Origin of the sequence: Salegentibacter salegens (assembly GCF_900142975.1) — a bacterium.
In the GTDB taxonomy this organism is placed as follows: domain Bacteria; phylum Bacteroidota; class Bacteroidia; order Flavobacteriales; family Flavobacteriaceae; genus Salegentibacter; species Salegentibacter salegens.
This window is the reverse complement of the sequence record NZ_LT670848.1, coordinates 3,573,298-3,688,640: the sequence shown is the minus strand read 5'-3', so window position 1 is coordinate 3,688,640 and position 115,343 is coordinate 3,573,298. Positions and strand designations below refer to the sequence as shown.

86 protein-coding genes, 1 tRNA gene and 1 pseudogene (1 of these 88 running past the window's edge) are annotated in these 115,343 nt (G+C 37.1%); 36 read left to right on the top strand and 52 right to left on the bottom strand.

Annotated elements, in window-relative coordinates:
* Positions 1-222: 222 nt before the first annotated feature.
* Positions 223-3,171: a ligand-binding sensor domain-containing protein gene (locus B5488_RS16305; RefSeq protein WP_170065307.1), complete on the bottom strand. Its 2,949-nt coding sequence runs from the start codon at positions 3,169-3,171 to the stop codon at positions 223-225.
* Positions 3,172-3,593: 422 nt separating this feature from the next.
* On the opposite strand from B5488_RS16305, the gene B5488_RS16300 reads away from it, so the two are divergent.
* From B5488_RS16300 to B5488_RS16275, 7 genes are all read left to right on the top strand, one after another.
* A complete protein-coding gene (locus B5488_RS16300) occupies positions 3,594-6,752 on the top strand; it encodes a SusC/RagA family TonB-linked outer membrane protein (protein WP_079736215.1) in 3,159 nt (1,052 codons plus the stop codon).
* A 21-nt stretch (positions 6,753-6,773) separates the two neighbouring features.
* On the top strand, positions 6,774-8,765 hold the full coding sequence (locus B5488_RS16295; protein ID WP_079736214.1) for a RagB/SusD family nutrient uptake outer membrane protein: 1,992 nt from the start codon (positions 6,774-6,776) through the stop codon (positions 8,763-8,765).
* Positions 8,766-9,041: 276 nt separating this feature from the next.
* Complete coding sequence (locus B5488_RS17925; protein WP_106197134.1) at positions 9,042-10,598, top strand: sulfatase family protein; 1,557 nt, start codon at positions 9,042-9,044, stop codon at positions 10,596-10,598.
* 21 nt (positions 10,599-10,619) lie between these two features.
* A complete protein-coding gene (locus B5488_RS17920) occupies positions 10,620-12,305 on the top strand; it encodes a sulfatase family protein (protein ID WP_106197135.1) in 1,686 nt (561 codons plus the stop codon).
* A gap of 96 nt (positions 12,306-12,401) precedes the next feature.
* A complete protein-coding gene (locus tag B5488_RS16285) occupies positions 12,402-14,087 on the top strand; it encodes a beta-N-acetylhexosaminidase (protein WP_407690208.1) in 1,686 nt (561 codons plus the stop codon).
* Between the two features lie 38 nt (positions 14,088-14,125).
* Positions 14,126-14,920 carry a glycoside hydrolase family 16 protein gene (locus tag B5488_RS16280; RefSeq protein WP_079736212.1) on the top strand — a complete coding sequence of 265 codons (795 nt, stop codon included), beginning with the start codon at positions 14,126-14,128 and terminating at the stop codon, positions 14,918-14,920.
* Positions 14,921-15,030: 110 nt separating this feature from the next.
* Positions 15,031-17,736 (top strand): glycoside hydrolase family 20 zincin-like fold domain-containing protein, encoded by a 2,706-nt coding sequence (locus B5488_RS16275; RefSeq protein ID WP_079736211.1) that lies wholly within the window; start codon positions 15,031-15,033, stop codon positions 17,734-17,736.
* 555 nt (positions 17,737-18,291) lie between these two features.
* Here B5488_RS16275 and B5488_RS16270 read toward each other — a convergent pair.
* From B5488_RS16270 to B5488_RS16225, 10 genes are all read right to left on the bottom strand, one after another.
* Positions 18,292-18,783 carry a GlcG/HbpS family heme-binding protein gene (locus B5488_RS16270; RefSeq protein ID WP_079736210.1) on the bottom strand — a complete coding sequence of 164 codons (492 nt, stop codon included), beginning with the start codon at positions 18,781-18,783 and terminating at the stop codon, positions 18,292-18,294.
* Between the two features lie 106 nt (positions 18,784-18,889).
* Complete coding sequence (locus B5488_RS16265) at positions 18,890-19,702, bottom strand: META domain-containing protein (RefSeq protein ID WP_079736209.1); 813 nt, start codon at positions 19,700-19,702, stop codon at positions 18,890-18,892.
* Position 19,703: 1 nt separating this feature from the next.
* Positions 19,704-20,336 carry a nucleoside deaminase gene (locus B5488_RS16260; protein ID WP_079736208.1) on the bottom strand — a complete coding sequence of 211 codons (633 nt, stop codon included), beginning with the start codon at positions 20,334-20,336 and terminating at the stop codon, positions 19,704-19,706.
* A gap of 9 nt (positions 20,337-20,345) precedes the next feature.
* Entirely contained in the window at positions 20,346-21,473 is a 1,128-nt protein-coding gene (locus B5488_RS16255; protein ID WP_231919763.1) for an MFS transporter, read from the bottom strand.
* A 164-nt stretch (positions 21,474-21,637) separates the two neighbouring features.
* Positions 21,638-22,045: a hydroxyisourate hydrolase gene (gene uraH, locus B5488_RS16250; protein WP_407690222.1), complete on the bottom strand. Its 408-nt coding sequence runs from the start codon at positions 22,043-22,045 to the stop codon at positions 21,638-21,640.
* 69 nt (positions 22,046-22,114) lie between these two features.
* On the bottom strand, positions 22,115-22,684 hold the full coding sequence (locus B5488_RS16245; protein ID WP_079736655.1) for a Crp/Fnr family transcriptional regulator: 570 nt from the start codon (positions 22,682-22,684) through the stop codon (positions 22,115-22,117).
* Between the two features lie 394 nt (positions 22,685-23,078).
* A complete protein-coding gene (locus B5488_RS16240; RefSeq protein ID WP_079736205.1) occupies positions 23,079-23,672 on the bottom strand; it encodes a 3-keto-disaccharide hydrolase in 594 nt (197 codons plus the stop codon).
* 52 nt (positions 23,673-23,724) lie between these two features.
* Complete coding sequence (locus B5488_RS16235) at positions 23,725-24,540, bottom strand: 3-keto-disaccharide hydrolase (RefSeq protein WP_079736204.1); 816 nt, start codon at positions 24,538-24,540, stop codon at positions 23,725-23,727.
* A gap of 41 nt (positions 24,541-24,581) precedes the next feature.
* Positions 24,582-25,925, bottom strand: a complete 1,344-nt coding sequence (locus B5488_RS16230) for a Gfo/Idh/MocA family protein (protein ID WP_079736203.1) — start codon at positions 25,923-25,925, stop codon at positions 24,582-24,584.
* A 100-nt stretch (positions 25,926-26,025) separates the two neighbouring features.
* A complete protein-coding gene (locus B5488_RS16225) occupies positions 26,026-28,293 on the bottom strand; it encodes a LamG domain-containing protein (RefSeq protein WP_170065309.1) in 2,268 nt (755 codons plus the stop codon).
* A gap of 425 nt (positions 28,294-28,718) precedes the next feature.
* Here B5488_RS16225 and B5488_RS16220 point away from each other — a divergent pair, with 425 nt between their 5' ends.
* Complete coding sequence (locus tag B5488_RS16220) at positions 28,719-31,445, top strand: TonB-dependent receptor (RefSeq protein WP_079736201.1); 2,727 nt, start codon at positions 28,719-28,721, stop codon at positions 31,443-31,445.
* A gap of 207 nt (positions 31,446-31,652) precedes the next feature.
* On the opposite strand, the gene B5488_RS16215 is transcribed toward B5488_RS16220, so the two are convergent.
* From B5488_RS16215 to B5488_RS16155, 13 genes are all read right to left on the bottom strand, one after another.
* Positions 31,653-32,891, bottom strand: coding sequence for an IS256 family transposase (locus B5488_RS16215; protein WP_079733433.1), 1,239 nt, complete (start codon positions 32,889-32,891; stop codon positions 31,653-31,655).
* Positions 32,892-32,961: 70 nt separating this feature from the next.
* The gene (locus B5488_RS16210) at positions 32,962-34,086 is read right to left on the bottom strand and encodes a sialidase family protein (protein WP_079736200.1); all 1,125 of its coding nucleotides are present in this window, start codon (positions 34,084-34,086) and stop codon (positions 32,962-32,964) included.
* Positions 34,087-34,176: 90 nt separating this feature from the next.
* Complete coding sequence (locus tag B5488_RS16205; protein WP_079736199.1) at positions 34,177-35,682, bottom strand: RagB/SusD family nutrient uptake outer membrane protein; 1,506 nt, start codon at positions 35,680-35,682, stop codon at positions 34,177-34,179.
* A 15-nt stretch (positions 35,683-35,697) separates the two neighbouring features.
* The gene (locus B5488_RS16200; protein WP_231919762.1) at positions 35,698-38,985 is read right to left on the bottom strand and encodes a SusC/RagA family TonB-linked outer membrane protein; all 3,288 of its coding nucleotides are present in this window, start codon (positions 38,983-38,985) and stop codon (positions 35,698-35,700) included.
* An 89-nt stretch (positions 38,986-39,074) separates the two neighbouring features.
* A complete protein-coding gene (locus tag B5488_RS16195; protein ID WP_079736198.1) occupies positions 39,075-39,971 on the bottom strand; it encodes a dihydrodipicolinate synthase family protein in 897 nt (298 codons plus the stop codon).
* A gap of 47 nt (positions 39,972-40,018) precedes the next feature.
* A complete protein-coding gene (gene agaR, locus B5488_RS16190) occupies positions 40,019-40,789 on the bottom strand; it encodes a transcriptional repressor AgaR (RefSeq protein WP_079736197.1) in 771 nt (256 codons plus the stop codon).
* 207 nt (positions 40,790-40,996) lie between these two features.
* A complete protein-coding gene (locus B5488_RS16185; protein ID WP_079736196.1) occupies positions 40,997-42,406 on the bottom strand; it encodes a Gfo/Idh/MocA family protein in 1,410 nt (469 codons plus the stop codon).
* Positions 42,407-42,529: 123 nt separating this feature from the next.
* On the bottom strand, positions 42,530-43,519 hold the full coding sequence (locus B5488_RS16180) for an amidohydrolase family protein (protein WP_079736195.1): 990 nt from the start codon (positions 43,517-43,519) through the stop codon (positions 42,530-42,532).
* Positions 43,520-43,611: 92 nt separating this feature from the next.
* On the bottom strand, positions 43,612-44,436 hold the full coding sequence (locus B5488_RS16175; RefSeq protein ID WP_079736194.1) for a class II fructose-bisphosphate aldolase: 825 nt from the start codon (positions 44,434-44,436) through the stop codon (positions 43,612-43,614).
* Positions 44,436-45,380: a carbohydrate kinase family protein gene (locus B5488_RS16170; RefSeq protein ID WP_079736193.1), complete on the bottom strand. Its 945-nt coding sequence runs from the start codon at positions 45,378-45,380 to the stop codon at positions 44,436-44,438. The genes B5488_RS16175 and B5488_RS16170 overlap by 1 nt, the downstream gene beginning before the upstream one ends.
* The gene (locus B5488_RS16165) at positions 45,370-46,296 is read right to left on the bottom strand and encodes a 1-phosphofructokinase family hexose kinase (RefSeq protein WP_079736192.1); all 927 of its coding nucleotides are present in this window, start codon (positions 46,294-46,296) and stop codon (positions 45,370-45,372) included. Before B5488_RS16165 ends, B5488_RS16170 begins: the two co-directional genes overlap by 11 nt.
* Positions 46,293-47,453, bottom strand: a complete 1,161-nt coding sequence (locus tag B5488_RS16160; RefSeq protein ID WP_079736191.1) for an SIS domain-containing protein — start codon at positions 47,451-47,453, stop codon at positions 46,293-46,295. The genes B5488_RS16165 and B5488_RS16160 overlap by 4 nt, the downstream gene beginning before the upstream one ends.
* A gap of 151 nt (positions 47,454-47,604) precedes the next feature.
* Positions 47,605-47,892: a hypothetical protein gene (locus B5488_RS16155; RefSeq protein WP_079736190.1), complete on the bottom strand. Its 288-nt coding sequence runs from the start codon at positions 47,890-47,892 to the stop codon at positions 47,605-47,607.
* A 46-nt stretch (positions 47,893-47,938) separates the two neighbouring features.
* Here B5488_RS16155 and B5488_RS16150 point away from each other — a divergent pair, with 46 nt between their 5' ends.
* Positions 47,939-49,177, top strand: coding sequence for an IS256 family transposase (locus tag B5488_RS16150; protein WP_079733433.1), 1,239 nt, complete (start codon positions 47,939-47,941; stop codon positions 49,175-49,177).
* On the opposite strand, the gene B5488_RS16145 is transcribed toward B5488_RS16150, so the two are convergent.
* Together B5488_RS16145 and B5488_RS16140 are read right to left on the bottom strand one after the other, a co-directional pair.
* Entirely contained in the window at positions 49,174-50,388 is a 1,215-nt protein-coding gene (locus B5488_RS16145; protein WP_197686266.1) for a sulfatase-like hydrolase/transferase, read from the bottom strand. The two genes, B5488_RS16150 and B5488_RS16145, sit on opposite strands and share 4 nt — an antisense overlap.
* 30 nt (positions 50,389-50,418) lie before the next feature.
* The gene (locus tag B5488_RS16140; RefSeq protein WP_262507365.1) at positions 50,419-52,497 is read right to left on the bottom strand and encodes a glycoside hydrolase family 2 TIM barrel-domain containing protein; all 2,079 of its coding nucleotides are present in this window, start codon (positions 52,495-52,497) and stop codon (positions 50,419-50,421) included.
* A gap of 128 nt (positions 52,498-52,625) precedes the next feature.
* On the opposite strand from B5488_RS16140, the gene B5488_RS16135 reads away from it, so the two are divergent.
* A complete protein-coding gene (locus tag B5488_RS16135; protein ID WP_079733433.1) occupies positions 52,626-53,864 on the top strand; it encodes an IS256 family transposase in 1,239 nt (412 codons plus the stop codon).
* Here B5488_RS16135 and B5488_RS16130 read toward each other — a convergent pair.
* Positions 53,809-54,909 carry a sugar-binding domain-containing protein gene (locus tag B5488_RS16130; protein WP_079736188.1) on the bottom strand — a complete coding sequence of 367 codons (1,101 nt, stop codon included), beginning with the start codon at positions 54,907-54,909 and terminating at the stop codon, positions 53,809-53,811. The genes B5488_RS16135 and B5488_RS16130 overlap by 56 nt on opposite strands.
* Before the next feature lie 266 nt (positions 54,910-55,175).
* On the opposite strand from B5488_RS16130, the gene B5488_RS16125 reads away from it, so the two are divergent.
* From B5488_RS16125 to B5488_RS16080, 10 genes are all read left to right on the top strand, one after another.
* Positions 55,176-58,184, top strand: coding sequence for a SusC/RagA family TonB-linked outer membrane protein (locus tag B5488_RS16125; protein WP_079736187.1), 3,009 nt, complete (start codon positions 55,176-55,178; stop codon positions 58,182-58,184).
* A 35-nt stretch (positions 58,185-58,219) separates the two neighbouring features.
* A complete protein-coding gene (locus B5488_RS16120) occupies positions 58,220-59,890 on the top strand; it encodes a RagB/SusD family nutrient uptake outer membrane protein (RefSeq protein WP_231919760.1) in 1,671 nt (556 codons plus the stop codon).
* Positions 59,891-60,492: 602 nt separating this feature from the next.
* Positions 60,493-63,498, top strand: a complete 3,006-nt coding sequence (locus B5488_RS16115) for a SusC/RagA family TonB-linked outer membrane protein (protein WP_079736185.1) — start codon at positions 60,493-60,495, stop codon at positions 63,496-63,498.
* A 10-nt stretch (positions 63,499-63,508) separates the two neighbouring features.
* On the top strand, positions 63,509-65,104 hold the full coding sequence (locus B5488_RS16110) for a RagB/SusD family nutrient uptake outer membrane protein (RefSeq protein WP_079736184.1): 1,596 nt from the start codon (positions 63,509-63,511) through the stop codon (positions 65,102-65,104).
* Between the two features lie 162 nt (positions 65,105-65,266).
* Complete coding sequence (locus tag B5488_RS16105) at positions 65,267-66,262, top strand: IS1595 family transposase (RefSeq protein WP_079733415.1); 996 nt, start codon at positions 65,267-65,269, stop codon at positions 66,260-66,262.
* Positions 66,263-66,275: 13 nt separating this feature from the next.
* The gene (locus tag B5488_RS16100; RefSeq protein WP_231919759.1) at positions 66,276-67,574 is read left to right on the top strand and encodes a DUF3472 domain-containing protein; all 1,299 of its coding nucleotides are present in this window, start codon (positions 66,276-66,278) and stop codon (positions 67,572-67,574) included.
* 34 nt (positions 67,575-67,608) lie between these two features.
* Positions 67,609-68,553: an NAD-dependent epimerase/dehydratase family protein gene (locus B5488_RS16095; RefSeq protein ID WP_079736652.1), complete on the top strand. Its 945-nt coding sequence runs from the start codon at positions 67,609-67,611 to the stop codon at positions 68,551-68,553.
* 124 nt (positions 68,554-68,677) lie between these two features.
* Positions 68,678-70,504, top strand: coding sequence for a DUF4091 domain-containing protein (locus B5488_RS16090; protein WP_079736182.1), 1,827 nt, complete (start codon positions 68,678-68,680; stop codon positions 70,502-70,504).
* A gap of 19 nt (positions 70,505-70,523) precedes the next feature.
* Positions 70,524-71,330 carry an endonuclease/exonuclease/phosphatase family protein gene (locus tag B5488_RS16085; RefSeq protein ID WP_079736181.1) on the top strand — a complete coding sequence of 269 codons (807 nt, stop codon included), beginning with the start codon at positions 70,524-70,526 and terminating at the stop codon, positions 71,328-71,330.
* Positions 71,323-72,567: a sugar MFS transporter gene (locus tag B5488_RS16080; protein ID WP_079736180.1), complete on the top strand. Its 1,245-nt coding sequence runs from the start codon at positions 71,323-71,325 to the stop codon at positions 72,565-72,567. Before B5488_RS16085 ends, B5488_RS16080 begins: the two co-directional genes overlap by 8 nt.
* A 107-nt stretch (positions 72,568-72,674) precedes the next feature.
* Here the strand turns inward: B5488_RS16080 and B5488_RS16075 are convergent.
* The 3 genes and pseudogenes from B5488_RS16075 to istA (B5488_RS16060) all read right to left on the bottom strand — a co-directional run.
* Positions 72,675-72,974: pseudogene (locus tag B5488_RS16075) on the bottom strand (site-specific integrase); the annotation flags it as partial.
* A 1,887-nt stretch (positions 72,975-74,861) separates the two neighbouring features.
* Complete coding sequence (istB, locus tag B5488_RS16065) at positions 74,862-75,590, bottom strand: IS21-like element helper ATPase IstB (protein WP_079736178.1); 729 nt, start codon at positions 75,588-75,590, stop codon at positions 74,862-74,864.
* 24 nt (positions 75,591-75,614) lie between these two features.
* Complete coding sequence (gene istA / locus B5488_RS16060; RefSeq protein ID WP_231919758.1) at positions 75,615-77,138, bottom strand: IS21 family transposase; 1,524 nt, start codon at positions 77,136-77,138, stop codon at positions 75,615-75,617.
* 294 nt (positions 77,139-77,432) lie between these two features.
* On the opposite strand from istA (B5488_RS16060), the gene B5488_RS16055 reads away from it, so the two are divergent.
* Together B5488_RS16055 and B5488_RS18225 are read left to right on the top strand one after the other, a co-directional pair.
* Entirely contained in the window at positions 77,433-78,047 is a 615-nt protein-coding gene (locus B5488_RS16055) for a DUF6503 family protein (protein WP_231919757.1), read from the top strand.
* A gap of 29 nt (positions 78,048-78,076) precedes the next feature.
* Positions 78,077-78,244, top strand: a complete 168-nt coding sequence (locus B5488_RS18225) for a hypothetical protein (protein WP_231919756.1) — start codon at positions 78,077-78,079, stop codon at positions 78,242-78,244.
* 172 nt (positions 78,245-78,416) lie between these two features.
* Here the strand turns inward: B5488_RS18225 and B5488_RS18305 are convergent, their stop codons facing one another.
* From B5488_RS18305 to B5488_RS16035, 4 genes are all read right to left on the bottom strand, one after another.
* Positions 78,417-78,686 (bottom strand): hypothetical protein, encoded by a 270-nt coding sequence (locus B5488_RS18305; protein ID WP_262507364.1) that lies wholly within the window; start codon positions 78,684-78,686, stop codon positions 78,417-78,419.
* Positions 78,687-78,747: 61 nt separating this feature from the next.
* Positions 78,748-79,035, bottom strand: coding sequence for an alpha/beta fold hydrolase (locus B5488_RS18300; protein ID WP_262507328.1), 288 nt, complete (start codon positions 79,033-79,035; stop codon positions 78,748-78,750).
* Positions 79,036-79,435: 400 nt separating this feature from the next.
* Positions 79,436-80,275 (bottom strand): DUF2652 domain-containing protein, encoded by an 840-nt coding sequence (locus B5488_RS16040; protein WP_079736175.1) that lies wholly within the window; start codon positions 80,273-80,275, stop codon positions 79,436-79,438.
* A 697-nt stretch (positions 80,276-80,972) separates the two neighbouring features.
* Positions 80,973-81,054 (bottom strand) — tRNA-Leu (locus B5488_RS16035).
* A 111-nt stretch (positions 81,055-81,165) separates the two neighbouring features.
* On the opposite strand from B5488_RS16035, the gene B5488_RS16030 reads away from it, so the two are divergent.
* The 6 genes from B5488_RS16030 (at position 81,166) to B5488_RS16005 (ending at position 87,473) form a co-directional block, all read left to right on the top strand.
* Positions 81,166-82,557, top strand: a complete 1,392-nt coding sequence (locus tag B5488_RS16030) for a dipeptidase (RefSeq protein WP_079736651.1) — start codon at positions 81,166-81,168, stop codon at positions 82,555-82,557.
* 251 nt (positions 82,558-82,808) lie between these two features.
* Entirely contained in the window at positions 82,809-83,654 is an 846-nt protein-coding gene (locus tag B5488_RS16025; RefSeq protein ID WP_079736174.1) for a universal stress protein, read from the top strand.
* 246 nt (positions 83,655-83,900) lie between these two features.
* On the top strand, positions 83,901-84,662 hold the full coding sequence (locus B5488_RS16020; protein ID WP_079736173.1) for an ion channel: 762 nt from the start codon (positions 83,901-83,903) through the stop codon (positions 84,660-84,662).
* 134 nt (positions 84,663-84,796) lie between these two features.
* Positions 84,797-86,350: an IS21 family transposase gene (gene istA / locus B5488_RS16015; protein WP_079734151.1), complete on the top strand. Its 1,554-nt coding sequence runs from the start codon at positions 84,797-84,799 to the stop codon at positions 86,348-86,350.
* Positions 86,351-86,373: 23 nt separating this feature from the next.
* Positions 86,374-87,111 (top strand): IS21-like element helper ATPase IstB, encoded by a 738-nt coding sequence (gene istB, locus B5488_RS16010; protein WP_079734150.1) that lies wholly within the window; start codon positions 86,374-86,376, stop codon positions 87,109-87,111.
* A 35-nt stretch (positions 87,112-87,146) separates the two neighbouring features.
* Positions 87,147-87,473, top strand: a complete 327-nt coding sequence (locus B5488_RS16005) for a hypothetical protein (RefSeq protein ID WP_079736172.1) — start codon at positions 87,147-87,149, stop codon at positions 87,471-87,473.
* A 265-nt stretch (positions 87,474-87,738) separates the two neighbouring features.
* Here B5488_RS16005 and B5488_RS16000 read toward each other — a convergent pair whose 3' ends face one another.
* Together B5488_RS16000 and B5488_RS15995 are read right to left on the bottom strand one after the other, a co-directional pair.
* Positions 87,739-88,251: a hypothetical protein gene (locus B5488_RS16000; RefSeq protein ID WP_079736171.1), complete on the bottom strand. Its 513-nt coding sequence runs from the start codon at positions 88,249-88,251 to the stop codon at positions 87,739-87,741.
* A gap of 91 nt (positions 88,252-88,342) precedes the next feature.
* Positions 88,343-89,458, bottom strand: a complete 1,116-nt coding sequence (locus B5488_RS15995) for a DUF6920 family protein (protein WP_079736170.1) — start codon at positions 89,456-89,458, stop codon at positions 88,343-88,345.
* Positions 89,459-89,617: 159 nt separating this feature from the next.
* Between B5488_RS15995 and B5488_RS15990 the strand changes: the two genes are divergently transcribed.
* Positions 89,618-90,856: an IS256 family transposase gene (locus tag B5488_RS15990; RefSeq protein ID WP_079733433.1), complete on the top strand. Its 1,239-nt coding sequence runs from the start codon at positions 89,618-89,620 to the stop codon at positions 90,854-90,856.
* A 136-nt stretch (positions 90,857-90,992) separates the two neighbouring features.
* Here B5488_RS15990 and B5488_RS15985 read toward each other — a convergent pair whose 3' ends face one another.
* Positions 90,993-91,376, bottom strand: a complete 384-nt coding sequence (locus tag B5488_RS15985) for a hypothetical protein (RefSeq protein ID WP_146128783.1) — start codon at positions 91,374-91,376, stop codon at positions 90,993-90,995.
* Entirely contained in the window at positions 91,330-93,471 is a 2,142-nt protein-coding gene (locus B5488_RS15980; protein WP_079736168.1) for a hypothetical protein, read from the bottom strand. The genes B5488_RS15985 and B5488_RS15980 overlap by 47 nt, the downstream gene beginning before the upstream one ends.
* A 593-nt stretch (positions 93,472-94,064) precedes the next feature.
* Here B5488_RS15980 and B5488_RS15975 point away from each other — a divergent pair.
* The 4 genes from B5488_RS15975 to B5488_RS15960 all read left to right on the top strand — a co-directional run bounded on the left by B5488_RS15975 (position 94,065) and on the right by B5488_RS15960 (position 98,614).
* The gene (locus tag B5488_RS15975; protein WP_079736167.1) at positions 94,065-95,492 is read left to right on the top strand and encodes an exonuclease domain-containing protein; all 1,428 of its coding nucleotides are present in this window, start codon (positions 94,065-94,067) and stop codon (positions 95,490-95,492) included.
* A 219-nt stretch (positions 95,493-95,711) separates the two neighbouring features.
* Positions 95,712-96,434, top strand: a complete 723-nt coding sequence (ric, locus tag B5488_RS15970) for an iron-sulfur cluster repair di-iron protein (RefSeq protein ID WP_079736166.1) — start codon at positions 95,712-95,714, stop codon at positions 96,432-96,434.
* Positions 96,435-96,726: 292 nt separating this feature from the next.
* Positions 96,727-97,935, top strand: a complete 1,209-nt coding sequence (locus tag B5488_RS15965) for a hypothetical protein (RefSeq protein WP_079736165.1) — start codon at positions 96,727-96,729, stop codon at positions 97,933-97,935.
* Positions 97,936-98,017: 82 nt separating this feature from the next.
* Positions 98,018-98,614 carry a Crp/Fnr family transcriptional regulator gene (locus B5488_RS15960; RefSeq protein ID WP_079736164.1) on the top strand — a complete coding sequence of 199 codons (597 nt, stop codon included), beginning with the start codon at positions 98,018-98,020 and terminating at the stop codon, positions 98,612-98,614.
* Positions 98,615-98,620: 6 nt separating this feature from the next.
* Here the strand turns inward: B5488_RS15960 and B5488_RS15955 are convergent, their stop codons facing one another.
* From B5488_RS15955 to B5488_RS15895, 14 genes are all read right to left on the bottom strand, one after another.
* A complete protein-coding gene (locus B5488_RS15955) occupies positions 98,621-99,403 on the bottom strand; it encodes an ABC transporter permease (RefSeq protein ID WP_079736163.1) in 783 nt (260 codons plus the stop codon).
* A 5-nt stretch (positions 99,404-99,408) separates the two neighbouring features.
* Complete coding sequence (locus tag B5488_RS15950; protein WP_079736162.1) at positions 99,409-100,104, bottom strand: ABC transporter ATP-binding protein; 696 nt, start codon at positions 100,102-100,104, stop codon at positions 99,409-99,411.
* Positions 100,098-101,333, bottom strand: a complete 1,236-nt coding sequence (locus B5488_RS15945; protein WP_079736161.1) for a nitrous oxide reductase family maturation protein NosD — start codon at positions 101,331-101,333, stop codon at positions 100,098-100,100. Before B5488_RS15945 ends, B5488_RS15950 begins: the two co-directional genes overlap by 7 nt.
* A 6-nt stretch (positions 101,334-101,339) precedes the next feature.
* Complete coding sequence (locus B5488_RS15940; protein ID WP_079736160.1) at positions 101,340-101,744, bottom strand: hypothetical protein; 405 nt, start codon at positions 101,742-101,744, stop codon at positions 101,340-101,342.
* Positions 101,744-102,358, bottom strand: coding sequence for a hypothetical protein (locus B5488_RS15935; RefSeq protein ID WP_079736159.1), 615 nt, complete (start codon positions 102,356-102,358; stop codon positions 101,744-101,746). Before B5488_RS15935 ends, B5488_RS15940 begins: the two co-directional genes overlap by 1 nt.
* Positions 102,359-102,485: 127 nt before the next feature.
* Positions 102,486-104,453, bottom strand: coding sequence for a Sec-dependent nitrous-oxide reductase (gene nosZ / locus B5488_RS15930; RefSeq protein WP_079736158.1), 1,968 nt, complete (start codon positions 104,451-104,453; stop codon positions 102,486-102,488).
* A 68-nt stretch (positions 104,454-104,521) separates the two neighbouring features.
* Positions 104,522-105,037: a c-type cytochrome gene (locus B5488_RS15925; protein WP_079736157.1), complete on the bottom strand. Its 516-nt coding sequence runs from the start codon at positions 105,035-105,037 to the stop codon at positions 104,522-104,524.
* Positions 105,038-105,331: 294 nt separating this feature from the next.
* Positions 105,332-105,748, bottom strand: a complete 417-nt coding sequence (locus tag B5488_RS15920; RefSeq protein ID WP_079736156.1) for a hypothetical protein — start codon at positions 105,746-105,748, stop codon at positions 105,332-105,334.
* Between the two features lie 6 nt (positions 105,749-105,754).
* The gene (locus B5488_RS15915) at positions 105,755-106,168 is read right to left on the bottom strand and encodes a GreA/GreB family elongation factor (protein WP_079736155.1); all 414 of its coding nucleotides are present in this window, start codon (positions 106,166-106,168) and stop codon (positions 105,755-105,757) included.
* Positions 106,169-106,185: 17 nt separating this feature from the next.
* Positions 106,186-107,466, bottom strand: a complete 1,281-nt coding sequence (locus B5488_RS15910; protein ID WP_079736154.1) for a Glu/Leu/Phe/Val family dehydrogenase — start codon at positions 107,464-107,466, stop codon at positions 106,186-106,188.
* Positions 107,467-107,478: 12 nt separating this feature from the next.
* On the bottom strand, positions 107,479-107,643 hold the full coding sequence (locus B5488_RS17915) for a hypothetical protein (protein ID WP_154045357.1): 165 nt from the start codon (positions 107,641-107,643) through the stop codon (positions 107,479-107,481).
* 170 nt (positions 107,644-107,813) lie between these two features.
* Positions 107,814-109,133: a sigma-54-dependent transcriptional regulator gene (locus B5488_RS15905; RefSeq protein ID WP_079736153.1), complete on the bottom strand. Its 1,320-nt coding sequence runs from the start codon at positions 109,131-109,133 to the stop codon at positions 107,814-107,816.
* Between the two features lies 1 nt (position 109,134).
* On the bottom strand, positions 109,135-110,235 hold the full coding sequence (locus B5488_RS15900) for a sensor histidine kinase (RefSeq protein WP_079736152.1): 1,101 nt from the start codon (positions 110,233-110,235) through the stop codon (positions 109,135-109,137).
* A gap of 173 nt (positions 110,236-110,408) precedes the next feature.
* The gene (locus tag B5488_RS15895) at positions 110,409-110,951 is read right to left on the bottom strand and encodes a lipid-binding SYLF domain-containing protein (protein ID WP_079736650.1); all 543 of its coding nucleotides are present in this window, start codon (positions 110,949-110,951) and stop codon (positions 110,409-110,411) included.
* A 336-nt stretch (positions 110,952-111,287) separates the two neighbouring features.
* Here B5488_RS15895 and katG point away from each other — a divergent pair, with 336 nt between their 5' ends.
* The 3 genes from katG to B5488_RS15880 all read left to right on the top strand — a co-directional run.
* Positions 111,288-113,543, top strand: a complete 2,256-nt coding sequence (gene katG, locus B5488_RS15890; protein WP_079736151.1) for a catalase/peroxidase HPI — start codon at positions 111,288-111,290, stop codon at positions 113,541-113,543.
* Between the two features lie 328 nt (positions 113,544-113,871).
* A complete protein-coding gene (locus B5488_RS15885; RefSeq protein WP_079736150.1) occupies positions 113,872-114,363 on the top strand; it encodes a hypothetical protein in 492 nt (163 codons plus the stop codon).
* Positions 114,364-114,853: 490 nt separating this feature from the next.
* A protein-coding gene (locus B5488_RS15880; protein ID WP_079736149.1) for a T9SS type A sorting domain-containing protein crosses the window boundary here: on the top strand, positions 114,854-115,343 show its 5' portion. 17 nt of this gene lie beyond the right edge of the window; 490 of the gene's 507 nt are visible here — the first part of the coding sequence; its start codon is at positions 114,854-114,856; its stop codon lies beyond the right edge, outside the window.

Here is a 115,343-nt window from a genome sequence, read left to right as displayed (position 1 = left end):
TCTTTAAAAAACTGGCTATAGGTAACAGGTTTCTTTAAATAGGCAGCTAATACTTTCTCATTACTATATCTTCCCACAGTATTGACAAAACCACTGCCCCATCTGCTGAAAAGTTTAAGATTTTAGTGCTATTAGCGTACTCCATTACTAACATTCTTAACCCAGGATAGACAGTCTACCCAATGATTTTGACTTTCGCATTTCGCCATTCGGCTAGAGGTGCTAAAGCCCCTTAAGCTTAAAAAAATCTTCAAAGGACATACCTTCTTCTATCTTTAATTTTTTTCTTAATCTGTGCCGGGCCACTTTAATAGAGTTCAGGGAAATACCAAATAATGTAGCAATTTGTTGAGAAGGAAAATTTAACTTAATCAGTGCACATAGACGCAATTCCCTATCAGTAAGAGAAGGGTTCTCCTTTTTTAAGCTGGGTATAAAACTGGGATGTACCTGTTTAAATATGGAGTAGAATTGTTTCCATTCGGTATCGATGGCCAAACTATCGTCTATTTTTCCTACGATTTGATCGAAAAATTTTTTAAGCTCAATATGCTTTTTTCCTTCCGCAATAAAATCTTCCTTTATTTCAACTAGTAAGTTATTTTTATGAACGGTTCTCAAGGTACTATTAGTAAGTTCTTCAGTTTTAAATTTCAATTCATCACTCAACCTTTTTTGCTTGAGTTGCTCATTTTGTCTTTCCGTTTCCAATAATTCCAATTCATTTTTATAGGCCTTATCCTTTTCTTTTTCTACTTCCCTGGTTCTAATAGCAACAATCTTTTTAAAATCATCACGCTGTTTTTTAATATTTCTATTACGCCAGTTGGTAAGAAAAAATATACTCAAGCCTAATAACAATAATGAGATTACTTGCACTTCCCGGCGTTGCCAAAAAGCAGGTAACACCAAAAACTCAATATTTGCTTTATGAATGGAGGGTTCCTCTGTACCCTTTTTAGTTGTCACATGTAAATTATATGCTCCGGGAGCAAGATTGGAAAAAGTTATGGAATTAAGTTTGTTTAAAGCTTGCCACTCATTATTTAAGCCCTCTAACTTATAAAAATACTCTGTGTCTTCAAGATCGAAATAATTGGAACTCGAAAAATTAACGGTGAAAAGGCTAAAATCCGCCTGGAGTTTTAAAATATCCGATCCTTGCTTATCCAAAAAACCGGAAGGTTCTATTTCTCTAGAACCTTCCTCTTCAACTATTTTAAAACCCGTAAAAAAAACACGTGGTTGAGATATCTTCTGATGTAGGCTTTCTGGTTCAAAGTATGATAAACCTTCATTTCCCGCGAAATAAATACGACCAGAATTACTTAAACTCGCCTCCCCTCCACGAAAAGGAGTAATCCCATCCTGTATTCCAAAATTACTAATCGTGTCATTATTTATTCGGCTTAACCCGAGGTTGGTACTAAGCCAAATATTTTTTTGATGGTCTATTAGAATGCCGCGGACTATTTTTCCGTATAAGCCTTTCTGCACCCCTATTCGTTCAAATTTTTTATCTCTTCGGGAATACCTGTTTAATCCAAAACCATAGGTTCCTACATAAACCGATAAATCCGGACCTTCCTGAATTGAGAGTATATGGTTTCCACTTAAGCTCGTATCATTCTTATCAGAAGCATAAAAACTATCTAACCATTTACCTTCTGCAGATAGAATATTTAGCCCATTTTCAGTACCTACCCAGATTTCCCCTTTTGCATCCTTATAGAGGCTGGTTATTCTATTATCACTTAGACCTTCGCAGGTTTGGGTATTTAGCCGTTGTATAATGTTAAGCTGCTCATTGTAAACTACAATTCCATTTGTAGTTCCTACCCAAATATGTCCATCTGATCCTTTTTCAATAGCGTAAATACCACCTAAACTTTCTTTTCCTATGAAACTTATAAATTTATGTTTATTGGTATCATAAATATTCAAGCCTTTTCTTAATGAGCCTATCCAAATACGCTCTTTTTCATCCTCCAACATGGAAAGAATAATATCGCCCGATAGATCCTTGTCGTTATTTTTGTCATCAATAAAAATATCAACCTCACCTGTTTTTGGATTATACTTTCGTAAGCCATTTCTCCCGGCTGTGATCCACAGATTAGCCTGGGAATCTTCAAGAATTCGGGAGCCTTGTTTATCTGTCTGAAAAGCTAATTTATGTGGAGAAACATTATATACATTCATACGATCCTCAAAGTAGCTAATGCCACCGTGAACGGTACCCGCAAATATTACGTTATGCATCCCCCTACCAAAACAAAAAATTGAATTATCCGATAATCCCCATTCACCATCTTCCTGTTTAAAATAGGTGAATTTGTCCTTTACCGGCTCATACAAATTAATCCCACCTCCATCAGTCCCTATAAAAAACCGCTCATTATTACCCTCATATAATCCCAGAACTACATTGTTATTAATACTTTCTCCTCTTTTAGCCTTAGCTGTATAGTGACTTAGTTCTTTAGACTCCAAATTATATCTATAAAGGCCATTACCTAAGGTAGCTATCCATACTTGACTTTGACTATCAACTAAAATATCACTAATGGGATTATGATTTTCTATTTCTTGTAAAGGATGCAATGCTTTTGATCGTGGATCAAAACTCCAGACTTCACCGTTACTTGTTCCCAGCCATATCTTTCCATACCTATCCTCTGAAAGGGAAATAATATCCGCATTGGGAAAGCTCGGGTTTAACTGGCAGGCATTAAAGCTATAATTCTTTTTACCTTCCTGAATAAAATAAAATTTTCCTGTGCTTCCCCCAATCCAGAAATCGTGAGAATTGGAAATGGAAATGCTAAAAATCTTCTGGTTAAAGATAGTATCAGTGGCTTTCTTACCCACGGGACGATAAAGCTCAAATCGGTCTTTTTCCTTACTATAGTTGTATAAACCTCTATCGGTTCCAACCAAGATATTATTTTCTCCTTTTACCCGTAACTGGTAAATAGTAATGCTGTTAGCTAAAGGATACAATCTTACCTGATCTCCGTCGTACCTATTGACACCAAATTTTGTAGCAGCCCAAATAATTCCATTTTGATCCTGCATCACCTGATTTATTCTGTTATCAGAAAAACCATCACTCATATCTAAATGCTCAAACTGCAAAACAGGTTCTTGCGCATAAGTTACTATTGACACAAAAATACATATGGTTTTAAAAAAAATACTCTTAAAAAAGTGTGAAGTGAAACTATTAAATAACAAAATTCCTAGCCTTGTAAATGGATATAAAAACATATATATGTGATTATGAGTAATTTATAGGTATTTGCTAACTCAAAAGTAATGTTAATGTAACCCAAATGTATACCCGCAAAATACAAATTTATTTAACATATCTATAAATTCGTCTTCACAAATAATTAATCCGAAAACGATATAGTCTGCAGTTTCTTATAAAATCGAAACTTTTTTGAGATGCAATTTTAATAAAACTTAAATTTTAATCCTTAAAAATTAACATAAACAATATGCATGAAAAAATACTTACTACTAATTAATTTTCAACAGGTTGAAAAATAGGAGATTTTACTAACTAAATACCAATAAATTTTTATAAGATGAAAAGATTTTTGACTTTTTGCACGATCTTATTATCGTGTCAATCAATTTTAATAGCACAGGAATCTATTACCGTTTCGGGAAAAGTAACCGAAATGGAATCCGGGATACCGGTACCCAGTGCTAATATTATAGAAAAGGGAACCTCTAACGGTGCTATGACCAACTTCGATGGAGAGTTCAGTATCGAAGTACCATCTAATGCCATTCTAAGTATTTCCTATATTGGTTATGCTACTAAGGAAGTTCCTGTAGATGGAAATGCTACGCTGAACATACAACTGGAAACAGAAGAATCGGCACTTGAAGAAGTTGTAGTGGTTGGATATGGTACGCAGAAAAAAGCGAATCTTACAGGTGCTGTTACTACAGTTGATTCCGAAGTTCTTCAATCCAGACCTGTACCCAATGTTAGTCAAATGCTACAAGGGGTAGTGCCTGGGTTAAATTTTCAAACTTCTGGCCTGGGAGGCGAGCTAAATTCAGGTCTTAACTTTAATATTAGGGGTTCCGGTACTATTGGATCCGGGTCTAACTCAGCTCCCCTGGTTTTAGTAGATGGTATGGAAGCAGACCTTGATGCTATTAACCCACAAATAATTGAATCCATTACTGTATTAAAAGATGCAGCTGCTTCTGCAGTATATGGTTCCAGAGCTGCATTTGGAGTCATACTGATTACCACCAAAGATGGTAAACCTGGAGCCCCGAGAATCAATTACAGCAATAATTTCCGCTTTACCTCGCCTCTTCACGTTCCCAATATGATGGACTCGCATACCTTTGCACTATACTGGAATGAAGCCGCCGACAATTCTGGACAAGCACCTCCTTTTTCCCAGGAAGTTATAGAAAGAATAGTACAGTATCAAAACGGTGAAATAGATTATGGGACAGTACCTAATGCTACTGGAGACAGGTTTCAATATTATACTGGTTCTAATGCAAATACAGATTGGTTTGACGAGCTTTATAAAGATTTTTCTTTTTCACAAGAGCATAATATAAGTCTTAGCGGAGGTACTGAAAAGACAACATATTACACATCAGCCAGGTTTATGGATCAGAATGGTTTACTAGCCTATGGCGAAGATACCTTTGATGATTATGATTTTACAGGAAAACTAAATACAGAAATAACTGATTGGATCAGCTTCAATTATAGTACAAGATTTTCTAGAAAAAATTATAATAAAGCTACTCAGCAGAGCGGATTATTTTATCACAACATTGCCAGAAGATGGCCTACCGTACCTGTTAGAGATCCAAATGGAAATTTCGGAGACGCTTCTGGAGAGATCGTCCAGCTAGAACAGGGAGGACGCACAGATAATCTTACAGATAGATTATTTATGCAGGGACAATTTACAATTACTCCTTTAGAAGGGTGGAATATTTATGCCATTGGTAACTATAAACTCACCAATAACAACAATCACGTCAACGTGCTTCCAGCTTACGCTTATGATGTGGCAGGTGATCCTTTTCCTGTATCAGTGGGATGGAACTCCCCTGGATATAGCTCCGTTTACGAATATCACCGCAAAGAGGATTATTATAGTACAAACATTTATACTGATTACACCTTTGATTTAAATGACACACATAATTTTAAAGTGATGGCCGGCTATAATTCTGAAGTAACCAAGTACAGAACAATTGGTGCTTCCAGAAGTGGTTTAATAACTCCAGACCTTCCCACAATAAATACGGCTACAGATGAAAGTAGAGCGACGGAAGGACAGTATCAGCACTGGGCAGTGGCAGGATATTTCGGTAGGTTAAATTATAATTTCGAGGAAAAGTACCTATTAGAACTAAATGCCAGATATGATGGCTCCTCTCGATTTATAGATGATAAACGCTGGAATTTATTTCCTTCTGTATCGGCAGGATGGAACATTGCCAAGGAAGATTTTTGGAATTTGGATGCTATAAAATTATTTAAATTAAGAGGTTCATATGGTGAATTGGGAAATCAGAATACAAGTAACTGGTATCCTTTCTATCAGTCCATGCCAATTGGTACGGCTAATGGAAACTGGTTGTTAAATGGAGAAAGGCCGAACACATCGGGTGCTCCGGGTTTAGTTAGTTCTCAACTTACCTGGGAAAGAGTAACGAGTTGGAACCTGGGATTGGATTTAGCTTTACTTAAAAATAGATTAAACTTAAGTTTAGAATACTTCAATCGAAAAACCTTGGATATGGTAGGGCCCGCACCAGAGCTACCTGCCATTCTGGGAACAGCAGTACCTCGAATTAATAACGCTGATATGGAATCTACTGGTTTTGAAGCGGAAATTAATTGGAGAGATCAAATCGGAGATTTTAATTACAGTATAAGAGGAACTTTTTCAGATTCTCAACAGAAAGTTCTTAATTACCCTAATCCAACTAATAGTATTTCGGATTGGTACGATGGTAGAATGATGGGTGAGATTTGGGGGTATACCACTCTAGGTATTGCCCAAACCGATGAAGAAATGCAGAATCACTTAGAAAATACCAGTCAAAACCAACTAGGCAGTAACTGGGAAGCCGGTGATATTATGTATGCTGATCTCAACGGTGATGGTGAAGTCAATTCCGGAAATGGAACATTGGAAGATACCGGTGATTTATCAGTAATAGGCAATTCCACGCCACGCTATAGGTTTGGAATTGATTTAAGTGGTGATTACAAAAAATTTGATTTCCGGATATTCCTACAGGGTTTTGGAAAAAGAGATTATATGCCAAACGGGCCTTATTTCTGGGGAGCTAGCGGTGGAATGTGGCAATCTGCAGGATTTGATGAGCATATGGATTTCTTTAGAGATGAAGATTCCCAGATGGTTCAGGCAGGTATCGCAGAGGTGAATCGCGATGCTTATTATCCTCGCCCATTATTCGGTAGCGGGAAAAATCAACAGACTCAAACACGATACATACAGGATGCTTCTTATTTAAGAGTGAAAAATGTCCAACTGGGTTATTCCTTTGAAGCATTCCAGAAATCCAGAGTCAGATTCTACATTTCAGGTGAAAACCTACTTACTTTTTCAGATATGATAGATATTTTCGATCCTGAATCTATAGGACTGGGAGGCTGGAATGATGGAAAAACTTATCCTTACTCCCAGGTATTTTCTGTTGGTCTTAATGTCAATTTCTAAAAATTTAAAAAATAAGTAATTATGAAATCAATAAAATCAATTTTTGTCTATATGGCATTAATGCTTCTGGCGGGTTGTGAAGCCGATGAGTTCCTGGATAGAGAACCTCTATCTGATGTTACCCCGAAAGACTATTTGAATAGAGAAGCAGACCTTGCAGCTTATACTATAGCAAGATATAATTTTCCAACACATGGCGGTTGGAATATAGGAACATTTGGTATGGATAACCATACAGATAATCAAGCAACATCAGGTCACAGTAATATTTGGGCACCCGGTGAATGGAGGGTTTCACAGTCGGGTGGAAGCTGGAATTTTGGAAATATTCGTCAGTTAAACTATTTTTTAGAGACCGTACTTCCAAGGTGGGAAGCAGGAGATATTGAAGGTAGTCCCCAATATGTTGAACACTATATCGGTGAGGCTTATTTCCTCCGTGCTTACGAGTATTTTCAAAAAATTCAGGAATTAGGTGATTTTCCCATAGTGACAAATACCCTTGAAGATGATATGGAACAATTAATTGCAGAATCTGAGCGAAGACCAAGAAATGAAGTAGCACGTTTTGTTCTTTCTGATCTTGAGCATGCTATTGAATTACTTCAAGATGTACCGCCAAACGGAAAAAACAGGATTTCAAAATACACTGCCCTTTTATTAAAATCAAGAGTCGCTCTTCATGAAGGAAGTTGGTTAACTTACCATAAAGACACCCCTTTTGTACCCGGAGGACCAGATTGGCCAGGTGCGGGAGTTATAAGTGATTTTAGTATAGACATTGATACAGAAATTGATTTTTTCCTGACCGAGGCCATGGAGGCATCCGCACAGGTGGCAGATAATATTTCTTTGGCACAAAATATTCCAGGTGAAGATATTGGTTATGATTCGTCCGGCAATCCATACTTTACGATGTTTGGTTCCGAAAATTTAGAATCATATGACGAAGTTTTACTATGGAGAGACTACGACCCAACCCTTGGTATAAGCCATAACGTTAACCACTATATTAATCAAAATGGGGGGAACTCGGGATACACACGCAGTTTTGTGGACAATTTTCTGATGGATAACGGTCTGCCCATTTATGCGTCTGGTTCAGGTTATGCAGGTGATGATTTTCTTCAAGATGTTAAAGAAAATCGCGACCACAGACTTCAGCTTTTTATGAAAGCCCCGGGAGAATTACGACTTACAGATGCTGTCGATTCTGATGGAAGTCCTCTTCTTATTGGAATACCCGATATTATAGGTTTGCAAGAAACAAAAGACGTGACCGGATATTCTGTAAAAAAAGGATTTTCTTACCTGGAAAGCAATGTAGAAGGTAATAGTGGCTCAACTGGTAGTATCGTATTTCGTGCCGCTGAAGCCTACCTAAATTATATTGAAGCTTCCTATTTGATGGAGGGAAGTATAAATGAAAAAGCCGGGCAATATTGGGAAGCCATTAGATCTAGAGCAGGGATAGAGCCGGATTACGAAATAACTGTTTCTGCAACCGATATGGCTAAAGAAGCTGAAAATGATTTTGCGGCTTATTCTGCTGGAGAATTACTAAATGATCCAGTATTATACAATATTAGAAGGGAAAGACGAAGTGAATTAATAGCAGAAGGAATGCGTCTTTTTGATCTAAAACGCTGGAGAGCACTGGATCAGTTAAAGAGTGAACCTCATATTATCGAAGGTTTTAAAGTTTGGGGCCCCATGGAGGAGTGGTATGAGGATGAAGACGGAAATTCTTTGTTGATAGAACCCGGCCAGGGAGGTGTACCAAATGTTTCGAGTAGTGAAGAAAGTAATTACTTAATGCCTTATCGAATAAATACTGGTTCCGGTAATCCTGTAAGCGATGGATTCTCCTGGGCTTTTGCACATTATTTAAATCCTATTGCAACAGAACATTTCCTTATCACAGGTCCTGAGGGGTCAACAGATCCTTCAAACTCTATAATTTATCAAAATCCCGGATGGTCTACACAGGCAGGTACCGGGGCTGAATTCTAATTATTTTATCTGATTGGATTTAAAAGATTATAATAATTAGTAAAAGGATTATGGAGGATGTAGGCAGCCAATACGCTTATGCTTAAGCATTATAGCAACCTACTTCTGTCCACGATTCAGAACAAATAGAAGGTTTTTTGAATAGCCATAAAAGACAGGTTTGAAATAGTAACCTGTCTTTTTATTACCAGTATTTATAAAAAATCTTAAACATATATAACTCAAAATTTATATAAATTGAATGATAGAATTGCAACGTATTTTTAAACTATATAGATGAAAATTTATCTAAAACCTTATATATATCTTTTAATATTTAATTCGTTGGGGCTTATCCCCTTACAAGTGAAAAGCCAGAATATCACCTCTCCCAATATCGTACTAATTTATGCGGATGATCTTGGATACGGAGATATTAGCAATTATGGAGGGTATATTCCTACTCCGCATATAGACAACTTAGCTAAAAATGGTTTAAAATTCACCAATGCCTATGCAGCTGCAGCAACTTGCACGCCTTCCCGATATGCCATGCTTACAGGGGAATATGCCTGGAGAAAGAAGGGTACAGGGGTGGCGCCAGGCGATGCTACGAGTCTTATATTACCCGGAAGCACTACTTTGCCAGGAGTTTTACAAAAAGCTGGCTATAAAACTGCGGTAGTAGGAAAATGGCATCTTGGCTTGGGAAAAGAGGCTCCGATTAATTGGAATAAAGATATTAAACCGGGTCCTTTGGAAATAGGTTTTGACTATGCCTACCTCCTACCCGCTACGGGCGATAGGGTACCTACGGTTTTTGTAGAAAACCACCGTGTAGTAAACCTCGATCCTAAAGACCCAATAATTGTAAGCTATCGAAAAAACTTAGATGGCAACCCTACCGGAGACAAAAACCCCGAACAATTAAAAATGATGTATTCCCACGGGCATAACCAAAGCATCACCAACGGAATAAGCCGGATTGGTTATATGAGCGGAGGAGAAAAAGCACTATGGCAGGATGAAGATATTGCCGATATACTTATACAGAAATCTATAGAATTCCTGAAGGAGAATAAAAACAATCCTTTTTTTCTTTTCCTATCTACCCATGATATTCACGTACCGCGTGTTCCACACGAACGTTTTGCAGGGGTTACTGGAAAAGGACCCAGAGGTGATGTTATTGTTCAGTTAGATCATACGGTAGGTGCTATTGAAAAAGCACTTGAAAAATTAAATTTGGAGGAAAATACATTAATCATTTTTACTAGTGATAACGGTCCTGTTTTAGATGATGGATATCTGGATGGTGCCAAAGAAAATTTAGGAAACCACAATCCATTTGGCCAATTTAGAGGAGGGAAATATAGTGCTTATCAAGCGGGTACCCGTATTCCTCTTATCGTTAAGTGGAAAGGAAAAATAAGTCCGGGTAGCAAATCTTCGGCCTTAATAAGCCAGGTAGATTTTTTAAGATCTTTTGCGGCTTTAACGAGTCAAAATATAGCGAAAAATAAGGCTATAGATAGTCAAAACCAATGGAAAGCCCTTATAGGAGAGCAAGCAAAAGCTAGGAAGTCTCTGGTACAGCAAGCCATTAGAAATGTACTATCATATGTTGAGGGGGATTATAAGTATATAGAACCTCATTCCGGCCCCACCAAGGTGCCCTGGGGTGTTAACATAGAAACCGGATTTAAAGGAAACCCACAATTATACAACCTAAGAAAAGACCCTGGAGAAACAGAAAATCTAGTTTCAAAAATGCCGGAAAAAATGAAGAAGATGAAAGAGGAGTTGAAGAAAGTCAGGAATTCTAAATCACTAAATATTACCAATAAACAATAACGAGAATCTAAATTAAATCCCATGCCCAATTACAGAGTTTTCCTTTGTTCGCTAGCTTTAGCAACAGCTTTGTTTTCTTGTAAAAACGAAGAAGAGACAAAAAATACAGAAGAAAAAAAACGTCCTAATATTGTCTTTATGATGTCTGACGATCACGCATATCAAGCAATAAGTGCGTATAGTGATAAGCTAATTAACACCCCGAATATCGATAGGCTGGCGCAGGAAGGTGTTCTTTTCGACAATGCCTCGGTGACCAATTCTATTTGTGCACCTTCCCGTGCGGTCATTTTAACTGGCAAGCACAGTCATTTAAATGGAAAAATTGACAACCTAAGTCAATTTGATACTACCAATGTAACTTTTCCGCAAATCTTACAAGATGCCGGATACCAAACCGCTATGTTTGGAAAATTACACTTTGGAAACAACCCAAAAGGCTTTGATGAATTTAAAATCCTACCCGGACAGGGAAGTTATTACAACCCTCGATTTATAACCAAGGACGGTGACACCGTAATAGATGGATATGTTACCGATATAATTACAGATCTCACCATAAACTGGTTGGAAAAAGAACGTGATAAGGAAAAACCATTCTTATTGATGTATTTACACAAAGCTCCACACCGCGCCTGGTTACCGGCTGAAAGGCATTATAAAGAATTCACAAAAAAAGAATTCCCTTTACCGGAAACCCTTTTCGATGACTATACCCGTATTCAACCGGACGGTTTAAAACCAAGTTCTCCCGAATTTTCTTCGCAGAAAAATAATTTTGAACAGCCAAAAAATCGTAAAAGTACAGCAGCACAATCTGCAGAGATGAACATTCTGGACCATATGATCCTTACCAACGATACTAAATTAGAGGATAGCGTGGTTAAAAAATTGGGGATTAAGGAGCGTTACTTAGGCGATCCTACAAAAAGAATGAACCCGGAACAAAAAGCTGCCTGGGATAGAGTTTACACCCCAATTAATAAAGAGTTTGCCGAAAAATATCCAGAAATGGATGATGAGGACCTTATGAAATGGAAGTATCAGCGTTACATGCAAGATTACCTGGGAACTATTGCTTCAGTAGATGAAAACGTAGGTCGGGTTCTGGATTATTTAGATGATAATGACTTATCTGATAATACAATAGTGGTTTATACTTCAGATCAAGGCTTCTATTTAGGAGAGCACGGTTGGTTCGATAAACGATTTATGTATGAAGAATCTTTTCGAACTCCTTTGCTTATAAAATGGCCCAACAAGATAAAAGCAGGTATCACCGAAGAGGAAATGGTACAAAACCTGGATTTTGCACAAACCTTTTTAGATGCTGCCGGTGTAAATGCTCCAGATGAAATGCAGGGTAAAAGTTTATTACCATTATTAACGGGAGAAAAAGAGGCCTGGGATAGAGATGCTGTTTATTACCATTATTATGAATATCCTGCCGAGCATGCTGTAAAAAGACATTATGGTATTGCTACTAAAGATTATAAGATCATTCACTTTTACTATGATATAGATGAATGGGAACTTTATGACCGTAAAAACGATCCGCAAGAATTACACAATGTTTTTTACGATCCAGATTATGCCGAAGTAAGGGAGATGATGATAAAAAAATTAGAAGAAACCCGAAAGAAATATAAAGATTCCGAAAAACTAGATAAGCAATTTATAAAGGTTTACGAAGATAAAAAAGTTTAAGTTTTAAGTATGCAAATATTCAATTTCAACAGAAACTCTGGAGCTAAATCTTCGGAGTTTCTTCAAGCGATACTGCGAAACTTACCCCCGAATTTAATGCATGGTAATAAGAAGTTTCTCATTAAAAAGAAAATTTTCTCAAATAGCCTAATGCTTCTCTTGTTACTTTTCGGGATAACAATCACGGTTCAAGCCCAGCTTATTCCCGCACCTTTGAAAATGAAAAAAAGTTCAGGAGTTTTTGAGATAGATAAAAACACTTCACTTCAGTTTTCATCAAAAAATGATAGTCTGGAAGAAATGACTATCTATTTTCAAAAGCAGGTAAAACGCTTAAGCGGAATTCAGCTTCCTGTAAACCGAACTTCAGGCAAGACGATAAAACTGGAAATAGATAGAAATTTAGATCTAAAAGAAGAAGGTTATAAATTAAAAATATCCACCGACCGTATTGTTATTTCTGCACCTACTGTGGCCGGAGTGTTTTATGGAGTGCAGAGCGTTCTGCAATATTTTCCAGGCATTCGTACCAACGAAAAAATAACACTTCCGGCTATGGAGATAACCGATGAACCTGCATTTGCTTGGCGCGGTATGATGCTGGATGTAAGTAGGCATTTTTATTCTGTAGAAACCATTAAAGAGGTATTAGACCTAATGGCTTTTTATAAACTAAATACTTTTCATTGGCACCTTACCGATAACGAGGGCTGGCGATTGGAAATTAAAAAATACCCAAAATTAACCAGTATTGGCGCCTGGCGTGAGGAAATACCGGGCAGTGTTTTTTACAAGGTAGATTCTACCTATGCCGAACCCTTAAGCGGAGAGCCTTATCGCTATGGAGGGTATTACACCCAGGAACAAGCCCGCGAAGTAGTTGCATATGCAGCAAAAAGAAACATCACTGTAATTCCCGAAATTGAAATGCCCGGTCACTCGGCCGCAGCGCTTGCCGCTTATCCGGAATTCTCTTGTGCACAACCAAAACAGGATCCCCCCGGATCAAATCTTTGGAACGATGTCACTGACACCGAAAATATGGCATTTAATTACTGTGCCGGGGAAGAAGCTCCTTTTCTGTTTCTACAGGATGTATTGGTAGAAGTAATGGATATTTTTTCTTCAGAATATATTCACATCGGAGGCGATGAAGTAGATAAGTCTTATTGGGAAAAATGTGAATCCTGCCAACAAAGAATTAAACAAGAAAACTTAAAAAATGAGAAAGGCCTGCAAAGCTATTTTATCAAACGCATGGAAAATTTTCTCCAGGAAAATAACCGTAAACTCCTGGGGTGGGATGAGATCCTGGAAGGTGGCTTGGCGCCAAATGCAACGGTGATGAGCTGGCAGGGAGAAAAAGGAGGAATTGCTGCTGCAAAATCTGGACACGATGTAGTTATGAGTCCCAGTGATCCTCTTTATTTTAATCGCTATCAGGCCGGTCCAGAAGGTGAACCACAGGCTGGCCCCTACTCTATTAACACCTTAAAACGCGTTTATAATTACAAACCGGTACCCGAAGCACTAAATGCAAATGAGGCAAAATATGTATTAGGCTCGCAGTTTGCGATTTGGACTGAGTTTATTTCATCGGTGGAACACCTGGAATATATGCTGTTGCCCAGAATGCTGGCCTTTAGCGAAGCGGTTTGGAGCAATAGCAAAGACAAAAATTTCACGGAATTTACCCGGCGTTTAAATATGGGGCACTACACCAGATGGAAGACTAATGGAGTTAGGTTCCACCCAGAATTTTTTGAACAATCGGAATATTAAAAATAAATGAAAAATATCTTCAAAACCTTTTAAATCAGATGAAACAGATAGTAGTTATATTTTTTGCCTGTCTTGTAGCCGCATGTGGTACAGGAAATATCCAGGAAAAACCCGATGGGAAATGGGAACTAATTTGGCAGGATGAGTTTGAGAATGAAGGTAAACCCGATGTCGACAAATGGTCTCAAGCCCCCAGAAATTCGGCAGATTGGGCACGGTTTTGCACAGATTCAAATGCTACACGTTTCGTTAAAGATGGCAAATTACATTTGCGTGGCATTCTGAATACCAATAAAAATGATACCGTAAAATACAATACAGGCTGTATTAGAACCACCGATAAATTTTCTTTTAAATACGGGAAAATTGAGGTGAAAGCTAAACTGGATAAAGGAAAAGGCTCCTGGCCTGCCATCTGGATGATGCCTCAAGACCCCAAATACGGTGGTTGGCCACATAGTGGGGAAATAGATATCATGGAATATCTGAACTATGACACCATTGTTTATCAAACCTTGCATACCAATTATATAGATATTCAGGAAAAAAAAGAGTATCCGCCATATTTCACCACCGTTCCATTTAAGATAGATACCTTTAATGTATATGGCGTGGAATGGTACCCTAATCGCTTAGATTTCTTTGTTAATGGAAAAAAGACATTTTCTTATCCAAAAATTGAAAATGCCGACTCAAAGCAATGGCCTTTCAACCAAGAATTTTTTATTATTCTAGATCAGGCACTTGGCGGAAACTGGGTCGGCAGCATTAAAGATGAAGATTTGCCCGTTGAAATGCTGGTAGATTGGGTACGGGTTTTTAAAGAAAAATAATGTAAATGGTGCAGATTCAAAAATTTAAAAATATTTATTAAAGAGTGTGTCCCAAGAATAGTGTCTCAAAAAACATACTTATAAATCAACCTCAAATATTATCTGTAATAATGAATAAAATAATTCTAAGAAATAAAATGAGCATCGCAATAACACTCATTTTAGCTGGTTTCATATTTCCTGAAGTGCAAGCGCAGGATATTACTATTATACCTAAACCTCAGGAATTAATTTCTTCGGAAGCTGAATTTAACCTGGAAAAAGCTCAGGTTCTATGGACTAACAGCTCACAGAATAATGACTTTGCTCTTAAGCAGTTAAAAAATGAATTGAGTGAACAAATGTCGGTTGCTTCAGAAATTGTTAAATCGCCCAAGAAAGCTTCTATTATTTTATATTCTATTGAAGAGAATCCCGGTTCGAAAATAAGAAAACTCCTGCCCGATTCAGAAAAACTTCAGAAAATTGGGGAACAGGGATATTGGCTAAAAATTGAAGAGAGCCAAATTAAACTAATAGCCAATACCGAAAAAGGTTTGTTTTATGGTGTGCAAACCTTGAGACAACTTATAAGAACTGCTAAAAATAAAAGTTTACCTGTTCTGGAAATTACTGATTGGCCGGAATTGGAATATCGGGGGTGGATGGACGATATAAGTCGTGGTCCCATTCCCACGGTGGATTTTATAAAGGATGCTATTCGTAAATTATCTCAGTATAAACTTAATTTTCTAAATCTTTATACCGAACATACACTTCGTAACGAGAAGTTCGCCGATATCGCGCCTTTAGATTCTTTTACTCCTGAAGAAATTAACGAGCTGGAAGAATTTGCTGCACAATATCATTTAGTGCTTATTGGAAACCAGCAGGCTTTTGGGCATATGGAAGAAATTTTAAAAAATCCTTTCTACGATGAAATTGCCGATAATAAATGGAATTTAAATCCAGGAAGTCCTACTACCTATGAGTTTTTAGACGAGTATCTTGGCGATGCAGCCCAGGCTTATGACCATCCTTTCTTCAATATTGGTGCCGATGAAACCGATGGATTAGGATCTGGAAAAGCAAAAGATTTAGTCGATTCTTTGGGAATGGAAGCCGTATATGCAATGCATATTAATAAGCTTGATGAAATTCTTAAAAAGCATGGAAAACGGACTATGATGTGGGGCGATATTGCTGTTAACCACCAGGAGATTATAGATCGTTTGCCAAAAGACCTTATTATTCTTTCCTGGGGTTACGATCCCAGAGATAGTTTTGATCAAGCTATTATCCCTTTTAAAGAATCGGGCTTTGACTTTATGGTTGCACCCGGGGTGAGAAATTGGAGCGAAATCTATCCTAATCTAGATGTTGCTGTAAAAAACATTGCCAACTATGTGAGGGACGGAAAAGAATATGGAGCTATGGGAATGATAAACACCGCCTGGGATGATGATGGTGAGACTTTATTTAATGCGAACTGGCACGGAATTATATGGGGTGCAGAGATGGCATGGAATCCAATTAAAAGCCAGGAAGAAGCGCAGGCCAACAAAGAGAGAGCAGGCAGATTAAGCAGTTTTAACAAGGCCATTGACCTATTGTTTTTTGAGATGAACAATAGCGAAAGCATCACAGAATCCTTAAATAAATTTAGCGAGCTAAGGGATATTCCGGTTTTTGGCAGTATAACTAATGCTTCTATTTGGGGAAGTATTTTTGACTTCTATCCAAAAGAAGAAGTGCAAAAAGTTGAAGACGCCAATAAATTAATGCTTGAAGAGGCAAGTGCACTAGCCAGAGAATTAGAAGGAAAAATAACAAAAGCTAATTCGGAAAAGATAGTAGTCCGGGTTGCAAAAAATGCAGCAAAAAGAGCTGCTTTTGCTGCAAAGAAGAATTTATTCATTCTAAAATTACAGGAAGTTCATGAGAATCCTGATGCAGTATCAAAAGAAGAAATTAAACAAACCCGGGATGAGTTATTTAAAGAGCTGCATCAACTTAAAATAGATTACATCAATTTGTGGAAAGCTGAAAACCGGGAGTATTGGCTTACAGAAAATCTAAATGAATATGATAAAACTGCCCACGAATTATTAGATCTGGAAACTTACGTATTTATAAATGCCGGAGAAGCTATAAAACCCGGAGAAATGGAGATTAAGCTAAGTACACTGTATCCAGACACTGTCATTAGATATACTACCAATGGCGGAGAACCCACTAGAGATAGCAAGCTATATGAAGGTTCTCTAAGCATTACAGAAAATGCAGAGATTAAGGCAAGGGGATTTAAAGACACCAAAAAAGGAGAAATCTCTGCTAAATATTTTAATGTGCATAAAGCCCTGGGCGCAAAACCTAAAATAAAGGGTCGCGTGAGTACAGCCAATCCAGCATATGCTGCGGGAGGTCCCCGAGGACTTACAGATGGATTAAAAGGTTCAGAAGATTTTGGTGATGGAAGATGGCAAGGATATGCCGGCCAGGATATTGAAGTGGTTTTAGATCTAAAAGCAAAAACCCAAATCAATGAAATTTCTTCCAATTTCTTCCAGCGATTAATTTCCTGGATTATGCTTCCGGCAAGTGTAGAGTTCTATGTTTCTAATGACGCAAAAGAATTCAGGAAAGTAGCCATTGCTGAAAATAAAATAGATCCTCAAAAGCAAGGTTTAATTATTGAGAATTTTTCTTCTGGAAAATTAAACGAAAAAGCACGGTATATAAAAGTCTTAATAAAATCTATGGGACCTTTACCCGAGTGGCATACCGGTGCAGGAAAGTCGAGTTTTATCTTTCTGGATGAGATTATTGTGAAATAAGCTTGCCTGAATTAACCTGAATTCCAGCCAAATAATTGAAAATGCAGGATAAATTGAATAATTATACAGGCTTTGTTTCTTTTAAATGCCATTCGTATGAAAGTAAACGTTCATCTGTTTATATAACCGGTACGTTTTTCTCCAACTGGCTCTATTTACCCCGCTTTAAAATAATTGAAAACCGATGTGAAATTCTTTAAAGAACTATATTCCAGTAATTTAATCTTATTCCTGGTAAGCAACTTTAAATACAGGTATAAGATTTGGACTTAGCATAATAGGATCTCCTTAAGAAATTATTATGCAATTAAATACATATAAAATTCTGTGTCTAGGCATACTCCTTGCATTGGCCTTATCATTATACTTTCACAGGAATTTCTATTATTCGATTTGGCTAGAAAATCAGATTACCATCCTTTTCCTGCTTCTTATCTTCGTATTTTCTATCGTTCTAGTTACAAGATTTAGAAGATTCTAAAAATGATTCAGTTTTACTTTTCCAGTATCCCCAAAATTTTAGTCAGAGCTCGTTACCACTTCACTTGAATTAATTTAATTTATTGCAAACCCTAATTTTTTAAGGGCAGCCAAGGCTATTTTGTGGTCATTTTCACCGCTACCTCCGCCAGATATACCAATACCTCCCACAAGTTCACCATCTTTCCAAATAGGTGCTCCCCCGCCTAATAATAAAAGTTCGTCTACTGTATTTAAGTTCTTAGCATCTCTACTTTCAGCTGCTTTTCTCATTAATTCAAAACTTGGGGTTTTTGTAGATAAAGAGGTATAGGCTTTTTTTCTGGAAGCTTCTGTATTATGAGGTCCTACCTGGTCTCCCTTCAGCAATAATAAAGTAGTCCCTGATGAATTGAGTATTGCAATGGATACATTTTTGTTCAATTTTTGAGCTTCCAACCCGGCTTGTGCTGCTAACTTTAAAGCTCCTGATTGGTTCAAGTCTAAAGATTTATTTAAATATTGCGCAGACGTAGAATAAGTGATTAATACTATTACGGCACACAATATGCTTTTAAATATCTTCATAATTATTTTATTATAGGTTTCTTAAAAATTTATAGTGATCTAAGTTTCCAGATAAAAAACCTGCTAACATCCATTTAGATCTTTATTCAAAGGGGATATTTTTTATCTAATCAAAATAAACCGCTTCAAAAACGGCTAGGGGTGCACGTCTTCCAACATTTAAGCTTAAGACATCTCCCTGAATTGTGTAATTATCTGCCAGTTCAAAAACCTTTAAGAATTCCGATTCATTGATAGCTACATTAGCACAAGCTTTCATAGTAGTAGCCATTTGAGAAAAATTAATACGATTGCCTTCTTCCAAAGTATATGTACCATTAAAAGTATTACAACCTGCAAAACCTTTAATCATATTATCCTTAGCATCCAGAATAAAGTACGCTTCTCTCTCCTGGTTTTCGCTCATTTCAATTTCCTGTCCTTCCAGGGTTTTAAGTTTCCAATACTTCCCTATAACCTCTGGAACAGATTTTTCGAAAACAGCCAGAGGGCTTCGCCTTCCAACATTAAGCATTAAGAAATTATCATTTACCGTATAATTATCTGCAAGCTCAAAAACTTTCAAAATTTCGCTTTCCTCAATCATATTTTCAGGACAGGCCATACGCGTAGTAGCTAATTTAGAAAACCGAATGCGGTTATTTTCCTCTAAATTATAATCCCCAAAAAACGTATTGCATCCGGCAAAACCATTTATGCTATTCCCATCTGGATTTAAGGTGAAATAAATAGCATTTTTATTATTGTTAGTTATTTTCTGACCTTCCAGTTCTATTAGCGTCCATTTTTCCTGGATAATAGATTCCTTATCAGCTATACTTGAAGTAGAATCATCTGTAGATTCACTCGTTTTTTTTACAGTGTTACAGCTTACAGCAGTTATGATTATAAGTGCAAGACTGAATATTATATTTTTCATTTCAATTATTGTTATGATATTTTATTTGTAAGTCTTTAATTCCCTGAAGAAGTTCGCCTTTGAATGGGCCTTTAACCGAAATATTTTTAATAATTTCTTCAACAGGAATAAAATTAATAGGTGTCGCTTTGGCGTTTACTTCTTCCAGCCAGGTTCCTAATTGTGCTGCTGAACTTAGATAAACAATTCCTCCCAATTCTACCCAGGCATGGGCTGCCGCACACATAGGGCAATGTTCGCCACTGGTATACATTGTCGTATTTTTTCTATCCTTTTCTGAAAGATTTACTGCCGCCCAATTGGCTAATTCTATTTCCGGGTGTGAAAGTGCGTTAATTTCATTTACTCTATTTCGGGCAATGGCGATTACTTCATTATTTTCATTAACCAAAATAGAACCAAATGGTTCATCTCCGGCTTTTAGAGCTTCTTCAGCTAAAGCAAGACAATACTTTAAATGTTCTATGTCATTTTCTGAAAATTTACTTTTAGAATTTTCCATATTTTTTGTAGTTTTCAATTTATTAATAGCGCCGGAAGAAATTGAATGAGTGTCAAAATTCATCTTTTCACTACTCTTACATCCCATAATATTCATAGCGATAAACAAGACTCCAATTATTCTATATTTCATTTTAACTTATTAAAGTGTTTTACGTTTATAGACTAAATGCACAATAAGGAGGCTAAGCGATAAAAGTAATCCTGTAAGTGAAACCCCTATCCACTGGTAATGTTGCCAAGCAAATGCTCCCACGGTTGTGCCCAAAGCTCCCCCAATAAAAAAACTTACCATATAAATTGTGTTTACACGGTTACGCGCTTCAGGATTCTTAGAAAATATGATATTCTGGTTGGTAATATGTAAAGCCTGTAGACCAAGATCTACCAGAGTAATTCCAATAATTAAACCTATTAAAGAAGTTGTGGAAAACAGGAAAACTACCCAGGATAGAATAATTAAAATCACAGAAAACAAAATAATTCTGTTTTTATTGATTTTATCATTCAATTTTCCTATTACAGTGGCCGCTAGGGCTCCTAATATTCCAAAGAGACCAAAGGCACCGGTTACCCCACTGCCATATCCGAAAGAGTCTTCCATTAGAAAAACCAGGGTAGTCCAAAAAGCGCTTAAGCCTGCAAATGCCAATGCTCCTCTAAGTGCGGCTAATCTTAAGGAAGATTCAGTTTTAAAATAAAACCAAAGAGACTTCATTAAAACTGCATAACTCCCTTTATAATTCCGCCTTATTTTAGGGAGTTTGAGTTGTAACAATACAAAAAGTGCAAACATTAAAACCGCTGCGGCATAATACATAACTCTCCAACCAAATTGCGCTCCAACCAATCCACTAATTACACGGCTTCCTAAAATACCAATAAGCAAGCCGCTCATTACTATTCCAATGGCACGACCACGTCCTTTATCATCAGATAACTCTGCGGCCATGGGTACAAAAAGTTGTGGTATAGCCGATGTAAAACCTATAAAAAAACTACTAATAATAAGTAAGAGTAAGGAATTTGACATCGCAGCAGCAATTAATGAAAGAATCATTAATAAGAAATCAAATTGTAAAATCTTCTTATTGGTTATTTTATCCCCTAAGGGAATAATTATCAATAAACCAAGCGCATAACCTACCTGGGTAGAAAGAGCGACATTACTTACTGTAGACTCATTTACAGAAAAGGTAACGGCTATTTGGTGAAGCAATGGCTGATTGTAATACAAGTTCGCAACCACCAAACCAGCCGAAATACTCATAAGGTACAGTACAGAATTACTAAGCTGTTTCATTGAGATTATGATAGGTAAATATAATAGCTATCGGCATTAGGTATAAGCATATAATTACTGTAGGGTAAATATTAAAAAGTATTAAGTAAACTACTGCAGATATACCCAGCGAAGGCAAAATGAACATTTTGTTAACTACCACGATAAGTGGAATAACCAAATGCAGAAAGTGTGATTGGTACGTGGTAATGTTTCTCATCTTTAATTTCAAAAACAACTTCTATAAAGGGATAGAAAGTTTCTGTACTCTTTTCTTTATAATATTCTTTTACAAAAAAGGTGAATTTATAAATTCCATTATTACTTTTCCCAGTCGGAAGAAAATCGTTAATACGGCCATTTTCCTTTGTCTCCTTTTGAGATACAAATTCCCAGGACTCTGTCGTATTATTTCTTTTTTCAAGTTTAATTGAAACATTTGCAGCCGGAGCACCTTCAGAGATATCTAAAATATGTGTAGATAACTGATGTGTATCATTTTGAGCAAAACCTAGTGAAGTGATCAGGATCAAGCAAAATCCTAGAAGCATTTTTTTGATTTTCATAATATTTTTTTTTACAAAAATAGGGTGAGAAATGCTTAAGAACGTTGACTTAAGTCAAGGAATCTAAAGTCTTGCTTTAGCTCTGCTTAAGGTAGAAGGGGAAATTCCCAGGTACGAAGCAGCCATTTTATTAGAAACTCTTAACAGGATTTGTGGTTGGTTTTCTATAGTCCATTTCACTTTTTCTAATGCATTAAAGCCCTGGAAACCATAAATTCTCTTTTGAGAGGTAATAAAACCCAATTCTAATATCTCCCTATATATGCGATCCATCTCAGGAAATTGCTTAATTAGTTTATAAAAATCATTACGCTTACAAACCAACAGTTCGGATTTTTCAAGGCTTTGAAGATATTCGCCTGCAGGTTTTTGGTCAATAAAACTTGGTAAAGCCGTACAGAACATTCCTTCGAATGCAAAAAATCGAGAAGCTTCCAAGCCTTCTGAGTTAAGTGTAAAAATGCGCAGTATACCCTTATTTATAAAATAAAAGTTATTACAGACCTCGGATTGATTTATTAAAATCTCATTTCTTTTAGCATTTTTCAGGCTAAAAAATTCTACTATGTAGTTTATTTCGCGTTCCTGAAGAGAAGTTTTTTCGTCTAAATATTGTTTGATTTTTTTAAACATATTCATTTCATCTAACAATTTTTAAAAACAGCTATATTTTTACCGCGGGGTTAAAACTAAAAACCCAAAAGAAATAGAATATTCTCAGAGGGAGAAATTTTTAAAATTTAACTCACTTATTACTAGTTTAAAAAATTAAAATAATGAAAGATTTCCCATATAGCAACAATTGAAATGTAAAAAATTCCAATTATTTTCATTCTAATTAGAAAAAGATATCAATCAGGGCTAGTCGCTTACATCCCACCCACGTTCCGATAGGTGGGTTTTACGCTCCGTTTTATAAAACGAAAAGCCGCCCCCGGTAATCGAAGACGGCTTTTCAACTAACACATCAATGAAAAAAAACTAACTATAGATATTTTTGTAATCCAAAATTTTAATTTCTTCTTACTTAAATTTGTTTAAGTTTAATATTTCTCCAGTACACCTTAATTCCTCCCCCATCGTGAATTTGTAAGGCAATTTTACCATTAGCAGCTCCTATCTTCTCATCAGAAAAATCAACCATTTCCACGCCGTTTAACCAACTGGTTACCTGGTTATCTTTTACTCTTATCTTTAATTTATTCCATTCTCCATAATTAAGTACATCCTCTTTTTCCGGGGTTGGTTTTATCAACCATCCACGTCCATAAGATTCATAGATTCCACCTGTATGAAGATTTGGCGGTGCCACCTCTACCTGCCAACCAGCTATTTTAGTGCCTTCAATTTCGGACCTTATGAATACTCCACTATTCCCGTCCGCTTCTTGCTTAAATTCTAAATTCAATTCAAAATCCTTGTAATTTTCTTTAGTGGCAAGATATCCATATGCCTTATCGGGACCACTCTCTGAGATCAACAATCCATCTTCGACATACCATTTTTCGGTACCATGTATTTTCCAGCCTTCAAGATCCTCTCCGTTAAAAAGATCTTTTCCTGATTGACAACCAACAAATGCGAAACTCAATAAAATTGCAATTAAACTAATTTTTTTCATTTTTATTTATTTGAATAATTAACTAAGCTTACCTCAATTTTTTCAGTAAAACTTATAATCTTTTAATTTTAATATTTCTAAACCAGATGGGACTGGCGTGGTCCTGCAAACCGATATAACCAGACTTAAACTTTGCATAATCGGGACTACCTTTCCACTTACCTGAATCCCTTTTCTCCTGCCAGTCTTCAGATTTAGGATTGAATGACACTACCATTTCCCCATTAAGCCAATGTTCAACCCTCTCTGGGGTATATACAATCTTACTAGTATTCCACTCTCCAACCGGATTTAATTTTTTCTTTTCAGAATCTGGGGCGTACATCGCATAATCGGCAGCTGTTTTGTTTAATGGCTTTAATTCTGAAAGCTTTTCAGTGTGACCAAGACTCTCATTATAACCGGTAAGATCATGGATATTTTCATAATTTTCATCATCTATAAGCTGATATTCAGGAGCTACTTTTGATGGGTTTTCATACCCTTCTTTTACGTGGTAAAAAATCCCGCTATTCCCCCCTTCCGGAAGTTTCCACTCCAGGGAAAGTTCAAAATTATCAAACTCTTCAGCACCATAGATAATGTCCCGACCTCCGGTATAATCTTCTTCTTTTCCAAGATCGGTTTTATAGGTTAATACATTATCTTCTATGACCCAACCCGGTGGCATCTCTTCTTCGCCATAACCTCGCCAGCCTTCAAGGCTACTACCGTTGAATAAATACTGCCAGTCTCCCTCTTTTTGTTGAGTCTGGGCAGTATTTTCCTGATTTTGGTTATTGGTTTCAATTTCTTCCTGTTTTTTATCTGAATTTTTACACGCTATGATGGAAGCTGCCAAAAGCATGTATACCATTATTTTTTTCATCTGAACTATTTTAGGTTGAAGTATTATTATAAACTTTAGGATTAACCTAATTTCATTTTTTCAGGATCCCAATTTATAAATCCGTTCTTTTTATAACTTTCATTACAAAGTAAAGCCGGGGCAGCCGCGCGAAATCCGAAAACAGGATCTTGCGCTACGGAGCCATTCTCACGAATTGCGGCAAAGAAATTAGCAAAATGGTCGTAATGCGCACCTTTATAACCATTTTGCGCTTTATAAACCGTCTCCAATGGCGGAACCAATTTTTTACGGTCTGGTCTTCCAGATTCTTCTTTAGCTTTTTCTGCCAAAAATGGATCAGCGCTTTCACCACCAGCATTGCGTTTTAAGGTTAGACTATCCCAGCCTATATCCATAGATCCTTTACTTCCTACCAGTTTTAAGAAAGTACTACCACTGGTGCCATCTACGAAATTACAACGCAGAGAAAGGTTAAAAGCCGGATGTTGTTTAGTATCGGGATAATCGAACATTCCTAACAGTACGTCGGGAACTTCCCGGCCATCATCCCAATGGCGTAAACCTCCGGTGGCTGCAATTTTGTTAGGTCCATAAGAGTTCGTGATAAAATGCAGGCTGGAAAATAGATGTACAAATAAATCACCCGCCATTCCTGTCCCGTAATCCAGATAGTTACGCCATCTAAAAAAGCGTAAAGGATCAAAAGGACGATCTTTACTGATGGAAATATATTTCTCCCAGTCTACTGTTTGGGTAGAAGCATCATCTGGAATAGGATATTGCCAGGCCCCAAATGCCGAATTACGAGCCCAGAAACCTTCGGCATAATTTAAAGTTCCTATTGCACCTGCCGCCAATAATTCTTTAGCCTTTTCATTACCCAGGGAAGACATTCCCTGACTACCTACCATATAAATTTTACCCGATTTTTTCCAGGCTTTTATAATATCGTTACCTTCTTCTACGCTATGTACCATAGGTTTCTCACAGTACACATGTTTACCTGCATTTAAGGCGTCAATACTCATTTTTTTATGCCAGAAATCTGGAGTTCCTATAATAACTGCATCAATATCAGTGCGTTTTAAAATCTCTTTGTAATCTTTGGTAACAAACAAACTATCTCCCCAGCGCTGTTTTGATTCCTCCAGTCTACCATCGTATAAATCACAAACAGCAACAAGTTCTATATTATCGTGCCTTAAAGCAGTACTAGTATCGGCAACTCCCATTCCCCCGGCACCTATCAAGGCGATATTTAAGATTTTATTACCAGTAAATTTAGTTTTCCGGTTAAGTAAATTTACCGGTATTGTTTCGGCCGCAAAGCTTGAGGGGATTACGGCTGCAGTAGCGCCTACTATTCCCAAATTCTTAATAAAGGAACGTCGATTATTCTCCATAGTAATTTGATAGATTTATATTTTTAACTGCGTAAATCTAATTAGAAGGGAAGTAATATTTGGGGTAATAAATGGGGTAAAATTAGAAAAAAATTCAATTTTATTTAACTAAACGTAAAAATTCAGGATCAATCGTTTCGTTATAATATCTTTCGTAAAGCTTTTTATAATTTTCAACTGTTTTCTTGGCAGAACCGTATTTTTTTTCTGCTAATAAAAATGTAACTTTTTTTCTGATAGCAGTTTCAAAGAGGGGATCTATTACTAAAATTGCTTCAATAATTTCCAGTTTCTCAGTACTATTAAGAGTTTCATTTTCTAGAAAAGGATTTAACAGGTCTAAAACTCTAGAACTATATTCCGCTTTTATATTATCTAACCACTCCAGTTCCAACTGTGGCAATAAAGCACCTTTTGATACAATTCTAGCAAGATCCAACGCTTCAATTTCTGATAATACTTCCTTTTTAGAGGACCAAAAACCCGGGAAGGCATTATTTAACAAAAAGACATCGACTATTAATGCTCCCTTACTGTGAAGTTGCCATTTTTTATCGCTAAAGATGATTTTAGCGTCTACTTGATTAAAAAATATATTCCTTAATTCCTTTATCTGAGTACTTCGATTATTTTTTTTGTTGTTTGAGGGAAATCCTGGCCAAAGAAAATCACTTAATTTTTTAGAAGTTATCCCGTCTTCTTTGAGGGTAAACAATAAAATGAGAATCAATAATTCCTTTCGTTTTGGAGAAAATTTTGATGTAATATCTTCTCCTTTAAGATTCCAAACCGTAAAGCCATTTAATAAATTTATACTGTTCGCTTCCCGATTTAGAGTACAAGCCGGGCTATTAGCGTTTTTTTCAGAGCGCGGACTTTCTTTTGATTGTTTTTTTAAATGCCTTGATCTCCTCTGATTTCTTTGATAAATAAGCAAAGCTGGTATTATTAAAACCAAAAGTATAACACTTAACCACAACCAATTACCAATTAGGAAGCTCCCTTGATTTTCAAGACTTCTTTCCAAAAAGACATTTTCGATCTCTTCATCACTTAATGCTCTTTCCCAAATTTTCAAATTGCTCATTAACCCAGAGTAATACTGACCCCATAAATTTGATCCTATAAGTAATGCATGATCAGTCTGTACCATATCTGAAGCAGCAATCTCCTCTATTAAATTACCATTTACATAGAAATAGAGTTTTTGATTTGGCACATACACAAAGGCAACGTGACTCCACTCATCTTTTTTAACAACAGGCTTTGAGGTAGTATGATCTTTAATTCCGGTGGTAGTAAATTGTAGCTTTCCATTATAAATTTTAGCAGAGAAAGCCTCACCTTTTCCTATTAAACTAAAACTTCCATCTACCTCATTAGGTTTCACCCAAGCGCTAATACTTATTTCTTCTAACCTTTCTTCAGGTTGACTTCTAATATCAATATAACTGGAGGTTCCATTGAAAATGGCTACATTTTTCCCTCTATCCTGGTCTTTTTTAAAGCTAATAGCCGTTGGAGTACTCTTATCAGAATTATTAGTCAGATTACTAGTCTCGTCATCTAAAGGCACCGAATATCTTATCTTTTCTTCCAATCTATACCTTATAGCGCGAAAAGTTTTCGGTCCGGTGATTTTTGTGTTTTTATCAGTAAAATTATAGATGTCAGGAGAGAACATATAACCTCTTTTGAGAGGTGATAAAGTTGAAGCAGCAGTCCTCAATATTCCACAAGTTTCCAAATGCGGAAATTCCTTCCAATTCACCTTGGGTAAATCTTTCCCATTATAAGTAACTCGGATTTTATATACCGGCTTCTTATAATACTGTTTTTTTAAATATTCTATATTTTTTATAAAAGGTGAAGTAATAATGTCCGGGACCACTCCTTTTTTGTACAGCACATCCTCAAGAAAAAAGTCAATTTCTTTTTTGCTTTTTAGACTATCAGCAGAGATTAAATTGAATTCTTCGCAAACCGTAATCTCAGACAAAGAATCAGTAAGAAAACGAATATGATTAAGTTGTTTTTTTTCAACACCAAAAAGTTGATTTTCTTTAGAGGAATTAAAAAGGTAATTCGAATTTCTACGAGAATTTTGCAAAAAATCATCCACTATCTCCTTCTCCCCATCATACAAAAAAAGGAGCTGAGCCTGGGTGCCTAGTAGTTTATTAAAACTGTCTTCTTTACTTTCAAATTCAGAGATAGATTCAAAATAAAAGGTATTATATCCCTCTTGAAAATCAGATAATAAATTAGAGCTGCCAGCTTTTAAAAGCCACAAAGAATCAGGTGGTTTGTTCTGTCCTACACTGCAAATACTCCATAAAATGGAAACTAAAATGAAGATTCTCTTCATACTTTTTAAGAAAGATTTTTTGTCGGAGAAAGTTAGTGAAAAAAGCATGAGTTTTGGTGTTCTTAGCTAGTCTATCAATTAATTTCTCACTAATTATTTGGCAATTAAACAATAAGAAGAAATCTAATTTTAAAAATTTCAACAAAGTGTATTTGATGTTTTTATATTGATTGCAATATATTCAATCATCGATACATTCCTTCTACATTCCCTAGGGTTGAAAGTAGAAAACAAATAGCCCTGTTTTCCTTAATTACCAACATCGCTTAGTAAAGAATGAACAAAGGTATAGAGGTTTAAAAGCTATCAATTAATTAGTTCTAATTAAAGTTTAACAATTCTTTAAACTATTTATCAAAAAAACAGTCAAAGTAACAGTAGTTATTCTAATAACTAATTTAAATCACCCCTAGCCAAGCTTTTTCATGAAATATTTTAGCACGCTGCTTCTCCTTTTGTCTATTAACTTAATTTATTCCCAGCAATTCCAGATCACCGGTAAGATAACTGACACCGAGGGTAATTCACTCGAATCGGCAACGATCTATGCAGAAAAACCTGCCGACAGTAGTCTGGTAACCTATACCATTTCAGAAAAGAATGGGGAGTTCTCGCTCTCTGGAACTACAGAAGCCGAAGTTTTGAATTTCAGAATTTCCTATGCGGGTTTTGCTCCTTACAACCAGAGTTTAGAAATTGAGAAAAGTCTAGACCTCGGTAATATAACCCTGGAGATTCAGGATAATAGCCTTGCTGAAATCCTGGTACAGGGAACCAGTGCTCCAATTTCAATAAAAAGGGATACCCTAGAATTTAATGCCGATTCATTTACCACCCAACCAAATGCCAATTTAGAGGAGCTTATGAAAAAACTTCCGGGGGTTGAAATAGATTCTGATGGCGAGATCACTGTAAATGGAAAACCTGTTTCAAGAATAATGGTCAATGGAGAAGAATTTTTCGGGAACGACCACAGGATTGCTACAAAAAACCTTCCAAAGGAAATCATTGATAAAATCCAGGTGACCGATACCAAGACAAGGTCTCAGGAATTTACAGGAGAACCTGGAGACCCTGATAATAAAACGGTAAATATTACTATAAAAGAAGACAAGAATCAGGGTTATTTTGCCCGGGCTACCGCAGGTGGTGGTACCGATGAACGCTATGAAATGAGTGCAATCGCTAACTATTTTAAGGATGATCTGCGCATAAGCGTACTAGGAAGTTCCAATAATATTAATAGTTCGGGTTTTAGCTATGATGAAGTCTTTGGGATGATGGGCCGAAGTGCCGGTAGAGCAGTTTTTGGAGGCGGCGGTGGAGGAATCACCAAATCGGAAACTGCTGGTTTGAATTTTGTAAATAAATGGGAAAACGAATTAAGATTAACCGGAGATTATTTCTTCGGTAGAAATGACACCGAAAGAAGAACCCAGGTTTCAAGAGAAAATATTTTGCCGAATGCCCGGTATTTTTCAAATTCTGACGAAAGAAGCAATTTAATAAACGATAGCCATCGGGCCAATGCCAGGTTTGAAATAGAATTTGATTCCCTTACACGGTTATCCATAAGGCCCAGGTTTAATGCTAATTTTGGGAATTCTAACAGGTCACGGATCGAAGAGTCTCTAGATGAAGATGGTAACCTTATCAACAACACTGAAACCTTTAGCAACGAGGATCTTGAAAGCCAGAGTTTTAATAACGACTTAGATTTTATTAAGCGTTTTGGAGCTAGAGGAGCATATTTTGAACTTGAATTTTCTAATGATCACAGCAGGCAACGTAACGATAATTTTTACTATTCTGAAAGCCTGTTTTTTGAAGACGGAGAAGAAGTAGTTGAAGTCCAGGATCAATATATAGACGAAGATGAAAAGGAAGACAGCTATTCTTTAGAAGTAAGTCAACGTAGTGTTCTGGCAGATCAATTTTTCCTGGATGTTTCCTATGATCTGGATTATGCGCATTCCACGAACAAAAGATATGTTTACGAAGCCGAAAATGGTGATGCAAGCTACAACCAGCTTAACGAACTGTTAAGTAACGATTTTCAAGTAACCAGCCTCAGGCATACTCCAAACGTGGGCTTAAATTATGAAGGGGAGGTCTGGAGGATCAATACAGATTTTGGACTATTACACACCAGTCTTGAAAATGAAAATTTCATTGAAAATGCAGCTTTTGAAAACACTTATAATAACCTCTTTCTACAGGCAAGGGTTCGTTATGAAGTGGAAAGATCAAAAAGTATAACCTTTAGATATGATACCGATGTTGATATCCCATCAATCAACCAGTTGCAACCGGTAATAGACCGAACTAATCCGTTGAATATAAGAGTAGGAAACCCTGAACTTGTTCCGGCATATAGGCAAAGCATTAGAGCTGATTACCGTAATTTTGACTTTTCTACACGAAGCGGAATCTTTAGTTCTGTCAATATAAGTTTTACCGATAATACTGTTGTACCAGTAACTACTATAGATGAAAACCTAGTTCGTACAACTACTTATACCAATGTAAATGGAGTGATGAGTGCTAATGCCCGGGTATATTTAAACAAGCAGATTAAAAACGATGAAAAGGAGTTCAGGATGGGAGGTGGTTTAAACGCCTCTTATAATAAAAATGTAGGCTTTACAAATGCTGTAAAATATAATGCCGAGCGATATAGTATATCACCAAACCTTCGGTTAACTTATGCCATAGACGGGCTATTTGATATTAATCCTAATTATCAATTGACGTATAACAGTACGGCTTATGATATTAACCCTAACCGGAATGAAGATTTCCTGAATCATCGTATCGGTTTTGAAGCAACAAGTTACTGGCCCGAAAACGTGGTTTTTGGTAATGATATTTCTTATAATTACTTCGGGAATGTTTCTCCCGGCTTTGAAAATACCTCTCTCTTATGGAATACCAGTTTGGGGTATCAATTTTTAGATGATGATGCTACGATCAAAATAAAGGTTTATGATATGTTAAATCAAAATATTGATACTCGCCGAACTATTGGAGATGATTTCATCCAGGATACTAGTAACTTAATCCTTACCCAGTATGCTATGCTTAGTTTTACTTATAAGTTAGATAAATTTGGCGGAGATAATCCAAATGATCGTGGGAGAAATAGAAGATAATTATAAGACATTAAATGTAAGGTTTTTAAAGCATGGCGATAAGATTAAGTATTTAAATTTTTGGCTATGAAATATTATATTCTTTATCTACTTCTACCTTAATAATCATAGAAAAATCAAAGACTTAATTAAGCCGAAAGGTCCAGGGAGTGTTAGCTCAACTCTGTCTGCTTCTTCTCCCGGGGGTACCCCCGGGAGAAGAAAATTTTAGTTTTTCGTTTCATTGGTGGCTAAGTCCAACTCTAGCCGACCTTCAAATTTAATAGCTAATTGTTGAACTACCAAACCCCAGTTCTGCAGTGGGGCGTTCCATTTCTTTTCAATTCTTCTGGTAGCTAGGTAAACCAGCTTCAATAGTGCCATATCATTGGTAAAAGCGCCTTTGGTCTTGGTTACTTTTCTTACCTGCCGGTGAAAAGCCTCTACGGCATTTGTGGTGTATATGAGTTTTCTAATGGGTGCGGTATATTCAAAATAAGCACTCAATCGGTCCCAGTTATCATTCCAGGAACGGATCACTATGGGATATCTTTTGCCCCATTTTTCTTCCAGATCCAGTAAAGCCGATTCAGCCTGGTCTTTGGTGTCAGCCTTGTACACCAGTTTAAGGTCTTTCATAAAATCTTTTTGATCCTTACTGGCCACATACTTCATACTATTGCGGATCTGGTGGACAATACATAGCTGAATATCAGTCTTGGGATAAACAGAATGAATGGCTTCACTAAAGCCCGTAAGATTATCCGTACAGGCAATCAGAATATCTTTTAAGCCACGGTTGTTTAATTGGGTCAGCACCTGAAGCCAAAAATTGGCCCCTTCACTTTCCGAGATATACATACCCAGCACTTCCTTTCTTCCAGCTTTATTTATTCCTAAAATATTATACAAGGCCTTGTGCTTTACTTTGCCTTCTTCGCGTACCTTGAAGTGCATCGCGTCGAGCCATAGGATGCAATATACCGGCTCCAAGGGGCGATCCTGCCATTCCTTAACCTTGGGAATCACCCGGTCCGTAATATCACTTAGAACGTGTGTGGATATCTTGGAATCATACATTTCCTCTATATGAGCTGAGATATCCCGCAGGCTATTGCCCATCCCGTACATGCCTATAATCTGCTTTTCTAAATTATCGGCCAGGATACGCTGGCGTTTCGCTACGATCTCCGGCTCAAAGGTACTGTTACGATCCTGGGGCGTGTTAATGGTGACGTCCCCTTGGCTGCTCTTTAGGGTCTTTTTGCCTTTGCCATTACGCTTATTACCTGCTTTTGAGCCTTTTTCTTCATCGGAAAGGTGCGAAGACATTTCTGCTTCCAGGGCCTCTTCCATAAACTCCCTAAGCATTGGAGCAAAAGCGCCGTTTTTGCCGGTTAGGGATTCTCCTGATAAAAATTGTTTTAATGCTTTTTCCTTTAATTCCTTAATCTCTTCTTGTGTCATAATCTAGTCTAAAAATTTTAATTTAATTTTCAAAGTCTAGACAGACTTGAGATTACACCCTCTATTTTTTTTACTTATCAGTCAACCATTCTAAAGAAAAGCTTGTGAAAAGATTTCTGGAATAGCCATCGGCTTCAAAAAACACACCTATATCACCATTTTCTAAAACCGTAAGATCAGAATAGGCAGCGGGTCCATGATAGATAGTTTTTCCTTCACTCCAGGTTTCTCCTTCGTCATAACTTATACGAACACTTAGATTCTTTCTCTCATCTGCACTATTGGAATTTGAAAAAAGCAGTCTATTTTTTTCGTCCTCCTTTTCACGACTATATCGAATAATACTTGCATTATTTCCTGGGTCGGTTAATTTAGTTTCTGGACGGGTTTTCCAACTTTCTCCCTTATCATCTGAAATATGTACATATCGATGTCCTTCACCAGTATTCACTCGAGAATTAATCATATATCTTCCATCGGCAAGTTCAATAACTTTTGACTCATCTGCAGGTTGAATTGGGGTGTCAATCAAAAACCAACTTTTTCCGTGGTCATCACTACCAAATAAGTGCAGACCACTATCCAAATTTACAAGGGTGTGTAGTAATCTACCAGTACTAGTTTGAGTTCCCCTACCAGATGTGATAAATTTAAAATCCTCGTGCCATTCTTCTTTAGCTATTTCTGCAGTAATATCGCGGGGCTCAGTCCAGGTTTTGCCATTGTCTTTACTTGAAACTACATGTAGATAATAGATATTAGCTTCATTATCAAGATCCATAAAGTTATAGAACATAAAAACTTCACCTGTCTCTTCATCTACAATCATGGAAGGGTCTGAAGCAGATTCTCCCTCCGGAAAGTTAACTACTGTTTCAATATCGCTCCAGGTTTTACCGTTGTCAGTACTTCTACGCTGTACAATATTTATGTCTTTGCTCCCTCTTAAATCAGCACAAGAAGGTACTCTTTCATCTATTGCAGCTATAAGGTCTCCATTAGGAGCAGTTATTAAAGAAGGAATACGATAACAGGCAATATTCTCTTTCGCTTCTGCATTAAAAAGATCTTCAAACACTAATTCCTGTGTTTCAGGGTCATTAATTTCTTCTATTTTGGGTTCTTTTTCTTTATCGTTACCCTTGCAGCTCTGCAAAAATGCACTTAGTACTATTAGTAATACAATTTTCTTCATAATTTTTTAATTTAATTAAATTTAAAAAAAGGCCGCAATTGCGGCCTTTTCAGCTAACTAACTAACAAATAATAATCATGGGTATAATTACTATTCATAACCTTCTGTTTGTTCTAATAGCGGATTGTTCGCTATCATTTCTGGAGAAATTGGTAGTTCCAATTTATAAGCTTCAGACGCATCAAGACTTTCTATTTCATCAAATATAAAGGTGCCTCCTGCACGTCTTAAATCCCACCAACGTTTACCTTCTCCTATAAATTCCTTCAAACGTTCATCAAGAATTGCACGAGTATTCTCTACCTGAGAGCCACTTACATAAGCATTTTCGGATTCTGTGTAATCCTCTCCATAAGCCCTCATCCGAATTTGATTGATTTCTTCTGATGGATCTTCACCTAAATTATTTTTGGCCTCGGCCAAAAGCAATATAACATCGGCATACCTAAATAATGGTACATCATTATTACTTAAACGGCTACCTGCTTCTACTACACCCAAAAACTTTTTCAGGATAGAGGCCTGATACCCTTCAGTATCAAATGGAATATGACCTTCATCGTTACCATAAAGCCTAATAAAAGTTTCATTCCTACGTGCATCTTCCGTATCATCAATCATTTCCAGAGTTTTAATGCTTGGGCCATAACGGTTCCCTCCATTAGAAACAAAATCGGCCATGGAATTGCCATAAGAATCCCAGGTGGCATTTATCTCAGTAGACCGGCCAGTAAATAATCCGCTATAAAAATTCCCAGCTTCATCTTGTGTATAATCAAATTTAAAAATGAACTCGTTATTATTTTCATTTTCTTCACCCCACAGATCATTGTAATTCTCTACCAGGCTAAAGCCCATTCCTTGTACATCTTCCAGGGCTAATTTTGCTTCATTATAATCTGCATCACCTCCCCCAAGGAGTTTACCAGACCATAAATAAACTTTTCCTTTTAAAACCAAACTTGCAGCTTTAGACCAATAGGTTCGCTGCCCATTCCAAAAAGATTCATCATCCCCAAAGGCCTCTAAAGATCTGGCAATATCACTTTTTACTAATGCCATTACCTCTTCCTTAGAAGAACGGGCTTTAGCTAATTCGCTCGGGTTAACATCTAACAACGGTTCAGTTGAAATTGGTACACCACCCCAGGTTTTTAACATTGTAAAGTACATGAATGCCCTAATGCCATACACCTGTCCAATAAGGTGGGCCTTGTCGGCTTCATTGTCAAACTCAATATTCTCAATATTTAAAAGAAAATCATTGATATGATGCATATAGCCGTAAAAACCGGCCCAATTTCCGAATGGCACCTGAGTAGCACTAATGTTTTGGTTAATTAAATCAAGGTTCGAAGGAGATTCAAAGGTAGGACCACCCCAAATATCAGAACGAACTTCACCCATAATCCAGAAACTTCCATTACGGGCTCTGAAGTTAGAGTACAAACCAACCTGTGCAGCCCTTGCAGCCTCTTCACTTTCCCAAAACCCATTATAGGTTAAGGTGCTTTCTGGCTGTAGATCTAATTCGCTTTCGCAAGCTCCGAGTGCAAAAAGTAATATAAGTGCACTAACTATTTTATAAATCTTCATAATCATTATTTTTTATTAAAAACTTAAATTAACTCCAAGGGTATAACTTACAGGTAGTGGGAAACGACCGCTATCTATACCTCCATTTTCTGGAGAGTACCCAGTATAATCATTAAAGTAAGCTAAGTTACTTCCTGTTCCATATATCCTAAGGTTTTGGAACACATTCCCAATAAGTTCTCCAGGAACATTATAACTCAATGTCACCTCTCTAAGGGCAAGATAATCCCCTTTTTCCCAATAACGAGAACTACTATTGTACTGTCCACCATAAGGAAAGGACAAGTGGTTACGCTGTGGATCAGTGAAATCGTATCGCGGAACGTCAGTATTTGGATTTTCTTCGGTCCAGGTATCCAGCAATTCGTTCGTCCAGTTCATATTTCCTTGAACTTGCGCCATTCCCCGAGATCTTGCATTGTTTTGTATTAAATGCCCTAAAGCAAAATCAGTTTTTATAAACAAGTTAAAGTTTTTATAGGTAAGATCTGAGGTGAAACCTCCAAAGAAATCTGGAGTAACCCTACCAATCTTCACCCTATCGCGAAAATCAATAATATTATCACCATTCACATCTCTCCAACGAGAATCCCCTAATTGCTGAAATTCTGGGTTTGTTGCCATCTCTACTCTCCGACCTTCGTGCTCTGCCAGATCTGCTTCAGTTTGATAAACTCCTTCCTGAATATAAGCAGTAACAATATCGGTTCCTACTCTTTGCCCTTCCTGTAAACCACCTATATATCGGGTACCGTCGGTTTCAGGGTCATAAACCTCAATCCCTCCCTGACGGTTATTTTCTACCCCATTATCAGGTAAAGATTCCACATATCTTTTTTGGGTAAAATAAGTACCTCCGATATTCCAGTTCCAATTGTCGGTATTAACAATTGTGGCATCCAATTCTAATTCAAAACCTTTATTTCTTAAGGTTCCGTTATTCACCAGGATAGAACTAAATCCAGTCCATTGAGGTAACGTTAAACCTGCAAGTTTATCATCCACATCTCTGATAAAATAATCTACTAAAAGATTCACACGATTTTTAAACAGACCTAAATCCAATCCAAAATTAAGTGTAGTGGCACGCTCCCATTTTAGACCAAGTGTTGGCAAATTAGTATTAGCGTAACCGGTTTGACCTCCATATACTGCAGTTTCCGCATATAAACCATAAACGCCATAATTACTTAGCACATCTATATTCCCGTTCACCCCATAACTTACACGAGGTTTAATACGTGATACTAAGCTTTCTAAATTCGAACTTTCATAAAAATTTTCATTATGAAGATTCCATCCAAATGATACTCCTGGGAAGAAATCATATTTTTCAGTCCCTAATCTTGAGGTTCCGTCTTGTCTAAAGGTAAGCCCAAGTAAATATCTACTATCATAATCATAATTTACCTGCCCAAAAACCGAAGCAATAGCATAATTAGTTTTTGAGGAAGAAGGCACTCCATTAGCTTCTGCTCCAGCATTCATAGTTGTAATTAAATCGGTAGGAGATAATCTTGTTGCTCCACTCAACACGAAATAGTCTTCTCGAAAAAATTCTCCACCCAACATGGCATTTACATTGTGTTTTTCATTAAAAACATTATCATAAGTAACCGTGGCCGTGGCCTGATTCCTCAATGTTTTTTGATGACTGGCAGAGGCATTTCTTGTGGTAACCAAAGATCCAGCATTTAAATACGCTTTGTTAAAACTTTCATTGGTGTTATTAATAGTAAAATGGGAACCTCTAAGCATTAAGTTGAAATTTTCTATAAACTGCCAGTCCAACTGTACTGAAGCAGTAAGACGTTGCTCCAAATTCTCACTTAAAAATTTATCCCTATAGTATAATGGATTACCAAAACTAGTATTTGTACCAGGGTTTGGATCGTCACTTAAACTTCCATCGGGATTATTATTATAAATCCTGGATGTAGGTGGTTGTCCAGCTGCCCGTTCGAATATCTGGTTATCATTACCCAAATAAGTACCATTAACTTCGGAATGCGCATAAAGTAAATTTGAAGAAACTTTAAAATTATCTTTTACTTTATAGGATCCATTAAACGTTCCTGAAAACCGTTCAAAACCGGAACCAATGACAATACCTTGATCATCAAGATATCCCAAACCGGCATAATAAGTACCTTTCTCATTACCGCCATCAAAAGAAAGAGAATGATCTTTTGAATGACTGTTTTGAAAAAACAACTCACTCATATCATTTTCTTGAAAAATCAACTGCTGCGATGGATTTATAGGATCCTGAATAGAACTCCAACCTGGCTGATCTAACAAATATCTATTATCGTCTCCTAAAACCATGGTTGTAAAAGGAGAATTTGTAGTGTTGTTACCAGTTCCCATCCCCTGAGGTCCTACTAGAAAATTATTAAATGCTCCTTCACCAAGTACTCTTTGTGTATTTCTTATTGCCCTACGATTATAAATAATAAAATCTTCAGCCCCAAGATACTCTGGGCTGTCCCGTCTTTCATTTATAGTGTACCTATGTCTATAGGTAATGTTAGAACTTCCAGCTTTTCCTTTTTTGGTCGTTACCAGAATAACTCCATTTGCAGCTCGCGCACCATATACGGCAGTAGAAGCAGCATCCTTTAAAACTTCCATGGATTCAATATCGTCGGAATTTAAAGCATAAAAGGATCCGGGAACTCCGTCAATTAAAATTAATGGACTACCTCCGCCACCAAAGTCACTTCCTCCACGTAAGGAGATACTTGGAGTAGATCCGGGTTGACCAGTGTTTTGAGTAACACGTAAACCTGCAATAGTACCTTGAAGTGCTGTTGCAGCATTAGATCTCGGTGCACTCTCTAACACTTTAGTATCCAGTTTAGAGACCGCTGTAGCCATATTACTCCTCAATTGGGTGGAATACCCGGTAACAACCACTTCATCCAAGCTGGACAAATCTTCCTCAAGAATAACATTAATCTCAGAATCCCCCTCCTCTACAACGATTTCGGAAGTTTGGAAACCTAAATAACTAAAGGTTAAAATTTCACCTTGAGAGACGTCAATATTATATGCTCCATCAAAATTGGTTTGAACACCTCGGTTAGTATTTTTCACCAGCACATTAACTCCCGGTAAAGGAATTCCTGCTTCATCTGAAACAACTCCTGAAACCTCAAAATCCTGAGATTGCATCGTAAAGCCAAAACACAAAAATACAAGCCCACCCAATAGTACCGTATTAGTGAAATCTGGCCGTGATAATTGCAATACCCTATTCAAAAGGTATTTCCAATTACCCATATTTAATCTTTTTTTCATAAAATTAGGATTTAATTCGTTTGTTTTTAACATTGCTAATATAAATAAAAGCATTATGTTATACATAATAATTTTGTAAAAAATTTTCGTTATGATGAAAAATATTCCGACAAGCCTATATTTTCAAAAGTTTTGAAGGCATTTTCTATTTCAGAATCTTTCAAGGTAGGATGCGGATAACGAGATGGTCCACAGTCCACCCCTAGCTTCTTCATAAAGCTTTTTCCGGTACCATTAAAGCTACCATAACCACTCAAAGTCTCTACGAATTTTACTACGAAACTTTGTAATTGCGAAGCTTCGCGGAGATTTCCTTTATCAAATTCATCTTTTATTTTATAAAAAAGTGGAGATAAATGATTGTAAGTGCTTCCAACCCAACCACCAGCTTGTAAACCTAGTGAAGAATAAAAAGCTTCATCTACTCCGAAAAAAATATCCAAATCAGGATGACCCAGACTCGTTTTTTGAAATTCTACAAGATTATTCTCGGTAAATTTGATACCGGCAAAATTTGGAATTTGTTCCTTAGCTTTTTCAGCAAAACTCAGCATTGGAAAATTTACACCGGTTAAAACAGGTAAGTGATAGTAGTAAAAAGGAAGATCTTTTGCCTTTAATGCAATTGATTTACAATAATCAATTAATTGCTGTGTATTTGAAGGTTTAAAATAAAAAGGAGCAATTGCTGCCACTGCATCAGCTCTTCCTACTGAAGAGGCTGCAAGAGTTTCTGCCTCTTTCAGGCTATTACTTCCTACGTGATTTATTAAGTATAAGCCATTTGACCTATGATCGGCCCAGGCTTCTAAAAGCTCAGTACGCTCATTAGTCGTTAAGGATACAAAGTCACCAGTTGAACCATTGATAAAAACTCCAGATAGTTTATTTCTTTTAAGAAAATCGGCATATTGACCAACCATCCCAGAATTAATGCTCCAATCATCTTTCATAGGCGCATAAGTCGCCGCAAACAAGTTTTTCATTTGATATGTATTATGTATTACATATCAAATATATGAAATATTATCTTTTATTCAGTTTTTCCAGCAATTAAAACTTCAACGTTATTCTTTTGTAGCATTTTAAGATCATTTTCATCAATTCCATCGTCGGTAATAACCTTATCTATATGTTCAAAATTCTGAATAAAAGCAAGACCTGTTTTTTTAAATTTAGTAGAATCTGCCACCACAATTACTTCCTCGGCAATTTCAATCATTATTTGGTTTAAATATGCTTCTTCCATATGGTGGGTGAAAAAACCAACATTGCTTCTTATACTATCTACCCCAAGAAACAACTTATTGCAAAAAAGCTGTTTCAAATTGCGTTCAGCCATTGGCCCCACTAAGGACATGGAAAATTCTTTTAAATATCCCCCGGGCATATAGACTTTTAAATTATCAAATTGAGCAAGATTATTAACAATATCTAGCGCATTAGAAATAACCGTAATTTCTTTAAACTTCCCTAGATTACTTGCAATTTCAAAAGTAGTTGTTCCGGAGTCCAGAATAATAGAATCATTTTCCTGAATAAGACCAACAGCCGTTTTGCCTATTAATCGTTTGAGATCGCGATTAATACTTTTCTTTTCTGAAACTGCCAAAGCCAGGTTGTTAGTTTTAAAAGCACCGCCGTGAGCTCTAACAAGAAGTTTATTTTTTTCTAATTTATCTAAATCGTTACGAATAGTAACTTCACTCACCTCAAAGTGCTCACTTAATTCGGTTACGTTCACTTTATTAGATTCATCAAGAATTTCCAATATTTTAGATCGGCGTGCTGCTGCTTTCCTCATAGATTAGTTTTTATTTAGGTAGGCAATCATTTCTGCCTATAAGGTTTTTAGAACTATTTTTTATAATTTATTTTCAAAATTAGACAAAAAATAAAAAATTCCTGCAAGTTATACCACAAAACAGGAATTTAAAAAATAATATATTTCGTTTGAAAGTTTAATTCCAAAAAATGAAGATTTTTTCCTGGAATAAAAAGCAAGTACCTTTTAAGCTTTCAATATCACATTGGTGGTTCCACCTCCTTTTAAAGTTACATTAACTGGTTTATTATTTTTCCATGCGCCCCTTGTAAAATCGGGAACGTCTATAGATTGAGCCCTGTTTGTAACAGAATCTACCGAAAGCGGAGTTATTGAACTCCATAAAGCGGCATCGTATACATCCTGATCTAGAGGAAGACCGTTTCTAAGACAATCAATCAATCGCCAGTCCATTATAAAATCCATCCCGCCGTGGCCCCCAACTTTCTTCGCCATATCGCCAACCTTTTTTACTATTTCGGGAGTATATTTACTTTCAAGTTCAGCCATTTCGCTTTCATTTAACCAGCTATGCCCTTTAGCTACTCTCTCAGGGGTGGGCCATTTTCTCGCAAAAGCTTCGGTCCCGCTTACTAAATGTATTCGCGAATAAGGGCGCGGAGAAGTAACATCATGCTGCACCATTATACTTTTCCCGTTTTTGGTTTTAATCATGGTAGTATTCATATTTCCGGCATAATCTTTACCTACAAACTGGTTGTAAAACGGATCATCTTTAGCTAATTCTTTTGCCTTGCCAGCCATATGAAAATCATTACTCGATAGTGAAGTTAAATAATCCATTTGGTCTCCCCGGTTTACATTCATTACCTGGCAAATAGGTCCTAACCCATGAGTAGGGTACAAGTTACCATTTCTTTCATAATTTTCTCTTAGCCGCCACATATCCTCGTATGCATTCTTTTGGAAATTTAGATCTAATAGATTATGGATATAAGCTCCTTCCCCATGGATAATTTCTCCAAAATAGCCCTGGCGTGCCATATTCAAAGTTAAAAGCTCGAAGAAATCATAACAGCAATTTTCAAGCATCATACAATGCTTCTTAGTTCTTTCGGATGTTTCCACCAACTCCCAACACTGATCAATGGTCTTAGCGGCAGGAACTTCTACTGCAGCATGTTTTCCAGCTTCCATGGCATATACTGCCATTGGTGTATGCCAATCCCAGGGAGTTGCAATATAAATTAAATCTAAATCGTCCCGGTCTACCATTTCTTTCCATGCATTATCACTACCGGAATATAAATCGGGATTATGAGAAGTACCCTTTAAAAGTTCTTTAGCTTTTTCAGCCTGTTCAGGCCTTAGGTCACACAGTGCTTTAATCTCTACTCCTTCAATTTGGCTCATACGATTTACCGCACCTGGGCCTCTCATTCCCAAACCAATAAAACCAATACGAACGGTTTCCAATTTGGGAGCGGCATATCCGCTCATATTAAACTGTTGGGAACCGGTAGGTGTATTAGCTAAAAAAGCTTCAGGCCCTTTACAATTTAAAAAGCTTCCGCTTACAAGTCCAAGCCCACCCAAACCGGTTATTCTTAAAAAATCTCTTCGGTTATTTTTCATAATAAAAGTTTTAATTACAGAGAATCTGTATTGTTATTAAGTAAATAGTACGTAGCTAATCAAAAGGAGATAAATTTTCATGTTACATTATAAGAAATCGCGATTCCAGTATCATATAGCAATTCAAAAATCGGAAAAACCATAAGTTTCTTTCGCATTGGTATAAAATATCTTCTCCACAACTTCTCTGGGAAGATTAAGCCCTTTGAATTCACCTCTAAATTCAGGTGCACTCAATGTATTTTCCGTAGCAAAAAAATCATAATGAAAGTTCCACAAATGTTCAAACCGTGCTGCGATTTCTTCATCTGGAGTATTTCCATCGTCAATAACATCGGTACCGTAAATGATCCTATCCTGGTATTTTAAACAGAAGTCCCGTACCGCTTCCCAATTATCTTTAGCCTGTAATTGCAAATGGCAAACACGCTCGGCTACATCTGTTAAGGTATTTGGATATGCTTCCAGGCGAGTAGCTACTTCTTTTATACTCCATTCCATGCTGAACAAGTGAAGTCCCACGTAGGTAATTCCAGGAAATTTATCGAGCATGTGATCCCTGGCCTGCATTTGATCTTCATAAGTCGGATATTGCTTTTGAAGAAACATATGGTATTCCGGATGTTCTTTAAAATAATTTCTGTCTGAATCTACGGTCATTTCATCAAGAGGCAGCCAACAATTTCGAGGCTCTCCCTGATGGCCTATAAGCATAATTTTATTCTTTTGAATAAAATCAAAAATTGGATCAAAAACAGGATCATCTATCATCACAAAGCTGCCGTCCTCGAAATGATAATCAAAACCCACATCTTTCCAGATCTTCACCCCCACTGCTCCATTATCCAATCCTCGTTGTATTTGAGTAATGGCATCATCTACAAAATCTGGAGTCCCCCATTTTTTGAAATTGAAAGTGGTAAAATATTTTATCCTTCCAGGATATTTTTTCTGAAGTTTAAGAATGATTTTTTCTTGTTCTTCAATTTCATCAAAAAATGGAATATTGGTGTTTATAGAAAGAAAACCCGAATTATATTCCATCATTTTCTCCATTTTTTCTGAAGAAAGCGTGTTTAAATGCACATGAGCATCTATAAATTTTGATATCATATTGGTTTCTTTTTTAAAATTCTATTCGTCGCTTAATTTTCTGTGCTTTATTGGAAATAGGTTTTTCGATACACTTTTTATTCAAACAACTTTTACCTATTATTCTTTACAATTTCTAATTTACCTTTTACCAATTTTGTAATTTCCCCAGTCGCTACGGGAAATACCTTTCTTAAATCTATCTCTTCATTATTACGCAATTCACTTTGCAAGGTTTTCATAAAGATATTCTTGATTTCTGTAGCAAGGTTTACTTTACAAATCCCTCTAGAAATGGCGGACTGCATCTGGGAACCCGGCACTCCTGAACCACCGTGCAATACTAATCCTACAGGAGTAGCTTTTGCAATTTTCTCCAGTAAATCTAATTGTAACTCAGGTTCTTTTTGGTAAAATCCATGTGAAGTACCAATGGCAACTGCCAGGGCATCAATTCCCGTTTCTTCTACAAATTGTTTGGCTTCCTCGGGTTGGGTAAAAACTTCTTCATCGTGCGATTGTCCTAACTTAGCAACATACCCCAATTCAGCTTCTACATGTGCTCCATATTTTTTAGCCCGTTCTACAACGTCCCGGGTAATTTGAATGTTCTCTTGAAAAGGTAATTCACTACCGTCTATCATCACCGAATCAAAACCGGCATCCAGGCACCGCTGCGCTAAATCAACCGAACCACCGTGATCCAAATGAATCCAACCTTCTACTCCAAACTGTTTTAATCCTGTACGGCCTAAATTAACCGCTGTATCCAGTCCCATATAATCTATAGAGCTTTTGGTGAGCTGTAAAATTAAAGGTTCATTCACTTCTGAAGCAGCACCTAATACTCCATGCAAGGTTTCCAGGTTATAAAAATTAGTGGCCAGAATTCCACGTCCTTCACTTCGCAGTTGTTGTAATTTTTCTTTTAATTTCATTATAATTTCTTATTCCTGATTTGTTGAATTTTTATTTCAATTTCTTTTTCGTCTCTAAATGCTCCAGTGCCTCCCGCTGCTGTTGTGCTTAATGAACCAGTAAGATTAGCAAACTCGAGGCATGTGCTTAAAGTCTCACCTTGGATGAATTTTTTAAGGAAACCGGCATTAAAGGAATCCCCTGCACCAATCGCATCTTTGTATTTCTTATTCAAATAAGGTTTTATCGTGATATCTTCCGACTTGGTAACAACACGACCACCTTTATCTCCTAATTTTAAAGCCAGAATATTGGTATAGCTCTTTATCATTTCAATAGCATCTTCTAGATTATTCTTTCCACTAAGATTTAGAAGTTCACTTTCATTGGGAAGAAAAACATCTACAAACGGTAAACAATTTTTATAATCAAAATCCCATTTATCCTCCGGGTCTACCTGTAAATCTAGAGAAGTAGTAAGTCCTTCTTCCTTTGCTTTCTTGAATAATTCAGCGATAAAAGGTTTCATTCCAGGTTGAAGAAAATAATTTGAAAAATGTAGATGCGAAAATTCGGAGATATTTCCCCAGGGTATATGCTCCATACTTAAAACATTCATCGCACCGCAATAGGTTATATTAGCGCGATCCTGATCATAATTCATCACTACCGTAATTCCGGTTTTAGCCTCCTGGGTACGGTGAACAAAACGAGTATTTACCTTCTTTTTTTGTAATTCTTTTAAAATGAAATCACCAAAACTATCTTGCCCAAGCAGGCCGCAAAAAGAAGTAGAAACTCCCAGAGCAGCTATATTAGAAGCTAAAATTGCTGAAGAACTACCCAGGGTAAAATCCATATTTTCAGCAATTTTTTCTGTACCTATTTCTGGAAAACCTTGAATTTGATTTAAAATAAGATCAATATTCAGCTCTCCAACCACTAATAGTTTTTTATTGCTCATAGGTTATTTCCTTTACTTCTACCTGTGGTAGTAATCGATTAACATCTTCGAATTTCAACATTCCCAGGTCTTCGTTTAAACAGTTTGCTGCACCACACGCCACTCCATACGCGGCAATTTTCGATGGAGAGAAACTCTTATCTACGGCATAAGCTATTCCGGCAGTAAGACAGTCGCCACTACCCACCGGGCTTACCATTCCTTCTATTTTTACATTTGCTACGATAAGTTTACCCTTATAAAAAAGTTCCAGTCCTTTACTACCCCTGGTTAAGGCTACAAGTTCAACCCTACCGCTTAAAGTTTGTAATAAATCCTCCATACTTGTACTCCCACAAAGGCTTTTGGCTTCATGCTCGTTAAGGTGCAAACCAAAAAAACCTACTTCAAGTGCATTATGAAGCTGTTTTCCAGTACAATCAAGTATGGTACGTTTCCCAAAACTCTTTCCTATCTGGATTAATTTTGCATAGGTATTTGAAGAAACACCCTTTGGCCAGGAACCAGCCATACAAAGAATGGTGGTATGTTCAATTAAACGTATATAACCCAGCTTAAAATCTTCCCAGTTCTTTTTAGTAAGACTGGGACCTGGTTCTAAAATCTCGGTATTATTAAAAGATTTATTATCAGACAAGAAAGTATAACACTTTCTGTTATTGTCTAATAAATTAACTCCATTAGTATAAACTCCTTTCTTTAAACATTGCTTCTTGATCCATTCACCCGAGGAACCACCCCAAAAAGCATATAACATTGATTCGCTGCCGAGCTCAGCAAGGGCCAGGGCAATATGGGTGGCTTTACCGCCTGGATATTCTTTTATATTTGTTATCCGATTTGATTCTCCGGGAATAAGCTTATTCAACCAGGCGTAACTATCAATGGAAGGATTAGGGCAAAGGCTAAGAATCATGGTGTTGCTTTTTTAGGATATTTGTATATTTCAACACCTTGAACTACCCGACTTATCGCTCCAGAAATTGATGGATTGTCTGGATTAAGACCCAATTGTAAGGATTTATAATACCCCAGGATCTGACCGATTAAGGTAGCAGGTACAATATTTAATTCCTGGTTTGGACTCAAATTTAAATCTATATTGAGACAGGAATTGAGAGCTTTTTCTTTTGAGCGACCAATACTTACACATTCTATCGTCCTGGGATCTTTCGAAATAGATGTTGCAAGGTCCAATTCATATTTATAAACATGATCACTAGGGGAGAAAAGATATACCAATAAGGTTTTTTCATTAGTCACTGCACGCGGACCATGCCTAAAACCTAAGAAAGAATCGTGCTTACAAATAATCTGACCATCGGTTAATTCCTGTAGTTTTAAATGACATTCCCGAGCAATTCCAAGCATAGGTCCCGATCCCAAAAAAACCACTCGTTCAAAATATTTAGCCGATATTTCTTTAAATGCTTTTGCATTTTCAAGAAGAAGGTTCCCCTGCTTCACTATGCGTTGCAATTCCAATTTATTACTTTCTATATCTTTTAGATCACTAACCAATAATATAGTCAATAACATCGAAGTAAAACTTCCCGTCATCGCCAGGCTTTTATCATTGGCTTTTTCTGGGAGCAAAATGGCCAAAGCAGTTTTGGTATTAGCTCTAGTATATTTATATAACTCACCATCTTTATTACAGGTAATTACTAAATGATAAATCTGGGAGCAAAAACTGTCGGCTAAACTTACTGTTTCAACACTTTCGGGGCTGTTACCCGAGCGGGCAAAAGAAATTAAAAGTACGGGATGACGGTCTTTAGGAAAAAAAAGTTCAGGGTGGGTTACTAAATCGGTTGTAGCAATTGCCCGCGTAGTACGCTGGCTGTTCTTTTGAACCAAACCTTGAGCGGCTTCTCCCACAAAGGCCGAAGACCCGGCGCCTGTTAGAATTATTTCTAAATCTTTCTTATTTAAGATGGGATCTAAAAAGGTTGTGATTTGTTCCTCTTGTATTTGAATTAGGTCATAAACTGATTCCCATAATTCTGGTTGACCTTCTATTTCTTGTTTGGTATGTGAGACACTTTGTTCTCCTGATTTATTCTCCTTCATATATATTATAAGATTACCTCCAAATTATCTTTGACTTTTCAAATAAAAAGAAAAAAATTGGAAACAAAAAATATTTTTTTTGTTTTTGATGGTTTTTTTCTTTTTTAATTATCAAAACGAAAGTTTTATACTGAGAACTAAAGATATTAGCTTAAAAATTAAAATTTCTATTTGGTGTTCTTACAGAGTCCATTAATTGTTCTAATTCACGAGCTTTTTGGGGGTATTCATCTATTAAATTCTTTTGTTCTCCAGGATCTGATTCAATATTAAACAGTGCTACCTTAGCCTGAGGATTATCATTAACACCCAAACGAACAACCTTCCAATTCCCTTTTAATAACGCTTGTTTTCCACCAAACTCATGAAACTCCCAGTATAAATATTCGTGATCTTTTTGTTCTTCCTTACCCTGAAGTGTTGGAGGGTGTAATCTCAAGTCTGTCTAGACTTTGAAAATTAAATTAAAATTTTTAGACTAGATTATGACACAAGAAGAGATTAAGGAATTAAAGGAAAAAGCATTAAAACAATTTTTATCAGGAGAATCCCTAACCGGCAAAAACGGCGCTTTTGCTCCAATGCTTAGGGAGTTTATGGAAGAGGCCCTGGAAGCAGAAATGTCTTCGCACCTTTCCGATGAAGAAAAAGGCTCAAAAGCAGGTAATAAGCGTAATGGCAAAGGCAAAAAGACCCTAAAGAGCAGCCAAGGGGACGTCACCATTAACACGCCCCAGGATCGTAACAGTACCTTTGAGCCGGAGATCGTAGCGAAACGCCAGCGTATCCTGGCCGATAATTTAGAAAAGCAGATTATAGGCATGTACGGGATGGGCAATAGCCTGCGGGATATCTCAGCTCATATAGAGGAAATGTATGATTCCAAGATATCCACACACGTTCTAAGTGATATTACGGACCGGGTGATTCCCAAGGTTAAGGAATGGCAGGATCGCCCCTTGGAGCCGGTATATTGCATCCTATGGCTCGACGCGATGCACTTCAAGGTACGCGAAGAAGGCAAAGTAAAGCACAAGGCCTTGTATAATATTTTAGGAATAAATAAAGCTGGAAGAAAGGAAGTGCTGGGTATGTATATCTCGGAAAGTGAAGGGGCCAATTTTTGGCTTCAGGTGCTGACCCAATTAAACAACCGTGGCTTAAAAGATATTCTGATTGCCTGTACGGATAATCTTACGGGCTTTAGTGAAGCCATTCATTCTGTTTATCCCAAGACTGATATTCAGCTATGTATTGTCCACCAGATCCGCAATAGTATGAAGTATGTGGCCAGTAAGGATCAAAAAGATTTTATGAAAGACCTTAAACTGGTGTACAAGGCTGACACCAAAGACCAGGCTGAATCGGCTTTACTGGATCTGGAAGAAAAATGGGGCAAAAGATATCCCATAGTGATCCGTTCCTGGAATGATAACTGGGACCGATTGAGTGCTTATTTTGAATATACCGCACCCATTAGAAAACTCATATACACCACAAATGCCGTAGAGGCTTTTCACCGGCAGGTAAGAAAAGTAACCAAGACCAAAGGCGCTTTTACCAATGATATGGCACTATTGAAGCTGGTTTACCTAGCTACCAGAAGAATTGAAAAGAAATGGAACGCCCCACTGCAGAACTGGGGTTTGGTAGTTCAACAATTAGCTATTAAATTTGAAGGTCGGCTAGAGTTGGACTTAGCCACCAATGAAACGAAAAACTAAAATTTTCTTCTCCCGGGGGTACCCCCGGGAGAAGAAGCAGACAGAGTTGAGCTAACACTCCCAAGTGTTGGTAAAAAAGAAAGGCCGTCAATTGAATTTCGTCTAATTTTGGCACCAGTTATTTCTGCCAGTGTAGGATAAACATCCCAAAATGCTCCTTTAAAATCGCTAGTGCTTCCGGCTTCTACTACTCCCGGCCACTGAACAATAAAGGGCTCCTTAATCCCTCCTTCATATAAATCTCTTTTCACTCCACGATACTGACCGCTACTTCTAAAAAAATTAACATCAGCCTGTCGTCGCCCACCCTCAAGGTGAGTACCGTTATCACTAGTGAAAATCACTATAGTGTTTTTATCCAGTCCCTGTTTCTTTAGTTGTGTTATCACCTTTCCTACGTAAGCATCTATACTTTCCACCAAAGCAGCATAGGCCGCTTTGGGATATTTTTGGGGACCGTAATGCCGCCCTTCAGGCCAGGCTTTCTCGGGCTCATACTTGCTTGAGCCGTCCTTGTTTAAATGTGGCTCCATATACGCGTCGGGGACAACGAGTTCAGCATGAGGAATAGTAAACGATAAATACAAAAAAAATGGATCGCTTTTTTTCCGCTCTTCAATAAAATTAATTGCAGCATCGGTAAACAGTTCATTGGCGTAACTATTAGTAGGAGTTTTCTCTTTAGTTAATAGCCCATTTTCAATCACATCCAATGAATCAGGTTGTTGATAATGTGCGTCTACGTGGTGCAAATGGCCAAGGAATTCATCCCATCCCCTTTTTTCGGGCGAGCCAGTACTACCGGAAAGCCCTAGCCCCCATTTCCCATACATTGCAGTTGTATAACCCTGTTCTTTTAAAATTTCGGGAATAATTTTCTTGCCGGGATCTAGAGGAAATTCTCCATTCCCTCTTACTTCTGTATTTCCAGTATGTTGCCCTGTTAATAAGGCCGCTCTCGACGGTGCACAAACGGTACTACCTGCATAAAAATTTTCAAATTTCATCCCATTCCCCGCCATTTGGTCAATATTGGGAGTTTTAATAATATCCTGACCATAGATCCCGATATCTCCAATGCCTAAATCATCAGCCATAATAAAAACGATATTAGGCATCTGTTTTTTTGATCTCTCCTTTTGCTGTTTACCGGTGCCTCCAAAAGCCACAAAAAGAAAACTTAACACCAGTAGATGAATTAGTTTTTTCACTTTAAAATTTTATGCAGTTAATATTCGTATTTATTCCAGGGGAGAAATTATATAACTATACTCATAATCCTGAAAAGGTATTCGGTATTTTTCTAAAGCAAGGCTACCCCAGCTATTAATGCCGGCCACACCCATTTGTTTAAAATCTACATCGAGATGTACTACATCATCTTCTTCAAGTAGTCGTGAATGCTCCTGGCTCTTTTGTGCCGATGGATAAAGTTGTTCTAGTGAATAAGGCAATGCAGAAACATTTAATAGCTTATCTATATAATCTATTTTTATTCCCTTTTTCTTTCCTTGTGAAACTGTGGCCCAACGCACATCTGTTTTATTCCCGGACTCCTGCGGGCGGATATATGGATGATATTGATTTTTTACCAAGCCTTTATAAACTCCTACCATAGCGCTAAATTTTCTATCAGCATAGCTTTCCCAGGGTCCACGACCATACCAGCTGAAGTCTTCAAGCTCCGTAGGCAGTTGCATAGAATTTCCCACTTTTAATAATATTTTATGGTCTCCCCCAAGAGCTTTAAAATTATTTGTCACTTTTATTTTTGCATTATCATATAGCTCAAAAGTTTGAATAAATTCAGCATCACCATTTAGTAAAGAATAATATACTTCTACTATATACCCCCCACCTTTAAGGTTTTCATGTGTAAAATTCTTAATTTTTAAACCGGGGGCTTTGAGATAATCCAAACTTCTATTTAAGCCAGCCCCAAAATCATTATCGACTAAAGGGCGAAAAAGAGAAAGTTCAGGTCCTTTTTCAATTAGAATGTCTCTCTTATATTCATAATCAAAAAACCGACCTGTTTTTTTATCAAATTTCACAGAAAACCTTCTTTTTGATATTTTTAAAATTTCTTCAGTTTCCTCTACATTAAAGGTCGTTGAATTTAATGTAGGCGCGGTAGATACCGGTTCAGTAATAGCAAATTCATCTTCTGCTAAAAGTGTACCCGCTTCCATTAAATTTTCCTCACTAGCAAGCTTAGCTTTAATATGCAATCTGAATTCGGCTGTAGTATCCGTTGGAACTTCAAAACCCAATGGAATTTCAGTTATATTTTGCGCAGCAAGTGATATGGGTGCCACATTACTTGAGTTTACTATTTCTCCATTTTTAAGCAAATCAATTTCATATTTAAAATTAGCTAAATCACGAAAAAAATACTTATTAGTAATTTCTATACTTCGATCTGCAGTATCAAATTCGAAACCAATTTCCTGATGTACTTTTCTAACCTCATACGCATGAGGATTCCATGTACGATCAGGCATAATTACTCCATTAACTAAAAAATTATTATCGCTAGGGGTTTCTTCAGGACCCCAATCGCCACCATAGCTGAAAATTTTCTTCCCATCTACTTCTTTATAAACACCCTGGTCTACCCAATCCCAAATGTAACCGCCTTGCAAGCCGTCATATTCTTCGATTACCTCCCAGTATTCTTTAAAATTCCCCATACTATTGCCCATGGCATGTGCATACTCACTCATTATATACGGACGTTCTAAACCTTTTTCAGCATAATATTTCATGGTATTGGGGTGAGGATATTGCGGGACAATTATATCTGTATTCCATTCGGTTGTGGAACGTTCGTATTGAACCGGCCGTGTAGGATCAAAAGCTTTAATCCAATTGTAAGCTTTATAAAAATTATAACCATTCCCGGCTTCGTTCCCCATACTCCAGGCCACAATAGAAGGAAAATTTTTATCCCTCTCTACCATCCGTTTAATTCTAAGCATATGCGCGTGTTCCCATTCAGGATCATTTCCAAGGGTACGTTCAGGATCATAATACATCCCGTGAGATTCTATATTTGCTTCATCAATGACGTAAAAACCGTATTGATCACATAACTCGTACCAGCGAGGGTCATTGGGATAATGAGAAAGTCTAACCGCATTTATATTAAGCTCTTTCATTATTCTTATATCTGTAAGCATTTGTTCCTCGGTAACCACATGGTGAGTTTCAGGATGAGATTCATGTCTATTTACTCCTTTAAACAAAACGGGTTTACCATTCACCAAAAATTGGTTGCCTTTCACTTCATAAGTTTTAAAACCAACTTTTTGGTTAATACTTTCTATAGTATTTCCTTTTGGGGATTTTAAATTAATATTGAGATCATATAAATAAGGCGTTTCGAGGGTGTAATCTCAAGTCTGTCTAGACTTTGAAAATTAAATTAAAATTTTTAGACTAGATTATGACACAAGAAGAGATTAAGGAATTAAAGGAAAAAGCATTAAAACAATTTTTATCAGGAGAATCCCTAACCGGCAAAAACGGCGCTTTTGCTCCAATGCTTAGGGAGTTTATGGAAGAGGCCCTGGAAGCAGAAATGTCTTCGCACCTTTCCGATGAAGAAAAAGGCTCAAAAGCAGGTAATAAGCGTAATGGCAAAGGCAAAAAGACCCTAAAGAGCAGCCAAGGGGACGTCACCATTAACACGCCCCAGGATCGTAACAGTACCTTTGAGCCGGAGATCGTAGCGAAACGCCAGCGTATCCTGGCCGATAATTTAGAAAAGCAGATTATAGGCATGTACGGGATGGGCAATAGCCTGCGGGATATCTCAGCTCATATAGAGGAAATGTATGATTCCAAGATATCCACACACGTTCTAAGTGATATTACGGACCGGGTGATTCCCAAGGTTAAGGAATGGCAGGATCGCCCCTTGGAGCCGGTATATTGCATCCTATGGCTCGACGCGATGCACTTCAAGGTACGCGAAGAAGGCAAAGTAAAGCACAAGGCCTTGTATAATATTTTAGGAATAAATAAAGCTGGAAGAAAGGAAGTGCTGGGTATGTATATCTCGGAAAGTGAAGGGGCCAATTTTTGGCTTCAGGTGCTGACCCAATTAAACAACCGTGGCTTAAAAGATATTCTGATTGCCTGTACGGATAATCTTACGGGCTTTAGTGAAGCCATTCATTCTGTTTATCCCAAGACTGATATTCAGCTATGTATTGTCCACCAGATCCGCAATAGTATGAAGTATGTGGCCAGTAAGGATCAAAAAGATTTTATGAAAGACCTTAAACTGGTGTACAAGGCTGACACCAAAGACCAGGCTGAATCGGCTTTACTGGATCTGGAAGAAAAATGGGGCAAAAGATATCCCATAGTGATCCGTTCCTGGAATGATAACTGGGACCGATTGAGTGCTTATTTTGAATATACCGCACCCATTAGAAAACTCATATACACCACAAATGCCGTAGAGGCTTTTCACCGGCAGGTAAGAAAAGTAACCAAGACCAAAGGCGCTTTTACCAATGATATGGCACTATTGAAGCTGGTTTACCTAGCTACCAGAAGAATTGAAAAGAAATGGAACGCCCCACTGCAGAACTGGGGTTTGGTAGTTCAACAATTAGCTATTAAATTTGAAGGTCGGCTAGAGTTGGACTTAGCCACCAATGAAACGAAAAACTAAAATTTTCTTCTCCCGGGGGTACCCCCGGGAGAAGAAGCAGACAGAGTTGAGCTAACACTCCCGGCGTTTCAGCAGACCAGGCATTCACATTCTTTATTTCCTCTTCAAAACGCAGCATGGTTTTTCCATTTTTTCGTTTTAAACCAATAGTGGGTTTTTCTTCTTTATAGAGAATAATACCATTATTGTTTTTTAAAAGAACCTCAACACTATTCTCACCCTGATCGGTATTAGTTCGATTCCAGAGTTCAATATCAAAGCTTAATTCGCCATCTCGATAATTATTAATTAACCCACTTTTTACAAAAAGATCGTAAAAATGTACCTGGGGACGCGCATACAAATAAACATTTCTTTGAATTCCACTAATTCTCCAAAAATCTTGCGCTTCAAGATAACTACCATCACTCCAACGTCTTACTTCGAGGGTAATTAAATTCTCACCTGATTGAAGATAATCGGTCAGCTCAAACTCTGACTCCAGCTTACTATCTTCCCCCATACCAACATACTCACCATTCACGTAAAGCTTAAAAGCGGATTTTACTGCTCCTAAGTGAAGAAATACTTGCTGATTTTTCCATGTTTCCGGCAGTTTAAAATTACGTCGGTAAACACCTGTTGGCTGTTTTTCGTTTTCAATCAATGGTGGATTTGGATTTTCTACCGCAAACTCAAAAGGATGGTTTACATATATAGGAGTGCCATACCCATTAAACTCCCAATTAGCTGGAACTTTAAAATCATCCCAATTTGAGTCATCAAAGTTTTCGCTTTGAAAGTTTTCAGGAAGATATTTATAATGTTCTTTCCAAAGAAACTTCCAGGTGCCATTAAGATCTAGAAACCTATTTGATTTTGATTTATCTCCCAGATGGGCAAGTTCTTTATTTTCAAAAGGAAAATAGGAGGCCCGCATGGGTAAGCGGTTCTCTTCCTGATAATTTGGATTTTGGAATACATCTATATCATTTTGGTGTTGGGCAAATATCGATGTGAAACAAAAAAGGAAGAAAAAAGGAACAGGAAAAATTATCTTTATCATTACAATATATTTTAAAAAACAATGTTACGAAATTTTTTATTTTTCATTATGCAATTTTTAAATTTTATAAATACTTTTCTTGTACATCTTATTATTATCCTTCCGTACTTATGACTAATTAGCCCCCAATACCTTTATTTTTTATTTTTTTTGTCAAATTTTTTGTTAATAAATTATTATCAATATATTAGCGAAAGTTTTCGAAGGTTTTTATTTGCTTTTATAGATAATTACCGCTAATTTACTAACAAAAACAAAATTATATTATGAAAAACTGCTATTCATTAATACTTTTTTTCTGCATAATGTTTTCTTCTTCGGCTTACAGCCAGGAGAAAATAGAGGTAGAAGGAACAGTTCTGGATGCTGAAACGGGTATTCCCGTACCCAGTGCCAATGTTATTGAAAAAGGTACAACAAACGGGGTTTTAACAGATTTTGACGGTAACTTTAAAATTGACGTTCCCCGAGATGCAACGCTGGAAATTTCTTTTTTAGGTTATGCTACGCAAGAAGTAAAAGTGAATAGCCAAACCGAAATCGAGGTTTCGTTAGAACAGGACGCCGCAGCACTGGATGAAGTTGTAGTGGTTGGTTACGGCTCACAAAAAAGAGAAAGTTTAACGGGATCCCTGCAAACCGTGGAAGGAGATGAACTCAGGGATATCACAACACCTTCGGTTGAAAATATGCTAAACGGTAAAGCGGCAGGAGTGTATGTGGCTCCAGGATCTGGACAACCAGGCTCCAGAGGAAGCGTGGTAATCCGCGGACAGGCGACCTTAAGCGGAACAACCAGCCCATTATGGGTCATTGACGGGGTTATAGTAGGATCCGGGCCGGGAGAATTAAACCCGGATGACATCGAAACTATGACTGTCCTAAAAGACGCAGCCTCAACCGCAATTTACGGATCTCAGGGTGCTAACGGAGTTGTTGTGGTAACTACAAAGAGGGCAAAACTTGGAAAAACAACGATAAGTGCCTCTTCTAATATAGGCTTCAACGAATTGAATAACGGAAATTTGGAAATGATGAATGGAGCGGAATTATATGATTATTACGCTTCGTTTGAAAACGCTGATCAAATTTCATTTCCTCGGTGGAATGAGGAATTACGTAACAGCAATTTCGATTGGTGGGATCTAGCCACCACAACCGGGTTTACACAAAATTACAATGTTTCTGTTCAGGGTGGTTCTGAAACACTTAGGTCTTATATGTCTGTGGGCTTGTATGATGAGCAGGGCGCTGTTAAGGGCTATGATTATACCCGCTACAATTTCCGATTCAGAACTGAATATAAACCTACTGATTGGTTGACTATAAAACCATCAATAAATGGTTCACTTCGAGATGTGGAAGATCGGCAGTATTCTACAACGGCTATGTACTCCAACTTTCCCTGGGACAGCCCTTATGATGAAGACGGGAATTTAGAACCTCATCGTTCTAGCAATTGGGTAAATAGTGCCAGCACGAATTACCTGTATGATCTTCAATGGAATCATTCCTCAAACAAAAACTATGAGTTCATGGGGAATATGGATTTTGATATTGAATTGACCGATTGGTTAACGTTTTCTTCTGTCAACAATTATCGTTACAACAGCTATAAGTCAAAAGGGTATACCGACCCGCGTTCTAATGGAGGCCAGAGTGTTAATGGGCGAATAACCGATTATCGATCGGAATCCACACGCAGATACACCAACCAAATTTTACGATTTGACCAAAGTTGGGGCAAGCATGAACTCAACGGGATCCTTGCTTACGAATTCAATGACTACCGTGGTGAGACCCTTGATGCTTATGGAACCGGATTTATACCGGGTTTTGAGGTGTTAGATGTTGTATCCGTCCCGGAACGAACCAAGGGCGGTATTAGTGAATGGGCTGTACAGTCAGGCCTTTTTAACGCAAATTATTCCTATGACACCAAGTACCTGGCTCAGGTTTCTTTTCGTAGGGATGGCGCATCCAATTTCGGAGATAGTGCTAAATATGGAAATTTCTACTCGATTAGTGGAGGATGGAATATTCACAAAGAAAATTGGTTTAATGCAGCCTGGATAGATGCACTAAAACTACGGGGGGCATACGGTTCTGTAGGAAACCGTCCAAGCTCCCTTTACCCGCAATACGATCTATATTCGATCTCAACTAATGCAAGTTACAACGAGAACCCAGGCGCATTAATTAGTCAAATAGGAAACGAGGATCTAACCTGGGAAAAAACGTTTACCAGCGGCGTAGGATTTGATGCAAGATTTCTTAATGACCGAGCAAGGCTAACCTTTGATTATTATGAAAAGAATACTGAAAATATTCTGTATCGAGTTCCTATTACGGGATTAACAGGTGTGACCAGCATTTGGCAAAACATCGGGGAAATGGAAAACAAAGGAATTGAAATTGCCGTTGGCGGTGATATAATCCGGAACGAAGATCTAACCTGGAGTGTAGATCTAAATTTAGGACATAATGTAAATAAACTTACAAAACTCTACGAAACAAAAGATGCCAGCGGAAATTATACAGTAAGACCTATTATCATAAGTGACGGGTTGGGAATTGCCGGTTCTGCACAACGAATGTTAGAACCCGGAAGGCCTATAGACACCTATTACTTAAAAGAGTGGGCCGGGGTGGATCCTGAGAATGGAGCTCCATTGTGGTACAACGTGGAAAGGGATGATCAAGGAAATGAAATATCAAGAACTACCACTTCCAACTACTCAGAAGCAAGCTTTGAAAAAACAGGAAGAGTATCTCCTGATGTTTTTGGTGGATTTTCTACTGGTTTATCATACAAACAATTCGACCTTGATGCTATGTTCGGTTATGCTTTAGGGGCTAAAATATATAACTATTCTCGTCAGGAATATGATTCAGACGGAACATATACAGATCGTAACCAAATGAAACTTAGACCTGGATGGAGCCGATGGCAACAACCAGGGGATATAGCCACACATCCAGTCGCTAAGTATAATAATCCTGATCAAGGTAATGCTACCTCTACCCGCTATCTGGAAAAAGGTGATTTCTTAAAACTACGCTCACTAAGCCTGGGTTATAACATTGACCTTAGCCAGTTTGCTATAAGTAACGCACGTATTTCCTTAACTGGTGAAAACCTGTTCGTTATAACAGATTATTCAGGCGTAGATCCTGAAATTCCTGCGAGTAATGGTGCAGTGATGGGCTCTACCGGACCTGGAGTTTACCCGTCCACACGTAAATTTATGCTGGGACTTAACTTAACATTTTAATAAAAAATATCATGAAAAAAATACTTATAGCCTTTTTGGCCACGACAGTACTTTTAGCCTGCGATATCGACCGTCTACCACAAGGAAGCCTGGATTCCGAGACCATAGTCAATGATCCCGATGCTTCCCTTGAATCCCTACTAAATGGGATGTATGCCCAGTTAAAAAGCTGGTCAGATCCTATGCACCGTATGGGTGAATATGCAGGGGACAATATGATGATTCGCGGATCATCTACAGATGCGTTTTATGAATTTATATCATATTCCCGTACGCCAAACAATTATCGTCTGACACAATTTTGGGACTCAGGCTATAAAGCCATTGCACAGGCTTCAAATATTATTGATATGATTGAAGAGGGACAAAGTGAAGAAATAGATAACAACCTTGGCGAAGCTTATTACGTACGAGGAATGATGTACTTTTATCTAACTCGAGCTTTTGGACGTCCCTACTATCAAAATCCTCAAACAAACCTGGGGGTTCCTATTGTGAACGGTACTCCTGATGATGTAATCAATCTGGAACTTGAAGATCGTGCTACCGTAGAGGAAAGTTACCAACAAGCTATTACTGATCTAAAAAAAGCTGAAGAGTTGCTTACGATAGACAAAGAATCAATTTATGCCACAAAAGAAGCAGCACAAGCCATGTTGTCCCGCGTTTATCTTTTTATGAGTGGCACCTATGAATCTCCTAATACTGAATATGCTCAGCTTGCTGTAGATTACACAAACGAAGTGATCGGTTCCGGGAAATATTCGTTATTACCAAGGGAGGAATTTATGGAATACAACACCTTTATTCCCGAAAATAATGCAGAAACCATATTCGCAATAAAAAGGGTTGCATCAGAATTTTCAGGCTACGACCACTATTATGGTGTTGGAGGAATGTATGCCAATATAGGCGGTATGGGCTGGGGAGAAATGTATGCCAGTGCAAAATATATTGATTTATTAGACGAAACAGGTCGTAATGACTGGCGCCCGGACAGCTACAATTTAGTAGATGCTCGTGCAGCCTTTATCCAGCCAACCTATGATAATAGCGCTCCTGAAGTTTTTCGTTTTATCAAGGAAGATGGCGACGATTTAAACTATGTACAGGCAGAGATTACTCGTAGTGGGAACACCATAACTGCGGAGGACGACACGAATTCCTATACGCTCACTCCTGTTGATGCTGATCAGGGAATTTACTCTATCCAATATAGTGATGGAAACACCTATACGGGTGTGATAGATGACTATATTTCACTAAACCGGGTTTACCCACAATTCTACATTACAAAAGCATCTCTTGAAGGAGAAGAATCTCACTTACATTCTCCAGTCATCAGTCGATTAGGTGAAATTTACCTGAACCGTGCGGAAGCATATGCAAAACTTGGTAATTACAGCGCAGCACTGGACGATCTAAATACGATCAGGGAGCGTTCAATTGTAGATGGAGGTTACAGCTCCCTAGATGCATCCAACGCCAGTGAACGAATTGATAAAGAACGTCAGCTTGAACTTGCTTACCAGGCAGAACGAAGTTATGATGTTTTCCGTAACGGAAAGGCACTAACACGGAAATATCCAGGACCACACAACCAAAATGAGGTGATTCCCGCTACCGATTTCCGCGTGCTGTTTTATATTCCGCAGGATGCCATCAATTCATACCCGGGTACCCTTACACAAAATCCAACGCAATAGTAAGCGTAAAAATTTAATTGCAACCTGTTAAGACTTGTTGCTTTAAAAGAAGGTAGCGTTTTACTTTCAAATATAGAATTAGCCAAATTCTATTCCTTTTTAAAAAGCGTCTCGTTTAAAATTTTAAACGAGACGCTTTTATTAAATACATATTATATAATTATTCATATAAAGCAATCAAAACCGTGTTTAGAGTTTTTTTAAATTTCTTACTTCTCGCCAAAATAATACTTCTTCCAACTTCCGATGAAACTAACAAAAGGTATAGCCCTCACTTTTATCTTCGGAAATTTAAACTTTCTCTTATCTAAATCTCCCCTTCTTCTCTTAACGAATATAATTTTAAAAACCTCTAATATACATACACCTACTCTTAGGTTAATCACAATACCTTGTTTTTAAATAGTTTAAAAGTTAATTAGACAAAAAAATCTTATATAAAAAATTTCAAAAAAAAAGAATTTAAAAAATTAAACTTACAAAAAACAAATTTTTAATAATTTATTTTGGATAAGTAAAGAAAACGTTTGAAATTGCAAACTATACGAAAGTTAAAAATTTCATTTTATTAATTAACTTTTAAATAATAACCAATAAATTTTATGAAAAAAGTACTACTAACCTTCATTCTTGTGTTTTTGCCTTACATAATGTTAGGGCAAGAAACCATTGAAATTACGGGGACCGTTACAGATAACAGTATGAGCCTTCCTGGAGTTAACATCGTAGAAAAAGGTACCAACAACGGCACAATGACAGATTTTGATGGAAACTACACTATTCAAACGCCCAGTAATGCAGTTTTAGTTATAAGCTATATGGGCTATGCTACAAGAGAAATAGAGGTTAATGGTAAAACTAATATAGACATTGTTCTGGAGCAAGATGCTGCAGCTTTGGACGAAGTGGTTGTGGTAGGATTTGGCACCCAAAAGAAAGTAAACTTAACAGGTTCCGTAGCATCTGTAGATGGGGATATGCTTGAGGATAGACCTATGACCAGTGTATCTGCCGGACTTTCTGGATTGTTGCCGGGTGTTTCGGTAAACCAATCATCAGGTATGCCGGGTAATGATGGTGGTACTATAAGAATTCGTGGTACTGGCACTTTAAACCAGGCGTCTCCTATGGTAGTAATAGATGGGGTTGAGGGTTCATTGAATGATGTACAGCCAAACGATATTGCAAATATTTCAGTACTAAAAGATGCTGCTTCAGCTGCTATTTATGGTTCAAAAGCTGCTAACGGTGTCATTTTAATTACAACTAAAACCGGAAAAACAGGAGAACCTTCAGTACGTCTAACAAGTAATTTTGGATGGCAATCTGCTACGAGATTACCAGATTATCTGGGATCGTACGACTATGCTGTGCTTTATAATGAAGCCTTAACAAATAGTGGTAAAGCCCCAAAATTTGATGAAAATGACCTTGAACTTTTTCAAAATGGAAGTGCCCCTTACAGCCATCCAAATACAGATTGGCAGGATTTACTGTACCAGGGATCGGGATTTGTCACCACAAATAATTTAGGCATATCAGGTGGTACAGAATACACTAAATATCGAGCATCCCTAAATTATCAAAAACAGGATGGGATAATAAAGCACACAGGGAAAGATGAGTATAATGCTCGAGTAAATCTTACAATCACCCCTAAAAAATGGTTAACCACCAATTTAAACCTGTCCTACACCCAAATGGATCGTGAACAGCCTAACAATGCATATGTTGGTGGCGGTTTAGATCAAATTATTAGGCAAACAAACAGAATTGCACCCTGGATTCCTTATAAAAATGAAGATGGCACCTATGGAACCATTTCAGACGGCAACCCTATTGCCTGGATAGATATGGGACCTCAAATTAATTATAACCGGAAAACCTTTGTGGGAATTGGTTCTATACAAGCCGACCTTTTCGAAGGATTTAATGTTAAAGCCCTTATGTCCCATAGAAATGTAGAAGAGGATAATTCAGAAATGAATAAAGAAATCCAATATAACGAGAACAAATACCACGGACCAACAAAACTCACCGAAGACCTTAGAACAACTACTCGAAATACGCTTGATTTAACGGCTAATTACAATAAAATTTTTGAAAATGTACATAATGTAGGTGCTTTGGTTGGATACCATGCTGAATCTTATGATTTTAAAAGAACAACAGCTTACCGTGAAAACTTCCCAAGTAATGAACTTCCTAATTTAGATGCCGGTTCCACAAACGGCATGAAGAATACAGGCTATACAAGAGAACTAAATATGACCTCCTGGTTTGGTAGATTAAATTACGATTACGAAGGGCGTTATTTATTTGAAGCAAACTTAAGAGCAGATGCATCATCCCGTTTTGCAGAAGATAATAGAGTTGGAGTCTTTCCTTCTTTCTCTGCAGGTTGGAGAATATCTGACGAAAATTTCTTTGAAGGAATAAAAAGCACTGTGAACAATTTAAAACTTAGAGGTTCCTGGGGTCAACTTGGTAACCAGGATGCCCTAAATGATTATTATCCTACTGTACCAACTTTAGGTCTTGGAATAGACTATCCATTTAATAGTGAAATTAATTCTGGAGCAGCCATTGCGAATGCGAAAAATGCAGCATTAATTTGGGAAAAAACTACAAGCTATGGATTAGGTATAGATGCCAGGTTACTTTATAAATTAAATGTCACCATAGATATATATAAAAAACTTACCGAAGGTATTATTATGCAAGTGCCCGCTCCCAACGAATTTGCATTAAATAACTTTTATGATAACGTAGGTAAGTTAGATAATAAAGGAATTGAAGTTAGTCTTGATTACACAGAGACCTTTGGCGAAATAGATTTTGGTTTTGGCGGTAATGTAGCCTACAATAAAAATGAATTAGTAGAACTTGCAGGTACAAATGAAGTTATTAGTGGACGTCAAATCCGGAAGTTAGGTGAATCACTTGATTCCTGGTATGGCTATAAAACCGATGGTTTACATCAAACCCAGGAAGATATTGATGTATATGCTACCAATACCTTGTATCCAGGACAGATTCAACCTGGAGACTTACGTTATGTTGATATCACCAACGATGGCAAGGTAGATGCTAACGATCGTGTGTTACTAGGCAACTCTACTCCTACTCTAAATTTTGGAGCTAATTTAAGTTTAGCTTACAAAAATTTTGATTTACTGGCAATCTTTCAGGGAGCCACAGGTGGCTATGGCTATATGGATTTTGATGCTATTGGCGCCGTTAATGGAGACGGACAAAAACCATCTGCAATGTGGTTAAACCGATGGACTCCAGAAAACACAAACACTAACGTACCGAGACTCATTGATGCAATTAATGGACCAAGCATGCCTCAAAATTCTACCACAAGTTATTGGTTAAGAAGTACCGATTATTTAAGAATGAAAAATCTTCAACTTGGATATAACATTCCAACCAATGTTTTAGACGGCTGGAATATTTCAAAACTAAGGATTTATTATACTGCTCAAAATTTATTTACGATTACGAATTATCTCAAAGGATGGGATCCTGAAGCGCCTTCTGGGCGTGGTAGTGGATACCCGGTTGTAATGACCAATTCTATCGGATTTAATCTAACTTTTTAATTATTACAAGATGAAAAAATTAATTTACTTTATAGGAATCGTTTTTATATTCACCTCTTGCGAAGATTCTTTTTTAGACACAGCACCGAATGATGCGCTTTCGCCTTCCACTTTTTGGAAAAGCAAAAAAGATTTAGATCTGGCGCTAACAGGTTGTTATAGTGGCTTTGAAAGTGGTAACTCAATATTATATCGCGATGCTGGTTCTGATAATGCTTTCAATAACTTCCCCTGGGAAGGATGGACGAATATTGGAAATGGAAAATTATCGCCAGCAGATCCCGGAGCATCGTATTACAATTTTGCCACAATAAACCGATGTAACGAATTTCTTGAAAATGCAGATAATGCAGTTGAAGTGCCAGAAGAAGATAGAATAATTTATAAGGCTCAAGCCCGTTTTATTCGCGCATATGAATATTATGTGCTTACCACAAATTATGGTGATGTCCCTTTAATTACTGAAAATTTTGCTACACCCGAAGAAGCTAAAGTGCCACGAAATCCACAAGCAGAAATTCGCACATTTATTGAAAATGAATTAACTGCAGTAATCGATATTCTACCCGAATCATATTCGGGCTCAGAATTTGGAAAAGCTACAAAAGGGGCCGCTCAAGCTCTTCTTATGCGCAACTATCTATATTTTAAAGATTATGAACAAGCCTTAACAACAGCAAAAAGCATCACTGGCTATTCATTACACCCAAGTTTTAAAGGCCTTTTTGATCCAACTAATGAACAGAATAACGAAATCATTCTATCTGTACAGCATACACCTGATATTTATGCAATGAGTTTTACTCCATTCTTACCCAATAGTATTGGTGGCTGGTCATCTGTAGTTCCTACCCAGTCTTTGGTTGATGCGTATGGGATGGTAGACGGAAGAACTATTCAAGAAGCTCAAAGCCAGGGAGATTATGACCCTGAAAATCCTTTTATAAATCGTGATCCCAGGTTAAGAGCAACAGTTGTTTATCCAGGGCAGATATTCGCCGGCAGGGTTTACCGCTCAATTGAAGAAGATGACCCAGATTACTATAATACCGCTGATAACGCTTCAAAAACGGGATATAATTTTAAAAAATATACCACTTTTATAGATATAGATCCCAGTGCTCCTTTCTGGAATATGGGAAATGATATCTTTCTTTTTCGATATGCAGAAGTTCTCTTGACTATTGCAGAGGCAAAAATAGAATTAGGGCAAATAGACAATGAACTTTATGAAGCAATAGATGCAGTGAGATTAAGAGCAGGAATGCCTGCAGTAGATAAGCAAAAATATGCTGACCAGGAAAGTTTGAGAAAACTTATTAGAAATGAACGCAGAGTTGAGTTTGCAATGGAAGGACTTCGTAGAGATGATATTATACGCTGGGATATAGCTTCTGAAGTTATGAATGGTGAATTACTGGGCGCAAAAAAAGGAAGTGTTCTTGAAACTACCCAACCGAATGGGGATTATAATGTTTCTATGACGTTACCACAAAATTTAATCGAGACCAGGGAATTTCAAGCTCCTAAAAATAATCTTTTGCCTATCCCACAAAGTGCGATCGATAAGAATCCCAAACTGACACCTAATAATACGGGATATTAATTTGTTTGAGTACGGGAAGAATAATTAGAATTAATCTCTAAATAAGTTGCCTTCCCACCAAACTAATATGAAACCCCAATAATATTAATTGGGGTTTCATTAAAATAAAAAAGCTTTGTTCTAAGATGAATATGTCTTATATTTGTGTAAAACTATATAGATATGATACCTTCAGATTTCAGGGATTTTTTCGTTAATAGTCCAGCGACTGTTCAACAAGAGATAGTGGCTTCGTTGCTATCATTGTCTTTGCAAGAAAGTGAAGTAAAGGACAGCAACGAGGCAAAAGCAGTTACCTGTCCTCATTGCTCAGAAAAGCGTGTTCGTGCCAATGGCAAGCTCAAAGGCGTTCAACGCTATGTTTGCAATGGCTGTAAGAAGAATTTCAGTGAGACCACAGGTAAGTTTTGGTATAATATAAAAAAGAAAGAGAAGTTAAATCGGTATTTATACTGTTTGTTGTCGGGCTACAGTATCAGGAAAAGTGCAGAAGAGACGGAGATATCAATTCAAACGTCCTTTGATTGGAGACATAAATTGCTCACGTCATTTTCCAGTGTTTCGGTAGAAGAGTTTCAGGGCATAGTCGAAAGCGATGACCTGTTCTTTGCCTACTCAGAAAAAGGAGGACGTCATTTAGGTAGAAAACCGAAAATGCGAGGAGAAAAAGCAAGCAAAGCAGGCATAAGTGATGAAAAAGTAGCTGTAGTGGCAACTTGTGATAGATCTGGAAACAAAGACTTTAAAGTGGCCACAAGAGGTCGTATCAGTAAAGAGGATCTGAATAGAATACTTAAAGGGAAACTTGATAAAGCTGACGTACTCTGCAGCGACAGCCATAGAAGTTATGGTGCTTTTGCAAAAGCCAACACAATTGCCCATAAAAAGTTCAACACCTCAAAGGGACAGCGAACCGTAGATAAGGTGTACCATGTCCAGAATGTAAACAATATGGATATGAGATTGAGAAAGTTCATGGATTCTTTCAATGGGGTAGCTACAAAATACTTACAGAATTACTTGAATTGGTTCTTGGTACTTGAAAAAATCAAGAACTCAACCAGTAAAATGGCAACAGTTACAGCCATTGCCTTTGCTTCAAATAGCGCATGGTACGAGTACAAACAACAACTATTCAATATGCTAATTAGAACTTAGCCAATAAAAATTGATGAAATTCAACATATACAAAGTTGCTATACTTATAACCTATCTGGGTATATTCTTAACTTCTTGTACACAGGATAAAGAGAAACCAGAATATACCTATCAAATTCCTTTTGGTGAAAATTCCTGGATTTCCAACAATCAGGAAGAAGATGGAAAAATTATTAAAAAAGAAGGGGTTCGTAATTGGGATGGCAAAAAACCTATTCAAAGTTATTTTAGAACCAACAAATCAGGATTGGTAGAACTTGGGCTTAACCTTAAATCGGCCACAGGAAATACCAAACTAAAAGTATCACTTGCGGGAGAAAGCCGTAAGGTTCAGGTTAAAAACAAAGACTTCCAGGAAGTTTATTTAGGAGAATTTAAACTTAAAAATTCCGGTTACCAACAAGTATCTATTGAGGTTATAGAACCGGAATCAAATGAAAATTTAGCAATTAAAGAGCTACTATTGGCCGGGCCTGTTACCAGTGGGGAAGTGAATTTTGTAGAAGATAATTTCCATTTTGGGCGTCGAGGACCTTCAGTACATTTGCGTTACCCCATCCCGGAAGAAAGCAAAAAACCAACTTATTTCTACAATGAAATGTTTGTTCCCGAAGGCGAAGATGTTATAGGTTCCTACTATATGGCAAATGGATTTTCTCACGGTTATTTTGGTATGCAGGTAAATTCAGAAAATGAACGTCGAATCCTATTTTCGGTTTGGAGTCCTTATGAGACCCAAAACCCTGATGAAATTCCCGAAGATCAAAAAATTATAATGCTCAAAAAAGGAGATGATGTCTATACCGGCGAGTTTGGCAATGAAGGCTCCGGAGGACAGAGTTTTAAAAAATTTATGTGGAAAACCAATACCACCTACAAATTTCTGCTGAAAGGTGAACCTGCAGGTCCAAATCATACAGATTATTCCGCATATTTCTATACGCCAGAAAATGACGAATGGGAACTTATTGCCAGCTTTAGAAGGCCCAAATCCAGTAATTATTTAGGCAGTTTATATTCTTTCCTGGAAAATTTTGTCCCTGCTACCGGAGACATTTCTCGTAAGGCTCACTATAAAAACCAATGGCTATATGATGAGGAACAGGGCTGGATAGAACTCTCAAAAGCTATTTTTACGGCTGATGCCACCGCCAATCAAAAACATAGGCTCGATTACGCAGGAGGAGAGACCACAGGAGGATATTATTTGAAAAATTGTGGCTTTTTTAATGAAACAACCGAGGTCGACACCAATTTTGAAAGGGAAGCAACCGGCAATGCACCACAAATAAATTTTGAAAATTTACCTTAAATCTAATCTTAAAAATACTTTCACTACTTTTTTAATGGAAAAAATATTAATTACGGGCGCAGCGGGACAATTAGGAGTTGAACTCACCGCTGCTTTAGCTTCAAAATATGGAACCAGTAATATTCTGGCCAGTGATATTAACTCAGAATCAGCTAAAAAATTTAAATCAGTAAAATTTCTAACCTTAGATGCTACCGATTCTAAGCACATTGAAAATATCATAGAAACTGAAAATATTACCCAGATATATCATTTAGCTGCTATCCTTTCAGCCAAAGGTGAAGATAATCCTCTTTTTACCTGGGATTTAAATATGAGGAGCCTTTTAGGAGTTTTAGAAGCAGCCAGGAAATACCAGCTTAAAATTTTTTGGCCATCATCTATTGCCGTTTTTGGAAAAGACACGCCGCGTACCAATACACCCCAAAATCCGGCAATGATTCCAGGTACCGTATATGGAATCTCTAAGCAGGCCGGCGAACAGTGGTGTAATTACTATGCCGAAAAATTTAAAGTTGATGTGAGAAGCCTGCGTTATCCTGGCTTAATATCTTATTCAGCACAACCTGGTGGTGGTACTACCGATTATGCTGTAGATATATTTTATAAATCGAAAGAAGATAAAAAATATACCTGTTTTCTTAGTAAGGAAACCCGTCTACCCATGATGTATATGCCCGATGCTATAAGAGCCACATTAGAATTGATGGAAGCACCTGTTTCAGAAATTAAAACACGTACCTCCTATAATGTCGCCGGAGTGAGCTTTACACCGGCTGAACTTGCTGAAGAAATCAATAAACATATCTCAGATTTCAAAATTTTCTATGAACCTGATTTTCGACAACATATTGCCGACAGTTGGCCACAGAGCATTAATGACGAGGTGGCCGAACAGGAATGGGGTTGGAAACCTAAATACGATCTCAAAAGGATAACCATAGACATGCTTAAAAATATAAAATGTGAAACATATTAACCTGTTTAATGGTTGTTCTACTAATACCAAATTGAGCGTCTAAATCAATTTTGATTTTAATCCTCTTAAAGCAGTTTTTATAGCTACAAGAAGCTAAATTGATTATAAGATTCAATTTCATCATATGACTTTCAAAAAATTCTTAGTAACAAAAACATGGGGTGCTATTATTCTCCTAAGTTGGTGTAATTTTTCCCAGGCACAAAGTCCGGAAGGAATTACACATTCAGGACAAAAAACCAATCAGATGCCTTTTCCCGTTAGTTCCTATAACGAATTACAGAACCCCACCCCTACTCCTGTTAAACTTTGGAATGATTCTCAAAAAACTATAGCGGGATGGGGTAAAACCAATAAGAGGTATAAGAAAGAAAAACCGGTATTGAAAGATTCACTTTCAACTGATTTAAACCTGCAAGGCTGGAGAGGAGAAAAACTTTCTGCTCAATGGGTAGTTTCAGCAGGGAAAAAAGACTTAAGCCTAAGTGTAGAAACATCAGATTTAAAAAACATAAATAATAACCAGATTATTTCAAATGAACAGATAGAAAGTGCATTTGTTCGCTATGTATTAACAGATGAACTTAATAAAGATCAAAAAGGAGCCTGTGGCCATCGCGTCCCGGCAAACTTTGATTCAACTTTAGTGGCCGATGTTATAGATCATAAAATAAAAGATTTCAAGGTATTAAAACGAACCACAAGACCCGGCTGGTTATCCATCCAGGTACCTCAAAACACAACACCAGGTTCTTACTCGGGCACTGTTAAAATAAAAGATGGTAATAAACTTTTAAAAAAATTAGTTATAAATATTGAGGTAGAGGAACGTCAATTGCCAGATCCAAAAAAATGGAACTTCCATCTGGATCTTTGGCAAAATCCATATGCAGCAGCACGTTATTATCAAACCAATTTATGGAGTGATGAACACTTTAAAGCTATGGAAGAGGATATTCATCATTATGTAAATGCTGGAGGAAAATCTATTACAGCAAGTATTATTGACCGGCCCTGGGATGGCCAAACACATGATGCTTTTCATTCTATGGTTCGGTGGACTAAAAAGCTAGATGGTACCTGGGATTTTAGTTTTGATGTTTTTGATAAGTGGGTAGAATTTATGATGGATTTGGGCGTGAGCAAACAAATTAATGCCTACAGTATGATTCCCTGGAAACTAAGCTTTGCCTATTTTGATGAAGCTACCAATACTACAAAACACCTTAAAACCAAACCTGGAGAGGAAGATTATAAAAATTCCTGGACAGCTATGCTTAAAGCCTTCGCTGCCCATTTAAAAGAAAAAGGATGGTTTGATAAAACTTATATCGCTATGGATGAACGCCCTATGGAATCTATGGAAGAGGCTATGAAAGTTATAAAAAATGCTGATAAGGATTTTAAAATATCTTTCGCTGGTAATAGCCATCCTGAATTGTTTGATGTTATAGATGATTATTCAATTACATTAAGTGAAAATTATCCCGATAAAATTATTCAATCACGTAAAAAACAGGGAAAGACAAGTACTTTCTATACCAGTTGCTCCCATCCCTATCCCAATAGCTTCACTTTTAGTGAGCCTTCGGAAACCGAATGGTATGGCTGGTATGCAGCCAATAAAAAATTAGATGGCTATTTACGTTGGGCATACAACAGTTGGGTTATGGAGCCACTTTTAGACAGCAGGTATACCACCTGGGCAGCTGGAGACACCTATTTTATTTACCCGGGCGGAAGAACATCTATACGCTTTGAAAAGCTATTAGCTGGAATCCAGGCTTATGAAAAAATCCAGTTTCTAAAATCTGAATTCAAAAAGAATAATAATACTAATGGCCTATTAAAAATTGATGAGATATTATCCTCCTTCACAATGGATGAGCTCAGCAAGACATCAGCATCAGTAATTATAGAGAAAGCTCAAAAGGCTTTTCAAAGCTTATAAAATATAAAATAATATTTTTATGAAATTTCAAGTTTACTTCTTAATTATATGCTTTTTTCTTGCTTTCAGAACAACCGCCCAGGACCAACAAAACACCAGAGATGTACGTATTCTCACTTATAATATATTGCACGGCTCCAATACCACAGGAGATTTTGATTTAGATATTATAGCAAGCGTAATCAATAAAGCAAATCCAGATCTTGTTGCTTTGCAAGAGGTAGATTTTCGAACAGCTCGTGTAAATAAACGAGATATCTTAAGTGAACTTGCTGTCAAAACTGGCTTAACTTCAATTTTTATAAAAGCTATGGATTATGATGGTGGAGAGTATGGAGAAGGAATATTATCACGTACTTCATTTATCAAAACAGAGAACATAAGTCTCCCCCATTCTCCTAAAAATGAACCTAAAGCAGCAGGACTTACCACCCTGGCCCTGTCTTCAGGAGACACCATACATTTCATAGGAACCCATTTTGACCATCTTCCTGATGGAATTGACCGAATGGAACAAGCCGAAGCGATAAACAGACTCACTAAAAAACTGAAGTATCCAGCTATTCTCGCTGGCGACCTCAATGATATGCCCGGTAGTGCACCCATTCATCTCCTCGAAAAGAGTTGGGCAAGTACTTATAATAAACACAACCCGGCACCTACCTATCCTTCAGCAAATCCTAAGGTTAAAATCGATTATGTAATTTTTTATCCTAAGAATAAATGGAAGGTACATAAAACTAAAGTAATCCAAGATAGCTTAGCCTCCGACCACAATGCTGTCCTAAGTATAATAGAATTAAAAAAACAAAAAAAACATGACTAAAGAAACAAACAAATCCATCATCATAATTGGAGTATTATTTTTCATTTTTGGCTTCGTTACCTGGTTGAATTCTGTTTTGATTCCATATCTCAAAACAGCCAGTCAGCTCAACAATTTTGAATCATACCTTGTTGCTTTCGCTTCTTACATTTCCTATCTAGTTATGGCTATCCCTTCAGCATGGGTTCTAAAAAAAATAGGATTTAAAAATGGTATGTCTATGGGTTTAGTAGTTATGGCTATTGGCGCTCTTATTTTTATTCCCGCAGCTATTTCCAGGACCTACGCTTTATTTTTATTCGGATTATTTGTCCAGGGAACAGGTTTGGCATTATTACAGTCTGCGGCAAATCCTTATATCACCATTCTAGGACCTATTGAAAGTGCGGCGAAACGAATGAGCATAATGGGAATCTGTAACAAAATTGCAGGAGCACTAGCTCCCATAATTTTTGGTGCTATTTTACTTAAAAATATGGACAAGCTGGAAGCGAGCCTTAATAGTATGAATGCGGTAGAAAAAGCCGCTGAACTGGATGCGCTTTCAGCAAGGGTAATAACACCTTATATTATAATGGCAGTAATCCTGATTGGTCTTTCTATTTTAATATATTATTCAGCATTGCCTGAAATTACAACTGACGAAGAAGATGAAACACTTGCCGCTGCCAATAAAAATAAAACCAACGTTTTACAGTTTCCGAATTTATTATTGGGCACTCTTGCTATGTTCCTTTACGTTGGTGTGGAAGTAATTGCAGGAGATACAGTAATTAGCTATGCCCGAGATGCCCACGGTATTTCTACCGATGTAGCTAAATATTTCACTACTTATACCCTAATTGCAATGATCGTCGGCTATCTAATTGGTACTGTGACCATACCCAAGTATATTAGTCAGCAAAAAGCCTTACAGCTCTCTGGAATTTTAGGAATAATACTTGGGTTAGTCGCCATTTTTACGGAAGGCTACATATCGGTCTTGAGTATTTCGCTGTTAGGATTGGCCAACGCTTTGGTTTTTCCTGCTATATGGCCCCTGGCACTTCATGGATTGGGAAGGTTTACTAAAATAGGATCTTCTTTTTTAATAATGGCCCTGGCCGGAGGTGCAATTTTACCACTTATTTATGGCTACCTTGCTGATACTTTTGATCCACAAGCAGCTTACTGGATAGTAATCCCAAGTTATTTATATATATGGTTTTTTGCTGTTAAAGGACACAAAATTAAGTAATGTCCCAATTTAATTTGAAATAATGGTTAATTAACAGAAAAGAGCGATTAGAGGCAACCTAAAATACTAGGTTTTTTATAAGTATTTAATTTCCTTAGTTAAAAATTCTAGAAATTAATAACACTATCTAAAGCATCATCAGCATCCCGGTGAATAAAATTGGCCTGATAATTCAACGTAGTTTTTAAGTTACTATGGCGATATAATTTTTGCAACATTAACGGATGGATTTTATCACCAGCAATATTCCCAAAGCTATGCCTGGCAATATGGTTCGAAAGATTTTTTTCAATTCCACAATCCGCGGCAATTAGCTTTAGATTTTTATTGAAAAGTTTAGTGGCACTTTTTGTTTTAATATAAATTTCTGCATCCTTAGGATTTACATTTCGCAGAAATGGAAAAACATTATATTAAGAAAAGTCGGTAAAGAATATATTCAAATATTAGACCAGGAGTGTAAAAAAGAGTTTAAAGAATGGGGGGCAAAATTTTTAAAAATCTGATGATAAAAATACGAATTAGACAGAAGTGAAGAAGCTGAAAGAAATAATTCAGTAAATAGGTTTGGCAGAAACATAATTGTTTCTGGAATTATGAAATATTTGCTGACTTTTTAAAATCGCAGAAAATCACACAAATTCATGTTCAATTGGAAGCTGAAGTGTAAAAGGCTAGGTTGAAGAAATTTAAGAGAATCATCTATTTTTAAATATTGATAGGATATGTCTAGTAGCAGTTCATTCTTAAGGCTATCATTTTGTAAACTGGAAATACTATTATACGCATTGTCTATGATTTTTAACTTCTCAATTTTATTTAGTAAAGTGTCGGAGTATGTTTGAGCTAAATTTTTAATCGCGTTTTCCTGCCTTAACTGATTATTTTCGCTGCAGGAGATAATGAGCATTAAAAAACTAAATTTTAATATAAGATTGTATAGAATTCTCAAATGGGGATAAATTTGGCCTTCGTGTACTTTAGATTATACTATATCAAGTTTTTACTTTATATCACAAAGAGTCCAAATAATCTGCTGGCATATCTCTCCGATCCTAAATTCTACAATTAAAATAGTAAGGCTAAACTTAAGAAAAATTCTATTCTTTCACCTTCAATAAAAATGTGGTTTTACCACGTTTTTAAATCACAAATAGAATTGTAAGTATTATAACCCACTCAGCACATTCCCCTTCCGTACCTCCAGGAAAAAGAGCTTCATTCACAAAAGCCGGACGCAATTAAAAAACCACAAACTTCCATTTCACTTTTTCCGCACAAATAGTAGATCCGCTTCATTCCCGGTTCTGGTTTTGCATTTAATTCCTCAAATTGGATTTCATAATTAATGTAATTCCACTTCCCGTTCCTTCCCTATTCTTTCTTTCCTATTTGAAGTAGTCCCCGCCTTCACTGCAACTACCTTTTTCTTTAATGCAAAATACCAAGATTTAGAATTTAGCCCGCACTGCATATAGCCGGTCTTTTAGCTTTTTTTTATAAGTTATCCCAAATACTAAATCTTGAAAAAATATTGGCACAAAAAAAGGGACAGGGAAGAGCGCTACGAAACGAAATTAGATAAAATCCACAAAAAGGGAGCGGAATTAAAAAATCAAAAAAGAACAACGCTCAGTAAATGACTTAAACAACAATTATAAATCTTTTAGTTATGAAACACTTAGAAACACAGTACAGTTAATTGGAAACGTAAGGGAAAGATCATAAATCCCACAGGTTTGAAAGTGGATTGTTAGTAACCCGATTTTCCCTGGCCACCAACGAACAGTTTTTTTAAAAATGGAGAAAAAATTTAAGAAACACAATGGCTTCAAATTGTAGCCTGGGGTAAGCAGGGCGAGCCTGCAAACAACTATATCTATAGATAGTTACTACCGGTAAACTAGCCTACTGGCCTTATGAGAACGAGGATTCAGAAAAGCAGTACATCAGAAATTTAGGTGGATGCCCTCATTTAGTATCAAATAATACCAAATTGTATCTGGAAAGACAAAATCATATAATGTTGTACCTATGTTGTACCAAAAAGAAAAAGCCGACTCTTTCAAGTCGGCTTATCCCTTTGTGCGGGCGGAGAGACTCGAACTCTCACACCGTAAGGCACTAGATCCTAAGTTCGATTTGAATAGAAACCAAAGGAAATCAAAAGAATACAAAATACTGATTTACTGGTATTTAACTGGATGAGCCGGTCAAAGTGAACCACGTGCGCCGGATGAAAGTGAGCATAGCAAACTAAGTGCTCAAAATCGATTCTACTGTGGTTAAATTTACTATTTATTTTTAAGTTTTTTCCTCATTGATTCCCCTTTGATATCTATTCTGTGAGCCGTATGAACTAGGCGATCCAGTATGGCATCTGCAATGGTCTGTTCTCCAATAATCTCATGCCAGGCCTCTACAGGTAACTGGGAGGCTATTATGGTAGATTTTTTTCCGTGCCTATCTTCAATTATTTCCATCAGGGAGTGCCTGTTAATATTATCCAGACCTTTAAGTCCAAAGTCATCAAGTATGAGCAGATCCTGTTTTTCTATCTTGTTTACCTGCTTTAAATAAGAGCCATCAGCCTTGGATGTTTTAAGCATGGTAAAGAGCTTAGAAGTGTTGAAGTACATCGTTTTGAAGCCTAATGAACAGGCCTGATGACCTATGGCGGATGCCATATAACTTTTTCCTGCCCCGGTGCTTCCCGTGATTAAAATATTATCCTTTTGTGTTACAAAGTCGCACGTGGCAAAACGTTGTATTTGATTTCTATCGATATTTCGTTCGTGGTTATAATCGATATTCTCCATAATGGCGCTATACCTGAACCTGGCTGTTTTAGTTAGGCGTTCTACCTTTCGGTTCTTGCGATCGTCCCATTCGGACTGGATAAGGTAAGCTACAAGCTCATCATTAGTGTAATCCACGCTCTGCGGGGATAAGCTGGAGTTGAAGGCCCTGATCATTCCGTGGAGCCTTAATTGTTTCATCTGTTCTAAGGTTTGCGTATTCATATACATGGTTTTAATGGTTCCTTTCTATTTGTAATAATGGCCTCCCCGGATGTTCTTGTGATCGGGCAAGACTATTTCCTCTTCGAGGTTTTCTTCAAGATTATCCCAGCCTTTTTTAAGGATGCGATCAATAATATTGTAATTGTATGCCCCGTAATCAGAAGCCCTCTTACAAGCATTATCCAGGCGCAGGTTCCCTACTTTTTTTGCCAGGTGTAGTATGCCCAGACAGGATTTATAGGATTGTTCGGGATGTTGTTTTTTGTCCAGTATTTCAGTGATATACCCTTTGCAGTGTACTCCAATATGAGCTGCCCAGGCGATGAATTTTTCAGAGCTCCATTCACTTACAAACCTATGGTGTGATGGCATATGTTCCTTAACTGTAGTATAGGCGTATTTCCTTTTCTCTCTTGGATGTGCGGCCAGGCGTTCAAATTTATAGAATATCTCCACCAGGCTATCGGAGTAGATGATCTTGATGCGTTTGCCTATGTGCTGATAAGGTACGCTATAGTAATGCTTGTCTTTGCTAAAATAGATGTGGCTGTTCTTGTGAATGGTCCCATTGGCGTAGGCTTTTATCTCATACCGTTTTAAAGGCAGGGGTTTTAATTCCTGTTTTTCTACTTCTTCGAACAAAGAACGGCGGGAGTACTCTCTTCCCCGGAAGGACATTTTATTATGTGTTTTTAGAAGTTCAAGTATTGCCTTATTGATTTCTGGTAAGCTATGGAAGGTCTGGTGGCGTAGCGGTGCAAATACCCTGGTATATATAATCCGTACAGCGTTTTCTACAATGGCCTTATCCCTGGGTTTATATGTTCTTGTGGGCAGTACTGCGGTTTCATAATATTCTGCAAAATCAGAGAAGGTCTCGTTGACCTTGGGTTCATAACGACTCCCTTTGGTTACTGCGGATTTCAGGTTATCGGGTACCAGGGCATTGGGCACCCCACCATAAAACCAAAGCGCATTCTCGACGCTACGTATAAAATCCTCCTTCTTTTGGCTTGGTGAGGCTTCCACATACGTGTATTGGCTACTGCCCAAAACGCACACAAAAACTTCCAGATCCTGCAGTTCTCCTGTGTGACGATCCACAATGCTAAGTTTCTTGCCGGTGTAATCGATGAACAGCTTATCGCCAGCCTTATGGGTAAGGTGCATCACCGGTGATACTTCCTTAGTCCACTGATGGTACCAGTATTTGAACTGGGATAACTTAAAGCCATCAGGATGTTTCGCATAATACTCCTGCCAAAGCAGTTGCCTGGTTACCCCCGTTTTACGCAATTCCTTATCAAAATAGGGAAAGTACTTCTCCAGGGTCAACAATTGAGCGCTCTTTGGCTTTTGATCTGACTTAAAAAGCTTGTGTAACTCTTCTAGGGTCATGGCAGAGACCTCGTAGCTTGTAAAATGGTAACGCTGAAAAAAAGCGATGTATTTAGTAATGGTGTTGCGTGATAAACCCAACCTTGAACTTATCTGGCGTTTACTGACGCCCTGGCTGTACAACCTAAAAATCTGTTTTACTTTTCGCATATCTATCTGTTTGTTGGCCATGGTCTTTTTTACAAAAAAAGACATTTGACTCATTACAAATAGAATCGATTTCTTAGTGGTTCACTTTATCTCGGCTAAAGTGGTTCAGTTTGACCCGGCCAAGGTGGTTCACTTTAATCCGGCCAGGGTGGTATACTATGACCGTTTTTTGCATTTAGATAAAGGTTTTGAAAATTATGCCTGGAAAAAATAATTAAACACCTACTAATTCTTGCCCAAATAATGGGCAGGAATTAGTTATTTAACTAAGACTCATTTAACAACTAAACCAATATGAAAGTTCACCTATTTGCTCTAATTTTAAGTTTATCACTATTGTCTTGCGGCAATAGCGAAACAAATAAGCCTCAAAAAAATCAGCTTCAAAAATTTGAAAACAAAGGACATCAACTAGTATACGAAATGACACAAAAAGTAGGTGATTATGATAAACTCCGTAATAAAGAGGATGTCGTATACACCTATACTTATCAAACCCCAGATGGTAAAACTGATGTTTCTACTGAAAAATATTTATTTGACGGAGAATTATCTTATGGCGGTTATAATCAGCACGAAAGAACATTACCTCAACTTGAAGGCTTGATTGAACAAGGCTTCAATGGTAAAGAGTTTTGGTTAAAACACAAGGGAGAAGTCATAACAAATGAAGATTATTTAAAGCGAGTAGCCTTTAATAGGCCAACAAATTTTTATTGGTTTACTATGATGCCTAAATTACTAGATGAAGGACTAAATTATGAGTATCTGGGAGAAAAAACTATAGCAAATAAAAAGTATGATATTGTAAAAGTTACTTTTAATTCAACTAAAAAAGAAGCTACAGATATTTATCAGTTGTACATCAATAAAAATACTGCAATGGTAGTCAGTTCCTTTTTACTGTAGTCGATTTTGATGTGATAGACACCCCTTATTTGATGAAGCTTGAGTATGAAAACATTGACGGGCTTCTATTACCCACAAAACGAAAATATAAAAAATCTACCTGGAACGCAGATGTAACAGATAAACCCTGGACCGCGGTAACCTGGTCTGATATTAAATTCGAAAACGATCTGACAAAGAAAGATTTCACAAAATAATAAGTTTGGATTGAAATGGTTTTGAGTCATAATTTAATCAAACTTTTATGTCATCCCAACCAATGAATAAGGGGGGCTTCCGAGAGATCGGAGGCCTTTTTATTTTCTATCCGTACAACAATTTAAGGAATCATTGGATATTCCCATTAATGTGTTTATACAAAATTACCGACTAGCATTTTACGAAAACACACCCATTCCCTGGGCAGTATATCCCTTCCGGGCATCTCTTAGAATTAAATGAAATTTTAAATTTTTTAATCTTCGTTTTTTGCAGCCAGGTGGCGTGCTGCATACTTACTAACTCTATCTCCCCTAATCCAGGTTTTTCAAAGGGTCGCATAGGCCAGGGCTTTTTAAAATTCACCACATCTACCCAGGTATTAAGAATAGTAATTGATAAAATCTTCTCTTGGTTTTCCGCAGCCAGAGCAAATCCAATGGGTCCACCAATATCATGAATGAGCAGATGATATTTATCTAAGCCTAAGCTTTTGGCTGCTTCAGCACAAAAGCTTAGTTAAAGAAGAAAAAGAGTAATCAAAATCTTCAGGCCGCTCAGAAAATCCCAAACCAGGAAGATCAATAGCCACTCCCCTATAACCTTTATCAGCTAAGGCGGGAACGATCTTTCGGTATAAAAATGAGGAAGTGGGCACGCCGTGGAGACAAAGTACGGCTTCTCCACTCCCCTTGTCTAGGGCAAAACATTTAAGCCCGTTAACATCAAAATATTTTCCAGAAGCTTCATGATTCTCCAAAATCGTTTCAACAGAAATATTATCACTCATAATTTCAGGATTTATTCTAAGTTAATAAAAACGAAAGGTATCTATTAAAATATACACTTAAAAATGCCGATTACGTGTTCATTTTATAAGGAAATTGGGATTTGAACTTCTAACCTTTCTCTTTTTTAATTTAAAATTGGAAGTTACTATCTAACACCTTATTTTGATTCAAACCCACTTCTTCCAGCTTTTTCATCTTTATATCCCACTTTGTTTCAAGTCTCTTATAAATAGATTTTTTCCTGAATTTCCCAATCCAGTTCAACTTCAAATAATTAAGAATTTTCACTCTTGTCGTGGTGGAGTCTAATTTATCTAAAAGAATATAAAATCTATAATTACTGGTCATCGGTAAATTGGAGGTGCTTTCTCCATAAGAAAGGTCTGCCTTACTATCTATTTAAATGGTTTTAAATTGCATTTTACGGCTTCCAATAATACAAGTGTGATTCGCTCCAGGCCTATTTACCCGGCCTTCATCATATTCAATTTCTGTAAGTGAGGTATCCCAAAGTTTTCTGTATTTAAAATTACTGATAAGCTCAAATACTCTTTCTACAGGAAGCTTAATATCTTGTTCTATTGTAAAATCAGCTTTTTCTTTTATTTGAATTATATCCTTGGATTCTGCTCGCTCTGTAGTTGTTTTATAAGTGGTTAATGCCTTATAATAATAGGGAAGAATATGAATATCGTATTTACTCTCTATTTTGATGAATTCTGCACCTTCAGCATCTATTTCCAAATACTCCAGAGTAGGGTTAGAAAGCAATAAATACTCATCTAGGGGAACATCATTTTTTAGCAGGCGATGGATTCGATTAACGTCCTGCCCGTAAGGTTTTTTTATATTTTTTACCCGAATAAAATCTAATCTTCCTTTATGCACCAAAAATTTGATCTTGAGATTAATTGCGGTGGCACAAGCACCGCAGTTGCAAATTCTTTGATGTTCATATTTTTTGAGATGTTCCTGAAAAGCATTCAACATAGAAGAAACCTGATTTTCAATTTGAACAAAGGATATATCCTTATCGATGTACATGAAAAGGGCGTCTCCTTCTATTTCTGCCAGTTCCATATTTAAAACGTTATTATCCAATAGAATATCAAGCAACTCAGATATTATATGAATGCTATGTTCAATGGCCGTATTTTCCACAAATTGTGAAAAACCACTGATATCAGGGATAAAATAAAATGCCTTATCTTTTTTAGTTGCCCAATAATTTTTTTTCATCTACAACAGTTTATATACAATTAAATAACCATCGAATGGAATCTATATTTTCGGTTATCTAAAATATTCTTGAGGTTATAATTCTTTTCATAGTTGAATTCTATTAGCCGCGCTATCTAACAATAGCTTACAAATGCAGTGGTTGCTAAATTATAAGTCAAAAAGATAAAACTTAATTTTAGGATCCGGCGAAAGTTATGGTAGATATGGGAGCACATTTTATATAATGACTTTTTAAAAGCTGAGCTGTGAAAAATGTAGAATTTAATTGTGCAGTTTTAAAGTGATTGATATGAAATCTTGGAAAGTGATGTAGTCCAAGATTTCAAATAGGGGTTTTCAATCTAAAATCATTCATTTATATATGATAAGATTACTGAAATATAGAATCGGGCTCCTGACCTTGCCTACCCATTAAACGTAGATTTTAATTATTATAAGGTCAGTCGTGCGCTTTCCATAAATAATAAAGGTGATAACTTTCAATCCACAGGATCTACTTAGGTTAGCAGAAGAATTTTCAGTAAAAAACCCGAAATAATACAATTCTGAAAGCAATTCACAACATAGTAAATAAAGTAGGCTAAGACGGCAGCCTGTGAATCCTGAATAAAAATAAAGAAAAACACCTAAAATGTGTTACCTCTGTGTTACCCAAACAAAAAAGCCGACTCTTTCAAGTCGGCTTATCCCTTTGTGCGGGCGGAGAGACTCGAACTCTCACACCGTAAGGCACTAGATCCTAAGTCTAGCGTGTCTACCAATTCCACCACGCCCGCATTTCAATATGTTTGCTTGTTGTAAGCGGATGCAAATATACATAAATGTTTCAATTCACAAATAGTCTGGAAATATTTTTTTTACCTTTATCTCAATCAAAATTTCAAAGAATGAAAGACATCAAATCTTACGTGGAAGAAAATAAAGAGCGATTCCTCAACGAACTCATTGATTTACTGAAAATTCCATCTATAAGCGCCGATTCCAACTACAAAAATTCCATGTTGCAAACCGCTGAAGCGCTAAAGAAAAATTTATTGGATGCAGGCTGTGATTCTGCCGAGATTTGTGAAACTCCGGGTCACCCTGTGGTTTATGGAGAACGCATTATAGATAAAAACCTGCCCACGGTTTTGGTTTACGGGCATTACGATGTGCAACCGCCAGATCCTTTAGACCTTTGGAACTCCCCTCCTTTTGAACCCGTGATCAAGGAAACCGAAATTCATCCAGATGGTGCAATTTTTGCTCGCGGGGCTTGCGATGATAAAGGGCAAATGTTTATGCACGTAAAAGCGCTGGAGTACATGACCAAAAACGACGAGCTGCCCTGCAATGTGAAATTTATGATTGAAGGTGAGGAAGAAGTAGGAAGTGAACATTTAGGATGGTTTATAGAAAACAACAAAGAAAAGCTGGCAAACGATGTAATTCTTATCTCTGATACCGGGATGATCGCCAAAGACACGCCATCTATCACCACCGGCCTGCGCGGACTCTCTTATATTGAAGTTGAAGTTACCGGGCCAAATCGTGACCTGCATTCAGGGCTTTATGGCGGTGCGGTGGCCAATCCTATCAATATTTTGAGTAAAATGATCGCTTCTTTAACCGATGAAAATAATCATATTACTATTCCCGGGTTTTACGATAAGGTTGAAGAATTAAGCAAAGAAGAACGGGCTAAAATGGCCGAAGCTCCTTATAGTGAAGAAGTTTACAAGAAAAAAATTGATATCAAAGATGTTCATGGAGAAGCCGGTTATTCTACTTTAGAAAGAGCTTCCATTCGCCCAACTTTAGATGTAAACGGAATCTGGGGTGGGTATATTGGTGAAGGTGCTAAAACGGTGCTTCCGGCAAAAGCCTTTGCTAAAATATCTATGCGATTGGTGCCCAACCAGGACTGGAAAGAAATAACCCAACTCTTTAAAAAACATTTTGAAAGCATTGCTCCAGATGCGGTTAAAGTTGAAGTGAAACCTCATCACGGCGGCCAGGCCTATGTGACTCCAATAGATAATATTGGCTACCAGGCAGCGAGTAAAGCTTATGAAGCCTCTTTTGGAAAAACCCCAATCCCGCAGCGAAGCGGTGGTAGTATTCCTATTGTGACTTTGTTTGAAAAAGAACTTAAAAGCAAGATCATTTTAATGGGCTTTGGTTTTGATACCGATGCCATCCACTCCCCTAACGAACATTTTGGGATCTGGAATTACTTAAAAGGCATAGAAACTATTCCGTGGTTTTATAAATATTTTACTGAAATGAAGCAGGAGTAAATTGTAATGAGATTCACTTTTTTAGGTAATGAAAATCTTATAGCTGCTTTTGTCCAAAAATGACGTCATTCTGAATTTATTTCAGAATCCAGGTTCTTGATAAAACATGTTAGATACTGAAACGAGTTCAGAATGACGTATTTTTTGGTTCAATCTCATTTTACAACGCCGCTTTTCTGCATAAAAATGAAAATATTGGAAAATAAGTTTTAGTATATTTACAGGGATTGCCTAAAAATTCGATTTATTCTATGGAAAAGAAAATTCTTATTCCTACCAATTTCACCAAGCACGCCTGGAATACCCTGGTTTATGCTTTGAGTCTTTACAAAAATATTCCCTGTACTTTTTATATTCTTAACGCTTATGAAGTTCCTGTAAGAATTTCATTGAAGAGGAATCATAGCGCAGAACTGGAATCGGCCAAGGCTGAATCTGAAAATGGACTGCAGAAAATTCTTCAGGGTTTAAACTTCAGAAAAGAAAATCAGAAGCATAAATTTGAAACTATTTCCCGTAATAAAGATCTTGTTGAGGCCATCCAGGAAACTATAGATGCGCATAATATAGACTTGATTTTAATGGTTTCCCGCGGTGAAAATGTATCGATAAACGCGGCCTTTGAAAATGAAATTTCTGAAGTGACCGAAAAGGTAGAAGACTGTCCTTTTTTAATTCTTCCGGAAAAAATGCAGGAATTACCGGCTTCTAATAGAGAAATAGTTTTTCCTACCAATTATAAATTCCCGTTTAAAAATAAAGAGGTAGCGGCGCTCATAGATATGGCCGAAAATTTAAACGCCAGCATTAGAATCTTGTATATTGATAGCGATGGCAGAACGCTAAGTAAAGAGCAGGAACAAAACAAAGAAGCACTAAAAACTTATTTTTCTGATGTAGATTTCAGTTTTCATAAGCTCACACAAACTACTGAAACTACCGGGATTCATCTATTTATTGAAAGCAGGGACAGTAACTTCCTGGCACTTTATAAACGTAAACAGGGCTTTTTTAGCAAACTATTCTCGCAGCGATTTAAGGAGGAAATAGATTTTAACCCCAGGGTTCCCGTATTAATTTTAAAGGAATTGGAGTAAAAAATGATATTACCGACTTCTCTTTTCATCTGAAAAAATATTGCTGAATTTTTCCGCGTGAAATTCATAAACCCTTATAAAACTTATGTTTTTTGTGGCTTAAGAAATAATGCAGTATTAAAAAGGCAGGTAGTGTTCTTTAAAATTTCCTCTTTGCATCATTTCACAAAGAATTAAGTTTCCTTAAACACAGATTTTCAGCAATACTTCCTAATTTGAGTTGCAAACCACAACCAACCAAAAAAGATGAGTTATCTGCTAATTCCTTTAGGGATATTTATTCTTGTAATTGCTCTCATAGACATTTTTAAAACTATTCTATATATAAATGGTGGCGGAAGGTTGTCTTCCTATACCTCAAGAAAAATCTGGTGGCTATATTTTAAAATTGCCCGTGGCAAGGGTAACGCGCCTGTACTTAATTTTGCGGGCGGAACAATTTTAATGGGCCTTGTAGCTATGTGGATTTTCTTAATTTGGGTGGGTTACAGCTTAATTTACCTTTCAGACCCCAACTCGGTTGTAGAAAGTAGTACCGGTGAAAATGCTAATATTATCGGGAATATTTATTACGTTGGGTACACCCTCACTTCTTTAGGAAACGGCGATCTTAGGGCGGGATCTGACTTTTGGCGGATTGTTTCAAACATTATGGGGATGAATAGTATGATCTTTATAAGTTTGGGGATCTCCTATTTACTGCCCGTACTCCAGGCGGTTGTAGATAAAAGAACACTTGCCGTTTATATCTATCAGCTGGGAAGATCTCCAAAAGAAATTATCAATAAAGGTTTTAACGGAAAAGATTTTTCGCCACTATATTCCCGATTACAGAATTTGGAAACTATGCTTTTAAAACACGGGGAGCATCACCTTGCCTATCCTATTCTGCATTATTTTCATACCAACAAACGATCGCATAATATAAGATTGAATCTCGCTATTTTAGATGAAGCTTTAAATATACAGGAGGCTTATTGGATATCTCGGATCGATTTGTGCCAGTGATTTCGGTCGGTTAGTGCCAGGCATTTCGGTTCAAATTGTGCCACTTTTGGTTTTAAGTTAAGCCTATATCGGTTCGTTTTGTGCCACTTTGAAAGATCAAGTAAATAATACCTTGTCGCTTAAAAACAAGCGATATGGCCAATACACTTGATCCAATGGACTTAAAACAAATTATTTCCTTACATCTCGATGGATTTAGCAACCGTAAAATAGGTGCCACCCTTGGGATCTCTCGCAATACGGTAAATACTTATATGCGGCTGTTCAAGGCCAGCGGTTCTTCTCTTAAGGAATTATTGGCCCTTGATAATGCTGGCTTAGAAAAGCTTTTTCCTACGCACACTACTATTGATAACCCTCGCTATGAGGAACTAATGTTATATTTTGAGGGGGTCAACAAGGCCCGGAATCATCCAGGATTTACTTTTTTATACCATTATCAGGAATATGTAGCGCAGGCTAAAGATCCTTATGGTTATACCCAGTTTATGGAACACTACCGGCGCAAATATGCCAAGGTTAAAGGTTCGATGAAACTTGAACACGATCCTGGGAATGAAGTCTTTATTGATTATGCCGGCAAAAAGCTCCAAATTATTGATAGAGAAACCGGGGAACTGATCCCGGTAGAAGTATTTGTAGCCATCCTTCCCAACAGCCAGTATACTTACGTGGAAGCCTGTAAAAGCCAGAAACGTGAGGACCTGATTACCTGTTGCTGTAATGCCCTGCACTTTTATGGAGGCGTTCCTAAAGCCATCGTCTCCGACAACTTAAAATCAGCGGTTACCCGTGCCAGCAGGTATGAGGCTGACATCAACAGGAGTTTTAAAGACTTCGCACGGCATTACGACTGTGTGATCAATCCTGCCCGGGGCTATGCCCCACAGGATAAAGCTTTGGTGGAGAATGCCGTAAACCTTGCCTACCAGCGGATCTATTATCCCCTTCGGGAGATGAGCTTCTTCTCTTTGGAAGATCTTAACCGGGAGATAAAACGCTTGTTGGAGCGGTACAATGACCTGTTGTTCTCTCGCAAAGAAGCCAGTCGCAGGGAACTCTTCCAATCCGTGGAACGGGAATACCTAAAGCCCCTGCCAGAGACAGTCTATGAACTGAAAGGGTACCGAAGGGCAAAGGTTCAGAAAATAGGCTATGTATACTTCTCCCCGGATAAAAGCTATTACAGCGCACCCTATCGTTACATAGGAAAAGAAACCACCATCCATTATACCAGTTCCGTGGTTGAAGTATATTATTATCATCAGCGGATCGCCCTGCACCAGCGCAACCCATCAAAAGGCAGTTATAATACCAACAAAGATCATTTAAGCAGTACACATAAATACTATAGCGATTGGAGCCCTGAATTTTTTAAAAAGAAAGCGGCCATACATGGCAAGCACGTGCTGGGCTGTATCGAGCAAATAATCACCGCAGTGGACTATCCGGAAATAGGATACAAACGAGCTATGGGGGTCATCCAGCTTCATAAATCCTATGGCTCCCAGCGATTGGATGATGCCTGTAAAAGAGCTTTGCAAGCAGACGCGGCTACTTACCTGCGCATTAAAAATATCCTGAAAAATAACCTGGACAAAAGCTCCTTGTTTTACCAGGACCTCGAAGAAGATAAACCGCACATCCCAGAACACGATAACTTGCGGGGTGCTTCTGCATATCAATAATAAACCCTTTAAATCCAATGAATATGAACAACAATCAGACTATTGAAAAACTAAAACAAATGCGCCTGGGGGCTATGGCCCAGTTGCACCTGCAGCACATAAAGGACAATCGTATAGAGAACATCACTGCTGATGAATACCTGGCACTGCTGATCGATCACCAATGGGAAGACCGGCAGAACCGGAAGATAGAGCGGCTCTTAAAACAGGCCGGCTTTAAACAAGAGGCGAACCTGGCCGATGTGAATTACACCCAGCAACGCAACCTGGACAAGAACATGTTTACCCGTCTGGGGACACTGGATTTTATCACCAGAAAGGAGAATATTATCCTTACAGGGGCGTCCGGGGTTGGTAAAAGTTACTTGGCCCAAGCTTTAGGGCATCAGGGTTGTATGATGGAATACAAAACCATTTACACCAATACTGCCCGCCTTTTTAAGAAATTAAAACTGAGTAAAGTGGATGGCACTTATCTTAAGGAACTTGGGAAACTCATCAAAGCGGATGTACTGATCCTGGATGACTTTGGCCTGCAGAGTTTTGATAACCACGCCAGGGAAACCCTTATGGATATCATCGATGACCGGTATAACAAAGCTTCCACAATTATATCTTCACAAATACCCGTATCTGCCTGGTATGATATTATTGGGGAAGGAACTATAGCAGACGCTATTTTGGACAGGATCGTTAACTCCTCACATCGGATCGACCTTAAAGGAGAATCTCTAAGAAAAGGAGCTTTAAAGAACGAGTAAGATTAATTTTTTATATAATTGCAGTATCTTTTAAAGTGGCACTGTTTGACCGAAACAGGTGGCACCATCACTCCGAAATAGCCACTTATCATTTAGATAAATCGGCTAATGCATTTACCTGGCGTGTTTTACGGGGAGCTATGGATAATCTTGCGGTGAGACTTCACGAAAGTTATACATCGCTGGCAGACGATCCGCCTGACTTTGATTATTTTAATGATTTACCCGATGAATTAAAGTCGAATTTTGACGAAGATCCCGGAATCCCCAAAAATGAAGATTTCAACAAACGCCGGGGTAAATTACTGGGCTATATTAAAAAAGACGGCTGGGATTGGGAAGATGTGCTGGCAGAAAAGTAACGAGGTTTGTTTATTAATATACATCAGATTTTTGGTGCGTCAGTTCGATTTTTTGAGGCGGTAGCATTAAAAAATCATATCGAGAACTTACTTCAAGCTTCTCACAAAAAATCACCCCAATCCCGGTATTTTAAGCTGAAAAGTTTCCTTAGCTTTTGCTAGGATCATACTTTGGGTAATCAAGGCCATTATTGCTGTAATAGTATAAAGCTTAGAAAAACTTTTTTAATTCTGAAACCCTATAAAACACCAATGGCAGCTAAGCCTACTTTAAATCAGGTTGTATGGCAGCTTTTTCCTCGCTTCCTCCTGAATTTACTCTTTTAAAAGAAGCCATTAACAGCAAATAAAAGACAAGAGAGAGCATAATATGGAAGAAAAAATCCCCGAAATCTTCACCAAAGAAATCATTGATACTATGCCAGAGATCCAGCGGAATTACAAACATGATTATTTTAAAAATCAGGCTAATAACTACAGCGAATAAAGCCAGCCGAAGTCCATTAACAAAGGAGAGCGAAAGATAGCGTTTCAGGAAATCGCGGTTATCTCCATCTGAATTTACCTTAAATACCAAATAGGTTCCTACAATAGTAATCAATAACTCCAGGATAACATAAGAGATCTCCCAGCCATAATGTGAAAAGTCGGTTTCGGGTGCATTTGCGGCTAAGGTGATCAATACCAGGAAAACCAGTAAATACTGATAAGAAATTGCTTCGGTTATTTTATTCTGGATTAACAGTCTTTCCAGTTTCTTGAGGTTAAACCAAATCATAATTTATGGGCAAATTTTTGTTGTTACTAGTTGTGTGAGGATTTTAATCATTTTTTTCGAATCCCTATCTTATTAGAATCATCTTCGGAACTTAACCGGGATTTTCCACCGGCATTTCTTTCACGTTGTATTGAATGTCATTGATTTTCAATTTTAACCAAGTCCATGGGCCACTCTCCAATTCCCAACTTACTTCGCATTCAACAGGTATTCTTATTCCATTCATTTCTTCGGTTTTGGTGGCAGTTACAGTCCATGCGGTAGGTTCAGTATGATTTGCATCTTGATAACGCATCGCTACAAACTTTTTAAAATTCCCGTGTTCGTCAAAATGAAATTCTCCTGAACCTTTTGCTCCTTTATATTCCATAGTTGCCCTCGCAGAATACTCGTCTAAAGGCTCCCATTTTATATATTGACTTAAGGAAGCTGAAGGAAACCAAACAATTTCCGCCAAATATCGTTGCAAAGTCGCCTGGTCTACCTTTTCGTCATTTTTTGCATTTGCAACCGGAATAAGTGAAAGAAGTTTTATTGTCATTTCGCCTTTACCATCTTCAAATTTGTCTCTACCTACTACGCTCAATATGGAATTCATTTCAGTATTAATATTCCAATTGAAAGCCGGAGGTTGAATGGTAAAGTATTGTTCTGCCGTACCATTATTCCAAGCTATTTGTTCGGGTTTCATTTTGAGCTGTAGCTCCTGAACTAAATGAACATTTGAAATTGATGGTTTACCTATCATTCCGCTATTAGTCAACCATTTTTGAACGATTGCCGGTAAGTCCTGCAATCTCTTTTCGGTTACAATTTCCCCTGTTATAAGTTGCGAATTTTCAAATAGCGCTATTCTTTCTCTTTTGATTAGATTCTTAAAGTTGAAATCTGAATAGGCAACAATTGCCGCTAATAATATAATTAGGTTTGCGAGTGTCCCAAACTTTGCGTCAGACCAATAGTTGAAGATCAAAACCTGGGAAAAAATCACCGCTAAAAAACCGCTTAACCACCAATAATTAGAATGAATCAGAATTAAAATAACGGTAATAGCAAAAAGCAGAAATGTTAAGAACCAAAAAATTCCAAAAATTTTTGAAACTGGTTGTAAAATCGCATTAAATTCAGCTATGCGATATGCTTTGAAAAACCCAATCAAATGGATGATTCCGTGGAGTCCAATCAATATGATTAAAGCTATTCGCATTTCTTTTACTTGTGGTTAGCATTCTACGAAAGATGTGGGATTGGGGGCGCGTACCTGCCGCCCTAAGCATTTTCTTTCCTGGTTTCTAAAATTACACGAGGGTGTAATCTCAAGTCTGTCTAGACTTTGAAAATTAAATTAAAATTTTTAGACTAGATTATGACACAAGAAGAGATTAAGGAATTAAAGGAAAAAGCATTAAAACAATTTTTATCAGGAGAATCCCTAACCGGCAAAAACGGCGCTTTTGCTCCAATGCTTAGGGAGTTTATGGAAGAGGCCCTGGAAGCAGAAATGTCTTCGCACCTTTCCGATGAAGAAAAAGGCTCAAAAGCAGGTAATAAGCGTAATGGCAAAGGCAAAAAGACCCTAAAGAGCAGCCAAGGGGACGTCACCATTAACACGCCCCAGGATCGTAACAGTACCTTTGAGCCGGAGATCGTAGCGAAACGCCAGCGTATCCTGGCCGATAATTTAGAAAAGCAGATTATAGGCATGTACGGGATGGGCAATAGCCTGCGGGATATCTCAGCTCATATAGAGGAAATGTATGATTCCAAGATATCCACACACGTTCTAAGTGATATTACGGACCGGGTGATTCCCAAGGTTAAGGAATGGCAGGATCGCCCCTTGGAGCCGGTATATTGCATCCTATGGCTCGACGCGATGCACTTCAAGGTACGCGAAGAAGGCAAAGTAAAGCACAAGGCCTTGTATAATATTTTAGGAATAAATAAAGCTGGAAGAAAGGAAGTGCTGGGTATGTATATCTCGGAAAGTGAAGGGGCCAATTTTTGGCTTCAGGTGCTGACCCAATTAAACAACCGTGGCTTAAAAGATATTCTGATTGCCTGTACGGATAATCTTACGGGCTTTAGTGAAGCCATTCATTCTGTTTATCCCAAGACTGATATTCAGCTATGTATTGTCCACCAGATCCGCAATAGTATGAAGTATGTGGCCAGTAAGGATCAAAAAGATTTTATGAAAGACCTTAAACTGGTGTACAAGGCTGACACCAAAGACCAGGCTGAATCGGCTTTACTGGATCTGGAAGAAAAATGGGGCAAAAGATATCCCATAGTGATCCGTTCCTGGAATGATAACTGGGACCGATTGAGTGCTTATTTTGAATATACCGCACCCATTAGAAAACTCATATACACCACAAATGCCGTAGAGGCTTTTCACCGGCAGGTAAGAAAAGTAACCAAGACCAAAGGCGCTTTTACCAATGATATGGCACTATTGAAGCTGGTTTACCTAGCTACCAGAAGAATTGAAAAGAAATGGAACGCCCCACTGCAGAACTGGGGTTTGGTAGTTCAACAATTAGCTATTAAATTTGAAGGTCGGCTAGAGTTGGACTTAGCCACCAATGAAACGAAAAACTAAAATTTTCTTCTCCCGGGGGTACCCCCGGGAGAAGAAGCAGACAGAGTTGAGCTAACACTCCCAATTACACTTTTACGGTAATCTCCGTTATTTATGATGAATGGTTGTTATGTACAGTATCTATCGAAAATCATTTTTAGAGTAGATCATCTTCTTCTTCCTGCTCACCCTCATTGTCATCTTTTTCAACTTTTTCCTCTAAATCTAATAATTCATAATCTTCCAATTCTTCAAAAACGCTTATCATTTCTGAGTTGAGTTGATTCAAATATTCACTACATATATTATTATATAAATCGTCCTTGTCATCTTCAAGTTCAAATTCAAATAACCCTTTCTTTAATTCTATAATTAATTTGTTGAAAGCTGTTTTGATGTTATTAGGATTATCTTCAGTAACTACAATTTCTAAATTTTCATCTAATTCTAATAATAGAATAGTTTTATCATCACTTCTTGTGATTTTAGCTTTTTTAGTTTCCATATATTTTTCCTCTTTCTCCAAAAGCGGCTTTTCCACCTTCTAATGTTTTCATACTAATTTCTTTCCAGTCTTCTTCAGGTCTTGAATCATAAATACAAGTGAGTGAATTAGAAAATGGGTTTCCAGTCATTGTAAAATATTCATTTTTATCGTGTAGTCTATAGATAGAGTTATAGGGTAAAGTTCTAACAGCGATATTCGCATCGTGAGTTGCAATTATAACTTTTTTACCTAATAAAGCTCTATCTTTTAATAGCGGGACTATCTCATCGTTTATGTAATCATTTCCTAAGCTTTTTTCGGGTTCGTCAATTAGATAAATTTCTTTATTCTCTTTAAGTTCTTTGTAAAGCAAGATCATAGATGATTCGCCATTTGATGGACTATAAAATTCATCATTTATGGTGAAATGTTTATAAAATAATAGCAAATCACTTAGAGATGTTATATTCTCAATATTCTCAGTGTCATTCAGTCCTGATATTTTTTCAAATAGATTGTTTAAATAAATGTGTTTTCCGATTGATTTAATTTTTTTTGAAAATTCTTTCAACGGTGATTTATTATGTTTTTGAACTGATGAAAATTTACTATCTGTGATATCTCCATTTTGAACAACTAGGTTAGTTTTACAAAGTAATTCACCTTTTTCCCCTAGACTTCCAACATTTTCGATTATTGGCTCAATCTCTGTATTTATATTTGACAGAATTTTTTGTGTTATATACTCTATTTTGAGCCGGTTACTTGCATAATTTGCAAATCCCGTCTTAGTTGGTTTTGGAGGCTGATTTGTCTTTTTTGAAATTTCGTTTATAAACGTTTCAATTAACTGATTTAATAATCTTACACTTTTTGATTCTATGAATCTTTCCTCGTTTTTTTGATTAAGTTGGTTTAAGATTTTGTCCATTAAAACTTCTAGATCACTCAATAAATCTTTATCAATATAACCCTCTAGTTCATCCGTTGATTTTATATAAACTTGAAAAGATTTAAATTCTTCAAATATTAAATTTACTTCTTCTAATTTTCTATTTGGTTGTTTTTCATCTTTCTGAGCAATGTTCTTTACTTTCAACTTCTTTGAAATCTTATTGGTTTGATCAACTGAGAAATGAAGTAGGTATTTATTAATACTAGTAACTTGCTCCTCAGTTACCTCTTTGAGAAACTTAATTTCATCTTTACAATCGTCAATATCGAAATCTGTAACATTATAATTTATGGAATTACCTTTTAAGTCATATAAATAATCTAAATGTAAGTCATTAGATTTATAGACCTTTGTCTTATAACCCTTAGCATTATAATATCTAGAAAGAGCTTCCAGAATATCAGTTTTTCCAGTTCCCTTTGATCCGAAGAGAATATTAATATCATTATAAATATCTATTCTGATTATTTCTGCAGCATTGTTGAATGGAGCAATTTCGATATTTTCTTTTTTCTTTTTATTTAATAAGGTATTTATTGTTGCTTCATCTTTTTCTAATAATAAGCAGAACTGTTCAAAACTTTCAACCGGTAATCTTAATTCTGGAAGTGATTTTGAAATCGTTCTGTATTGCGCCCAATCTTGTACATCAGAACCATATATCGAATTATGTCCGTGACTAATATATATTCCTGCAGAAATGGAATTTGTAGCTTCCTTCAATATCCTTTTGGAATTCTCAACTAGGTTTATTAGAATATCTAATTCTTCATCTCCTAAATTTGGTCTTTTTACAAAGTAATGAGCGATATAAATACAGTCTAAATGATCAAATTTTTCTACTGTTTCCTTTAATGAAATGGTAAAAGTATCTGGATTTTTACCTTCTAGAATTTCTTGTACAGCTGTACTAAATTCCTGGTAGTTTATTGGATTACAAATGACTATTAAATGTGCTCTTTTCTCATTTTCCCATATGTCAAGTTCAATACCGGGCCAAATAATACAATTGTCGGCAACCCCATCCCTAAATTCTTCATACTGTGCCAAATCGAAATGATTATGGTTAGTAATTGCAAGAATTTTGACATCTGTATCTTTTATTATTTCAACAAATTCCTCAGTTTCAATATTTCTTGTAGGAGCATCGCCAGATTTAATTTTGCGAGTGTGAACGTGAATATCTAGTTTCATTTAAGATTGATTATTTCTGATATTGTGCATGACTCATTATATATAATCTATTTCCTATTCCATTTACAGCAATTCTACCCGGATAATCCCTACCGTGGATCGCGCAGAAATTTGCATTTTAAAACTTCCGGAATAAGTAAGCTTATTCCAAAAAAATTCAGAAATATAAGTTATTGATTAACTAAACAACCTGTAGGGATGGCTGTTTTGGTAGATTATTTAATAAAATCTACCGCTGTTAAATTTTTAACAATATAAGAAGAAGATTAAATTTTTGTAGGAATTACGGGGAAAATATTTCAATCCCAATAAAGTCTATAGCAGAACTTAGATCCCGAAATAAATTCGGGATGACGACTTCAAAAAACTGAAACAGCCATATCAGGTCGAGTTCATTTCATGTTAGAAGCTAAAACAAGTTCAGTTTGACGAACCAACATCCTTGTCAGGTCGAGCGCAGTCGAGACCTCTTTTACGCTTCAGAAGTCATTTTTTATCTATAAAAAAGAAAAAACACATATTCAGTAAGGAATATTTCCATTATTTAGTATTTTTTCCTTTTAAACTTACGGAAATAATTATAATTTGGTCGCATGAAAGATGTGAAATTTGCTATAACCGATATTGAAACTACAGGCGGCGGGATTAAGGGAAATAAAATTACCGAAATTTGCGTGCTGGTGGTACAAAACGGAAAAGTTATAGACGAGTATAGCTCCCTGGTAAATCCCGGGACCGAGATACCGCTATACATTGAAACGCTTACCAACATCAATGATCACATGGTGGCCGATGCGCCAAAATTTTCAGAAATAGCTTCTGAAATTGATAAAATTACCAAAGATTGCATTTTTGTAGCCCATAATGTGAATTTCGATTACAATATTATTAAAGCAGAATTTAATAATCTGGATCTCCCATTTCAAAGAAAACGCCTGTGTACAGTAAGACTGGCCAGGAAACTTATTCCGGGACTTTTTTCCTATAGCCTGGGAAATATTTGTACGTCTATTAATATTCCGCATACCGACAGGCACAGGGCTCGCGGCGATTGTGAAGCAACGCTTACGCTTTTTAACCGATGCCAGGTCTTAGATCCCGACTATGAAGTTTTTAAAGCTTTGTTGAATCAAAGAACGGCGGCCTCTTATCTTCCGCCCAATTTTAAAAATTCAGATTTAGAAGAATTACCCGCTGCAACCGGAGTCTATTTCTTTAAGGATAAAGACGGAATCCCGCTTTATATAGGCAAGGCCAAAAATATTAAGAGCAGGATAAAATCTCACTTTCAGGAAAAATCTAACCGGAAATATAAGTTGATGCAGGCTACTTACAGCATAGACTACGAACTTACCGGCAGTGAATTACTGGCACTCTTGCGGGAATCGGCGTTAATCTTAAAATACTTTCCTGAATTCAACAAGGCTCAGAAAAAGCTGAGCAGGCCATATACCCTCACCTCCTATCATAATCAAAAAGGGATTGAGCAGTTCGTGATTCATAAAAACAAAGTTTCGCCGGTAAGTTGGATGAAATTTTACACCCGCGAGGAAGCTATAAAATTCCTGGAATATATTTGCCAGGAATTTCAATTATGCCCCAGGTATTGTGGTTTGCAAACCGGTGTTTCGCACTGCAGCCATTACAAAATAACCAGCTGTAGCGGGATGTGTAAAGGAGAAATTGATAAAATGGAATACAACCGGCGGGTTTCTAAAGCTGTAGATTATATAAATAAATATGAAGACTCCTGCCTGCTGGTAGAAAAAGGAAGAACTAAAGCTGAAAAATCTTTTATCTATCTGAAAAAAGGTCGCTATGCCGGCTATGGTTTTGTAGAGAATTCAGATGATTTTAATGGCCCCGAACAGTTTGAAGATTACCTGGTTCCGCAAACAAATTCCAGTTATGCCGATAGGATTGTGAACCGGTATTTAAATACAAAAACAAATATTACCCGCTTAAACCTGGATACCGGGGAAGAGGTTGAAGAACGCGAGACAGAAGCATGGTTTGGATAAAACCTGGGCTAATTATTTAGATAGTTCATTTTTTTCAAGCATAAAGAACCTTTGGCTTTAAGGCGTATCGGAAGCGTTTAGCGAGGTAGTTTGATTGAATTTCAAGTCAATTTTAAAGGATTTTAAGTGAAATTTTAGGCTTATGACCAGACTCATAAAATAGCAGGTAGACAAGGCAGATATTTGTATAGAAATATTGTTCAACTTAAAGCTATTACTATGAATACCGAAACTGTTAAAACCGTAGCCGATTATGTTACCGAAAATATTAAAAACGCACACCTGTTTAAAAAATACGGAATCGATTTTTGTTGCGGTGGCGGAATTAGTTTAGCCCAGGCTGCGGCAAAAGCTAATGTGAGCCTTGAGGTACTGGAGAAAGAATTAGAGGATACCACCTTAGTTCCCACTCCTGGGTACGATTATAAAACCTGGAAACTGGATTTCTTAACCGATCATATTATAAATGTACATCACCATTATGTTGAAGAGAATATTCCCTTACTTATTCAATATGCGGCACGTGTAGCCAAAGTGCACGGTCACGAGAGACCTGAACTTATAAAAATTCAGCAGTTATTTACCGAAGTTGCCCAGGAATTAAGCGCCCATTTAAAGAAAGAAGAACTTATCCTGTTTCCATTTATCAAGAAACTGGTAAGAGCGAAGGAAGAAGGAACAACGGTGCCACAACCGCAATTTGGAAAAATTGATAATCCTATTAAAATGATGGAAACCGAGCACGATGATGCCGGGGCTATTTTTAAAGAAATTTCAGAATTAAGCGATAATTATAATTACCCTGACTGGGCCTGTAATACTTACAGGGCATTCTACGCAAAACTGGAAGAATTTGAAACCGATTTGCACCACCATGTACATTTAGAAAATAACATACTTTTCCCCAAGGCCATTGAGCTTGAACGCAGTTTAAACGGTTAAAGGTAGTTTCACTTTAGGATTCCCCCCAATACCTATGTGAAATTTAGTTTTTTATTTTAGAATGTTTTTAATTGTGTTGAAGAAACCCCGTAACAGCAATGTTTCGGGGTTAATCTTTGCTAATAATTGCACCATATATTGCCAAAAATCGTCATTGCGATCCCGATTTTTATTGGGAGAAGCAATCTGTAGATTTTAGTCAAACCGGGAGAGATTACTTCACTTTGTTCGTACTGGCGTTCATAGTTCAATTTCTAAGCTAACTTCTTATCTTTTTAGTATCTTTCGGCCTATGCTACGTGTAGATTTAAAAGCTCATCACAAAATCGCCATCGCCTATTTTCTCCTGGCCGCTTTGCTGGGAATTTTTCTGAGATTATTTTACGTAACTCCCGTTCCCGGGAATTATAAATATATTCTTCACGCGCATTCCCACATTGCTTTATTGGGTTGGGTGTATCTCGCTTTAACCGGAATTATTTATAGGTTGTTTTTTCATAAAACCGAACTTTCTAAAAAGTACCTCTATATTTTCCTGGCTACAAATATTAGTTTATTAGGAATGTTGTTTAGTTTTCCGTTTCAGGGTTATGCAGTAATTTCCATTATTTTTTCAACGCTTTTTCTTTTTTGCTCCTATTTCTATACAGCTTTTGTATTGCGTAACATTTCAAAAAAGCATAGCAAAACTCATAGTTGTAAACTTATAAAAGCAGCGCTTTGGTATATGGTATTTTCCAGCATAGGTCCCTGGGCCCTGGGAGCCATTATGAGCACACTGGGCAATACCTCAATTTGGTATAAACTCTCTGTGTATTTTTATTTGCATTTTCAATATAATGCTTGGTTTTTAGTGGGCCTGCTGGGAATTTTATTTTACCTCTTTCAAAAATTAAACATAGATTTCGGCGCAAAAAAATTTAAGCATTTTTTTCTGCTGCTAAATTCAGGGGTTATTTTAAGTTTTTTCCTTTCTACGTATTGGACAAATCCTCCGTTAGTTTTTTACTTACTGGGCGGACTCGGGGTAATGCTACTTTTAATGGCTTTCTACCAACTTTTCGCATTTATACTGCGGAATAAAAATCTTCTAAAATCGGGATTAAGCTCATTTAATTATCGAATTTTAATGATTTCAGGAATATTGCTAATCGGTAAAATTTTAATGCAAAGCCTTAGCGCCATACCATTTTTCGCCGATTTGGCTTTTAATAATCTTGATTTTGTAATTGGCTATTTGCACTGGGTATTCCTGGGGTTTGTTTCCCTGGCTTTATTCGCTTTTCTAAACTGGTTAAACTTACTACATATCCCAAAAAAGGCTTTTTACGTTTACCTCAGCGGATTTATAATTTCAGAAGCACTAATTTTCTACAAAGGCCTGGTGCTTTGGTTAGGACTGCCATTTTTTGGTGATTACTTTCTGTTACTGGTTTTAGTAAGTGCCCTAATACCTATTGCCGTGGGATGGATTTTGGGAGTGAATTTATTGAAGAGATAATAAAGAATTGCTAAGCTTTATCATTTTAATCTATGTTTGGTCTTCTCGTTTTTTATAAGTTTGTTTTGATTAAATATAAAATATGGTTGCGGAAAATATTTTACTGGAATTTGGAGCTTCAAGAGAAACCTACCATAAAGGTGACCAGCTTTTTAGAGAAGGAGAAATTGCGCTTAATTTTTTTCAGATTATTTCCGGGGAGATCAAGATGAATAATTATAATGCCGACGGAAAGGAGTTTATACAGGGAATGTTTACTGACGGGCAAACTTTTGGCGAACCACCCTTGCTCGCCGATGTAAAATATCCCGCCAATGCTGAAGCTATAAAAACTTCTGAAGTTTTAAAACTGCCAAAATTGAATTTCCTGGAACTGCTTACACAACATCCCGAAACCCACCTAAAACTAACCCGCACGCTGGCCGAAAGGCTTTTCTACAAAGCGATTATGGTTTCTGAAATTTCGAGTCAGGATCCCGAACATAGAATTATTAGGATCCTGGATTATTTAAAGCGCTATGTACATCAAATTGAAGGACAGTTTAAATTTAAAGTAAACCTTACCCGCCAACAGATCGCCGATTTAACCGGGCTTCGAGTAGAAACCGTAATCAGGGCTATGAAAGGCCTGGAAAAGAAAGGCGAATTAAAAATTAGAAGCGGAAAAGTTTATCGCTAATTCGGTTTAAAAATCTTTTTTTGAAGCCAGGCGTAGCATTCCCCAAACCGGCAAAATTACCCAGGCCAGCAGTACGCCAAAACTTATTATACTTCCTTTGGTTGTGCCGAAAAATGATTTAAAAACTGCCCCCGTATATCCCAGTAGTGCTGAAATATCCAACTTCAGCAATATTAATGTTCGGCTTAGATCTATAGGATTTAGCACACTTGCAGCCAACGCAAAATCTTCTAAAGGATATTCCTGAAAATACATTAAAAGCAAGAGGAATATTCCGTCGTATATAATCGCAAGGAATAACCACATTAAAATTGCCATCCCAAAACCTTTAATTTTATTTTCAAACCTAAGCGCAATTCCGAAGGAAAGAGCGGTAAAAATAAAGGTAAGAAAAGAACCTACTACCAATAAAGAAAGGAAATCCCAAATTGCTGAAGATTCAAATAACCCGTAAATTATAAATGGAATTCCCAGCCCTAAAACCAAACTTAGGGCGAGTGAAATAGCTACGCCTAAATATTGCCCTAAAAAAATATGTTTACGGGCTATGGGTTGCGCTAAAAGCAGTTCGGTAAACTCCCGTGAATTATAGAAATACATAATCCCAAAAATAGTCCCGATGAGTGGCACTAAAACAATAACAACATTCATTAAGGTTATGATCGCATTAGAAAGGTCGTTATTTAAAAATAATAACACCAAACCCAGTAACAGATAGAAGAAGAAATAAACAAAACTCCACCTACTTCTAAAAAGATCAAAAAAACTGTACTTTAGAATTTTAAACATAATTTTTAGGTTAAAATTTGGGCAATAGCGTGTTCAAGATCATCCTGGCCGGTTTGTGTTTTTAGCTCGGTAATGCTACCGTTAAAGTAGATCACTCCTTCTAAAAGAAATAAAATTCTGTCAGCCGTTTCTTCCACGAAATTCATAATATGAGAAGTAATAATAATTGTTTTTCCGGCTGCTTTTTCCTTTTGCAACAACTCTTTTAGTTTAATTAAAGAAGCCGGGTCCAGTCCTGAAGTAGGTTCATCTAAAATTACCAGCGGACTGTCGAACATAAAACACAGTACGATATTCACTTTTTGGCGAGTACCACCAGATAGTTTACTCAGCTTTTTATCAAGAAATCCGTCTATCCCGAAAAATGCAATTAATTCTTTATCCCGGGCCGGTTTTCCTCTTAAATCCTTAATCATCCCAATTAATTCTTTAACCGTAAGATTTCCGGGGAAATTGGCAATTTGCGGGAGGTAATCAATTTCTTTTCGGTAGTCACTTTGACGGCGAATTTCCCTGCCATTTACAGCGATTTCTCCTTTTTGCGGAATCACCATACCCAACAAACTTTTAATAAGCGTGGTTTTCCCTGAACCGTTTGGGCCAAGCACCGCAATTATTCCCGGGACATTGGTCTCCAGGTTTAGCCCGTTTAAAACTTGTTGCGTACCAAAACGCTTATGAAGATTCGTTACCGTTACCATTGTATTTTTCTAATATAAGGTTGTTCGTCCAGCACATTGGCCGGGGTAAAAATGGGAGAAACTTTTTCTGAAAATTCAATCAGGTCTATAAACAAACTCCTAAGCATTACAATGCTTTCTGGCGTTTTGTCTACTAAATAAGAAAACAAACTCACAGGCCTGTAAGGGATATCTCCAAAATTGTCTTTATCGAGATCGTAGCCGGAGTAATTGCTCCAGTAATTCCCGTTAAAAGTATTCTCGTTGCTATGGCCGGTATAAGTAAGATCAAAAGAATTGTATAAAAAATTATTCCGTTTAAAAACGTTACTGTAACAGCCACCTCTAATTTTCACCGCATAGCCATTACTCTTAAAATTATTTTCTATATAATCTATTCGGCTGGTATTATCGGCACTAATGCCTACGGTGTTTTCCTCAAAGGTGTTTTGTTTCAATTCAGAATCGGTTATATCTTTTAACAACAAGCCATAAGATGCACTTCCCCAGTTATTTTTAAAAGTATTCCGATACATTAAAATTTCTTTAGAATACATTACGGCTACTCCGGCGCCATTGTTTTCAAAGAGATTTCCGGAATAGGTATTGCCATCTGAGAACATAAAATGAAGCCCGTACCTTAAATTATTTCTACAAACATTGTTTATAATTTCGGTATCGTCTGTAAACTCCAGGTAAATTCCGTCGCGAACGCCTTCCAGGTGATTATCTTCAATATGCATTTCTGAAGTTTTCCAAAGATGAATAGCATTTCCGGAATGAGCCTGGCTTTTAGCTTTGCCAGTTACGTTATTACCAATAATGCGCCCGTTGTTAGAGCGTTCAATTAAAATTCCGAAGAAAATATTATCGAAACGGTTGTTCTTAATTTCAAAATTCGTGGAATTACTGATTAAAATTGCAGAAAAATCGCTGGTATGGCTTCGGCCGATATTGATGATCTTAAAACCTTCAATTTTAAATGCTTCACCGCTAACACTAATTGCTGTACCTTGCATTTCAGCATCAATCACAGGAAAACCTTCTCCAATTATAGTTAAAGATTTATCTTTTAAAACAATATCATTTTCTTTATAAATTCCTGGTTTCACCCTAATCGTATCACCGGTTTTGGCTACTTCAATAGCCTTTTTTATCGAACTGATTTCGCAAGTTTTACAAACGGTAATTTCTGCGGCATAAAAGCTGAAACTAATAAAAGAAAGGAATATGAAGAGCACCGCTTTCATTATAAATTACTTAAAATTGTTTTTCAATTCTTCCCAATCCTGAAGTTCTTCGCTCTCACGACTTTCCTTTTTAACAGCCGCCAGGTTTGCACCCATAGGACTTCTTAAACTATCATTTTGTATGAAGCCGGCTTCAGAAACCGATAGCATATTACCGGGTTTATCGTAATTAGAAACTAAAAGAAAAGAGGTTTGGTAGCCTCTCTGATGCATATCGTTTACCAGACATTCTATAGCGTCGTATTTATACTGTTTACCCTTATCGGTCACCAATTGGGCCGAATAAGCCTGCTCTACAATAGTCATTTGGCAAAAATGGCAATTGTCTTCACCATACTTGATGGGTTCAGGTTCAAAACTACAGCCCGAAAAAACAAATACTATAGCTAATATGTAAAATGAGAATTTCATTATTTAATTGTTTTTAAAGCTTTTTTGCGTATCCACCAGGCCACCAAAGTTAGGGACATGCCGGCAAACATTAGGTAAGCGCCGGTTCTTGGATAAGAATGAGCGGTAAAGTTTAGAATTTTTTGAGTACCGAATAATGGTGGTTTATAGTTGATGGGATTGCCTTCTGAATCGGTTAATTTTATAATGGCTTTAGGATCTAAATCGGTACCATAATCTAACAACCAGTTGTTAAAATCGTACATTCCCAGTAATCCAAGTACAAGCATTAAAATAAACCAACCTAAAAACCAGGAAGGGTGAATTTTTCTAAAAAAACCTAAAACCCCTAATAGCACTCCAAGTACAGCCATTCCCGCAATTACTACCGGGAAAACCTGAAATTCCCACATTTCTGCTGGTGTTGGAATTTTCTTCATCCCTATATAATGATTTACCCCATCTATATTCTGAATATCAAACTCTTCTTCACCTTCTATCCCGCTAATAAAAATATCCATTCCCATAGGATCGGGATATTGGGGCGCGCCAAGTTGAATATTCCATAATGGGAAATAAAACAGGCCTAACAAGAGTAGCGAGCCGAGAATCATTAAAATTGCAGATCGTTTCATAAGCTTATATTTTGTAAATCAAGATTTGGAGATTTATGTAATTCAGTGTATTTAAGCTTTAAAAAATAAAGGAGGGCGCAAACAAAATGGCCGCCACCCTCCTTTAACATCTAAAAACAACCTTTAATTAATTACTTGTATATTCGTCGTCTAAGCCCCATTTCATTGGGGTATTAGCACCTTCAGCAGAAACTCTTATGTAACCCTGCATCTCCTGGTGAAGCGCAGAACAGAAATCGGTACAATAGAATGGCCATACACCGGGTTTCTTAGGCTCCCAGGTAATGGTTTTTGTTTGTCCGGGCATAATTAAGAGCTCTGAAGTATTGGCTCCAATAACTGCGAAGCCGTGTGGTACATCAAAATCCTGCTCTAAATTGGTTACGTGGAAATATACTTTATCTCCCACGTGAATACCTTCAAGGTTATCTGGAGCAAAGTGGCTTCTTACCGTCGTCATATAAACGTGTACTTCATTACCTTCACGAACCATCTTGGTTTCACCCTCGTTAAGAGCAGCATACTTGTGATTATTTTCATCTAAACGATAAATCTTTTTAGAACTCTCTTTGATTTTATCGGCTTTAATAGCAGCAGCATAGTGTGGCTCCCCGTGCGTTGGGAAATCGAGTAACAATTCCATTTTATCCCCTGAAATATCAAACAACTGGGCAGAGTGCTCTAACTCGGGACCGGTAGGTAAATATCTGTCTTTGGTGATTTTGTTTAATGAAATCATATATTTTCCATCTGGTTTTCTTGAATTTCCTCCGGAAATCATTAAGTGACCTACAGAGTAGTAACTTGGTTGCCTGTCTAAAACTTCCCAGGTGCCTACTTTCCATTTTACAACTTCAGAAGAGATAAAGAATGTGGTATAAGCATTTCCTTTATCATCAAATTCGGTATGCAATGGGCCTAACCCTGCTCCCTTAACGGTTCCGGCTAAGGTAGACTCAAAATTAAGTACTGGAATTCCGTAAGCATCACCATCAAATTCTTCATTTTCAATAGCAGCAAGCATTTTACTGAATGAATGCACCGTAAGGTCGCTGGAAAGCTTCCCGTTTCCTATAATATATTCTCCTGAAGGATCTACATCACAACCGTGAGGAGATTTTGGAGTTGGCATAAAAAATACCGCGCCCGGTACATCACGAGGATCTACTCTAAGCACTTCATTTTTGGTGGTAGAAATAGTAGTTTGAGTATCGTGATCAAATATATTATGTACATATTCGGCATCCATGGTCTCCCCGCCTCCATTTTCTACATATTCACTAATTTTTTGCCAGTTCACTGCAGCGATAAAATCCTTATCATTTTGCGAAGCATTTACTTCCTGCATAGTATGTGACTCTTCGGTATTATAAGTGGTAAAGAAGAACCAGCCGTGAGATTCGCCGCGACCAGGGTGAGAAAGATCATAATTAAAACCGGGCATATCTATTTGAAAATCAATTTCCATATGGCCGTCATCGCCTACTGCGATAAAAGTTAAGGGCCCTCTAAAATTTCCTTTCATTTCATCTATAGGCATGTCTTTTTGAGGATAAGGCACTGAAAATCTTGTACCGGCCACCACATATTCGGTGTTTTCGGTAACATAAGAAGAAGAGTGGTTACCCGCACTATGTGGGATTTCAATAATCTCTTCGGTTTCGAATGTTTCCAGGCTTATTCTGGCAATTCTGGGGGTGTTATTTTCGTTGATAAAAATCCACCTACCGTCAATTTCCCCATTAGTTTGAGAAATATCGGGGTGGTGAGAATCTCCCCAGGGCACCATCCCAAAAGAGGTTTTTAGCATATCTTTGGTTTCTTCAGAATAACCGTACCCATTGGTAGGAAACTGAGAAAATACAGGAATTTCTTTTAGCATTCTTCCCGATGGAAGCCCATAAACAGTTAGGTTTCCACTGTAACCTCCAGAAAGGAAAGCATAGTATTCGTCGTGTTCCCCAGGGCTTACATAAACTTTTTCTGCGGCACTGGAAGCCATCGCACCCGATTTCTCTCCTTCATCATTTTGGTTACAGGAAGTAAAGATTGCGGCAAGTGCAAAAACGGCAATAAAATTTGTTATTGTTTTCATATGGTTAGGTATTAATTCAATTGTGGTTCAAAACTAAGAGGTAGATAATCAAGCTTCTATGAGCATTATCAGTTTTCGGCATCATACTGTCTAAAATATTCTACAATATCTCTCGCCTGGTCTTCTTCAAGTCCCTGATTGGCCATAATTGCCATATTAGACTCTACCATTAATCTCTTGGCGATAGGATCTTTTTTAATCATTTCTTCGGGATTAAGAATCATATTCATAATCCATTCTGGTGAGCGTCTTTCGGTTACACCTTCTATAGCAGGACCCACAAATTTTTTATCCATTTTGTGGCAGGCAGAGCACATATTTTTGAAGATACTGGCTCCATTGGCTGCCATATCGGAATCAATGCTTTCTGGTAAATCCAAAGATTTTATTGGTCCAATTCCTTTATTAGACAAATCGTCTCCAGAATCTCCAGCAGCTTTTGGGGTTTCAGTTTCTTTTTCCTGGGATTGTGAAGAGTAATCATCTAAGCGAAGGTTTTCTTTTTCGTCTTTTTCAGAATTGCCGCAAGCCATAAAAGACAATATAAGAGCTAAAGCCAATCCTGTTTTTACAATTAATTTCATAGTGATAGATTTTGATTTCGATGGTAAAATTACCCGACATGTCTATCTTATTTTATGACCCCAATCATAAGGAAGTGGATTAACTGAAACAGAACTGGTTAAACTACTGTAAATAGGATATTTACATCAAATATATGGAGTGAAGATTTACAGTGATTTTGAATAAAAAATTTCTGTAATTTAAAATCAATCTAATTCTGAGTAGTAGAGGTTACTATTCATTTTTAAAAATAAAAAAGGGGACGATTAAAACCGCCCCCACATTAGTCAACCAAACACAGTCAAATTTAAAAACTAGTTGAAACTAACTTTTAAGAATTTAAATATTAAAACTTTAAGCTGTCGGAAATCTTTAAAATGTTTTCGAAGTGTAGTTTTAAAAACAAGGTGATCTTTTAAGTAAAAGTTTTCACACTGCACATCGTCACATTCCTTTAATCCTTCCAGTTTATTTTTGTAATCAAAGAAAGTGCTTAAATGAAACTCATTAGCTTTGTTTAATAGCTCAAGTTGCTTCTTTAAGTAAGAGGCATCTTCTTTATTTATCTCTACGCTTACAGTTTCTTTTAAGCCTGATCCTAAAATATTGCTGAAGAAATTAATTTCCTCACTAATATAGATAAGGTGCTCCTCCCAGTCTTCTGATTCAGATTGGATACTTAAAATTTGTATTTCCTCATCATTATAATGTTCCTGAAATTTTTCCATCATCTTCCCTTATTTTTGCATTTTCATTTCCCTTACCATCTGTTCTACTTTTATAATATTAATAGCGTTTTTACCGGTAGGGAATTCCCATTCTACCTTGTCTCCCTGGGCATAGCCAAATAAGGCCAGAGCCATTGGGGCAAGAATAGAAATCTTATTTTCTTTAATATTGCTATGATCTGGAGTAACAATTTGGTATGTTCTATTTACACCAAAAGGAGTAGCGATTTCAACCTTAGAGTTAAATCTCACCACATCTTCGGGCATATTTTTTTCACTCACAATTTTAGCAAAATCAAGTTCGTTCTTTAGCTTTTCTATAGAGGCACGATAGGTACTATCTTTATAATATTGCGCCATGGAAACTATACGTTTTAAAAGCTCATATTCTACCTTTTCAATTATAATGACATCATATTTCATTTCTACACAACAATTAATTAAGGAAAAATACCTCGCTGGTTATAAGCAGTCTCTATCCTGGAAATGGCCAAAATATATGCGGCAGTTCGCCAGTCGGTTTTTCGTTCTCCAACCTCTTTTTCAACCTTTTTAAACACCTGAAGCAATTTTTTCTCTAATTTCTGCATCACCTCGTCCAGTTCCCATAATTCGCCATTTCTATTTTGTAGCCATTCAAAATAACTACCTATTACTCCTCCTGAATTACATAAAATATCGGGAATAATGGTGATTCCTTTTTCTAACAAAATCGCTTCACCTTCTTCGTTTGTAGGACCATTAGCTCCTTCAGCAACTATTGATGCTTTTATTTTGAAAGCATTATCGCCGGTAATCTGGTTACCAAGCGCGGCAGGAATTAAAATATCGCATTCCAGGCCAAAGAAATCTTCCGGATCCATTTCCTCTGCTTCCGTAAAGCCCTGGATAGAACCTTTTCTTGGGCTTGAATGTTCAAATAAATTTTCTACAGAAATTCCTTCCTCATTAAATAATGTGGCGTGGGCATCCTGTACGGCAATCATTTTAGCACCGTCTTCAATTAAGAATTTTGAAGCCCAATAACCTACATTTCCAAATCCCTGTACAATAAATGTTTTGTCTTTTAAAGATTCTCCACGAGATTTTACAAGTTCTTTGGTGGTTAAATACACCCCAAAACCGGTAGCACGGTCGCGGCCTTCCAAACCTCCTGAGCCAACCGGTTTTCCGGTTACCACGTGTTGATTTTGAGAACGCTCTGAGGTTGAAATTGTAGACATATAGGTATCTGCAATCCAGGCCATGGTTTGCGCATTGGTATTCACATCTGGTGCAGGAATATCATGTTCCGGACCTATATTTTCCCCTAAGGCATAGGTAAACCTACGGGTAATTCGCTCCAGTTCTGCATCAGAATAATTTCTGGGATCTATCTGGATTCCTCCTTTTGCTCCGCCATAGGGTAAACCTGCTAAAGAAGTTTTCCAGGTCATCCACATGGCAAGTGCCTTGGCAGCATCTACATCTACCGTTGGGTGGTAACGTAAACCGCCTTTATATGGTCCCAGGGCATTATTATGCTGCACCCTATAACCGGTAAAAATCTCTACTTTTCCATTATCCATTTTTACAGGAAAATGTACCACTATCTCATTATTAGTAATTTCAAGTATTTTCTTAATATTCGGGTTTAGATCAATGATGCCGGCCGTTTTATTAAACTGTTTAATAACCGTATCATACATACTTTGTTTGGGCATTGACTTTGTCGCTATCATTCTTTTAAAATTTTATTGAAAATGTTCACAATACATTTTTCTGTTGTCTTTCCAGGTGCAGTGGTGCCTTAAATCGCAATTAAAACAAAGCGTTTTAAAAAGTTCACTACCTGCATGCTGCAGCTCCTTTTCGCTTTCTTCCAAAACTGCCGGTCTTTCCATTTCAACTATATTCATAGAATCTGTATTTTGGAAGACCTTAAAGCTAAAGCTGTGCCCAAAAAATTAAAAAATGAGTAAATTAATTTTAATGTATTGATTATCAATGAAAAACAAAGAAAAACAGAATTCCTCCTATTTTCTCTACTGGAAAGAAATTACCCGGATGGGAGATAATTACCCGGAGCTTATTTAATCTTTTCGCGTAAGGTTTTACGGTCTATTTGAAGAATTTCTGCAGCTTTAGATTTATTCTGATCTACGGCGGCAAGAACTTTTAGAATGTACTTTTTTTCTACCTCTTTTAAGGCAACTAATTCTTCATCTACAGTTGGAACCTGATATTTTACTGAAGCAGGTAAATCTTTCGGAAGAATTTCGTTTTCACTCATAATTATTGCCCGTTGAATCACGTTTTCTAATTCCCGAATATTCCCCGGCCAATTATAACGCTTTAAAATTTCAACAGTTTTATCAGATAACTTTAAACCACTTTTTCCGTAATCCCGCTGGTATTTTTCGAGAAAGGTTTTGGCCAGCGGTAAGATATCTTCTTTTCGCTCCCGCAAAGGCGGTGTAAGAATATCTACCACATTTAAACGGTAATAAAGATCTTCCCTAAAAGTTCCCTTTTCTACCATCTCTCGTAAATCACTGTTCGTAGCGGCAATAACCCGAACCTGGATTTTTTCTGAATTTCTGCCCCCCAGTTTTCTTACTTCTTTTTCCTGAAGTACGCGCAATAATCTAACCTGAACCGCCAATGAGGCAGCACCAATTTCATCTAAAAAAATAGTACCTCCATTGGCCGCCTGAAAGTAACCCTCACGGGTTTCTGAAGCGCCGGTATAAGCACCTTTAGTGGAGCCAAATAATTCTGATTCCAGTAAATTCTCCGGAATAGCACCACAATTCACCGCGATAAAAGGATTTTGGGCAAAAGAACCTTTATAGTGAATTGCCCGTGCCACCAGTTCTTTACCGGTACCGCTCTCACCTCTTATTAAAATTGTAGCGCGGTTATTTTTCACTCTCTCTATAATATCTACCAGTTCTTCAAATTTTGCTGAAGAGCCAACCATCCCGGCGTAATTCGTACTTATTTCTTTAGGAGCAGTTGATTTTTGAACTGAAGTCCGGTTTACTAAAGATTTTTTAACCGAAGTGAGTAACTCGGTTTTCGTAAAAGGTTTTGGCAAATAATCTAAAGCGCCAGATTTTATTGCTGTAAGTGCGTTATCTATAGAAGGATAACCGGTAATTACCAGTTTAGGAATTTCAGGGTAATGATCGCCTACATATTTTACCAATTCCATTCCATTCATTCCCGGCATTTGCAAATCGGTGATCAATAAATCTATACTGCTGTGCTTTAAAATATCTATAGCTTCCATCACCGACCCTGCCTTGTAAGTATGGTAATTCTCCTTTTTAAGGTTACGATCTAATACTTCCAGCATGTCATAATCGTCATCTACTATAAGTATGTTTTCTTTGCGTATAGACATATTAGAAGTTTAATGGCAATTTAATTTTAAAGATAGTTCCTTTTGGAATGTTATTGGCAATGCTAATCTCTCCTTTATGACTTTTAATAATGCCATGAACAACGCTTAAACCAAGCCCGGAACCTTCTCCAAGGGGTTTAGTAGTATAGAAAGGTTCAAAAATTTTATCTTTTACTTCAGGATCAATCCCTTTTCCTTCATCGGCAATTTCAATAGTATAATGAGTTTGGTCACTATAAACAGCGATAACAATTTGCGAATTTTCGGGTGAATAATAAATCGCATTAATTACCAAATTAAAAAAGACCTGGGTTAATTGTATCGGGTCTACCTGGGCTTTTAGGGCAGGATCCTGAATATTAAATTTAAACCGAATATTTGCTTTTTTAAAATTGGGCTTTAAAAGCGAAAGGGCCTGGGTAATTATTGGTTTTACCTTAATCTTTTTAATGTCTTGCGGCATATCACAGGAGAAAAACATAAGTTTTTTTACTACTTCCCGGGAATAAATTGCTGAATTAAGGATTTTTTGAGCATCTCGTTTTGTTTGCTTTTCAGCAGTCTTTTCTTCTATAAATTCAGCAAAGCCTAAAATATTACCTAGTGGAGTATTTAGCTCGTGAGCTATTCCCGCGGTAATTTCTCCTAATATGGCTAGCCGGTCATTTCTTGCGGCAGTTTGTTTTAGATGCTCTTCCTGTATTTTAATATTTTGGCGTTCAAAGAAAAGGGCAATTTCATCGGCTATTTTATCTAAAAGCCGTTGTTCTTCTACCAGAAAATGGGCCTTAGATAAATCTGAAGCCGGGTAGTGCACCTTGATGAAGCCTACCTCATTTTCAGAAATTTTGATTATACTTTTCTGAGAATAACCTTCTTTTGGAATTAGGTTAGAGCTCAAATGATAAGATTCACATTGTATCTCTACAGTAGCAAGCTCTGGAAAGCGCCAGGCATTTTTTAGAATTTGCACAATAGATTCTAAAGTAGCTTCATAGGAACCATCAAACTCTCTTAGGGCTGATGAAACCTCATAAAGACAGGAGAGTTCTTTAATTCGCTCTTGCAACTTCTCTTCTACAGAAATACTTTCTGGTACCATCTCAAAAGGATTCTTTCAACAAAGATAAGAGGATTTCTTAAGCTAAATTAATCAGGTTGGGAACTCGCTCAAAACTTTTGGTAATCCAGGCACTTTTAAAATATTGAGTTTTCAAGTTTAGAACTAAAAAAAGCGGCCTTTAGAGCCGCTTTACTAATTCAAATATTCAGTTTCTATCGAGGTTGAAAAGAAAAACGTTGACCTCCAACTGAAACTCCTGCCATTGCACCACCTTTTGGAATGGTAACTACGGCAACTCCGTCTTGAAAATCAATACTTTGAGATGCTCCTTTATCCAATATTACGGCAGACGCATTTGCCGAAAGCTCGTAATCACCTTTTTTAAATCTTTCAAGGTCGGCATCTGTTTCAAAGAAAAGTACTTCAATAAATGCTTTTCCTCCCGCCTGCAAGCCTATGTCTACCTGTTTAAGATCTGCATATCCTACTATGTTATTGTTTTGGTAAACAACACCATTACCAGATGCGCCTCCAATTACATAGGCTCCTTTACCCACGTTTGGAAAAATAGCATAACCGGCAGAAGTATTAAGCAATTCAGTGGCGTTAGCGTGATTCTGCCTTATTTCGTTTCTGGCATCAGTAGCATCACTTCTAAGATCGTCTTCCGTATTTTGCATACTACCACAACTTGCAAAAAGCAAAAGTGCCATTACAAATAATGGTTTGTAGAAATTGTTAGTTAGTGTTTTCATTTCTTCTTTATTTTTTGGTTTCCTTATTAAAGTAGCCATTCCATTAATCAGAAATTGTTAACCGACTGTTATTTTGCTTAATATTAGCTTTTTAGCGCTAAAAGTTAAAGAAATATAAAGTTGGGAAATACATTGAAATAGTGCGTGCCGTAACGAGTTTATAAATTCCGCTTGCAAAAGCTGAAGTGGATTTAATTTAGGAGAAGAATTGTTCTTCATTTTTCTTATATTATAGTTTTTACTTAACCACTATAGTTATTTAATATTAAAAATAAAATTCCATAAGAAATAATTATAGTAATTTTATCCTATTAATCCTTTAAAACTCTCCTAATTATGGAAAAAAACGATCACAGAAATCACCCCGATAACCACAAGGTATGGGAAGTAAACGAATCCAGCCGCTGTCCTTTTATGGGTGGAGCACTCGATAAAACTGCAGGTAGCGGAACCTCCAACCGCGACTGGTGGCCTAACCAATTAAACTTATCAATTTTAAGACAACACTCCAATTTGTCCACTCCTATGGACGAAAATTTTAATTATACTGAAGAATTTAAAAGTCTTGATCTAAAAGCTGTAAAAAAAGATATTTTTGAGCTTATGGAAGATTCCCAGGAATGGTGGCCGGCCGATTACGGGCATTACGGACCATTCTTTATACGTATGGCCTGGCACAGTGCAGGAACTTATCGTATTGGCGATGGGCGTGGCGGTGCCAGCTCTGGTTCACAACGTTTTACACCTCTAAATAGCTGGCCAGATAACGCTAACTTAGATAAAGCAAGGCTTTTGCTATGGCCAATTAAACAAAAATATGGAAGAAAAATTTCCTGGGCAGATCTTATGATTCTTACCGGAAACTGTGCCCTGGAATCTATGGGATTAGAAACCTTTGGATTTGGCGGTGGCCGTGAAGACATTTGGGAACCAGAAGAAGATATTTACTGGGGTTCTGAAGGTGAATGGTTAGGAAACAAAGAAAGATATTCAGAAAATAACGAATTGGAAAGCCCCTTAGGAGCTTCGCACATGGGGCTTATCTATGTAAATCCAGAAGGACCTAACGGAAATCCCAATCCTATTGGAGCAGCCAAAGATATTCGTGAAACTTTTGGCCGAATGGCGATGAACGATTATGAAACGGTTGCACTTATTGCCGGTGGCCATACCTTTGGAAAAACTCACGGTGCGGGAGATGCAGAGCAATATGTAGGTGCAGAACCTGCAGGAAGTGCTATTGAAGAAATGGGACTTGGCTGGAAAAACACCATGGGAAAAGGGAATGCCGAAAATACGATCACCAGTGGAATTGAAGGAGCCTGGACTCAAACGCCAACTAAATGGAGTAATAGCTTTTTTGATAACCTTTTTAAATATGACTGGGAATGCGTTAAAGGACCCGGTGGAGCTTACCAATGGAAACCAAAAAATAATGCCGGAACCGGTACCATACCAGATGCTCACGACCCTTCTAAAAGTCATGCCCCTTTTATGCTTACCACCGATTTAGCTTTAAAGGAGGATGCTGCATACGAGAAGATTTCCAGGAATTTCTATGAAAATCCTGAAGAGTTTGCTGAAGCTTTTTCTAAAGCCTGGTATAAATTAACACACCGTGATATGGGACCGCTTTCTCGTTATTTGGGCCCGGAAGTTCCTTCAGAAGAACTTATTTGGCAAGATCCGGTACCAAAGGTAGATCACGAAATAATTAACGATAAGGACGTAGCTGAGTTTAAGAAAAAAATCCTTGCTTCAGGTTTAACGATTTCACAGTTAGTAGCTACTGCCTGGGGCTCGGCTTCTACTTTTAGAAATTCAGATAAGCGAGGTGGAGCTAATGGTGCACGTATAAGACTTGAACCACAAAGACACTGGGAGGTTAACAATCCGCAGCAGCTGCAGAAGGTAATAACCAAACTTAAAAGTATTCAGAAGGAATTTAATAATGCACAATCTGGAAATAAAAAGGTCTCCATTGCAGATCTTATTGTGCTGGGAGGCTGTGTAGCCATTAAAAAAGCGGCAGCCGATGCAGGTTTTGATATTGGTGTTCCGTTTACACCGGGACGTACCGATGCTACTGCTGAACAAACTGATGTAGAAGCGTTTGAACCATTAGAACCAAATGCCGATGGTTTCCGTAATTATGCCAGGAACCGGGATAATATTTCGGCTTCTGCAGAAGAAATGCTTGTAGACAGAGCGCAATTATTAAGCTTAACTCCCCCAGAAATGACGGTTTTAGTTGGAGGTATGCGTGTGTTAAATACCAATTTCGACGATTCTAAACACGGTGTATTTACAAATCGCCCGGGGCAGCTAACCAACGATTTCTTCAAGAATATTCTGGATATGCGAACCACATGGAAAGCAACTTCAGATTCTCAAACAGAATTTGAAGGAAGTGACCGCTCTACTAATGAAGTTAAGTGGACAGGTACAAGAGTAGATCTTATTTTTGGATCGAACTCAGAACTTCGCGCTTTAGCAGAAGTTTACGGTTGTGATGATTCTCAGGAAAAGTTTGTAACAGACTTTGTAAAAGCCTGGGACAAAGTTATGAACCTGGATAGGTTTGATGTTTAATAAAGGTAATTATAAAACTAGTTAAAAAAAGCAGCCACATTCTCTGGCTGCCTTTTTTTATAGATAAAATAAATATTACAAATTAACTTATAAATATTTGAAGCTTCCCTGAAACATTACAATTCATTTCACATCAAAATTAGTTTAGATTTGCTGCATACATATATTATCAGCTTACATTAATCATTGTATAATTCTTAAACCACCTTATTCAGTAAAAAACACAATAAACAGTTTAAAAAAAAATTCGTAATTTCATTAATAATCATAAAATAAATTAATATTGCTATTTTTTTGTATATTCTTATTTGAAAAGAGATAAAAAACAATGAAAATTGACCCCCAAATGGTAGATGAATCTACCCCCTACTCTTCTTTACTAAATGATGATAATTTGCTTCTGCAAACTCAAAAGGAGGAATTACCGATAGACTTCCCAAAGTCCTGTAACAAAATTAATTTTAACAATCTAACTGCATTTTGGAAAAGGTTGGTTTCTAGGCCCCAAAGTTTACCTCAAACCTCAAATTCAAGTATAAGTAGTATTCTGGAAAACGAGAAAAATATATCCTCTACTCAAATTATAAAAACCGTTCTCTCTAAAAAATTAGAATTACCCCTTGATTCGATAAAACTTTCCAAGGCCCTGGAAGAATGTAATAAAATTTTTCACGAAGATTATCCCTTTGATTTTATTCTCGAGTATGAAGGTAAGCGGTTAGGTATGATATTGCTGGACAGGTGTTATAACTCAAAAAATGAGGAGAAACTTATTTATAGGTTTAATTCTAATTTAAAAAGTTTCGAAGGTTTATTTTAGTCTTCCACACCAGTAACCTTCTTTTTTCTATTTCTTCTTTTAAAATATCAAAAATTTTGAAAGTCTTTCTAAAGGCACAAACTACCTTTTGCGATAAAGTGTTTCTTCAAAATCGATATAAGACTTTTCAATATTATTTTTAAAATTTGTGGGGATATTATGCACGGTTAAGTTCAAAAATCTACACAATTATTCTTCTTTTCGCACTCAAGACTTTCACCTGCCAATTAAAAATTACTCGCATTAAGCCTATAATTACTACGTCTCCATTTATTGAAGATAAGGCTTAATCCTATTGGCATAATATTGACTATATCCTACCATATCAATTTATAAGTATTCTCTTACAAATTTCATAAAAAATTGATTTTTAGACCTTAAGACTGCACTTAGACGATTGAATTGCTTGTTTTATCGATTTTAATAATTAGTTTCGCGACAAAATTATTCGCCAAAAAATAGAGTTGAATGCCCCTATCCCTACACCCATATGAAATTCTTTATTTCAGTACTTTTTGTACTAACGCCCCTATTATGCCAAAGCCAGAAGACACAAAACAAAAATTCCAAAAATAAAAACTTACACTCCTCAATTAATGTAAACGGCGGTAATATTTCTAACGCAGAAGGAAGTCTGTCCTATTCCATTGGCCAGGTTTATTATTCATCTCATAATGAGGAGGAAATTACGGTTACCGAAGGTGTCCAACAACCACTCATAATTTATACAGCACCTGTAGAAAAAACGAAAAAAGATTTCGAGGTGCTAGCCTATCCGAACCCAGTAGCCAACAATTTTACAATTGATGCTTCTAGTTATGCTAACCGGTCTCTAAATTACCAGATAGTAGATCTAAATGGCAGGTTATTAAAAGAAGATCGCATTGAAAAACCCGGTTCCAAAATAGATATCTCTCGTTTTTCAGCAGCTATCTATCTGTTAAGAATATCAGATAACGATCAGCATATTAAAACAATTA

Excerpts from the sequence above, each read along its gene's own strand:
- B5488_RS16235 (WP_079736204.1), bottom strand. The coding sequence starts at position 24,540 with ATGAAAAAAATAATGGTATACATGCTTTTGGCAGCTTCCATCATAGCG.
- B5488_RS16105 (WP_079733415.1), top strand. The coding sequence starts at position 65,267 with ATGATACCTTCAGATTTCAGGGATTTTTTCGTTAATAGTCCAGCGACT.
- B5488_RS16275 (WP_079736211.1), top strand. The coding sequence starts at position 15,031 with ATGAATAAAATAATTCTAAGAAATAAAATGAGCATCGCAATAACACTC.
- B5488_RS16130 (WP_079736188.1), bottom strand. The coding sequence starts at position 54,909 with ATGATAAAGATAATTTTTCCTGTTCCTTTTTTCTTCCTTTTTTGTTTC.
- B5488_RS16090 (WP_079736182.1), top strand. The coding sequence starts at position 68,678 with ATGACTTTCAAAAAATTCTTAGTAACAAAAACATGGGGTGCTATTATT.
- B5488_RS15960 (WP_079736164.1), top strand. The coding sequence starts at position 98,018 with ATGGTTGCGGAAAATATTTTACTGGAATTTGGAGCTTCAAGAGAAACC.
- B5488_RS16100 (WP_231919759.1), top strand. The coding sequence starts at position 66,276 with ATGAAATTCAACATATACAAAGTTGCTATACTTATAACCTATCTGGGT.
- B5488_RS16270 (WP_079736210.1), bottom strand. The coding sequence starts at position 18,783 with ATGAAGATATTTAAAAGCATATTGTGTGCCGTAATAGTATTAATCACT.
- B5488_RS17915 (WP_154045357.1), bottom strand. The coding sequence starts at position 107,643 with ATGAATATAGTTGAAATGGAAAGACCGGCAGTTTTGGAAGAAAGCGAA.
- B5488_RS16225 (WP_170065309.1), bottom strand. The coding sequence starts at position 28,293 with ATGAAGAGAATCTTCATTTTAGTTTCCATTTTATGGAGTATTTGCAGT.
- B5488_RS17920 (WP_106197135.1), top strand. The coding sequence starts at position 10,620 with ATGCCCAATTACAGAGTTTTCCTTTGTTCGCTAGCTTTAGCAACAGCT.
- B5488_RS15935 (WP_079736159.1), bottom strand. The coding sequence starts at position 102,358 with ATGAAACGATCTGCAATTTTAATGATTCTCGGCTCGCTACTCTTGTTA.
- B5488_RS15915 (WP_079736155.1), bottom strand. The coding sequence starts at position 106,168 with ATGAAATATGATGTCATTATAATTGAAAAGGTAGAATATGAGCTTTTA.
- B5488_RS16160 (WP_079736191.1), bottom strand. The coding sequence starts at position 47,453 with ATGAAGGAGAATAAATCAGGAGAACAAAGTGTCTCACATACCAAACAA.
- B5488_RS16030 (WP_079736651.1), top strand. The coding sequence starts at position 81,166 with ATGAAAGACATCAAATCTTACGTGGAAGAAAATAAAGAGCGATTCCTC.
- B5488_RS15975 (WP_079736167.1), top strand. The coding sequence starts at position 94,065 with ATGAAAGATGTGAAATTTGCTATAACCGATATTGAAACTACAGGCGGC.
- B5488_RS15995 (WP_079736170.1), bottom strand. The coding sequence starts at position 89,458 with ATGCGAATAGCTTTAATCATATTGATTGGACTCCACGGAATCATCCAT.
- B5488_RS16240 (WP_079736205.1), bottom strand. The coding sequence starts at position 23,672 with ATGAAAAAAATTAGTTTAATTGCAATTTTATTGAGTTTCGCATTTGTT.
- ric (WP_079736166.1), top strand. The coding sequence starts at position 95,712 with ATGAATACCGAAACTGTTAAAACCGTAGCCGATTATGTTACCGAAAAT.
- B5488_RS16110 (WP_079736184.1), top strand. The coding sequence starts at position 63,509 with ATGAAAAAATTAATTTACTTTATAGGAATCGTTTTTATATTCACCTCT.
- B5488_RS16295 (WP_079736214.1), top strand. The coding sequence starts at position 6,774 with ATGAAATCAATAAAATCAATTTTTGTCTATATGGCATTAATGCTTCTG.
- B5488_RS16080 (WP_079736180.1), top strand. The coding sequence starts at position 71,323 with ATGACTAAAGAAACAAACAAATCCATCATCATAATTGGAGTATTATTT.
- istB (WP_079736178.1), bottom strand. The coding sequence starts at position 75,590 with ATGAATACGCAAACCTTAGAACAGATGAAACAATTAAGGCTCCACGGA.
- B5488_RS16175 (WP_079736194.1), bottom strand. The coding sequence starts at position 44,436 with ATGAAATTAAAAGAAAAATTACAACAACTGCGAAGTGAAGGACGTGGA.
- B5488_RS17925 (WP_106197134.1), top strand. The coding sequence starts at position 9,042 with ATGAAAATTTATCTAAAACCTTATATATATCTTTTAATATTTAATTCG.
- istA (WP_079734151.1), top strand. The coding sequence starts at position 84,797 with ATGGCCAATACACTTGATCCAATGGACTTAAAACAAATTATTTCCTTA.
- B5488_RS15900 (WP_079736152.1), bottom strand. The coding sequence starts at position 110,235 with ATGGTACCAGAAAGTATTTCTGTAGAAGAGAAGTTGCAAGAGCGAATT.
- B5488_RS15885 (WP_079736150.1), top strand. The coding sequence starts at position 113,872 with ATGAAAATTGACCCCCAAATGGTAGATGAATCTACCCCCTACTCTTCT.
- B5488_RS15920 (WP_079736156.1), bottom strand. The coding sequence starts at position 105,748 with ATGATGGAAAAATTTCAGGAACATTATAATGATGAGGAAATACAAATT.
- B5488_RS15910 (WP_079736154.1), bottom strand. The coding sequence starts at position 107,466 with ATGATAGCGACAAAGTCAATGCCCAAACAAAGTATGTATGATACGGTT.
- B5488_RS15940 (WP_079736160.1), bottom strand. The coding sequence starts at position 101,744 with ATGAAATTCTCATTTTACATATTAGCTATAGTATTTGTTTTTTCGGGC.
- B5488_RS16245 (WP_079736655.1), bottom strand. The coding sequence starts at position 22,684 with ATGTTTAAAAAAATCAAACAATATTTAGACGAAAAAACTTCTCTTCAG.
- B5488_RS16000 (WP_079736171.1), bottom strand. The coding sequence starts at position 88,251 with ATGATTTGGTTTAACCTCAAGAAACTGGAAAGACTGTTAATCCAGAAT.
- B5488_RS16195 (WP_079736198.1), bottom strand. The coding sequence starts at position 39,971 with ATGAAAAACTTGTTTGCGGCGACTTATGCGCCTATGAAAGATGATTGG.
- nosZ (WP_079736158.1), bottom strand. The coding sequence starts at position 104,453 with ATGAAAACAATAACAAATTTTATTGCCGTTTTTGCACTTGCCGCAATC.
- B5488_RS15925 (WP_079736157.1), bottom strand. The coding sequence starts at position 105,037 with ATGAAATTAATTGTAAAAACAGGATTGGCTTTAGCTCTTATATTGTCT.
- B5488_RS16085 (WP_079736181.1), top strand. The coding sequence starts at position 70,524 with ATGAAATTTCAAGTTTACTTCTTAATTATATGCTTTTTTCTTGCTTTC.
- B5488_RS16025 (WP_079736174.1), top strand. The coding sequence starts at position 82,809 with ATGGAAAAGAAAATTCTTATTCCTACCAATTTCACCAAGCACGCCTGG.
- B5488_RS15990 (WP_079733433.1), top strand. The coding sequence starts at position 89,618 with ATGACACAAGAAGAGATTAAGGAATTAAAGGAAAAAGCATTAAAACAA.
- B5488_RS16255 (WP_231919763.1), bottom strand. The coding sequence starts at position 21,473 with ATGAGTATTTCGGCTGGTTTGGTGGTTGCGAACTTGTATTACAATCAG.
- B5488_RS15905 (WP_079736153.1), bottom strand. The coding sequence starts at position 109,133 with ATGTCTATACGCAAAGAAAACATACTTATAGTAGATGACGATTATGAC.
- B5488_RS16185 (WP_079736196.1), bottom strand. The coding sequence starts at position 42,406 with ATGAAAAATAACCGAAGAGATTTTTTAAGAATAACCGGTTTGGGTGGG.
- B5488_RS16215 (WP_079733433.1), bottom strand. The coding sequence starts at position 32,891 with ATGACACAAGAAGAGATTAAGGAATTAAAGGAAAAAGCATTAAAACAA.
- B5488_RS15950 (WP_079736162.1), bottom strand. The coding sequence starts at position 100,104 with ATGGTAACGGTAACGAATCTTCATAAGCGTTTTGGTACGCAACAAGTT.
- agaR (WP_079736197.1), bottom strand. The coding sequence starts at position 40,789 with ATGAGGAAAGCAGCAGCACGCCGATCTAAAATATTGGAAATTCTTGAT.
- B5488_RS15895 (WP_079736650.1), bottom strand. The coding sequence starts at position 110,951 with ATGAAAACACTAACTAACAATTTCTACAAACCATTATTTGTAATGGCA.
- B5488_RS16180 (WP_079736195.1), bottom strand. The coding sequence starts at position 43,519 with ATGATATCAAAATTTATAGATGCTCATGTGCATTTAAACACGCTTTCT.
- B5488_RS16135 (WP_079733433.1), top strand. The coding sequence starts at position 52,626 with ATGACACAAGAAGAGATTAAGGAATTAAAGGAAAAAGCATTAAAACAA.
- katG (WP_079736151.1), top strand. The coding sequence starts at position 111,288 with ATGGAAAAAAACGATCACAGAAATCACCCCGATAACCACAAGGTATGG.
- B5488_RS16095 (WP_079736652.1), top strand. The coding sequence starts at position 67,609 with ATGGAAAAAATATTAATTACGGGCGCAGCGGGACAATTAGGAGTTGAA.
- B5488_RS16055 (WP_231919757.1), top strand. The coding sequence starts at position 77,433 with ATGAAAGTTCACCTATTTGCTCTAATTTTAAGTTTATCACTATTGTCT.
- B5488_RS16230 (WP_079736203.1), bottom strand. The coding sequence starts at position 25,925 with ATGGAGAATAATCGACGTTCCTTTATTAAGAATTTGGGAATAGTAGGC.
- B5488_RS15965 (WP_079736165.1), top strand. The coding sequence starts at position 96,727 with ATGCTACGTGTAGATTTAAAAGCTCATCACAAAATCGCCATCGCCTAT.
- B5488_RS16265 (WP_079736209.1), bottom strand. The coding sequence starts at position 19,702 with ATGAAAAATATAATATTCAGTCTTGCACTTATAATCATAACTGCTGTA.
- B5488_RS16260 (WP_079736208.1), bottom strand. The coding sequence starts at position 20,336 with ATGAAATATAGAATAATTGGAGTCTTGTTTATCGCTATGAATATTATG.
- B5488_RS18300 (WP_262507328.1), bottom strand. The coding sequence starts at position 79,035 with ATGAGTGATAATATTTCTGTTGAAACGATTTTGGAGAATCATGAAGCT.
- istB (WP_079734150.1), top strand. The coding sequence starts at position 86,374 with ATGAACAACAATCAGACTATTGAAAAACTAAAACAAATGCGCCTGGGG.
- B5488_RS15980 (WP_079736168.1), bottom strand. The coding sequence starts at position 93,471 with ATGAAACTAGATATTCACGTTCACACTCGCAAAATTAAATCTGGCGAT.
- B5488_RS16210 (WP_079736200.1), bottom strand. The coding sequence starts at position 34,086 with ATGAAGAAAATTGTATTACTAATAGTACTAAGTGCATTTTTGCAGAGC.
- B5488_RS16205 (WP_079736199.1), bottom strand. The coding sequence starts at position 35,682 with ATGAAGATTTATAAAATAGTTAGTGCACTTATATTACTTTTTGCACTC.
- B5488_RS15955 (WP_079736163.1), bottom strand. The coding sequence starts at position 99,403 with ATGTTTAAAATTCTAAAGTACAGTTTTTTTGATCTTTTTAGAAGTAGG.
- B5488_RS16115 (WP_079736185.1), top strand. The coding sequence starts at position 60,493 with ATGAAAAAAGTACTACTAACCTTCATTCTTGTGTTTTTGCCTTACATA.
- istA (WP_231919758.1), bottom strand. The coding sequence starts at position 77,138 with ATGCGAAAAGTAAAACAGATTTTTAGGTTGTACAGCCAGGGCGTCAGT.
- B5488_RS16280 (WP_079736212.1), top strand. The coding sequence starts at position 14,126 with ATGAAACAGATAGTAGTTATATTTTTTGCCTGTCTTGTAGCCGCATGT.
- B5488_RS16150 (WP_079733433.1), top strand. The coding sequence starts at position 47,939 with ATGACACAAGAAGAGATTAAGGAATTAAAGGAAAAAGCATTAAAACAA.
- B5488_RS16220 (WP_079736201.1), top strand. The coding sequence starts at position 28,719 with ATGAAATATTTTAGCACGCTGCTTCTCCTTTTGTCTATTAACTTAATT.
- B5488_RS16165 (WP_079736192.1), bottom strand. The coding sequence starts at position 46,296 with ATGATTCTTAGCCTTTGCCCTAATCCTTCCATTGATAGTTACGCCTGG.
- B5488_RS16020 (WP_079736173.1), top strand. The coding sequence starts at position 83,901 with ATGAGTTATCTGCTAATTCCTTTAGGGATATTTATTCTTGTAATTGCT.
- B5488_RS16300 (WP_079736215.1), top strand. The coding sequence starts at position 3,594 with ATGAAAAGATTTTTGACTTTTTGCACGATCTTATTATCGTGTCAATCA.
- B5488_RS15945 (WP_079736161.1), bottom strand. The coding sequence starts at position 101,333 with ATGAAAGCGGTGCTCTTCATATTCCTTTCTTTTATTAGTTTCAGCTTT.
- B5488_RS16125 (WP_079736187.1), top strand. The coding sequence starts at position 55,176 with ATGAAAAACTGCTATTCATTAATACTTTTTTTCTGCATAATGTTTTCT.
- B5488_RS16200 (WP_231919762.1), bottom strand. The coding sequence starts at position 38,985 with ATGAAAAAAAGATTAAATATGGGTAATTGGAAATACCTTTTGAATAGG.
- B5488_RS16170 (WP_079736193.1), bottom strand. The coding sequence starts at position 45,380 with ATGAGCAATAAAAAACTATTAGTGGTTGGAGAGCTGAATATTGATCTT.
- B5488_RS16285 (WP_407690208.1), top strand. The coding sequence starts at position 12,402 with ATGCATGGTAATAAGAAGTTTCTCATTAAAAAGAAAATTTTCTCAAAT.
- B5488_RS16040 (WP_079736175.1), bottom strand. The coding sequence starts at position 80,275 with ATGAAAAAAAATTATTGGGCAACTAAAAAAGATAAGGCATTTTATTTT.